Annotated in this window: 111 protein-coding genes and 1 riboswitch (1 of these 112 only partly in view); of the genes, 42 read left to right on the top strand and 69 right to left on the bottom strand. The window is 60.6% G+C overall.

The annotated features are described in order from the left end of the window. From ileS to murJ, 3 genes are all read right to left on the bottom strand, one after another. A protein-coding gene (ileS, locus tag AAHA39_RS11065; protein WP_320655978.1) for an isoleucine--tRNA ligase crosses the window boundary here: on the bottom strand, positions 1–124 show its start. It extends 2738 nt beyond the left edge of the window; only the first 124 of its 2862 coding nucleotides appear in the window; it begins with the start codon at positions 122–124; its stop codon lies beyond the left edge, outside the window. Then, positions 124–1098 carry a bifunctional riboflavin kinase/FAD synthetase gene (gene ribF / locus AAHA39_RS11060; RefSeq protein ID WP_033114075.1) on the bottom strand — a complete coding sequence of 325 codons (975 nt, stop codon included), beginning with the start codon at positions 1096–1098 and terminating at the stop codon, positions 124–126. Before ribF ends, ileS begins: the two co-directional genes overlap by 1 nt. A gap of 141 nt (positions 1099–1239) precedes the next feature. Further along, complete coding sequence (gene murJ / locus AAHA39_RS11055; protein WP_182927159.1) at positions 1240–2805, bottom strand: murein biosynthesis integral membrane protein MurJ; 1566 nt, start codon at positions 2803–2805, stop codon at positions 1240–1242. Between the two features lie 191 nt (positions 2806–2996). On the opposite strand from murJ, the gene rpsT reads away from it, so the two are divergent. Further along, a complete protein-coding gene (gene rpsT, locus AAHA39_RS11050; protein WP_005308808.1) occupies positions 2997–3260 on the top strand; it encodes a 30S ribosomal protein S20 in 264 nt (87 codons plus the stop codon). Positions 3261–3308: 48 nt separating this feature from the next. On the opposite strand, the gene AAHA39_RS11045 is transcribed toward rpsT, so the two are convergent. The 8 genes from AAHA39_RS11045 to rppH all read right to left on the bottom strand — a co-directional run bounded on the left by AAHA39_RS11045 (position 3309) and on the right by rppH (position 10913). Continuing rightward, positions 3309–3611, bottom strand: a complete 303-nt coding sequence (locus AAHA39_RS11045) for an ArsR/SmtB family transcription factor (RefSeq protein ID WP_042030738.1) — start codon at positions 3609–3611, stop codon at positions 3309–3311. 51 nt (positions 3612–3662) lie between these two features. Beyond that, positions 3663–4595 (bottom strand): transcriptional activator NhaR, encoded by a 933-nt coding sequence (gene nhaR / locus AAHA39_RS11040; RefSeq protein WP_042030739.1) that lies wholly within the window; start codon positions 4593–4595, stop codon positions 3663–3665. Beyond that, on the bottom strand, positions 4582–4989 hold the full coding sequence (locus tag AAHA39_RS11035) for a hypothetical protein (RefSeq protein ID WP_156853906.1): 408 nt from the start codon (positions 4987–4989) through the stop codon (positions 4582–4584). The genes nhaR and AAHA39_RS11035 overlap by 14 nt, the downstream gene beginning before the upstream one ends. After that, on the bottom strand, positions 4986–6176 hold the full coding sequence (gene nhaA, locus AAHA39_RS11030; RefSeq protein ID WP_108572341.1) for a Na+/H+ antiporter NhaA: 1191 nt from the start codon (positions 6174–6176) through the stop codon (positions 4986–4988). Before nhaA ends, AAHA39_RS11035 begins: the two co-directional genes overlap by 4 nt. A gap of 225 nt (positions 6177–6401) precedes the next feature. Next, complete coding sequence (gene thyA, locus AAHA39_RS11025; protein ID WP_033114069.1) at positions 6402–7196, bottom strand: thymidylate synthase; 795 nt, start codon at positions 7194–7196, stop codon at positions 6402–6404. Then, a complete protein-coding gene (gene lgt, locus AAHA39_RS11020; RefSeq protein WP_320655977.1) occupies positions 7193–8020 on the bottom strand; it encodes a prolipoprotein diacylglyceryl transferase in 828 nt (275 codons plus the stop codon). Before lgt ends, thyA begins: the two co-directional genes overlap by 4 nt. 71 nt (positions 8021–8091) lie before the next feature. Next, on the bottom strand, positions 8092–10368 hold the full coding sequence (gene ptsP / locus AAHA39_RS11015) for a phosphoenolpyruvate--protein phosphotransferase (protein WP_071913567.1): 2277 nt from the start codon (positions 10366–10368) through the stop codon (positions 8092–8094). A 14-nt stretch (positions 10369–10382) separates the two neighbouring features. After that, positions 10383–10913, bottom strand: coding sequence for an RNA pyrophosphohydrolase (gene rppH / locus AAHA39_RS11010; RefSeq protein WP_033114066.1), 531 nt, complete (start codon positions 10911–10913; stop codon positions 10383–10385). A 732-nt stretch (positions 10914–11645) separates the two neighbouring features. Between rppH and mutH the strand changes: the two genes are divergently transcribed. Together mutH and AAHA39_RS11000 are read left to right on the top strand one after the other, a co-directional pair. Beyond that, positions 11646–12320 carry a DNA mismatch repair endonuclease MutH gene (mutH, locus tag AAHA39_RS11005; protein WP_071913566.1) on the top strand — a complete coding sequence of 225 codons (675 nt, stop codon included), beginning with the start codon at positions 11646–11648 and terminating at the stop codon, positions 12318–12320. Between the two features lie 80 nt (positions 12321–12400). Further along, positions 12401–12724, top strand: coding sequence for an isoamylase early set domain-containing protein (locus tag AAHA39_RS11000; protein WP_320655976.1), 324 nt, complete (start codon positions 12401–12403; stop codon positions 12722–12724). Between the two features lie 101 nt (positions 12725–12825). Here AAHA39_RS11000 and rplS read toward each other — a convergent pair whose 3' ends face one another. The 5 genes from rplS to ffh form a co-directional block, all read right to left on the bottom strand. After that, the gene (gene rplS, locus AAHA39_RS10995) at positions 12826–13173 is read right to left on the bottom strand and encodes a 50S ribosomal protein L19 (protein ID WP_005308701.1); all 348 of its coding nucleotides are present in this window, start codon (positions 13171–13173) and stop codon (positions 12826–12828) included. Between the two features lie 32 nt (positions 13174–13205). Beyond that, on the bottom strand, positions 13206–13955 hold the full coding sequence (gene trmD, locus AAHA39_RS10990; protein ID WP_005308699.1) for a tRNA (guanosine(37)-N1)-methyltransferase TrmD: 750 nt from the start codon (positions 13953–13955) through the stop codon (positions 13206–13208). A gap of 34 nt (positions 13956–13989) precedes the next feature. Further along, on the bottom strand, positions 13990–14511 hold the full coding sequence (gene rimM, locus AAHA39_RS10985; protein ID WP_033114063.1) for a ribosome maturation factor RimM: 522 nt from the start codon (positions 14509–14511) through the stop codon (positions 13990–13992). Between the two features lie 24 nt (positions 14512–14535). Then, positions 14536–14784: a 30S ribosomal protein S16 gene (rpsP, locus tag AAHA39_RS10980; protein WP_033114062.1), complete on the bottom strand. Its 249-nt coding sequence runs from the start codon at positions 14782–14784 to the stop codon at positions 14536–14538. A 182-nt stretch (positions 14785–14966) separates the two neighbouring features. Further along, positions 14967–16343, bottom strand: a complete 1377-nt coding sequence (gene ffh / locus AAHA39_RS10975; RefSeq protein ID WP_042030747.1) for a signal recognition particle protein — start codon at positions 16341–16343, stop codon at positions 14967–14969. Between the two features lie 203 nt (positions 16344–16546). On the opposite strand from ffh, the gene AAHA39_RS10970 reads away from it, so the two are divergent. Next, positions 16547–17335: a cytochrome C assembly family protein gene (locus AAHA39_RS10970; RefSeq protein WP_033114091.1), complete on the top strand. Its 789-nt coding sequence runs from the start codon at positions 16547–16549 to the stop codon at positions 17333–17335. A 34-nt stretch (positions 17336–17369) separates the two neighbouring features. After that, a complete protein-coding gene (locus tag AAHA39_RS10965; RefSeq protein ID WP_320655975.1) occupies positions 17370–18650 on the top strand; it encodes an HlyC/CorC family transporter in 1281 nt (426 codons plus the stop codon). Between the two features lie 40 nt (positions 18651–18690). Here AAHA39_RS10965 and AAHA39_RS10960 read toward each other — a convergent pair whose 3' ends face one another. Then, positions 18691–19161 (bottom strand): Rrf2 family transcriptional regulator, encoded by a 471-nt coding sequence (locus tag AAHA39_RS10960; protein WP_033114060.1) that lies wholly within the window; start codon positions 19159–19161, stop codon positions 18691–18693. Positions 19162–19274: 113 nt separating this feature from the next. Between AAHA39_RS10960 and hmpA the strand changes: the two genes are divergently transcribed. Then, the gene (hmpA, locus tag AAHA39_RS10955; protein ID WP_320655974.1) at positions 19275–20468 is read left to right on the top strand and encodes an NO-inducible flavohemoprotein; all 1194 of its coding nucleotides are present in this window, start codon (positions 19275–19277) and stop codon (positions 20466–20468) included. Between the two features lie 100 nt (positions 20469–20568). Here the strand turns inward: hmpA and AAHA39_RS10950 are convergent, their stop codons facing one another. From AAHA39_RS10950 to AAHA39_RS10925, 6 genes are all read right to left on the bottom strand, one after another. Continuing rightward, on the bottom strand, positions 20569–21177 hold the full coding sequence (locus tag AAHA39_RS10950; protein ID WP_043851198.1) for a tetratricopeptide repeat protein: 609 nt from the start codon (positions 21175–21177) through the stop codon (positions 20569–20571). A gap of 410 nt (positions 21178–21587) precedes the next feature. Further along, complete coding sequence (mdh, locus tag AAHA39_RS10945; RefSeq protein WP_042030754.1) at positions 21588–22523, bottom strand: malate dehydrogenase; 936 nt, start codon at positions 22521–22523, stop codon at positions 21588–21590. A gap of 220 nt (positions 22524–22743) precedes the next feature. Further along, on the bottom strand, positions 22744–23406 hold the full coding sequence (gene artM / locus AAHA39_RS10940; RefSeq protein ID WP_042030756.1) for an arginine ABC transporter permease ArtM: 663 nt from the start codon (positions 23404–23406) through the stop codon (positions 22744–22746). Between the two features lie 3 nt (positions 23407–23409). Then, positions 23410–24060 carry an arginine ABC transporter permease ArtQ gene (artQ, locus tag AAHA39_RS10935; RefSeq protein WP_042059654.1) on the bottom strand — a complete coding sequence of 217 codons (651 nt, stop codon included), beginning with the start codon at positions 24058–24060 and terminating at the stop codon, positions 23410–23412. A 3-nt stretch (positions 24061–24063) separates the two neighbouring features. Next, a complete protein-coding gene (locus tag AAHA39_RS10930) occupies positions 24064–24801 on the bottom strand; it encodes a transporter substrate-binding domain-containing protein (protein WP_005341400.1) in 738 nt (245 codons plus the stop codon). Positions 24802–24825: 24 nt separating this feature from the next. Continuing rightward, complete coding sequence (locus AAHA39_RS10925) at positions 24826–25566, bottom strand: ATP-binding cassette domain-containing protein (RefSeq protein WP_320655973.1); 741 nt, start codon at positions 25564–25566, stop codon at positions 24826–24828. A 203-nt stretch (positions 25567–25769) separates the two neighbouring features. Here AAHA39_RS10925 and argR point away from each other — a divergent pair, with 203 nt between their 5' ends. Further along, complete coding sequence (gene argR / locus AAHA39_RS10920) at positions 25770–26240, top strand: transcriptional regulator ArgR (RefSeq protein ID WP_005340378.1); 471 nt, start codon at positions 25770–25772, stop codon at positions 26238–26240. 315 nt (positions 26241–26555) lie between these two features. On the opposite strand, the gene AAHA39_RS10915 is transcribed toward argR, so the two are convergent. The 5 genes from AAHA39_RS10915 to glnK form a co-directional block, all read right to left on the bottom strand. Further along, on the bottom strand, positions 26556–27461 hold the full coding sequence (locus tag AAHA39_RS10915) for a Dyp-type peroxidase (RefSeq protein WP_156853914.1): 906 nt from the start codon (positions 27459–27461) through the stop codon (positions 26556–26558). A gap of 103 nt (positions 27462–27564) precedes the next feature. Further along, complete coding sequence (locus AAHA39_RS10910; protein ID WP_320655972.1) at positions 27565–28599, bottom strand: ABC transporter ATP-binding protein; 1035 nt, start codon at positions 28597–28599, stop codon at positions 27565–27567. An 82-nt stretch (positions 28600–28681) separates the two neighbouring features. Then, positions 28682–30307, bottom strand: coding sequence for an ABC transporter permease (locus AAHA39_RS10905; protein ID WP_201908827.1), 1626 nt, complete (start codon positions 30305–30307; stop codon positions 28682–28684). A 40-nt stretch (positions 30308–30347) separates the two neighbouring features. After that, positions 30348–31355, bottom strand: a complete 1008-nt coding sequence (locus AAHA39_RS10900) for a Fe(3+) ABC transporter substrate-binding protein (RefSeq protein WP_143241803.1) — start codon at positions 31353–31355, stop codon at positions 30348–30350. Positions 31356–31548: 193 nt separating this feature from the next. Then, positions 31549–31887, bottom strand: coding sequence for a P-II family nitrogen regulator (glnK, locus tag AAHA39_RS10895; protein WP_033114048.1), 339 nt, complete (start codon positions 31885–31887; stop codon positions 31549–31551). A gap of 201 nt (positions 31888–32088) precedes the next feature. Here glnK and arfB point away from each other — a divergent pair, with 201 nt between their 5' ends. Continuing rightward, entirely contained in the window at positions 32089–32505 is a 417-nt protein-coding gene (arfB, locus tag AAHA39_RS10890; RefSeq protein WP_033114047.1) for an alternative ribosome rescue aminoacyl-tRNA hydrolase ArfB, read from the top strand. 21 nt (positions 32506–32526) lie between these two features. Next, positions 32527–33018 (top strand): methylated-DNA--[protein]-cysteine S-methyltransferase, encoded by a 492-nt coding sequence (locus AAHA39_RS10885; RefSeq protein ID WP_320655971.1) that lies wholly within the window; start codon positions 32527–32529, stop codon positions 33016–33018. Positions 33019–33333: 315 nt separating this feature from the next. On the opposite strand, the gene AAHA39_RS10880 is transcribed toward AAHA39_RS10885, so the two are convergent. The 4 genes from AAHA39_RS10880 to tapT all read right to left on the bottom strand — a co-directional run bounded on the left by AAHA39_RS10880 (position 33334) and on the right by tapT (position 36950). Then, a complete protein-coding gene (locus AAHA39_RS10880; protein ID WP_033114045.1) occupies positions 33334–33762 on the bottom strand; it encodes a hypothetical protein in 429 nt (142 codons plus the stop codon). Between the two features lie 194 nt (positions 33763–33956). Then, positions 33957–34730, bottom strand: coding sequence for a peroxide stress protein YaaA (gene yaaA, locus AAHA39_RS10875; protein ID WP_320655970.1), 774 nt, complete (start codon positions 34728–34730; stop codon positions 33957–33959). A gap of 47 nt (positions 34731–34777) precedes the next feature. Beyond that, positions 34778–35887 (bottom strand): type IVa pilus ATPase TapU, encoded by a 1110-nt coding sequence (tapU, locus tag AAHA39_RS10870; protein WP_320656017.1) that lies wholly within the window; start codon positions 35885–35887, stop codon positions 34778–34780. A gap of 28 nt (positions 35888–35915) precedes the next feature. Then, the gene (gene tapT / locus AAHA39_RS10865; RefSeq protein WP_033114043.1) at positions 35916–36950 is read right to left on the bottom strand and encodes a type IVa pilus ATPase TapT; all 1035 of its coding nucleotides are present in this window, start codon (positions 36948–36950) and stop codon (positions 35916–35918) included. A gap of 39 nt (positions 36951–36989) precedes the next feature. Between tapT and AAHA39_RS10860 the strand changes: the two genes are divergently transcribed. The 5 genes from AAHA39_RS10860 to AAHA39_RS10840 all read left to right on the top strand — a co-directional run bounded on the left by AAHA39_RS10860 (position 36990) and on the right by AAHA39_RS10840 (position 39896). Further along, positions 36990–37691 (top strand): YggS family pyridoxal phosphate-dependent enzyme, encoded by a 702-nt coding sequence (locus tag AAHA39_RS10860; RefSeq protein ID WP_320655969.1) that lies wholly within the window; start codon positions 36990–36992, stop codon positions 37689–37691. Between the two features lie 66 nt (positions 37692–37757). Next, positions 37758–38585, top strand: coding sequence for a pyrroline-5-carboxylate reductase (gene proC / locus AAHA39_RS10855; protein ID WP_320655968.1), 828 nt, complete (start codon positions 37758–37760; stop codon positions 38583–38585). Between the two features lie 11 nt (positions 38586–38596). Then, complete coding sequence (locus tag AAHA39_RS10850; RefSeq protein ID WP_320655967.1) at positions 38597–39148, top strand: YggT family protein; 552 nt, start codon at positions 38597–38599, stop codon at positions 39146–39148. Continuing rightward, positions 39148–39447, top strand: a complete 300-nt coding sequence (gene yggU, locus AAHA39_RS10845) for a DUF167 family protein YggU (RefSeq protein WP_033114039.1) — start codon at positions 39148–39150, stop codon at positions 39445–39447. The genes AAHA39_RS10850 and yggU overlap by 1 nt, the downstream gene beginning before the upstream one ends. 29 nt (positions 39448–39476) lie before the next feature. After that, entirely contained in the window at positions 39477–39896 is a 420-nt protein-coding gene (locus AAHA39_RS10840) for a DUF4426 domain-containing protein (RefSeq protein WP_041209070.1), read from the top strand. Positions 39897–39998: 102 nt separating this feature from the next. Here the strand turns inward: AAHA39_RS10840 and AAHA39_RS10835 are convergent, their stop codons facing one another. The 7 genes from AAHA39_RS10835 to AAHA39_RS10805 all read right to left on the bottom strand — a co-directional run bounded on the left by AAHA39_RS10835 (position 39999) and on the right by AAHA39_RS10805 (position 47425). After that, positions 39999–41195, bottom strand: a complete 1197-nt coding sequence (locus tag AAHA39_RS10835; protein ID WP_201912749.1) for a NupC/NupG family nucleoside CNT transporter — start codon at positions 41193–41195, stop codon at positions 39999–40001. Positions 41196–41377: 182 nt separating this feature from the next. Continuing rightward, complete coding sequence (locus tag AAHA39_RS10830) at positions 41378–42313, bottom strand: LysR family transcriptional regulator (RefSeq protein WP_033114036.1); 936 nt, start codon at positions 42311–42313, stop codon at positions 41378–41380. A gap of 83 nt (positions 42314–42396) precedes the next feature. Next, positions 42397–42933, bottom strand: coding sequence for a glutathione peroxidase (locus tag AAHA39_RS10825; RefSeq protein WP_320655966.1), 537 nt, complete (start codon positions 42931–42933; stop codon positions 42397–42399). Between the two features lie 59 nt (positions 42934–42992). Continuing rightward, positions 42993–43556, bottom strand: coding sequence for an NnrU family protein (locus AAHA39_RS10820; protein WP_041209067.1), 564 nt, complete (start codon positions 43554–43556; stop codon positions 42993–42995). Positions 43557–43785: 229 nt separating this feature from the next. Beyond that, a complete protein-coding gene (locus AAHA39_RS10815) occupies positions 43786–44919 on the bottom strand; it encodes a glycerate kinase (protein WP_043850000.1) in 1134 nt (377 codons plus the stop codon). Positions 44920–44928: 9 nt separating this feature from the next. Continuing rightward, positions 44929–46191: a GntP family permease gene (locus AAHA39_RS10810; protein WP_041209065.1), complete on the bottom strand. Its 1263-nt coding sequence runs from the start codon at positions 46189–46191 to the stop codon at positions 44929–44931. Between the two features lie 118 nt (positions 46192–46309). Further along, positions 46310–47425 carry a sugar diacid recognition domain-containing protein gene (locus tag AAHA39_RS10805; RefSeq protein WP_139395668.1) on the bottom strand — a complete coding sequence of 372 codons (1116 nt, stop codon included), beginning with the start codon at positions 47423–47425 and terminating at the stop codon, positions 46310–46312. A gap of 195 nt (positions 47426–47620) precedes the next feature. Between AAHA39_RS10805 and AAHA39_RS10800 the strand changes: the two genes are divergently transcribed. Together AAHA39_RS10800 and AAHA39_RS10795 are read left to right on the top strand one after the other, a co-directional pair. Beyond that, on the top strand, positions 47621–47995 hold the full coding sequence (locus AAHA39_RS10800; protein ID WP_041209063.1) for a YacL family protein: 375 nt from the start codon (positions 47621–47623) through the stop codon (positions 47993–47995). A 65-nt stretch (positions 47996–48060) separates the two neighbouring features. Continuing rightward, a complete protein-coding gene (locus AAHA39_RS10795) occupies positions 48061–48351 on the top strand; it encodes a hypothetical protein (protein WP_041209062.1) in 291 nt (96 codons plus the stop codon). A 60-nt stretch (positions 48352–48411) separates the two neighbouring features. On the opposite strand, the gene AAHA39_RS10790 is transcribed toward AAHA39_RS10795, so the two are convergent. Then, positions 48412–49152 carry a substrate-binding periplasmic protein gene (locus tag AAHA39_RS10790; RefSeq protein WP_320655965.1) on the bottom strand — a complete coding sequence of 247 codons (741 nt, stop codon included), beginning with the start codon at positions 49150–49152 and terminating at the stop codon, positions 48412–48414. 119 nt (positions 49153–49271) lie between these two features. Between AAHA39_RS10790 and AAHA39_RS10785 the strand changes: the two genes are divergently transcribed. The 3 genes from AAHA39_RS10785 to AAHA39_RS10775 all read left to right on the top strand — a co-directional run bounded on the left by AAHA39_RS10785 (position 49272) and on the right by AAHA39_RS10775 (position 52403). Beyond that, on the top strand, positions 49272–50102 hold the full coding sequence (locus AAHA39_RS10785) for a CPBP family intramembrane glutamic endopeptidase (protein WP_342690017.1): 831 nt from the start codon (positions 49272–49274) through the stop codon (positions 50100–50102). Between the two features lie 196 nt (positions 50103–50298). Then, complete coding sequence (locus tag AAHA39_RS10780) at positions 50299–51615, top strand: sphingomyelin phosphodiesterase (protein ID WP_320656971.1); 1317 nt, start codon at positions 50299–50301, stop codon at positions 51613–51615. Next, positions 51612–52403 (top strand): hypothetical protein, encoded by a 792-nt coding sequence (locus AAHA39_RS10775; protein WP_320656972.1) that lies wholly within the window; start codon positions 51612–51614, stop codon positions 52401–52403. Before AAHA39_RS10780 ends, AAHA39_RS10775 begins: the two co-directional genes overlap by 4 nt. On the opposite strand, the gene AAHA39_RS10770 is transcribed toward AAHA39_RS10775, so the two are convergent. Further along, a complete protein-coding gene (locus tag AAHA39_RS10770; RefSeq protein WP_320656973.1) occupies positions 52387–53607 on the bottom strand; it encodes a DEAD/DEAH box helicase in 1221 nt (406 codons plus the stop codon). The genes AAHA39_RS10775 and AAHA39_RS10770 overlap by 17 nt on opposite strands. A gap of 146 nt (positions 53608–53753) precedes the next feature. Between AAHA39_RS10770 and AAHA39_RS10765 the strand changes: the two genes are divergently transcribed. Continuing rightward, positions 53754–54572: an ABC transporter substrate-binding protein gene (locus tag AAHA39_RS10765; RefSeq protein WP_320656974.1), complete on the top strand. Its 819-nt coding sequence runs from the start codon at positions 53754–53756 to the stop codon at positions 54570–54572. 58 nt (positions 54573–54630) lie between these two features. Here the strand turns inward: AAHA39_RS10765 and tpx are convergent, their stop codons facing one another. Further along, positions 54631–55131 (bottom strand): thiol peroxidase, encoded by a 501-nt coding sequence (gene tpx, locus AAHA39_RS10760; protein ID WP_041209055.1) that lies wholly within the window; start codon positions 55129–55131, stop codon positions 54631–54633. A 230-nt stretch (positions 55132–55361) separates the two neighbouring features. Between tpx and AAHA39_RS10755 the strand changes: the two genes are divergently transcribed. Then, on the top strand, positions 55362–57794 hold the full coding sequence (locus tag AAHA39_RS10755; protein WP_320656975.1) for a zinc/cadmium/mercury/lead-transporting ATPase: 2433 nt from the start codon (positions 55362–55364) through the stop codon (positions 57792–57794). Between the two features lie 200 nt (positions 57795–57994). Here the strand turns inward: AAHA39_RS10755 and pulA are convergent, their stop codons facing one another. Continuing rightward, the gene (gene pulA / locus AAHA39_RS10750; protein ID WP_320656976.1) at positions 57995–61672 is read right to left on the bottom strand and encodes a pullulanase-type alpha-1,6-glucosidase; all 3678 of its coding nucleotides are present in this window, start codon (positions 61670–61672) and stop codon (positions 57995–57997) included. A 266-nt stretch (positions 61673–61938) separates the two neighbouring features. Here pulA and AAHA39_RS10745 point away from each other — a divergent pair, with 266 nt between their 5' ends. Next, entirely contained in the window at positions 61939–62352 is a 414-nt protein-coding gene (locus AAHA39_RS10745) for a hypothetical protein (protein ID WP_041209053.1), read from the top strand. A 53-nt stretch (positions 62353–62405) separates the two neighbouring features. Here the strand turns inward: AAHA39_RS10745 and dmeF are convergent, their stop codons facing one another. Then, on the bottom strand, positions 62406–63365 hold the full coding sequence (gene dmeF / locus AAHA39_RS10740; RefSeq protein ID WP_320656977.1) for a CDF family Co(II)/Ni(II) efflux transporter DmeF: 960 nt from the start codon (positions 63363–63365) through the stop codon (positions 62406–62408). A 71-nt stretch (positions 63366–63436) separates the two neighbouring features. Between dmeF and AAHA39_RS10735 the strand changes: the two genes are divergently transcribed. The 3 genes from AAHA39_RS10735 to AAHA39_RS10725 all read left to right on the top strand — a co-directional run bounded on the left by AAHA39_RS10735 (position 63437) and on the right by AAHA39_RS10725 (position 66071). Beyond that, positions 63437–63712, top strand: coding sequence for a metal/formaldehyde-sensitive transcriptional repressor (locus AAHA39_RS10735; RefSeq protein ID WP_033114018.1), 276 nt, complete (start codon positions 63437–63439; stop codon positions 63710–63712). Positions 63713–63880: 168 nt separating this feature from the next. Then, positions 63881–65077 carry an amino acid aminotransferase gene (locus AAHA39_RS10730; RefSeq protein WP_201908871.1) on the top strand — a complete coding sequence of 399 codons (1197 nt, stop codon included), beginning with the start codon at positions 63881–63883 and terminating at the stop codon, positions 65075–65077. 61 nt (positions 65078–65138) lie between these two features. After that, positions 65139–66071 (top strand): LysR family transcriptional regulator, encoded by a 933-nt coding sequence (locus tag AAHA39_RS10725; RefSeq protein ID WP_320656978.1) that lies wholly within the window; start codon positions 65139–65141, stop codon positions 66069–66071. Positions 66072–66088: 17 nt separating this feature from the next. On the opposite strand, the gene AAHA39_RS10720 is transcribed toward AAHA39_RS10725, so the two are convergent. From AAHA39_RS10720 to AAHA39_RS10705, 4 genes are all read right to left on the bottom strand, one after another. Continuing rightward, entirely contained in the window at positions 66089–66412 is a 324-nt protein-coding gene (locus tag AAHA39_RS10720; RefSeq protein WP_033114015.1) for a DUF1820 family protein, read from the bottom strand. A 129-nt stretch (positions 66413–66541) separates the two neighbouring features. Next, a complete protein-coding gene (locus AAHA39_RS10715; protein WP_320656979.1) occupies positions 66542–67426 on the bottom strand; it encodes a YjjW family glycine radical enzyme activase in 885 nt (294 codons plus the stop codon). Positions 67427–67436: 10 nt separating this feature from the next. Then, positions 67437–68963, bottom strand: coding sequence for a YjjI family glycine radical enzyme (locus AAHA39_RS10710; protein WP_320656980.1), 1527 nt, complete (start codon positions 68961–68963; stop codon positions 67437–67439). Between the two features lie 164 nt (positions 68964–69127). Further along, a complete protein-coding gene (locus tag AAHA39_RS10705; protein ID WP_033114013.1) occupies positions 69128–69604 on the bottom strand; it encodes a L,D-transpeptidase family protein in 477 nt (158 codons plus the stop codon). A 280-nt stretch (positions 69605–69884) separates the two neighbouring features. Here AAHA39_RS10705 and AAHA39_RS10700 point away from each other — a divergent pair, with 280 nt between their 5' ends. Further along, positions 69885–73052 (top strand): S41 family peptidase, encoded by a 3168-nt coding sequence (locus AAHA39_RS10700; RefSeq protein WP_320656981.1) that lies wholly within the window; start codon positions 69885–69887, stop codon positions 73050–73052. A gap of 15 nt (positions 73053–73067) precedes the next feature. On the opposite strand, the gene AAHA39_RS10695 is transcribed toward AAHA39_RS10700, so the two are convergent. Then, positions 73068–74366 carry a ferredoxin reductase family protein gene (locus AAHA39_RS10695; protein ID WP_320656982.1) on the bottom strand — a complete coding sequence of 433 codons (1299 nt, stop codon included), beginning with the start codon at positions 74364–74366 and terminating at the stop codon, positions 73068–73070. 305 nt (positions 74367–74671) lie between these two features. Between AAHA39_RS10695 and AAHA39_RS10690 the strand changes: the two genes are divergently transcribed. Beyond that, positions 74672–74905 carry a hypothetical protein gene (locus AAHA39_RS10690; RefSeq protein ID WP_320656983.1) on the top strand — a complete coding sequence of 78 codons (234 nt, stop codon included), beginning with the start codon at positions 74672–74674 and terminating at the stop codon, positions 74903–74905. Between the two features lie 84 nt (positions 74906–74989). Here the strand turns inward: AAHA39_RS10690 and AAHA39_RS10685 are convergent, their stop codons facing one another. Then, positions 74990–76855, bottom strand: coding sequence for a M3 family metallopeptidase (locus tag AAHA39_RS10685; RefSeq protein WP_320656984.1), 1866 nt, complete (start codon positions 76853–76855; stop codon positions 74990–74992). Between the two features lie 288 nt (positions 76856–77143). On the opposite strand from AAHA39_RS10685, the gene AAHA39_RS10680 reads away from it, so the two are divergent. Both AAHA39_RS10680 and gbpA read left to right on the top strand, forming a co-directional pair. After that, entirely contained in the window at positions 77144–78826 is a 1683-nt protein-coding gene (locus AAHA39_RS10680) for a methyl-accepting chemotaxis protein (protein WP_320656985.1), read from the top strand. Positions 78827–79090: 264 nt separating this feature from the next. Then, positions 79091–79176, top strand: a riboswitch (cyclic di-GMP riboswitch). 65 nt (positions 79177–79241) lie between these two features. After that, positions 79242–80663 carry an N-acetylglucosamine-binding protein GbpA gene (gbpA, locus tag AAHA39_RS10675; protein WP_320656986.1) on the top strand — a complete coding sequence of 474 codons (1422 nt, stop codon included), beginning with the start codon at positions 79242–79244 and terminating at the stop codon, positions 80661–80663. Positions 80664–80813: 150 nt separating this feature from the next. On the opposite strand, the gene AAHA39_RS10670 is transcribed toward gbpA, so the two are convergent. The 12 genes from AAHA39_RS10670 to AAHA39_RS10615 all read right to left on the bottom strand — a co-directional run bounded on the left by AAHA39_RS10670 (position 80814) and on the right by AAHA39_RS10615 (position 91014). Beyond that, the gene (locus AAHA39_RS10670) at positions 80814–81650 is read right to left on the bottom strand and encodes a transporter substrate-binding domain-containing protein (protein ID WP_040067363.1); all 837 of its coding nucleotides are present in this window, start codon (positions 81648–81650) and stop codon (positions 80814–80816) included. After that, the gene (locus AAHA39_RS10665) at positions 81647–82408 is read right to left on the bottom strand and encodes an amino acid ABC transporter ATP-binding protein (protein ID WP_040067361.1); all 762 of its coding nucleotides are present in this window, start codon (positions 82406–82408) and stop codon (positions 81647–81649) included. The genes AAHA39_RS10670 and AAHA39_RS10665 overlap by 4 nt, the downstream gene beginning before the upstream one ends. Then, the gene (locus tag AAHA39_RS10660; protein WP_320656987.1) at positions 82405–83067 is read right to left on the bottom strand and encodes an amino acid ABC transporter permease; all 663 of its coding nucleotides are present in this window, start codon (positions 83065–83067) and stop codon (positions 82405–82407) included. Before AAHA39_RS10660 ends, AAHA39_RS10665 begins: the two co-directional genes overlap by 4 nt. After that, complete coding sequence (locus AAHA39_RS10655) at positions 83057–83179, bottom strand: hypothetical protein (protein WP_320656988.1); 123 nt, start codon at positions 83177–83179, stop codon at positions 83057–83059. The genes AAHA39_RS10660 and AAHA39_RS10655 overlap by 11 nt, the downstream gene beginning before the upstream one ends. Then, on the bottom strand, positions 83160–83825 hold the full coding sequence (locus AAHA39_RS10650; RefSeq protein ID WP_040067357.1) for an amino acid ABC transporter permease: 666 nt from the start codon (positions 83823–83825) through the stop codon (positions 83160–83162). The genes AAHA39_RS10655 and AAHA39_RS10650 overlap by 20 nt, the downstream gene beginning before the upstream one ends. Beyond that, on the bottom strand, positions 83822–85033 hold the full coding sequence (locus tag AAHA39_RS10645) for a threonine synthase (protein ID WP_320656989.1): 1212 nt from the start codon (positions 85031–85033) through the stop codon (positions 83822–83824). Before AAHA39_RS10645 ends, AAHA39_RS10650 begins: the two co-directional genes overlap by 4 nt. 195 nt (positions 85034–85228) lie before the next feature. After that, the gene (gene cbl, locus AAHA39_RS10640; RefSeq protein ID WP_042030338.1) at positions 85229–86176 is read right to left on the bottom strand and encodes an HTH-type transcriptional regulator Cbl; all 948 of its coding nucleotides are present in this window, start codon (positions 86174–86176) and stop codon (positions 85229–85231) included. Between the two features lie 123 nt (positions 86177–86299). Then, complete coding sequence (locus tag AAHA39_RS10635; RefSeq protein ID WP_255938770.1) at positions 86300–87367, bottom strand: sulfate/molybdate ABC transporter ATP-binding protein; 1068 nt, start codon at positions 87365–87367, stop codon at positions 86300–86302. A gap of 22 nt (positions 87368–87389) precedes the next feature. Next, on the bottom strand, positions 87390–88280 hold the full coding sequence (gene cysW, locus AAHA39_RS10630; RefSeq protein WP_104015986.1) for a sulfate ABC transporter permease subunit CysW: 891 nt from the start codon (positions 88278–88280) through the stop codon (positions 87390–87392). Continuing rightward, positions 88277–89116, bottom strand: coding sequence for a sulfate ABC transporter permease subunit CysT (gene cysT, locus AAHA39_RS10625; protein WP_201912701.1), 840 nt, complete (start codon positions 89114–89116; stop codon positions 88277–88279). Before cysT ends, cysW begins: the two co-directional genes overlap by 4 nt. Before the next feature lie 252 nt (positions 89117–89368). Continuing rightward, a complete protein-coding gene (locus AAHA39_RS10620) occupies positions 89369–89950 on the bottom strand; it encodes an RBBP9/YdeN family alpha/beta hydrolase (RefSeq protein WP_041209034.1) in 582 nt (193 codons plus the stop codon). A gap of 62 nt (positions 89951–90012) precedes the next feature. Then, positions 90013–91014, bottom strand: coding sequence for a sulfate ABC transporter substrate-binding protein (locus AAHA39_RS10615; RefSeq protein WP_320656990.1), 1002 nt, complete (start codon positions 91012–91014; stop codon positions 90013–90015). Positions 91015–91223: 209 nt separating this feature from the next. Between AAHA39_RS10615 and AAHA39_RS10610 the strand changes: the two genes are divergently transcribed. From AAHA39_RS10610 to AAHA39_RS10595, 4 genes are all read left to right on the top strand, one after another. Further along, on the top strand, positions 91224–92486 hold the full coding sequence (locus tag AAHA39_RS10610; RefSeq protein WP_320656991.1) for an MgtC/SapB family protein: 1263 nt from the start codon (positions 91224–91226) through the stop codon (positions 92484–92486). 86 nt (positions 92487–92572) lie between these two features. Then, positions 92573–93163, top strand: a complete 591-nt coding sequence (locus AAHA39_RS10605) for a sugar O-acetyltransferase (RefSeq protein ID WP_320656992.1) — start codon at positions 92573–92575, stop codon at positions 93161–93163. Then, positions 93160–93498, top strand: coding sequence for a DUF1294 domain-containing protein (locus AAHA39_RS10600; protein ID WP_320656993.1), 339 nt, complete (start codon positions 93160–93162; stop codon positions 93496–93498). Before AAHA39_RS10605 ends, AAHA39_RS10600 begins: the two co-directional genes overlap by 4 nt. 114 nt (positions 93499–93612) lie before the next feature. Further along, positions 93613–93825, top strand: coding sequence for a hypothetical protein (locus AAHA39_RS10595; protein WP_041209029.1), 213 nt, complete (start codon positions 93613–93615; stop codon positions 93823–93825). Between the two features lie 67 nt (positions 93826–93892). Here the strand turns inward: AAHA39_RS10595 and yrfG are convergent, their stop codons facing one another. Next, entirely contained in the window at positions 93893–94573 is a 681-nt protein-coding gene (gene yrfG, locus AAHA39_RS10590; protein ID WP_320656994.1) for a GMP/IMP nucleotidase, read from the bottom strand. Between the two features lie 143 nt (positions 94574–94716). On the opposite strand from yrfG, the gene nudE reads away from it, so the two are divergent. From nudE to AAHA39_RS10575, 3 genes are all read left to right on the top strand, one after another. Next, positions 94717–95325 carry an ADP compounds hydrolase NudE gene (gene nudE / locus AAHA39_RS10585; protein WP_320656995.1) on the top strand — a complete coding sequence of 203 codons (609 nt, stop codon included), beginning with the start codon at positions 94717–94719 and terminating at the stop codon, positions 95323–95325. Between the two features lie 37 nt (positions 95326–95362). Beyond that, the gene (cysQ, locus tag AAHA39_RS10580; protein WP_005343054.1) at positions 95363–96175 is read left to right on the top strand and encodes a 3'(2'),5'-bisphosphate nucleotidase CysQ; all 813 of its coding nucleotides are present in this window, start codon (positions 95363–95365) and stop codon (positions 96173–96175) included. Positions 96176–96612: 437 nt separating this feature from the next. Next, a complete protein-coding gene (locus AAHA39_RS10575) occupies positions 96613–97884 on the top strand; it encodes an aromatic amino acid transport family protein (RefSeq protein ID WP_193860724.1) in 1272 nt (423 codons plus the stop codon). 69 nt (positions 97885–97953) lie between these two features. Here the strand turns inward: AAHA39_RS10575 and AAHA39_RS10570 are convergent, their stop codons facing one another. The 3 genes from AAHA39_RS10570 to metJ all read right to left on the bottom strand — a co-directional run bounded on the left by AAHA39_RS10570 (position 97954) and on the right by metJ (position 99464). After that, on the bottom strand, positions 97954–98292 hold the full coding sequence (locus AAHA39_RS10570; RefSeq protein WP_005343050.1) for a tRNA-binding protein: 339 nt from the start codon (positions 98290–98292) through the stop codon (positions 97954–97956). Between the two features lie 84 nt (positions 98293–98376). Beyond that, positions 98377–99099 carry an AraC family transcriptional regulator gene (locus AAHA39_RS10565; protein ID WP_320656996.1) on the bottom strand — a complete coding sequence of 241 codons (723 nt, stop codon included), beginning with the start codon at positions 99097–99099 and terminating at the stop codon, positions 98377–98379. A 41-nt stretch (positions 99100–99140) separates the two neighbouring features. Then, the gene (metJ, locus tag AAHA39_RS10560) at positions 99141–99464 is read right to left on the bottom strand and encodes a met regulon transcriptional regulator MetJ (RefSeq protein WP_005343046.1); all 324 of its coding nucleotides are present in this window, start codon (positions 99462–99464) and stop codon (positions 99141–99143) included. A gap of 220 nt (positions 99465–99684) precedes the next feature. On the opposite strand from metJ, the gene metB reads away from it, so the two are divergent. Both metB and AAHA39_RS10550 read left to right on the top strand, forming a co-directional pair. Continuing rightward, a complete protein-coding gene (gene metB, locus AAHA39_RS10555; protein ID WP_320656997.1) occupies positions 99685–100857 on the top strand; it encodes a cystathionine gamma-synthase in 1173 nt (390 codons plus the stop codon). Beyond that, complete coding sequence (locus AAHA39_RS10550) at positions 100857–103313, top strand: bifunctional aspartate kinase/homoserine dehydrogenase II (RefSeq protein WP_071913469.1); 2457 nt, start codon at positions 100857–100859, stop codon at positions 103311–103313. The genes metB and AAHA39_RS10550 overlap by 1 nt, the downstream gene beginning before the upstream one ends. A 70-nt stretch (positions 103314–103383) precedes the next feature. On the opposite strand, the gene AAHA39_RS10545 is transcribed toward AAHA39_RS10550, so the two are convergent. Further along, positions 103384–104649 carry an inorganic phosphate transporter gene (locus AAHA39_RS10545; RefSeq protein WP_041209023.1) on the bottom strand — a complete coding sequence of 422 codons (1266 nt, stop codon included), beginning with the start codon at positions 104647–104649 and terminating at the stop codon, positions 103384–103386. Between the two features lie 25 nt (positions 104650–104674). Then, positions 104675–105355 carry a TIGR00153 family protein gene (locus tag AAHA39_RS10540; protein ID WP_033113984.1) on the bottom strand — a complete coding sequence of 227 codons (681 nt, stop codon included), beginning with the start codon at positions 105353–105355 and terminating at the stop codon, positions 104675–104677. A gap of 169 nt (positions 105356–105524) precedes the next feature. On the opposite strand from AAHA39_RS10540, the gene AAHA39_RS10535 reads away from it, so the two are divergent. Further along, positions 105525–106493: a CYTH domain-containing protein gene (locus AAHA39_RS10535; protein WP_320656998.1), complete on the top strand. Its 969-nt coding sequence runs from the start codon at positions 105525–105527 to the stop codon at positions 106491–106493. 59 nt (positions 106494–106552) lie between these two features. On the opposite strand, the gene dapA is transcribed toward AAHA39_RS10535, so the two are convergent. After that, the gene (dapA, locus tag AAHA39_RS10530) at positions 106553–107425 is read right to left on the bottom strand and encodes a 4-hydroxy-tetrahydrodipicolinate synthase (protein WP_320656999.1); all 873 of its coding nucleotides are present in this window, start codon (positions 107423–107425) and stop codon (positions 106553–106555) included. A gap of 280 nt (positions 107426–107705) precedes the next feature. Here dapA and rsmC point away from each other — a divergent pair, with 280 nt between their 5' ends. The 3 genes from rsmC to glgA all read left to right on the top strand — a co-directional run bounded on the left by rsmC (position 107706) and on the right by glgA (position 111553). Further along, a complete protein-coding gene (gene rsmC / locus AAHA39_RS10525) occupies positions 107706–108734 on the top strand; it encodes a 16S rRNA (guanine(1207)-N(2))-methyltransferase RsmC (RefSeq protein ID WP_320657000.1) in 1029 nt (342 codons plus the stop codon). Between the two features lie 151 nt (positions 108735–108885). Next, positions 108886–110103, top strand: a complete 1218-nt coding sequence (glgC, locus tag AAHA39_RS10520) for a glucose-1-phosphate adenylyltransferase (RefSeq protein WP_033113980.1) — start codon at positions 108886–108888, stop codon at positions 110101–110103. After that, complete coding sequence (glgA, locus tag AAHA39_RS10515) at positions 110093–111553, top strand: glycogen synthase GlgA (RefSeq protein WP_042030311.1); 1461 nt, start codon at positions 110093–110095, stop codon at positions 111551–111553. Before glgC ends, glgA begins: the two co-directional genes overlap by 11 nt. Positions 111554–111735: the final 182 nt, after the last annotated feature.

Genomic DNA, 111735 nt, shown 5'->3' with positions numbered 1-111735 from the left:
GAATAGCGCCGTAGAGATCCTGATCGTACCAACGTTTCAGCATGTTGGGTTCGCGCTTGGCCAGATCGCCACGCATCGGAAACTCGGTTTCCGGAAGATTCAGGGTGTGTTTATAGTCGCTCATCAGTCCTGGGTTCCCTTCTTTTCTAAAAGAGTGCTGGGTAAATGAAATTGCGGCAGCCCGAACCAGGCTCGGGCCGCCAGGGCATCTCGTTCGATCTGCTCTTTCAAGGCAGAGAAAGAGTCAAATTTCTGCTCTTCGCGCAGCTTGTGGCGAAGCAGCACCTTGACCTGTTGACCGTAAAGGTCACCAGAAAAATCAAACAGATGTACTTCCAATCTGGCTTGTGTACCGCTCAAGGTCGGCCGTACACCCACATTGGCTACACCGGGGAAGGTCTTGCCGGAACATATCACTTCCACCGCAAACACGCCACCGACCGGGATTACCTGACGCTTGAGGGCCAGATTGGCGGTGGGAAAACCTATGGTGCGCCCCAGCTTGTCGCCGTGGGCCACCCGGCCGCTGATGGCATAAGGACGGCCGAGCATCAGCTCAACCTCCGCCATGCGGCCCGCCTTGAGCGCCTCGCGCACCAACGTGCTGCTGACCCGCTGACGGGATAGCTGGAAGCTCTGGGTGCTGATCACCTCGAAACCGAAGCGCTGGCCCGCCGCCTCCAGCAGGTGGAAGTCCCCTTCCCGCCCCTTGCCGAAGCGAAAATCGTCGCCGACCACCAGATAGCGCACGCCAAGCTTCTCGACCAGCAGCTGCTCGATGAAGGTAGCAGCCGCCTGACTGGCAAAGCGGTGGCTGAAGCGTACGCAGAGCATGCGGTCGATCTGCAACCCCTTGAGCGCTTCATACTTCTCGCGCAAGCGGCTCAGGCGTGCCGGCGCCTCGCTACCGGCAAACAGCTCCAGCGGCTGCGGCTCGAACAGCATGACGCAGGCGGGCAATCCCAGCTGGGCCGCTTTCTCCCTGAGACGTGCCAGTACCGCATGGTGACCCTGATGAACCCCATCAAAGTTGCCAATGGTCAATACACATCCCCGGTGACGGGGCTTGAGATTGTGAATACCGCGAATAAGCTCCATCGCTGCCTTGTGCGTTGCTGCTGTCGAAATCGCCGGATTATATATCAGGCGGCCATCAGGGTCAGCCCTGTTGCGGCCCCGATTTCAGCTCTCGGGGCCGAAATACCAACTCACTTGGCGCCTTCAAGCCTCGGACACGGGTCAATCATCGCGACCCGCTCTCAGATCTTTTGGCCGGATCCCCAGTGCCAGCAGGACTCCGGCATAGATGGCACCGCCCAGCACCAGCAACATGGTCAGCTGCAGGCTCGCCTTGCCCATGCTCCATGCTCCCCATTGGGTCAGATCTGGCGACAGGTAGAGGAGTACGCCCCCCATCAGCAGGCTCGCCGTCAGCAACTTGAGGCAAAAGATCCCGGTATGGCGGGAAGGCCGGTAGACGCTCTGCTGATGGAGTCCCTTGAACAGCAGGGCTGCGTTCAGCGTGCCCGAACAGGCGGTCGAGAGCGCCAGCCCTACGTAACCGAGCGGATAGATGAAGAGGAGGTTGCAGACCATGTTGGCGGCCATAGAGATCATCCCGATCCTCACCGGCGTTTTGGTGTCCTGACGGGCGTAATAACCGGGCGCCAGTACCTTGATCAGCATCAGCGACAGCAAACCGGAGGTGGATGCCAGCAGGCTGGCGCTCGACATGGTCACCTCATGCAAGCCGAACTCGCCGCGCATGAACAATACCCGCAAGATCGGCTCACGCAGCACGGCAATCCCCACCATGGCGGGCAAACCGAGCAGCATCACCATCCGAACACCCCAGTCCATGGTGCGGGAGAAGTCGGCCGGGTCGGCATCCACGTGCTTCTTGGCCAATGCCGGCAGAATGACGGTACTGATGGCGACGCCGAACATGCCGAGCGGGAACTCCAGCAAGCGATCCGAGTAGTAGAGGTAGCTGATGGCACCGGTCGCCAGAAACGAGGCAAGCATGGTGTTGACCAACAGGTTGATCTGGCTGACCGATACCCCGAACAGCGCCGGGATCATCAGGGTTCGGATCTTCACGACCCCCGGATGGTGCCAACCCCACTTGGGCCACACCAGCATGTTGATCTGGCGCAGGAACGGGAACTGGAACAGGAACTGCACCAGACCACCGAGGAATACACCGATGGCCAGCGCCAGCTCGGGATCGTCCAGCCAGGGCGAGATCCACCAGGCGGCGGCGATCATGGTGATGTTGAGGAAGATCGGGGTGAAAGAGGAGACCCCGAAGCGACCGAAAGTATTGAGAATGGCCCCCGCCATGGCGGTAAAAGTGATGAACCAGAGGTAGGGGAAGGTGATTTTGAGCATCAGGCTCGCCATCTCGAACTTCTCGGCGGCCGGCCCGCCATGGAGCCAGTCCCAGAACCAGCCCCAGCCAAACAGGGCGGTCAGCACGCCGGAGCCCAGCACCCCGAGCAGGGTGACCACGGTCACTATCCCCCCGAGAGTCCCCGCCACCGCAGCCAGCAGTTCACGCACTTCACTCTCATCGCCCTTTTTCCGGTACTCGGTCATCACGGGGACAAAGGCCTGGTTGAAGGCACCTTCTGCAAACAGACGACGCAGGAAGTTGGGAATGCGATTGGCAAAGAAGAAGACGTCTGCGGCAACCCCGGCACCGAGCAGATTGGCGATGACCACATCGCGCACCAAGCCCATCACACGGGATGCCAACGTCATTCCGGACACAATAATTCCGGATTTGATCAATTTCTTACTCAAGACGAGGCCTCTGGAACTGTCAGAATGAAAAGAATGCTGCTAGAATCGGCCGACAGTTTAACCGTCTCCCATCTGACACACCACCGGGGGGCGGTGTTTATTTGCACAAATCATTTGACAATATGTGGTTGGGAAGGCATATTTCCGGGCCTTTTCAATACACTCGCTAAGACAGTTTTAGGAGTTTTACCTTGGCTAACATCAAATCTGCTAAGAAGCGCGCTCTTCAGTCAGAGAAACGCCGTCAGCACAACGCCAGCCGTCGTTCCATGACCCGTACCTACCTGAAGAAAGTCATCGCTGCTATCGCCTCTGGCGACAAAGCTGCCGCGACTGCCGCTTTCGCTGTTGCTCAGCCGATCATGGATCGTATGGCGACCAAAGGCCTGATCCACAAGAACAAAGCTGCTCGTCACAAGAGCCGCCTGTCTGCCCAGATCAAAGCTATGGCTTAATCAGCTTCTGCTGATAAAAGCTGAAAAAACCGGCCTAGTGCCGGTTTTTTATTTATCTGCGCTGCAGTAAAGCCGATGCAGCAAGGAGATCATCTCGCGCACCTCGTGGCTGCGCAGCGAATAGTAGACCGTCTGGGCCTCTTTTCGCGTGTTGACCAGCTCATCGCGCCGCAGCAATGCCAGATGCTGTGACAACGCAGACTGGCTCAATCCCAACCGCTCGTTGAGCTCCCCCACCGACAGCTCCCGCTCCAGCAGATGGCACAGGATAAAGAGCCGCCGCTCGTTGGCCAGCGCCTTGAGCAGGGCAACCGCCTGACCCGCACTGGCTTCCATCTCTTCAAGTTGCATCACATCTCTCCTCTGCCACTCATCGCCGATGATACGTGGTGGCGCGCCGTTTTAAAACGACAGGGACGCTGGCTGGATGGCGGAGAAGTTCTCCTCCCCGGCAAAGAGGAAGGTGAAATCACTCTCGCACACCCGTTTTACCGCCGGATGCTGGATCATCCGCTCGGCGAAGATGACGTAGTACTCCTCCATCAGATCCTGGGTCTCGCCCAGCAACATCACCCCCTCCCCCTCGAGGATCTCCTCCCGATAGATGGTGGGGGCCATAAAGATACCCTGATTGAAGAAGCCAAACGCCTTCATCAGTGCCGCATCGTCAAACTCGCCGAGAATGCTGGGAGAGACCCCCTGCTGTTCAAACCACTGGGTAAGCTGGCGTCCCATGGCGGTACGGCGTCCCGGGATTAGCAGCTTGCGCTCTTCAAGACAGGCCGGAAAAGGGAGCGATGGCAGCGGCGCCTTACAGAAGAAGCTGACACCACAGCCACCAAGCCGCTTGGAGAGCAAGCCCGCATGCTGGCTCGAATCCACCGGACAGTCGGAGAGGATCATGTCTAGCTTGTGCTCGCTCAGCTGCTCCAGCAGCAGTTCGTGGGTTGATTCGAAGCAACGCAGGTGGATGGAGCCATCGTTGGGGATGACTGAGAGCAGCACGCGACTGGCAAGGCGCTTGGAGAGGGCATCGGCGATGCCGACATCGAACAGGATCTGGCTCTCCTTGCGGTAGTTGACGATATCGAGCATCTCGTAGGAGAGGCTGAACATCTTGTCGGCGTAGCGAAACACCAGCTGGCCCAGCTCGGTGGCCTCAAGGGTGCGCCCCTTGCGCTTGAGCAACTTGCCGCCCAAACGCTGCTCCAGCAGCTTGATCTGGCCGGTCACCGTCTGCGGGGTCAAAAAAAGGGCTTCTGCCGCCTGAGTGACAGAGCCCTTCTTCTGCGTCATCCAGAAATAGTAGAGATGGTTGTAGTTAAGGTGTGACATCCGATGGGATTCCCGCCTGACGCGGGCTCCGGTAGCAGCTGAGTTCAACCGCCAGAATGTCATACATGTCGCTGACCGAGTCAACCTTGTTCGCGCCGAACTGCGCCATCAGGTCGGCCTTGAGCCGCGCCTTGTCGGGCTGGCGCTCACCGCAGTAGCGCTTGTTGGAACGCTTGACCATCTCCCCTGCCCGGCTGCTCAGCGCCCGCTCGGAGAAGGTCTCGCCAAAGCGGGCCTTGGCCTGCTTGTCCCCCAGCAGCACGGCGCTATCCACCACACCGTTGAGATAGGCAGAGCAGCTTGCCGAAGCGGCATCCTGCCTGCAATCTTCAAACCCGCCCGCCCATGCCAGCGGGCTTAGCAACATTACTGCCAGCCATGCCTGTTTTTTCATAGTCCCTCCGCACTCTGATCCCCGTCACACTTGGGAAGAGCCAATCGCAAGGCCAGATAACCGACTACCGCCGCCAAGGTGGAGCCCACCAGAATACCGAGGCGAGAGTAGCTGCCGTAATCCAGCCCACCATGCTCGAATGCCAGCGATGCGATAAACATCGACATGGTGAAACCAATGCCACAGAGGATGCTGACCGCAAAGATCTGCTTGAAGTTGACTCCCGGTGGCAACTGCGCCACACCCAGCTTGACCGACAGCCAGCTGATGGTGAATACCCCGAGCGGCTTGCCGATAAACAGCCCCAACATAATGCCCATGGGCACCGGGCTCAGCAGGGATGAGAGACCGATCCCCTCCAGCGATACCCCCGCATTGGCAAAGGCAAACAGCGGCAGGATCAGGTAGGCACTCCAGGGGTGCAGGGCATGCTCCAGATGCTTGAGCGGCGAGGCATAGCGCTTGCCGTTAAGCGGGATCATGAAACCAACCACCACGCCAGCCAGGGTCGCATGGACACCGGATTTCAGCACAGCCACCCAGAGCACCAGACCGACCAGCATGTAGAGGCTGATCCGATCCTCGCCGCGGCGGTTCATCCAGAAAAGCGTCAGGGTCGCCAGAATACCGACCGTCAATGCCGCCAGCGACAGTTGCTGGGTGTAGAACAGCGCGATGATGATGATGACACCCAGATCATCCATGATGGCCAGCGCCAGCAGGAATACCTTGAGGCTCACCGGCACCCGCTTGCCGAGCAGCGCCATCACCCCGAGAGCAAAGGCAATATCGGTCGCGGCAGGAATCGCCCAACCAGCGCGCGCCACTTCATCCGAGTAGTTGAAGAAGGCGTAGATCAGGGCTGGAGCCAGCATACCGCCCACCGCAGCGATGGCCGGAAAGGTCGCCTGCACCCGGGAAGAGAGCGCCCCTTCCAGCATCTCGCGCTTCACTTCGAGCCCGACCAGCAGGAAGAAGATCGCCATGAAGCCATCGTTGATCCAGAGCAGCAATGGCTTGTTGATATCCAGTGCTGCAATGCGTACCTGCACCGGCGTATCGAGGAAGGCCTGGTAGCTGCCAGAGAGGCCGGAATTGGCCAATATCATTGCCAGCATGGCCGCCATGATCAGAATAATTCCGGAGGCGGCCTCCAGCTTCAGGAACTTTTTGATTACGTCGCTCATGGTTAAAATATCCACAAAATTACTTTACGTTGAGTCTATAACCGATAACAACTCTTGGAAAATCGTTTCTTACTGCTCAATACAACGAAAAAACCGAAGTAAAACCAAAACAGCTCCGCCAAAGGCATCTTTTATAGCGGTGTAACCAGTTCTCGATTTTCAATCATAAAAATGAATATCTAACTGTTTTTAAGCATAAAAAAGGCGCCTTGGGGCGCCTTACAATCAGATGGCGACGGGCGCCTTGATGCCGGGATGGGGGTCGTAACCCTCTATCTCGAAATCCTCGAACTTGTAATCGAAGATCGAGTCCGGCTTGCGCTTGATCACCAGGGTCGGCAGCGGACGCGGCTCACGAGTGAGCTGCAGTGCAGTCTGCTCCATGTGGTTGGAGTAGAGGTGCACATCGCCGCCGGTCCAGACAAAGTCGCCCACTTCCAGACCACACTGCTGGGCCATCATATGGGTCAGCAAAGCATAGCTGGCAATGTTGAACGGCAAGCCGAGGAACACGTCACAGCTACGCTGGTAGAGCTGGCAGGAGAGCTTGCCGTCCGCCACGTAGAACTGGAAGAAGGCATGGCAGGGAGCCAGCGCCATCTTGTCCAGCTCGCCCACGTTCCAGGCGGAGACGATGATGCGGCGCGAATCCGGGTTGTGCTTGATGTCATCCACCGCTTTCTGGATCTGATCCACCACGCCACCGTCGGCGGTCGGCCAGGAGCGCCACTGGGCGCCATAAACCGGCCCCAGATCGCCATTCTCGTCGGCCCACTCATCCCATATGCTGACGCCGTTCTCTTTCAGATAGGCGGTGTTGGTGTCGCCGTTGAGGAACCAGAGCAGCTCGTGAATGATGGAGCGCAGGTGGCACTTCTTGGTTGTCACCAGCGGAAAACCCTCCGCCAGATTGAAGCGCATCTGATGACCAAACAGAGAGACGGTACCGGTGCCGGTGCGATCGGACTTGACGGTCCCCTCGTCCAGGATCTTCTGCATCAGGTCGAGATAGGCTCTCATTGCTTTGCCTCCTTCACGGCGTTACCGAACAGCTGCGGGCGCTTGTAGGCAACCCAAATCATCAGGGCACCGATGAAGATCATCGGGGTGGAGAGGATCTGGCCCATGCTGATCTCGTTGAAATAGAGGCCCAGCTGGCTGTCTGGCTGGCGGAGAAACTCCACCAGGAAGCGGAACAGGCCGTAGAACAGCAGGAACATGCCGGAGATGGCACCGCGCGGCGGGTTCTTGCGCCAGAACAGGTTGAGGATGATGAACAGCACCACCCCTTCCAGCGCGAACTGGTAGAGCTGGGAGGGATGACGCGGCTCGGGGCCGGCCTCCGGGAAGATGATGGCCCAGGGCACATCGGTGATCCGGCCCCACAACTCGCCGTTGAGGAAGTTGCCGATACGGCCGACGCCGAGGCCAAACGGAATGAGCGGTGCCACAAAGTCGGCCACGGTGAAGAAGTGGCGCTTGGTCTTGTGGGCAAACCAGATCATGGCAGTGATGACCCCGATCAGACCGCCGTGGAACGACATGCCGCCGGTCCAGATCTTGAACAGGTAGGTCGGATCCGCGAGGAAGAGATCGAAGTTGTAGAAAAGTACGTAACCGACACGGCCACCGAGGATCACCCCGAGGAAGCCGTAGAAGAGCAGGTCAGAGACCTCGTTGCGTGTCCAGCCGCTGTTCGGCGCATCGGCGCGACGGCCAGCCAGCCACATGGCAAACGCAAAACCGAACAGGTACATGAGACCATACCAGCGTACCGATAGTGGTCCCAAACTGAATGCTACGGGATCAATCTGCGAGAAAACCCAATATCCATCGTGCTGCATAAGCGGCCCCAGTCATAAGAAAAGCCGCATTTTCCGATCATTCGCCAGCAGGGACAAGGCATGTTTATCAATCAACCGATTTTCGGTTTGTGACCCGCGCGCAGCAAGCCCCCCAAACCATGCTCTTCCAGATAGCGGGCAAACAGACCGCGCAGCACGTGGGGATTGTCGTGCTTGAGGCCATCGGCCAGCAGCTCGGTCAGCTCGCTCAGGGTCGATTGACGCAGCACGTACTTGATCCGGGCGATGTTGTGGGTGTTCATACTGAAGCGGCGATAGCCCATGGCCAGCAACAGCAGCACACCGACCGGATCGCCAGCCAGCTCGCCACAGACCGAGACCGGCTTCTGATAGCGGTTAGAGGCATCGACCAGCAGTTGCAACGCGCGGATCACCGCAGGATGGAACGCATCGTAGATGTTGGCGACGCGGGAATTGTTGCGATCCACCGCCAGCAGGTACTGGGTCAGATCGTTGCTGCCCACCGACCAGAAGTCGATGAGCGGCGCCATCTCCGGCAGGATGTAGAGAGCGGAAGGCACCTCGATCATCACCCCGAGGCTGGGATAACGGATCTCGGCATTGCGGCTGGCAGCCTCTTCCGATACTTCGCGCCACGCCTGATCCAGCAGACGGCGGGACGCCTTGATTTCACTGACACTGCTGATCATCGGCAGCATGATGGCCAGATTGTCGAGCCCTTCGCTGGCCCGCAACATCGCCTTGAGCTGCACCAGAAACAGTTCGGGGTGATCCAGGGTGAGCCGGATCCCCCGCCAGCCAAGGAAGGGATTTTCCTCGACGATGGGGAAATAGGGCAGCTGCTTGTCACCGCCCACATCCAGCGTCCGCATGCAGACCGGGCGGTTGCGATAGGTCTCGAGAATGCCGCGATAGCGGGCAGTCTGCTCCCACTCGGAGGGGAAGCTGTCCTGCAGCATGAAGGGGATCTCGGTGCGATAGAGGCCCACCCCGTCCGCCAGATGATTGAGAGAGATCTCGGTATCGGCGCTGAGCCCTGCGTTAAGCAGCAGGGAGACCTTGGTACCGTCCGCCGTCTCCGAAGGCTGGTTGTCGACGCTGCGCACCAGACTGTCGAGTGCCCGCTCTTCGCTCAGCAACTGGCGATACTCGGTCAGGATCACCTGATTGGGTTCGATGAAGAGATCACCGCTATAGCCATCGACAACCAGCATGCGGCCACCGATATCACCGAGCGGCAGATCCACCCCCATGATGGCAGCCACCCCCATGGCGCGGGCCAAGATGGCGGCGTGGGAGTTGGTGCCCCCCTTGAGCGAGACCACCCCGGTCAGGTATTCGCGGGGGACTTCCGCCAGAATGGTGGCAGTCACCTCATCGGCGACCAGCACCACGGGCTCACCGATGGAAATATGTTCCGGCTCGTTCTGCACCAGGCGACTGATGAGGCGCTGGGCGATATCCTTCACATCGGTGGATCGCTCCTGCAGGTAGGGATCCTTCATCCCCTTGAACTGCTCGATGAGGCGATCGCTGACCAGCTTGACGGCGGAGACCGCGGTCCAGTGCTCCTTGCTCACCTTGTTGCGGATCGGCTTGATATAGCCGGGATCGGCGAGCAAATGGAGATAGATGTCGAAGATGGCGACAGAATCTTCGCTGTAACTCTCGCGAAAGCGCAGCGCCAGGCTCTCCAGATCGTGACGAACCTCTTCTACCGCCAACTCCAGCCGTTCCAGCTGGCCGGCATGATCCTCATCCTTGCGCGGAGTGATGGAAGAGAGCGCCTTGCGCGGCCGCCACACCCAGGCCTTGGCCATAGCAATACCGCTGGCACCGGCAATACCGCGCAGCGGCTTGCTCCAGTCGGTCTTCTGCAACCATCCCTTGGCCTGTGCCTGAGCGATATGCGCTGCCAGCTGGGCCGCCAACGTGACCATGAAGGACTCTTCCCCCTCATCGAAACGGCGGCTCTCTTTTTGCTGCACCACCAGAATGCCGACCACCTGACGCTGGTGCATGATGGGGGCGCCCAGAAATGAGCGGAACGCCTCTTCGGCGACATCGGGCAGGAATTTAAAGCTGGGGTGCGCAGGTGCATCGGCCAGGTTGATCAGCTCTTCCCGCTGGCCGACCAGACCGACGATACCCTGCTCGAAGGGCAGAGTGACCTTGCCGACTGCCGAAGGGGCAAGACCATCGGTCGCCGCCAGCCGGTAGCGGCGCATCTCGGGTTCCGAAACGTAGACAGAGCAGCAGTCCACCACCATGGCGTGCCGGGTCTGGCTCACCAGTGCCTGCAAGGCCTGTTCCAGGGTGTTGGCCCCGGCCATGCTCTCGACGATACGTCTCAGTTCCGTTAACAACTAATCTGTGCTCCTTAGCGAGCGCGGTTGCGCCGCCCATCCTTCTTGTTGACCTGCTGCACTGCCGGCGCCGGCATCGCCAGCGGAGCAAACTCCTTCATAACCCGGCGGTAAACCTCCCGCTTGAACGAGACGACCTGGCGTACCGGGTACCAGAAGCTGACCCAGCGCCAGTCGTCAAATTCGGGATGACCATGACAACCGAACTGGATCCGCGACTCTCGGCCCGAATTGAGCTGCAACAGGAACCATTTTTGTTTTTGGCCAATACAGACCGGTGAACTGTCCCAGCGGACAAGACGTTTGGGTAAACGGTATTTAAGCCAGTTACGACTGGTGGCCATGATGGTCACATCTTCGGGCTTGAGGCCTATCTCCTCATACAGCTCGCGATACATGGCCTGTTCCGGCGTTTCACCATCATCAACTCCCCCCTGCGGAAACTGCCAGGAGTGCTGCCCATAGCGTTTAGCCCACAACACCTGTCCTTCACGGTTACAGATCACGATACCGACATTGGGACGAAATCCGTCGCCATCAATCACGTGATCACCTTATAAAGGCTGAATCTATAAAGAGATTGTTCCACATTCACTTCGTGGCAGCAAACAAGGAGTGACTCCCGGCGTTCATGAATAACTTTCAATTTCACACATACTTATAAACAAACGGGAAGATCTGCTCTACCAAGTTGCCCACCCAGACTGTGCATAAGCCTGTGAGCAAGCTGGTATATACAGTACTTTTTAACTGTAAGTGAAGAACAGACTATCACCTCGCAGATCAGAGTTAAAACTAATTTTTATTTATTATACATACAGTTAAATGCAAGCAACTGGATCTGGATCCATGGTTTTGCTCACGCAGGATCCGCGACGACGATTGTGAACAAGTTCTACTGTTCAAAGATCCACCAAGGCCAAATTATCCACAGGAGTGGCACAATATCTGCCCTGTTTCCTCGATGAAAATGGGGTCGGATTCACAATTTTTTGTAACATATCAGATACTCCTCCCACTTTATGCCACTTATCCAAGATTTCTGTGGATAACTGTGTGTAACATCCTCCTCAAACCCTTGGACAACTATTTCGGACCCGGATCGGCTGAATATCCTTGCTCGATAAAAAAGACAAATTTCTTTAAAATCATAATCATAAGACCTACATAGCCGAATTATCCCCATTTACCCTTATCTACTCAGGATCGGTTATAAAAACAGCGATCCTCCCGGGATCCTGCCCTGTTAGAATAGGTCGAGCAATATGGAGCCAAACATGCCAAACAATCCCCAATCCGAACAGGAGTTGCTGAGCCGTGCCTACGCCATGGCAGGCTTCACGCTGGCGCAGCTGGCCGCCGAAGCAGGTGTGGCGGTACCCAGAGATCTGCGCCGGGACAAAGGGTGGGTGGGCCAGTTGATCGAGCTGCAGCTGGGGGCCAGTGCTGGCAGCAAGCCGGAGCAGGACTTTCCGGATCTCGGGATCGAGCTCAAGACGATCCCGGTCGATCCTCAGGGCCGACCGCTGGAAACCACCTTTGTCTGCGTCGCGCCGCTGATCGGTGTCAGCGGTCAGCGCTGGGAGGAGTCCAACGTGCGCAACAAGCTGTCACGAGTGCTCTGGATCCCGGTGGAAGGCAGCCGCGAGATCCCGGTTGGCGAGCGGCGGGTGGGGATGCCGCTGATGTGGAGCCCCAGCGAGGAGGAAGATCAGCTGCTGCGCCAGGACTGGGAAGAGCTGATGGACATGATAGTGCTGGGAGAGGTGGAGCAGATCAGCGCACGCCACGGCCAGGTGATGCAGCTGCGCCCCAAGGCCGCCAACAACAAGGCGCTGACTCGCGCCATCGGTCGAGATGGTCAACCCATTATGACCCTGCCCCGCGGCTTTTATCTCAAGATCGATTTCACCCACAGCCTGCTGCAACGCTATTTTGCCCTGCCAGTTTGATCTGCTTTATCAACATCTTTGTCATAAGGTGGTATAAAAATAGGCAGGAGCCATTTTTAACTCACAGACAAGGAGGCGTCATGCCACTTACCAAGCAGTTTCTCAAGTCCAAACCAGAGGTGAAGGTGACCTTCGCCGTCGAGAAAGAGGCCGCAGCAGGCGCGCAGCAGGTGATGCTGATCGGCGAGTTCACCCAGTGGCAACCGGTCGAACTGAAGCGCATGAAGAACGGTGAGTTCAAGGCCACCCTAAACCTGCCGACCGACGGGCCGGAGAGTTTCGAGTATTGCTACCAGTTCATCACTCCGGAGGGAGAGACCCTTTACGAGAATGACTGGCAAGCCGATGCCTACGTACCCAGCCCCTATGGTCGTGACAACTCGGTGATACGCGTCAGCCAGTAACCTGTGACCGTATCCCGGATACAAAAAAGGCTCGCCATTGGCGAGCCTTTTCACTACCTGTCGAGCTTTTCGCCGACATATCGACACCAATTCGAATCGAATTAGTTGAGCTTCTCTTTGATACGAGCAGCTTTACCGGACAGGTTGCGCAGGTAGTACAGTTTGGCGCGGCGAACATCACCACGACGCTTCAGTTCTACACTGTGGATCAGCGGAGAGTGAGTCTGGAATACACGCTCAACACCTTCGCCGTTGGAGATCTTGCGAACGGTGAAAGCAGAGTGCAGACCGCGGTTACGCTTGGCAATTACGATGCCTTCGAAAGCCTGCAGACGCTCTTTACCACCTTCTTTAACACGAACTTGAACACGTACAGTGTCGCCCTGGGCAAAAGCCGGGATGTCGGTACGCATTTGCTCTTGTTCAAGCTGCTGAATAATCTTGCTCATTGTCTTTCCTTACCTAGGATAAACTGAAAACTCTACTTAACGCTGTCACGCACTTCGCGGACATACTCGGCAAGAAGTGATTCTTGCTCGTCAGTCAGAGCTAGGTTGTTAATAAGTTCCGGCCTTCTTTGCCAGGTTCGTCCGAGCGATTGCTTGAGACGCCAGCGTCGAATCACTTCGTGATTGCCGCTTGTCAGCGCCTCGGGCACCGCCAGCCCATCCAACACCTCCGGCCGAGTATAGTGGGGATGATCCAGCAAGCCATCCGTAAAGGAGTCCTGCTCGGCACTGGCCTGATCACCCAAGACCCCTGGAACCAGACGCGAAACCGCATCGATCAGGGTCATGGCAGGCAACTCGCCACCACTTAACACGTAATCCCCGATAGACCACTCTTCGTCGACTTCGGTTTGTATCACGCGTTCATCGATACCTTCGTATCGACCGGCTACCAGAATCAGTTTCTGATTCGTCGCCAACTCGGTTACGCCCGCTTGAGTCAGCTTGCGTCCCTGAGGGGAGAGATAGATGACTTTCGCCCCGTCTCCCGCCGCTTGCTTGGCTGCATGAATCGCGTCACGCAGCGGCTGAACCATCATTAACATGCCGGGCCCACCACCATAAGGACGATCATCGACCGTACGGTGTTTGTCGTGGGTAAAGTCCCGGGGGTTCCAGCACTCAATCTGCAGCAGGCCACTCTTGACGGCCCGACCCGTTACCCCGTGCTCGGTAATGGCTCGGAACATTTCAGGGAAGAGGCTAATCACCCCAATCCACATAAGAAACCTCCGGCACTCGTGTTACCGCGGGAAACTAGAAACCAGGATCCCAATCAACTTCGATTGTTCGAGCAGTCAGATCAATATTCTTGATCACCTGCTCTTCCAGGAACGGAATCAACCGCTCCTTTGCACCAAAGGCATCTTTTACATTGGCCTCAACCACCAACACATCGTTGGAGCCGGTTTCCATCAATTCGGTCACCTTGCCCAGGTCGTATCCCTTGGTGGTTACTACCGAGCAACCAATCAGGTCACGCCAGTAGAACTCGCCCTCGGGCAACGCAGGCAACAGATCGGCGGCTACACCAATCTCGACATTGGTCAATGCCAGGGCATCCTCGCGCACATCGATACCATCGAGTTTGCAGATCAGACCCTTGTTATGACGTTTCCAGGATGAGACCCGAATTTCACGCCACGCCCCGTTCTGATTAATCAGCCAGGGGTTGTAATCGAAAATCGCTTCGGCAACATCGGTGAAGGAGTTCACTTTAAGCCACCCCTTGATGCCGTATACGGTACCCAGGGTGCCCAGAACTACAGGTTTTTCCACCTTAACTCCTTACCGTTTGACTGATTAAGCAGCTTTGGCAGCGTCTTTGATCAGCTTGGCAACGCGCTCAGAAACAGCGGCACCAGTAGCAACCCAATGCTCGATACGAGCCAGGTCCAGGTTCAGCTTTTCAGCTTGACCAGCAGCAACCGGGTTGAAGAAACCAACGCGCTCGATGAAACGACCGTCGCGGGCGTTACGGCTGTCAGCAACTACTACCTGGTAGAACGGACGCTTTTTCGCGCCACCACGTTGTAAACGAATGGTTACCATATCGTCCTCATTAACATCTAATGAACAAGGCCCGCAAACACGCGGACCCTAGCTTAAAATAAGCCGCATAATTCTACTTGGATTCGTAATAAATGCAACCAAGCCAGCCATTTTTTGCGCAGAGCAGCAATGAAAAGGGTCTGCCGGTGGCAGACCCTCATGCAATACGTCAGTGCGGATAATCAGAACGGGCCGCGACCGCCACCAAATCCCGGTGGCAGCATGTTCTTCATCTGGCTCATCATTTTGCGCATGCCACCCTTGCCGGACATCTTCTTCATCATGCGCTGCATCTCGGTGAACTGCTTGAGCAGCTTGTTCACGTCCTGCACCTGCATGCCGGAGCCTGCGGCGATTCGGCGCTTGCGGGAGCCTTTAATCAGGTCGGGATGGGCGCGCTCCTTCGGCGTCATGGAGCTGATGATGGCCTCCATCCGCACGGTGAGCTTGTCATCCATCTGATCCTTAATATTGTCAGGCAGACCGGACATGCCGGGCAGCTTGTCGAGCATCCCCATCATGCCGCCCATGTTGCGCATCTGGGCCAGCTGCTCGCGGAAATCCTCAAGGTCAAAGCCCTTGCCGCTCTTGACCTTGCTAGCCAGCTTGGCAGCCTTCTCTTTATCGACGTTGCGCTCCACCTCTTCGATCAGAGAGAGCACATCGCCCATGCCGAGGATTCGGGAGGCGAGACGATCCGGGTGGAACGGCTCCAGCGCGTCGGTCTTTTCACCCATACCGATGAACTTGACCGGCTTGCCGGTGATGTGACGTACCGACAGGGCGGCACCGCCGCGAGCGTCGCCGTCCGCCTTGGTGAGGATCACACCGGTGAGCGGCAGCGCCTCGTTGAACGCCTTGGCGGTGTTGGCGGCATCCTGACCGGTCATGGCATCGACCACGAACAGGGTCTCGACCGGCTTGATGGTGGCGTGCAGATCCTGGATCTCGGCCATCATCTCGCTATCGACGTGCAGACGACCGGCGGTATCGACGATCACCACGTCATAAAATTTCTTGCGCGCCTGATCGATGGCGGCAGTCGCGATGGCGACCGGCTTCTGGCTGGCATCGCTCGGGAAGAAGTCGACGCCGATATCGCCCGCCAGGGTTTCCAGCTGCTTGATCGCCGCAGGACGGTAAACGTCGGCACTGACGACCAGCACCTTCTTCTTGCTGCGCTCTTTGAGCAGCTTGGCCAGTTTGCCGACCGTGGTGGTTTTACCGGCACCCTGCAGACCGGCCATCAGGATGATGGCGGGCGGCTGGGCCGCCAGATTGAGCTGCTCGTTGGCCTCACCCATTACGGTGACCAGTTCGCCGTGCACAATCTTGATGAACGCCTGACCCGGGCTCAGGGATTTGGCCACTTCCTGGCCGACGGCACGCTCTTTGACGCGCGCCACGAAATCACGCACGACCGGCAGGGCGACATCCGCCTCGAGCAGCGCCATGCGGACTTCGCGCAGGGTTTCCTTGATGTTCTCTTCGGTCAGGCGGCCACGGCCGCTGACATTGCGCAAGGTGCGCGAGAGTCGTTCAGTCAAATTCTCAAACATGACGCATTCCGGTTCTTGGCGTTGTAAATGGGGGGCATTATAACCCAGAGCAGCCGCGAGGACGATTATTCGCCGCACTGCCGCTCATCGATGCTTCATTCCTATATATGGGCGGATCGGCCATTGCACAACTGGCGAGCATTTCGCGTGCAAGGTATACTGCCCCTCTTACCCTCAAAAGCTTGTGCATCAACGACCTGGTTATGATCGTAATCTCTGTTCTGGCCCTGGCGTTTTATCTGCTGGCCATCATCGCCTCCCTGCATCTGTTACTGAGCGCCAAGCCGGTAGGACAGCGCTCCCTCTTTGCCTGCATCGGACTGGCCCTGATCGCCCACGCTACCGCCCTCGGAACCGAGGTGTTACAGGGCTCCGGCCAGAACCTGAGCATGCTCAACGTGGCCTCGCTGGTGAGTCTGATCATCAGTACCTTCATGACCTGTATCACCCGCCGCTTCAACGGCTGGATCCTGCTGCCGGTGGTCTACAGCTTCTCGGCGCTGCTGCTGGCGGCCAGTGCCCTCATACCCGGGCGCTATATCACCCATCTTGAGGCCCATCCCCAGCTGTTGCTGCATATCGGTCTGGCACTGATGGCCTACTCGGTATTGATGATCGCCTGCCTTTTTGCTCTTCAGCTCGCCTGTCTGGACAAGCAGCTCAAGTCGAGAAAAATCAGCCAGTTGCCAGCCATGCCCCCCTTGATGACCGTCGAGAAGCGGCTGTTCCAGCTCATCTCCGCCGGCGTGCTGCTGCTGACCCTCTCCATCGCATCGGGCCTGTTCTTCCTCGAAGACATGTTCGCCCAGGGCAAATCCCACAAGGCCGTGCTCTCCATCATCGCATGGTGCATCTACGTACTGCTCTTGTGGGGCCATCACACCTATGGCTGGCGTGGCCGCAAGGTGGTCACCCTGAGCTTGATCGGCAGCGTCATCCTGACCCTGGCCTATTTCGGCAGCCGCTTCGTCAAAGAAGTGCTGCTGAGCTGATAACCGTTAGTCACACCATCTACAGGAGCCCTTTTTGGACAGCATCTCAACGAGCACACTACTGATTGTTCTCGTTATCTTGATCCTTCTATCCGCCTTCTTCTCCAGTTCCGAAACCGGTCTGATGTCCATCAACCGCTACAAGCTGCGGCATCTGGCACAGACCAAACACAAGGCGGCCCGTCGGGTAGAGAAGCTGCTGTCACGCCCGGATCGGCTGCTCGGCCTGATCCTTATCGGCAACAACCTGGTCAATATCCTCGCCTCCGCCATTGCCACCATCGTCTGTATCAGGCTGTTCGGCGATCTCGGTGTCGCAGTGGCCACTTTTGGCCTGACGCTGGTAGTGCTGGTATTTGGTGAAGTGACCCCCAAGACGCTGGCGGCCATGTTCCCCGAGAAGATTGCCTACCCCGCCTCCTGGATCCTCAAGGGGCTGATGGTGCCGCTCTCCCCGCTGGTCTGGCTGATCAACGGTATCACCAGCGGTCTGCTCAAGATGCTGAAGATCACGCCAAACAAGGATGACTCCCTCAACACCGAGGAGCTGCGTACCATAGTCAACGAGGCGGGCAGCCTGATCCCCCAGCGTCATCAGGAGATGCTGCTCAGCATCCTGGATCTCGACAAGATGCTGGTCGAGGACATCATGGTGCCCCGCAGCGACATCTACGCCATTGATATCAATGACGACTGGAAGAGCATCCAGCGCCAGCTGGCCCACTGCGCCCATACCAAGATCCTGCTCTATCGCGACAGCATCGACGACGTGGTGGGCTTTCTCCACGCCCGCGACGCTCTGCGGTTGATGGCCCGGGATCAGTTCAACAAGTCGAGCCTGCTGCGGGAAGTGGACGAGATCTACTTCATTCCGGAAGGTACGCCGCTCAACGTGCAGCTGGCCAAATTCCAGCGCAACAAGGAGCGAATTGGCCTGATCGTCGACGAATATGGCGACATTCAGGGGCTGATCACCCTGGACGACATTCTGGAAGAGATAGTGGGCGACTTCACCACCTCCATGACGCCGACCCCGAGCGACGAGATCCATCCCCAGCCGGACGGCTCGTTTCTGGTGGAGGGATCAGCCAGCATTCGCGAGCTGAACAAGGAGATGAACTGGCATCTGCCCGTCGACGGGCCGCGTACCCTCAACGGCCTGATCCTCGAATATCTGGAGGAGATCCCCCAGCCCAATATCGGGATCCGGCTGGCGGGCTACCCCATCGAGATCCTCGAAGTCGAGAACAACATGGTCAAAATGGCGCGGATCATGCCGGCTTCCTACCGGGCTGCTACGGCAGCGCAGAATTGAAAAAGGGCTGCCACTGGCAGCCCTTTTTCATTGCAGCTCTTCACTGTTCATCTTCGTCATCCGGCTCCAGCACCAGCGTCGGGATCAACTCGCCAAACACCCTCTGCAACTCGTCACGATTGGCCAGCAAATCCTGCAGGGTATAGCTGTCCATTACCGCCAGAAACGCATCCATCGCCTCTTTCAGCGCATTCTTGAGCAGACAGACCGAGACGATGTGACAGGCGGGCGAGCCGCAATCAATCCCGTCCAGATTCCCTTCCAGCGCCCGGATCACCTGCCCGATATTGATGGTGGCGGGATCACACGCCATGCGGATCCCTCCATTCTTGCCACGCTGGGATTGCAGATAGCCCAGCTTCACCAGCTGATTGACCACCTTCACCATGTGGTTGCGAGAAACGTCGTACAAGGCAGAGACCTTGGCTACGCTCGAGAGCTCCCCTTCCGGCAGGGTGGCAAGGTAGAGCAGGGCTCTCAATCCGAAATCTGTATAACTGGTTAGTCTCATAAAGCCTGATTAGCGCGATGCGAAAAGTGGAGTATTGATTCAAATCAAATAAACATCTAGGATGCCACTTATTAAATGGCATTTTAGATGTTCAATTAACGACGAGGCTCCCTATGCTAGACCAAACCACCATTGCCGTCATCAAAAGCACCATTCCTCTGCTTGAATCAGCTGGCCCGGCGCTGACGCAGCACTTCTACCAGCGGATGTTCAGCCATAACCCGGAGCTGAAAGATATCTTCAATCTGGCCCATCAGCGCAGCGGTGGTCAGCCACTGGCGCTGTTCAACGCCGTCGCCGCCTATGCCAAAAATATCGACAATCTGGGGGCGCTGGCTGGCGCGGTCGAGCGGATTGCCCACAAGCATACCGGATTCCTGATCCAGCCAGAACAATATCACATTGTAGGTAGTCATCTCTTGGCCACGCTCAAAGAATTGGGCGGAAGTGCTGTCACCGACGAGGTGCTGGAGGCATGGGGCAAGGCATATGGCGTGCTGGCCGACATCTTCATCGGCCGCGAGCGGGAGATCTATCAGGAGAAGGCTAGCCAGAGCGGTGGCTGGCAAGGGACCCGCACCTTCATCATCAAGGAGAAGCGAGCCGAGAGCGAGCTTATCACCTCCTTCCTGCTGACACCGGAAGATGGCAAGCCGGTGCTGAACTTCCAGCCGGGCCAATACCTCAGCATCAAGCTGGTTCACCCCGAGCTCAAACATCACGAAATCCGCCAGTATTCGCTCTCGGATGCACCGAACGGCCGCGACTATCGCATCAGCGTCAAGCGCGAGCCGCAGGGTCAAGTCTCCAACCTGCTGCACGACCGCCTGCAAGCGGGCGACAAGATTGAAGTGATGCCCCCCACCGGCGATTTCTACCTGAAAGTGGATAGCCAGACGCCGGTTGTGCTGCTCTCGGCCGGGGTCGGCCTTACCCCCATGATGAGCATGCTCAACCAGCTGCTGGCGAGTGACCATCAGACCGACATCACCTGGCTGCACGCCTGCGAGCATGGTCGTGTCCACGCCTTCCGGGAAGATATCCGCAGCAAGATCAGCCAGCACACCAATCTGGTCAGTCGGGTCTGGTATCGGGAGCCCGCAGAAAGCGACAAGCTGGGAGAGGATTACGACTTCAGCGGCACCATGGAGCTGAACGCGGTGAAGGAGCGCATCACACCAGAGGCCCACTACTACTTCTGCGGCCCGCTCGGTTTCATGCAGGAGGTGAAGCGACAACTGACTGAGGCCGGGATCCCCGCAAGCCAGCTCCATTACGAAGTTTTTGGCCCCCACCAAGATCTATAACTGCCGGGTAGCCATATAACGAAAGGAGGTTCCAGCCTGTCATGGCACGGCGGCAGGAACCGGACCCACAGGTGCAGACCTGTGGGTCATTTTTTTTGGATCAGTGCATCGCCTTGGCGCGGGCCACCACGTTGGCCGGCATCCGGTTGCCAAGCCGACTCAGCAGACTGGCCGCCTTCTGGTGCAGGGCTTTGTCACCGATAACGGAGCCGTGCAGCCAACGGTAGGCATCCTCGTAATCGAGCGGGCTCCCCATCCCCTGCAGCAGCATCTCTACCCACTCCATGCGAGCCCGCAGAAAACCGAGGCTGGCCGCTTCACGCATCAGCGTCTCGGCACGAACCAGATCCTTCTGCACCAGCGTCCCTTTCCAGTAGTAGCGGCCCAGCTGCTCCAGCGCGGGAGCCAGCCCCTGATTGGCCGCCTCCCACATATACTGTACCCCCAGCTCGGCGTTGGACTTGGTACAGACGCCCCAGGCCAGCATATCTCCCCAGAGGAACTGGTAGGCAGGGATCTTCATCACCGACGCTCGCGCCTCTATATCCTGAGTCAACTGGCAGCGATCCTGTTTCACCTGAGTGAGGTGGCGTCCCTGCTCGATCCAGTTGAGCAGCTCGTCCTGACGATAGATGGCCACCGCCTGCAGGTCGCCGGCATTCAGTGGTGCCACCGAAGGCGCAGGTTCGGCAGGTGGCGCGGCTGGCACAGGGGCTGAAGCGGGCTCTGCGGCCGGAGCAGGAGCTACCGGATCAGCCGGCAACAACACAGGCGCAGGGGCCGCAGTCACCGCCGCCGACGGAGCCGCCTCACCGGTAGCCGCGGGAGCAGGTGCCGCCGCTTCGGCTGGCAACAACACGGGAGCCGGAGTAGCAGTCGCCGCTGATGCGGGCGCCGTTTCGCCAGCGGTGGCGGGAGCAGCCGAGGCAGCCGGCACCGGCTCGGCGGCATAAAGGGGCGCACCAGCCAGACAGATAACGGAGAGAAGGGTAAGGGGTTTCATCATAAGGGATCTCCTGCTGCTCTCTGTTATCGGCCACAACCCCCATCTTCTTAAGCTGGCGGGAGCCCAACAACGCAAAAGGGAGCCGAAGCTCCCTTTTCATGCGGTCATGCCGCTTATTTGACGAAGTCGACACCCAGCTGGATATCGGCTTTCAGGGTGGCCAGCATCCCTTCCATCGCTTCCTGCTCGAAGGCGCTCAGCTTGCCGTAGTCCAGCACGGTCTCAACACCGTTCTTACCCAGCAGGATCGGCTGTGCAAAGAAGGTAGCGTGTTCGCCGTTGCCTTCAACGTAGGCACACTCGATGACGTTGGCTTCGCCCTGCAGGCCCTTGATGAGCGACAGACCGAAACGGCAGGCAGCCTGACCCATGGAGAGAGTGGCGGAACCGCCACCGGCCTTGGCTTCCACCACTTCGGTACCGGCGTTCTGAATACGCTTGGTCATGGCAGCCACTTCTTCGGCAGTGAAGGAGGCACCTTCAATCTGGGAGAGCAGCGGCAGAATAGTCACGCCACTGTGGCCACCGATCACGTTGACGCGAACCTTGTCCACGTTCAGCCCTTTGGCGGCGGCAACGAAGGTCTCGGCGCGGATCACGTCCAGAGTGGTGACACCGAACAGGCGACGCTTGTCATAGACACCGGCTTTCTTCAGCACTTCGGCGGCGATGGCGACGGTGGTGTTGACCGGGTTGGTGATAATGCCGATCAGCGCTTTCGGGCAGGCTGCCGCGCACTTCTCAACCAGATTCTTGACGATACCGGCGTTGATGTTGAACAGGTCGGAACGATCCATACCCGGCTTGCGCGCAACACCGGCAGAGATCAGCACCACATCGGCACCAACCAGTGCAGGAGTCGGATCTTCACCGCAGAAACCCTTGATGGCGACGTCGGTAGGAATATGGCTGAGGTCTACGGCTACGCCCGGAGTGACCGGGGCAATGTCATACAGGCTCAGCTCGGAGCCGGCCGGCAGACGGTTTTTCAACAGCAGAGCAAGGGCTTGACCGATGCCACCAGCGGCACCCAGAACGGCAACTTTCATGATCAACTCCATGTTTAAGCGTAGGTTTAAGGTTATTTGTTCTTGTGCGCCCAACCTTAATGGATCCCCCCATAAAAAACAATCTGATAACAGTTGCAGTCACGGGTTCTGTGAGCCAAGAAACAGGCAGCGAATAAAAATGGGGAAAAATCCAAAAAATTGGAGGGGAAGCACAGTTTTTCTGCACTTCACCCTCCCATAAAGAGGTAGTTATGCCGACTCAAGCCTGGAATGCCAACGCCCGCTTTTCACACCAGCGAAAACCAATTGTTAACAATCCGTTCATGGTGAGGTAAAGGGCCCCCGCGACGCCGAAGACGGCAAGGGTGTCATAGGTCTGGGCATTGAGCCCCTGCGCCAGCCCCATGATGTCCATGATGGTGATGGTACTGGCGAGGGAACTCCCCTTGAGCACCAGGATCACCTCGTTGGAGTAGGCAGGCACCAGATGACGGGCGGCGTGGCGCACCTTCATCCAGAGGGTCTGACGACCGTTAAAACCGAGCGCACGGCACGCCTCCACCTCACCGGCAGGAATAGCGTCGAGCGCCCCCTTGAACAGCCGGGTGGAGTAAGCCGCGGTGTTGAGGCCCAGCGCCAGCACGGCACAGAACCAGGGTTGCTTGAGCAGCGGCCAGAGCGGGCTGGCTTTCAGCCACTCGAACTGACCCGGCCCGTAGTAGATGAGGAAGATCTGGATCAGCAGCGGCGTGCCGGTAAAGAGCAATACCCACAGCTGTACCAGCTGGGTCGCCACCGGCAATCTCAACTCCAGCACCCAGGTCATCAGGGCCGCCAGCACGAAGCCGAGCAGCAGGCTGAACAGGGTCAGCTCCAGCGTGGTGAGCAAGCCCCCCAGCAGGGTCACAAGATACTCTTGCATCGATTAGCCTCCGTAGCGACGGGTGTAGCGGGCCGCAAGGCCGAGGCCATACTCGCTCACCAGGCTGATGGCCAGATAGATGAGGGCGGCGGCGGCATACCAGGTGAAGGGCTGATAGGTACTGGCCGAGGCCATCTGTGCCTGACGCATCATCTCGTTCACCCCGATAAGCGACACCAGCGCGGTGTCTTTCAGCAGCACCAGCCACTGGTTGCCGAGGCCCGGCAGGGCGTGCCGCCACGCCTGCGGCAACACGATGCGAAAGAAGATGTGGCTCTTGCTCAACCCCAACGCCAGCGCCGCCAGCCGCTGCCCTGCGGGCACCGCATTGAGCGCTGCGCGCAGGGTCTGGGTCGCATAGCTGGCGAATAGCAGAGAGAGCGCCAGCACGCCGCAAGCGAACGGGCTGAACTCTACATACTCGCCGGTGATGAGAAACAGCACCTGGGTCGAGCCAAAGTAGATGAACAGCACCACCAGCAGCTCGGGCAACCCGCGGATCAGGGTGGTGAGGGTGGCTACCGGCCACACCAGAGCGCGCTGCTTGCTCAGCTCGGCCGCACTGAACGCCAGTGCCAGCACCATGCCCCCGACCAGGGATGCCAAGGCCAGCCCGAGGGTCATCCAGGCTGCATCCAACAACAGGCTCAACATGGCTTAGTGCGCGAAGTATTTGTCGAAGATCTTCTGATAGGTGCCGTTGGCCTTGATATCGGCCAGCCCCTTGTTCAGCTGGGTCAGCAACTCCTGATTGCCCTTGGCCACCGCGATGCCAAAACCGGTACCGAAGTACTTGGCATCGGTCACCGGCGCACCCACCACGGCATACTCCTTGTGCTGCTTCAGCCAGTCGGCAGCGACGGCGGTATCGGCAAAGACGCCGTCGGTGCGGCCGTTCATCATGTCGAGGAAGGCGCTCTGGTAGCTGGCGTAAGGCACGGTCAGCAGCCCCTTGCTCACCCAGTTATCCACCAGATAGGACTGGTGGGAGGTGCCGTTCTGCACGCCAACCGTCTTGTCTACCAGCCCTTCCGGTCCCTTGAAGGCGCCTTTTTTGGCCACGAACACGGCTGAGTTCTGGTAGTAAATGTCGGAGAAATCGACCTGCGCAGCCCGCTCAGGAGTCACGTCCATGGCGGCGATGGCAGCGTCATAGCGACGGAATTTGAGGCTGGGGATCAGGCTGTCAAAGGCCTGGTTGTGGAAGCTGCACTCCAGCTTGGCCTGCTCGCAGATGGCGCGCGCCAGATCGATGTCAAAACCCTGAAATTCGTTCTTGTCGTCCAGATATTCGAACGGTGCGTAAGTGGCCTCGGTGGCGAACTTGATCTCTTTGGCCAGTACGGAGGTGCTCAGCAGCCCCATGGCTGCGACCAGCAACAGACTCTTTTTCATGACAGCTTCCTTATCGATTCAGTATCAATGCATCAAGAATTCGGCAAACCGGCTGGTTTGCGGGGATTGGAAAATGGCGGCGGAGCCGGACTCGATGATCCGCCCTTTCTCCAGATAGATCACCTGACTGGCGACCTTGCGGGCGAAGTCGACCTCGTGGGTCACCACCACCTGGGTGATACCGGTCTGGCTCAGGGTGCGGATGATCTCGGCCACCTCCTTGGTGATCTCGGGATCGAGGGCGGCGGTCGGCTCGTCAAACAGCAGCACTTCCGGATCCATCATCAGGGTGCGGGCAATGGCCACCCGCTGCTGCTGACCGCCGGAGAGGCGTGCCGGCCAGGCATCGCGCTTGTCGGCCAGTTGCAGCTGGGCCAGCAGATAGGCGCCCTTCTCGATGGCCGCCTCCTTGCTCATGCCCAGCACCTTGACCGGCGCTTCGATGAGATTCTCCATCACGGTGAGGTGTGGCCAGAGATTGTACTGCTGGAACACCATGCCCACCTTGCGGCGCAGCAGTTGGGACTGGCGATTGAATTCGGCAGTGGAGAGGTGGCTCGGGAAAGAAAATTCATTTTCCCCTATACGCAAAACACCGGCATCCGGGGTGTCCAGCAGGTTCATCATGCGTAGCAGCGAGCTCTTGCCTGCACCGCTAGGGCCCAGCAGTACCAAGGTCTCACCGGGGGATGTCCGAAAGCTCACCTGTTGCAGTACCGGCACCTTGTGCCAGGACTTCTCGATACCTATTAATTCAATACCCATACAGCCCAATTGAATAAGTTTTCAAAATTTCGTCCCGATTCTATCCCTTATAAAGGTTGATGCAAGCCATTTTTGAATCAATATGCAGAACAAGCGCCGCTTCCTTGCAAAAAACGGCATATGAATGCAAAATAGCCACGCTGTTCGTATCTGCCGCCTGGCTCTGAAACAGGCCGCCACACCTCCTCATTCGTGAGACCAAGATGAAACATAACGACAAGCAAGAAAAACTGGCCAAGGCCTTTAAAGCCTTGCTGAAAGAAGAGCGCTTTGGCTCCCAGGCAGAGATCGTCACTGCCCTGCAAGAACTGGGCTTCGAGAACATCAACCAGTCCAAGGTATCGCGCATGCTGAGCCGCTTCGGCGCCGTTCGCACCCGCAACGCCAAGATGGAGATGGTCTACTGCCTGCCGGTGGAACTGGGCGTGCCCACCACCTCCAGCCCGCTCAAGAATCTGGTGCTGGATGTCGACCACAACGGCGCACTGGTGGTGATCCACACCAGCCCGGGCGCAGCCCAGCTGATCGCCCGCCTGCTCGACTCCCTCGGCAAGGCAGAGGGGATCCTCGGTACCATCGCCGGTGACGACACCATCTTCATCACCCCGACCAGCGACACCGATATCGAAGAGCTCTACCTCTCCGCCCTCGAGCTGTTCGAACAGACTCCGTAATGGTCTACCGCGTCATCGCGGTCACGCCAGAACGAAAAATCCCGGCCAAGGCCGGGATTTTTGTTTGGTGAGCCAGCAGATCGGGAGCCTATTCTGCCCCCTCTCGCTGCGCCCATCCTCGCGATGCTGATCGAGATTGTTGCACTTCTCACTGGCGAAAATTTATTTTCGTTGCACCAGCGAAACAATCTAGCCAGCAGCGTCAGCTGCTCTCGGAGCATGACAAGCCACCCCCACCGCCCGATCTCTTGGCAACCTGGCGCTCTCTGCGCACTTGGCGGCACGAGGGGGAAGGTGGCGCTGTCACATCCGCTATTACTTGCCCTGCGCCATCAGAAAACCTTCCGATGGGGCGAAGAAAGCGGCACCGGTCACTGCTTTGGTGAAGCGCAGCAGGTGATCGAAGTGGCTGCCCTCCCCCTTGTACATGCTGGCCAGCATGGCGTTGAAGTGCTGCTGAGTGCGGCAGCAGGAGATGAAGTAGAGCCCCTGCTCGGTCATGGTGCCCCAGGGCATGCTCTGGCGCAGGATCTCCATGGACTCCCCTTTCGGGGTCTTGAGGTTGACCCGCTTGATGTGGGCAGTCAGCGGCTTGGCGGCCGACTCATACTCGATGTTGTCGGGCTTGGTGCGGCCGATAATGTCTTCCTGCTCTTTTTGCGCCAGCTTCTCCCAGTCGCTCATGGCATGGACCCAGCGCTGAACGTGGATGTAGGAGCCGCCGGCAAACTCGCCCTCGGCCAGCAGCGCCACTTCGGCGCGATGCTCATCCTGCGGGTTCTCGGTGCCGTCGACGAAACCGGTCAGGTCACGGCAATCCAGATTGCGGAAACCGCGTACCTCTTCGGCCAGCTCTACCAGTCCGGCCAGCAGCGCCATCACGCGGTGACCGGCGTGGTGCAGCACATCCACCCGATCGGCACGCAGCTGAATAAAGAGATCAAACGGGGTGTTGGGGGCTTCCTGACCGTTGGCGGATTGCGCCATAAAGCTGCGGAACTGGGGCGGACGGGCGGCAGGGTAGAGACCATCCCAGGCATCGGCGCCAACGGCAACCAGACCGCTGAAACCGGCCTCGGGGAAATCGGCGGCGACCGCCTGCCACAAGGCGGGCAACTTGGCCAGACGGCCGACCAGTTCGGCGGCATCGCCGGTGCGATTGAACATCAGATAGAGGGCGTGCAGATTCGGCTCTGCGCAGATCCCGGCTTGGGCTTTCATATATCTCTCCCCTGAGTAGGCGTTAGCGTTATGGGCTATTAGCGTTGCGCGATTATAAACCAGAGCAGCTCCAGTTCTTTGATTTCACGACGATATCACGCGTTCAGGGTAAAGGGTCAAACAACACCAGCGTGTGAGGCGCCACCCGGATGCGGGCCCGCATCCCCTCAAGAGGCTCGCCAATGCTCGCCTCCAGCTGCAGATCGCCACACTCGAACAGCACCCGGCAATGGTGGCCGAGGAACTGCTGCTCCACCACCTTGAGCTCGCCCTCCGCGGCGCTCTCCAGCAGCAGTTGCTGGGGTCTGAGCATCAGCTGCAACTGCTCGCCCACCGCGCGGCCATGAGGCTCGCTGCCACAGATGACCCCGAGCGCCGTCTGCACGCAGTGGCTGTCCACCACCTCGGCGGCCAGATAGTTGACCCCGCCGAGAAACTCCGCCACGAAGCGGTTTTGCGGGCGGCGATAGAGCTGCTCCGGCTGGCCCACCTGTTCGATATGACCTGCGCGAAACAGCGCCAGCCGGTCGGCGAAGGCGAAGGCCTCCTCCTTGCTGTGGCTGACGAAGATGGCGCCGATCCCCTGCTGCTTGAGCAGGGCGCGGATCTCGAGGATCAACTTCATCCGCACCTGGGTGTCGATGTTGGAGAAGGGTTCATCCAGCAGCATCAGCCGCGGCTTGCACACCAGCGCCCGGGCGATGGCCACCCGCTGCTGCTGGCCGCCGGAGAGCTGGTGCGGATAACGCTCCCCCAGCCCCTGCAGATTGACCAGCGCCAGCGCCTCGTCCACCTGCTGCTGGCGGGCACGGCGGTCGAGTTTGGTCAGACCGAAGCCGACGTTGTCAGCCACCGTCAGGTGGGGGAAGAGGGCGTAATCCTGAAAGATCATGCCGATATTGCGTGCCTCGGCCGGCACGCTGGCACCCGGCCCGTCGAGCAGGGTATCGCCGAGGCGGATCGAGCCCTCTGCCAACGGCAGCAATCCGGCGATGGCCTTGAGCAGCGTGGTTTTGCCGCAGCCACTCGCCCCCAGCAGACAGACGATCTCGTTGTCTGCCACCGTCAGGGAGAGCTGCTCCAGCACATTGCGGCCGTTGTAACGGCAGCTGACATTTTCAACCTGCAAACAGGACAAGGCTGACTTCCTCTCGTTTCTGGCGGCGCACTGCCTTTCGGTTCAGCACACCGCATGCAATTTCATTGGCCGACGTGGCGACTCAGTGGCCGGGACTATCCAGACTGCGGTTGACCCAGATCAGCGGCAACAGCCCCACCAGCACGATGACGATGGCCCCCAGCGCGCCGCGCTCCAGCATCTCGTCCGAGACGAACTGGTAGACGTGGGTCGCCAAAGTATCGAAGTTGAACGGCCGCAGCAGCAGGGCGGCGGGCAGCTCCTTCATGGATTCGATGAACACCAACATGGCGCCGGCAAACAGACCGCGGCGCACCAGCGGCAGATGGACCCGCCGCAGCATGGCGCCATCCCCCTGCCCCAAAGATCGGGCCGCCATATCGAGGCTGGGGGAGATCTTGCCCATGCTGCTCTCCACCGAGCCGATGGCGATGGCCACGAAGCGCACCAGATAGCCAAACACGATGGCGGTGATGGTGCCGGTCAGCAGTAGCCCCGGCCCCTGACGCCCTAACCACTCGGCGAGATCATTGATGGCAAAATCGAGGGCAGTGAGCGGCACCAGGACCCCGATGGCGAGCACGGTACCCGGCATGGCGTAACCCATGGCGGCGATGCGCAGCGGCAGCAGACTCTTGATCCCGCCATCGAGGCGGCGACAGAAGCCGAGCAGCAGGGCAATCCCCATCGCCAGCAGGGCGGTCAGCGCCGAGATGAGCAAACTGTTACCGGCAAAACGAACGAACTCCGGTGTCCACGACAACTCGAAGTAGCGCACCCCGTAATCGAGCAGGATGACGAACGGCAGGCCGAAACCGGCCAGCACCAGCCCCCAGCACCAGAATGCGGCCAGCCAACGACTCATCCCCTTGAGCGGATAGCGCAGCGGCTGCTCATGGCCCATGGACTTCTGGAACACCTGTTGCCGACTGCGCGAGCGGCGCTCCAGCGCGATCAGCAGCACCACCGCCAGCAGCATCAGGCAGGAGAGTTTAGCAGCGGTGGCCAGACTGCCGTAACCGAGCCAGGTATCGTAGACCGCAGTGGTCAGGGTGTTGATGGCAAAGAAGTGGACGGTGGCAAAATCAGCCAACGTCTCCATGGCCACCAGCGACACCGCCACCATGATGGCGGGGCGCGCCAGCGGCAGGCTGAGGCGACGAAAGCTCTGCCACGGGGTACAGCCGAGCAGGCGGCTGGAGTGGATCAGGCTGACTGACTGCTCGAGGAAGGAGGCTCGAGTCAGCAAATAGACATAGGGGAACAGCACCAGCGCCAGCACCCAGGCGGCGCCGCCAAGGGAGCGAATGGCCGGAAACCAGTAATCGGCAGGACTGTTCCAGCCAAAGAGGGCGCGCAACCCGGCCTGCAGCGGGCCCGAGTAGTCGAGCAGGTCGGTATAGACGTAGGCGACGATATAGGAGGGCATCGCCATCGGCAGCATCAGAGCCCACTGCAGGGCACGCCGCCCCGGCACCTGACACATGGCCACCAGCCAGGCGGTTGGCACGCCAAACAGCAGGCTGAGCAGCACCACGCCAACCACCAGCCCAAGGGTATTGGCCAGATAATCGAGCAGCACGGTATCGGCGAGGTGGCGAAACAGCTCTCCCTCAGCCGAGAAGGCAGAGAAGACCAGAGCAAGCACCGGCAAAGCCAGCAGCAGGGCTGTTGCCCAGCTGCCGGTAATCCATCCAGAATTTTTCATGAGACCACAGAGGTTGATGGGGCCATTGGCCCCATCTGAATTACAAGTCGAACTTCACTTCATCCAGCAACTGCAAGGCGTCCTTGCGGTGCTTGGCGTAATCGCTGACCGGTAGCGCGTCAGACTTGAAACTGCCCCAGGACTTGACCATGGCGGAAGGCTCGACCCCGGCCTTGACCGGATACTCGGCATTCACGTCCGCATACATGTGCTGGGCGGTGTCGCCAGCCAGAAACTCCATCAGCTTCTGAGCGGCCTCTTTGTTCTTGGCATACTTGGTCATGGCCACGCCGCTCACGTTGACATGGGCACCGCGGTCGGCCTGATTCGGGAAGTTGATGTAGACGGCATCAGCCCAGGCTTTCTGCGCCGGATCCTTCAACATGGCGCCCAGATAGTAGCTGTTGCCGAGCGACAGGTCACAGATGCCATCCTTGATCGCCTTGACCTGATCCCGGTCGTTGCCCTGCGGTTTGCGCGCCAGGTTGGCCTTGACCCCTTCCAGCCAGGTTTTGGTCTCGGCCATGCCGTGATGGACGATCATCGAGGAGACCAGCGCCACATTGTACTCATGCTTGCCGCTGCGGGTGCAGATTTTCCCTTTGAATTCCGGCTTGGCCAGATCTTCGTAGCTGATGGTATCGAGCTTGCCGAGGCGATCCTTGCTGGAGTAGATGGCACGCACCCGGGTGGTCAGGGCGAACCAGCGGTTCTCCGGATCGCGATAGCTGGCGGGGATGTTCTCCTGCAGGATCTTGCTCTCCACCGGCTGCACCAGCCCCTTGTCTACCAGATCGGTCAGACGGCTGATATCGGTTGTCAGCATCAGGTCGGCCGGAGAGAGCTTGCCTTCCCGCTCCAGACGCTCGTTCAGCCCCTCTTTGGCGAACACCACGTTCACCTTGATGCCCGATTCCTTCTCGAACTGCTGGATGATGGGCTTGATCAGCTCATCCTGCCGGTTGGAGTAGACATTCACCTCTCCTGCCGCCAACGCAGACTGGGCTGCCAATGCAGAGAAAGCCAGTGCCAGCATCTTCATTTTCATCATCCATTCCTTGAGTTGCTAAATCGAGTGAGAACAATTGCCGTTTGCATTCTGCATATTCCGATTGCGAGATCAAGGATGAGTGGCGGGGGAAGTTCACATATTTAAACGCGACATAAATAAAAGGGCCGGATAGAATCCCATCCAGCCCCAATCGGGTTTTGCCATGGCAAGTGAGGTGACAAACCGGCGATCAGAGCGCCTCTTCGTCGTTCTCGCCGGTACGAATACGCACCGCCTGCAACAGGTCATAAACGAAGATCTTGCCGTCACCGATCTTGCCGGTATAGGCCGCCTTGCAGATCGCCTCGATCACCCCCTCCACGTTGTCATCCGTGGTGGCGATCTCCAGCTTCACCTTGGGTAAAAAGTCGACCTGATACTCGGCCCCCCGGTATAATTCGGTGTGTCCCTTCTGGCGGCCAAATCCCTTGACCTCGGACACGGTCAACCCCTCCACCCCCAGGTTGGCAATGGCCTCGCGGACATCGTCCAGCTTGAACGGTTTGATAATCGCACTAATCAGCTTCATCTGGTTGCTCCCAATCCATGGTGTGTCATAAACCGGGAATCAATTCTTGTGCCAAGTATTTTTATTATTAAATTTCATGAAGATAGCGTCTAATTGCGGAGCAACACCCAAAGCGAGCCAGGATCGACCGGCCACGCGCCCCATAATGAGGCACCACGCTGTGGCGGCCAGCGCCTCTGCACCAAACAAGAGCACAGCAGTATGTTAGTCATCTCCAACAGCGTTACCCTCCCCTGGCATGAGCTGCAATTCCAGACCATGCGGGCCCAGGGCAACGGAGGCCAGCACGTCAACAAGACCGACTCCGCAGTCTGGTTGCGCTTCGATTACCGCAACTCCCCAAGCCTCACCCCGCTCTACAAGGAGGGGCTCGACAAGCTGAGCGACAGCCGGGTACATGACGGCTTTATCCTGATCCGGGTCGAGAGCCACCGCAGTCAGGACATGAACCGCAAGGAGGCGATGAGCCGTCTGGTCGAACTACTGAAAAAGGCGGCGTGGCGCCCCAAGGCCCGCCATGCCACCAAGCCGACCCGCAGCTCCCAGCGCAAACGGGTCGATGCCAAGAAGCGCAAGGGGGAGATCAAATCGACCCGCGGCAAGCTGGTACTGGACTAACCCTGGCCCGAGGATGACAGCATGAAATATAGTTTTTGCGACAGCGCCCGTGGCCCTCTGCTCATCGCCATCGATCGGGATGGTCTGCGCTATGTGGAGTTCGTGCGGGGGGAGCAGCCGGTAACTCCGACCGCTGAGTGGCAACGGGATGATCTGGCTCTTGCTCCCTTCGTCGAGCAGTTCGCTGCCTACTTCGCCGGTCGTCTGCAGCAATTCGACCTGCCGCTGGCCGCCCGTGGCACACCATTCCAGCAAGCGGTATGGCGCGCCCTCTGTGATATCCCTTACGGCGAAACCGTCAGCTATCTCGAGATTGCCCAAGCCATCGGCAATCCCAAATCGGTCAGAGCCGTGGGAGCCGCCAACGGGCGCAATCCGCTCAGCATCATAGTGCCCTGCCACCGGGTGATCGGCCGCAGCGGCGAGCTGACCGGTTATGCCGGCGGCATTCCCATCAAACGCTGGCTACTGGAGCTGGAGCAGCGTCACGCGCCGTTTGTCCTGACCCCATAAACGTGGTGCACTGAAGAATCATCGCAGCAGAGGCGAGCCTCGGTCACCTTGCCGAAAACGTGTCGAGAAGATGAACAGAGGATGAAGAATTGTCTCAGAACTACTTCAGATAGCAGCTGGCATGATGGCTCCATACTTGAGTGGCACGGCTCATTCACCACTCCAAGTAGCACCCATGTGACGCTTCCAATCTGTCTTTTTTCCCCAGCGCCTCCCTTGAGGCGCTTTTTTTGTGTCCGGAAGAATTCGTCTGTAAAGAGAAGGGGGAAGACTGAAACGGCCTTCCCCCCATGTTGCTACCAGACGATGACCGGATCAGGATTCTCGCGGGGCGACAAACTGCAGCTCTGGTGCCGAAGAGGTGAGTACGTCGGCGCAGTAATCCCAGGTCGAGATGCGGTAGTGCTGCAAATCTTCGTCCAGATGCAGGCCATCAGACTCCTGATGAAACCAGCTGGCAAAACGGGAGGGGGTGATGAGCTGGATCTGCTCTTCGATGGCGTGGCTATCCTTCCCCTCCGCCAGATCGCAATCTTCGATCACCCGCAGGGCGTAGATATGGCGGAAATAGACCCGGCAGAGGATTTGCGGAGGCAGATCGATGCTGCGCGCCCGACCCAGCATGATGGTCAGGGAGTCGCTCCAGAGATCCTGATGCAGCTCGGCAACGACCAGCCCCGGCGGGAGCTGGCGGGACGGAGCCCAAGGTACGGCAACCTGCCGAATGGCATTTTTCTGTTCCATATAAACCTCGCGACGACTCACTCCCTGTCTTGAGTCTATCTGAACCATATAGTCCCCGCGAAGGCAATCGATGGACAATAAAAACGGCAATAAAAAAGCCGACGTATCAAACGTCGGCGAATAAAAAGTGCTTACAACAGAGGATTCACATATTCAGACCCGCAGGTCGAAAGATTGGTTCCCTCTTTTTGTAATTAATTTTCGGCGCGTTTAAACATCAGGGTATTGGCGTCCGACTCTTCCGGCACGAAGTAGTAGCCATCGGCGTTGAAACCGGTCAGCTGTTCCACCTCGGTCAGGCGGTGCTTGATGATGTGGCGAGCCATCATGCCGCGCGCCTTCTTGGCGTAGAAACTGATGATCTTGAACTGGCCGTTCTTCTCGTCCTTGAACACCGGGGTAACGATCCGCCCTTTCAGGCCCTTGGGTCGTACCGACTTGAAATACTCGTCGGAGGCCAGATTGATCAGCACCTCATCACCCTGCGCCGCCAGCGCCTCATTGAGGTGGTGAGTGATCACCTCGCCCCAGAACTGGTAGAGATCCTTGCCGCGACCGTTGTCGAGCTTGGTTCCCATCTCAAGCCGGTAGGGCATCATCAGATCGAGGGGGCGCAGCACACCGTAGAGACCGGAGAGCATGCGCAGATGTGCCTGAGCGAAGTCAAAATCGGCCTCGCTGAAATCTTCTACTGCCAGCCCGGTGTAGACATCCCCCTTGAAGGCCAGTAGCGCCTGACGGGCATTGGCCGGAGTGAAGTCGGGTTGCCACTCGGCAAACCGGGCGGCGTTGAGACCCGCCAGCTTGTCGCTGATCTTCATCAGGGTGGCAATTTGATCCGGGCTCAGTTGGCGAGCCCGCTTGATGAGTTCTGCAGAGTGATCCAGCAGCTCGGGTTGGGTGAATCGGGTTGTCACCAGCGGTGACTCGTAATCCAGCGTCTTGGCCGGGGAGACCACAATCAGCATAAGGTTCCTTTATTGCGTGGGGCCAAGCCGAGGCCCGGCCCCATTGTTCATTCATCCAGCGTCACATTGTCCAGCGTACCGGTTCCAAGCTGATCACGGCCGGAAAGCTTGATCAGCAGCCGCAGGTCGTTGGCCGAGTCGGCATGGGCAAGGGCCTCACTGTAGCCAATCTGGCCGGAGCAGAACAGGTTGAAGAGCGATTGATCGAAGGTTTGCATGCCAAGCTCGGTCGATTTGGTCATCACTTCCTTGAGCCGGTGCATCTCCCCCTTGCGGATAATGTCGGTGATAAGCGGGGTGTTGAGCAGGATCTCGAATGCGGCGCAGCGCCGCTTGCCATCCACGCTCGGCACCAGTTGCTGGGCGACAATGGCCTTGAGGTTGAAGGAGAGATCGAACAGGAACTGACGATGCTTCTCCTGCGGTACCAGATGCAGAATGCGATCCAGCGCCTGGTTGGCGTTGTTGGCGTGCAGAGTCGCGAGGCAGAGGTGGCCGGTCTCGGCAAACTGCAGGGCAAACTCCATGGTCTCAGAGCTTCTGATCTCGCCGATCAGAATGACGTCAGGAGCCTGACGCAGCGAGCTTTTCAACGCCACATCGAACGACTCGGTATCGATACCCACCTCCCGCTGGGTGATCAGACTGCGGCCATGCTGATGGACAAACTCCACCGGGTCCTCCACCGTCAGAATATGGCCGTCGGCATGCTGGTTGCGATAACCAATCATGGTCGCCTGGGTGGTCGATTTACCCGCACCGGTGGCGCCGACAAACAGCACCAGTCCGCGCTTGGCCAATGCGACCTCCTGCAGGATCACGGGCAGTTGCAGATCATCGAAGGTAGGAATACGTGTCTCGATACGCCTAACCACCATGCCCGGCAGCTCCTGCTGCCAGAAAGCGCTGACCCGAAACCGACCCAAGGTTTCGCGGTGAATAGCGTAGTTGGCCTCCCTGGTGCGGATATAGCGTTCGAAATGCTCGGGGCTCAGGGTCTCCCTCACCAGCGTGAGAGCAGCCTTTTTATCGAGCGCTTCGCCCCCCAAAGAGAGCAGATGGCCGTTCACCTTGAGGGTGGGGGGCGTCCCCACCGTCACAAAGAGATCCGACCCTTTTTTCTCCACCAGCTGGGCCAGCAGTTCATCCAGATTCATCATCGATCCCTCCCTGGATCCGGCATCATCAGATGCTGTTGGGGTCAACCGCCTTGGCCTTGGCATCGAGAGACGCCACCATGCCACGGCTGACCAGCTGCTTGAGGCTCTGATCCATGGTCTGCATGCCGTGGGTCATCCCGGTCTGGATCACCGAGTAAAGCTGGGCGATCTTGTCCTCCCGGATGAGATTCCGCACCGCCGGGATCCCCATCATGATCTCGTGAGCTGCCACCCGACCGCCGCCAATACGCTTGAGCAGGGTCTGGGAGATAACCGCCCGCAGGGATTCGGAGAGCATGGAGCGCACCATGTCTTTCTCTGCGCCGGGGAAGACGTCGATGATACGGTCGATAGTCTTGGCTGCCGACGAGGTGTGTAGGGTGCCAAATACCAAGTGGCCGGTTTCGGCTGCGGTCATGGCGAGGCGAATGGTTTCAAGATCGCGCATCTCACCCACCAGAATGATGTCGGGGTCTTCCCGCAGTGCCGAGCGCAGGGCATTACTGAAGCTCTTGGTATCGCGGTGCACTTCCCGCTGGTTCACCAGACAGCGCTTGTTCTCGTGCACAAATTCGATGGGGTCTTCGATGGTGAGAATATGGTGATGGAAGTTCTCGTTGATGTAGTTGACCATGGCCGCCAGCGTGGTCGACTTACCGGAACCGGTCGGCCCGGTCACCAGTACCAGACCGCGCGGGAACTCGGCGATCTTGCGGAAGATCTCCGGCGCATCGAGATCTTCGAGGCTCAGCACAGTACTGGGGATGGTACGAAATACCGCGCCAGAACCGCGCGCTTGCTGGAAGGCGTTGACCCGGAAGCGGGCCAGATTGGGCACCTCGAATGAGAAGTCGACCTCGAAATTCTCCTCCAGCTCCTTGCGCTGGTGATCGTTCATGATGTCGTAAATGAGGGCGTGCACCTCCCGATGTTCCAGGGCGGGCAAATTGATCTTGCGAACCTCGCCATCAACCCTGATCATCGGGGGAACCCCGGCGGACAGGTGTAGATCCGACGCTTTATGCTTTACACTAAAAGCCAATAACTCTGTGATATCCATAGATTTGTCATTCTCCCATCACAAGATCACTAACGAAACATGAACCAGATTGCCCAGCACCTGCTTCAGGTAAAAGAACGTATTGCCCAGGCAGCCGGAGGGGCGAGCCGCAATCCGGAGCAGGTCCGGTTGCTTGCGGTCAGCAAAACCAAACCCCTTGAGGCCCTGATGGCCGCTCACGCTGCCGGCCAGCGCTGCTTTGGCGAATCCTACGCTCAGGAAGCTGCCACCAAGATCGACACCCTGCGCCAGCAACCCGAATATAACGACATAGAGTGGCACTTTATCGGCCCTTTGCAATCGAACAAATCCAGGCTGGTTGCCGAACGGTTCGACTGGGTGCAAAGCGTGGACAGAGAGAAGCTGATCGAACGTCTGAACAATCAGCGCCCTGCCAGCATGGCACCGCTAAATGTTTGTCTGCAAATCAATATTAGCGGAGAGAGCAGCAAATCCGGAACGTCGGAACAAGAGATTTTCCGCCTCGCCGAACTGGTTTCTCACAGTGAGCGGCTGGTGCTGCGCGGGCTGATGGCCATTCCCGAACACACCAGTGACGAGACTATATTGGCCGCCCAAATGGCCCGTATGCAGACTCTGTTCACCGAGCTTGCGCGACAATACCCGAGCGTCGATACCCTCTCGATGGGGATGACCGAGGATCTTGAACTGGCGATCGCCCACGGCAGCACCATGGTGCGGGTCGGCACCGCCATCTTCGGCGCCCGCGACTACTCATAAGCAGGTGCGCCAGCGCAGGCAACGCACGCCGCGTGCCAGCGCCCCACCAAGCAACAGGAGCCTTTAATGCAACAGCACAGGACGCTCGCCTTTATCGGCGCAGGCAACATGAGCCGCAGCATCATCGCCGGTCTGGTCAAAGCGGGTTATCCGGCAACGCTTATCACTGCCGCCAACCCGAGCCAGCCCAAACTGGATGCGCTAGCCAACGACTACGGCATTCGCACCACCCGCTCCAATGCCGAGGCGGCCCGCCATGCCGAGGTGATCGTGCTGGCGGTCAAACCGCAGCTGATGGCCGGCATGCTGGCAGCACTGGTTGCCGAGCTGGGCTCCCTTGCGGGCAAGCTGCTCGTCTCCATCGCGGCCGGCATCAAGGTTGCTCGCCTTGCCGAGATGACCGGTGGTCACGACCGTATCATCCGCACCATGCCCAATACCCCGGCCCTGCTGGGTCTGGGCATGACAGGCCTCTATGCGCCCGAGCATATTGCCGCCGCGGATCGCGACTTTGCCGAGCAGATGATGCAGGCGGTCGGCAAGACCCTCTGGGTGGAGCAGGAGTCCGGCATCAACAGCGTCATCGCCGCTGCCGGCAGCGCCCCGGCCTACTTCTTCCTCTTTATGCAGGCGATCGCCGAAGAGGCAGAGGCCATGGGCTTCTCCCCCAAGCAGGCACGCCAGCTGGTGCAGCAGACCGCCCTCGGCGCAGCGGCCATGGTGGAGCAAAATCCCGAACTGTCGCTACAAACCCTGCGTGAGCAGGTCACCAGCAAGGGCGGCACAACCGCCGAAGCCATCAAGACATTCCAGCAGCAGGGGCTGATGCCGCTGACTGCCAACGCCATGCAGGCAGCCGTAGCTCGCGCCGCCGAAATGGAAACTCTTTTCTGACAGGAGCCCAGATGAACACCGCTTACTTTCTGATCAACACCATTTTCGATCTCTACCTGATGGTGGTGCTGCTGCGCGTCTGGCTGCAGTGGGCGCGTGCCGACTTCTACAACCCCATGAGCCAGATGGTGGTCAAGCTGACCAACCCGCTGGTAGTGCCACTGCGCCGGGTTATCCCGGGTCTGGGGGGGCTGGATCTCGCCTCCGTAGTGCTGGCACTGGCTGTCGCCTTCCTCAAGCTGGCCCTGCTCAAGAGCATGAACGTGCTGCTGGCCGACTGGCTCAGTCTCAGCCTGTTTGCCGCGCTGACCGTGCTGAAGAAAGCCGGTTCGATGATCTTCTGGGTACTGCTGATCCGCGCCATCCTGAGCTGGGTCAGCCAGGGTCGCAACCCCATCGAATATGTGATGTACCAGCTGACCGAGCCCTTCCTCTCTCCGATCCGCCGCGTGCTGCCGGCACTGGGCGGACTGGATCTCTCGGTGCTGGTTGCCTTTATCGGGCTGCAGGCCATCAACTATCTGCTGGGCGACCTGTTCGGCCAGCTGTGGTGGATGATTTGATGCCTGCCGTCCTGCTACAGGGGGATGAGCTGGTACTGCATCTGATGATCCAGCCCAAGGCGAGCCGGGATCAGATCGTTGGATTGCACGGAGAAGAGTTGAAAGTGGCCATCACGGCACCGCCCGTCGATGGCCAGGCCAACAGCCATTTGATCAAGTTTCTGGCCAAGCAGTTCAAGGTGGCCAAGGGGCAGGTCACCATAGTGCGGGGCGAGCTGGGGCGACACAAGACGGTCGCCATCGACAGCCCCAAACAGTTGCCACCGGAAGTGAGCGCTCTGCTGGACAATCCGGCCTGAGCCAACATTGATACGAGAGGGATGACACCATGAAAACAGCCTGGATGAGCTGCCTGTTGGCACTGCTGATGACCCTGCCCCTGCGGGCTGAACAGATGAAGGAGCTGGGCCCCTGGCAGGTGCACTACAACGCCTTCAACTCCAGCTTCCTCACCCCCGAGGTGGCCAAAACCTACGGTCTGGAGCGCAGCCGCTACAACGGCATCATCAACATTGCAGTGCAGGACAAGCAGGGCAAGGCCCAAGCGGTCTCCGTCACCGGCGAGGCCAAAAACCTCACCGGTACCATCCGCAACCTCAGCTTCCAGGAGGTCAAGGAGGGGGATGCCATCTACTATCTGGCAACCCTCCCCTACCGCAATGAAGATACCTACCAGTTCACTTTGAAGATCATGGGGGGCGGTCAGCAGCAGATCCTCACCTTCCAGCAAACCTTCTACGTTGACTGAATAGCGCAACAAAAAGCCCCGACTCAGGTCGGGGCTTTTTGATCGGGAAAAACAGCAAGGGCGCCATGATGGCGCCCTTGTTTTATAAATTATCCAGGCCTGTTACAGGGCGAGGAAGATGCTCGCGAGGGAAGCGCTCATCAGGTTGGCCAGCACGCCGGAGAGGATGGCACGCATACCGTAACGGGCGATAAAGCCTTTGCGCTCCGGCACCATGGCACCCAGACCGCCGATCAGGATGGCCATGGAAGAGATGTTGGCAAACCCGCACAGGGCGAAGGTGACGATGGCCTTACTCGACTCGCTCAGGGTCTGATCCTGCACCAATGCGATGAAGGCGACGAACTCGTTGACCACGATCTTGGTACCAATCAGAGCACCGGCAGCCTGTGCCTGCTCCCAGGGCACACCGATCAACCAGGATACCGGGGCAAACAACCAACCCAGAATGATCTGGAAGCTCAGATCCAGACCCACCAGACCGCCAGCCCAGCCGAGCAGACCATTAAGCATGGCGATCACACCGACGAAGGCCAGCAGGGTCGCACCGACCGCCACGGCGATATTGAGACCGGCCATGGCACCATCGGCAGCCGCTTCAATCACGTTGGTGGCGCGGGGGATCTCGACATCCTGATGGTGATCCACCTCTTCAACACTCGGCGGCACCAGGATCTTGGCCATCGCCAGACCGGCTGGCGCGGACATGAAGGCGGCCGCAATCAGGTATTTCAGCTCGACCCCGATGCTGGCGTAACCGACCAGAGTGCCGCCCGCGACAGAGGCGAGACCACAGCTCATCACCGCGAAGAACTGGGAGTCGGACATCTTGGAGAGATAGGGTTTGACCACCAGCGGCGCTTCCACCATGCCGACGAAGATGTTGGCAGTGGCGGAGAGGCTCTCGGCACGGCCGGTGCCCAGCAGCTTCTGCAGACCGCCGCCCAGCAGGGAGATCACCCGCGGCATCAGGCCGATGTGGTAAAGAATGGCGATCACCGCAGAGAAGAAGATGATGACCGGCAGCACGTTGAAGGCAAAGATGAAGCCCAGCTTGAACTTGGCCAGATCGCCAAACAGGAAGGCGATCCCCTCCTGACCGTAGCCAATCACGCTGCTGACACTCTCGCTCACCCCGTTCAGCACATGCTGACCGGCAGGCAGCCAGAGCACCAGCGCGGCAAACATGACCTGCAGGCAGAGGGCAAGGCCAACTGTTCGCAACGGGATACGACGACGATTATCAGAGCAGATCACGGCAAGCGCCAGGATACTCAGGATGCCGAGCAGGGCAATCATAGGGACTCCATCAGGTGGGGAAAAAGATGGGCGCGGATTCTGCGCCTCTCCCCCCGTCACTGCAAGTCCACTTGGTTACGGGCCTGTTAGAAAAAACGTTTGCACGATACCGGTTGCGCCAACTGGCTGATTTGGCTCGATTTTAGTATCAGAAGAAATCGAGTGTTTCCATTTAAAAACAATTATTCCTCGCTGCCGGACAATCGACCACCGAGCCAGGGGGCCAGCCGCTGTTCCCAGTAGGGTTCCGGGCCAAAGCGAGCCTTGAGGAAATCGATGAAGAGACGGATCTTGGGATCCAGATGTTCGCGCCGGGCATAGACGGCGTGGACCGCCATCTGCTGGTTCGGCCGCCACTCCGGCAGCAGCGGGATCAGCTTGCCGCTCTGCAACTCCTTGTCCAGCAAGTAGTTGGCGATGTAGGCGATGCCAAGCCCGGCCAGTGCCGCATCGCGCACCGCTTCCGCCATGTCGACCCGATAGTTGCCAGCAACCTGCACCGTCTGGCGCTCCTTGCCCTGACGGAACGACCACTGGTGATAGCGCCGCTCCCGGCTCTGATAGGTGATGCAGTTGTGCTGGGCCAGCTCTTTCGGGTGGAGCGGCGTACCGTGGCTCAACAGGTAATCCGGCGAAGCCGCCAGCACGAAGCCGATATCGGCCAGCCGCTGCCCGACCAGCCCTTCCGGTTTGTCCTCATATGTGGTCAGCCAGAGATCCAACCCTTCGTCCACCAGATTGGTTTTGTGATCGAACAGGGAGACCTCCAGCTCAAGCTCGGGATAACGATCCTGAAACGCCTTGAGATGGGGAATGACATGCAGACGGCCGAAAGATTGGCCCACCCCGAGATGGAGCACGCCACTCACCTTGCCGCGCCGCTCGGCGATCATCGAGTTCGCCTCCTGCGCCACCGCCACCAGCGCATGGCAGTGACGGGCATACTCCTGACCCAGCTCGGTCAGAGCGAAGCGACGGGTGGTGCGCTGTACCAGCTGGGCGCCAAGGGCGGTCTCCAGCAGCGCCAGCTGCTTGCTGATGTGAGACTTGGAGACGCCGAGACGACGGGCGGCAGCAGAGATACCCTGCTCGCGCACCAGCGCATCGAAGATCACCATTTGCGGAAGACGTTGCAGCACAGGATAACCGGGTTGAAAGAGCGGGAGCCCATTATTCCAGAGCTCCTCGCCAAGGGGTAGGGTCAGAGCCCCAACGCCCGGGTGACCTGCAGCTTGAGGGGATCATCGGACGGATTCTGGTTGGCGCCGTAGCTGGCAATCAGCTTGCCATCGCGCCCCACCAGATACTTGTGGAAGTTCCAGTTCGGTTCATCGCCATCTGCGGCCGCCGCCAGCCCCTTGAACAGCGGCACGGCATTAGAACCACGCACCGCCACCCGGTTGAACATGGGGAAGGTCACGCCATAGTCGCGACGGCACACCTCGGCGGTCTTGTTCTCGTTGCCCGCTTCCTGCCAGAAGTCGTTGGAGGGGAAACCGAGAATAATCAGCCCCTTGTCCTTGTAGCTCTGATAAAGCTTCTCCAGATCGCGAAACTGGCCGCTATAGCCGCAGTAGGAGGCGGTATTGACCACCAGCACCACCTTGCCCTCGGTCAGCTGACAGAGATTGTGGCGCTGGGTGCTGTTGAGCTCGCGCATCTCCACATTGAAATAGTCGGGACAGGCGGCAGATGCCATGCCGCTGCCAAGCAGCAACAACAGCGCGAACCATTTCATCGGCAATACTCCTTGTGGTTTTCTCTCTGATACGACCCTTGCGCCGGGGCGGTTCACTCTCAATGGAGAGGAATGCCGGTCAGCCAGCCGTGGCCCCAGAAGATGAGCAGCGCCGTAGCCGCCAGTCCGGCCCCGACACTGATGCCGGTACCGGTCCAGTTGGCCTCTGGGCGTGGATATTTCTGCCAGTCCCGCACCGAAATCCAGACGATGCTCACCAGCGCCCACAGCCCGATACCGCCAAACAGCACCAGTGAACGCGCCTCGCTGTTGACCAGGAGGTGGGCAATGGCCCAGAGCAGGGTGCCGAGCAGCTGCGGATGAACCAGCCAGCGGCGCAAATGGTTGGGGCCCTGCCCCGAAAAAAAGAGAATGAGGGAGATGGGCATCATCCCCATCATGGCCAGCGGCCCCCAATCCGGCAGGAAATAGAGCGGAAATGGCCGGACAGTGCGCCAGCCGGCAATGATGCAGGCGATGGCAACGAAAACCAGCAGGGAGAAGAGCCCCTTGTAGCGATTTTCCCCGAGCCGCTCGCGCAGCCGTGCCCGATGCGCCGCTGCAAAACAGGGGTAGAGGTGGATCAGGGTAAACAGCGCGACGCCCAGAGTCAGCAGGATCATGGGTCTCTCCTTGTTCGTGTGGCTACCACTATGCCGGAAAGGGCGGAATGCGCCTATAGAAACCGCGCGACCCCATGGCATCGAACATGGAACTGGAGGATGTAACAAGAAAAAAGCCGATCACGGAGGATCGGCAAAGAAGTGCTAGGGCAGCCAGACATCTCCTGGGATGAGAGATGCCCCATACGGGAATATTGGGTGGCCGATGGCGCCCATCGGCCGAACCGGATCAACCCTTGAGCTGATAGAGTGCCGCGACGTTGCGCGCAGTCAGCTGAATGTTGGTGCTGGCGGTCTCCAGCGCTTCCGGCAGAGACATGGCACGGTTGACCACGGCGAACACCGCATCCAGCCCGTGCTCGTGCACCACACCGCAATCATCGGTCAGACAGCCGGAGATACCGATCACCGGCTTGCCGAACTGCTTGGCACAGCGTGCGACACCGATTGGCGTCTTGCCGTGGATGGTCTGGCTGTCGATACGACCTTCACCGGTAATGACCAGATCCGCATCGGCCACTTCATCGGCCAGTTTCAGGGCTTCGATGACGATCTGGATACCGGGCTTGAGCTCGGCACCGAGCAGACCAACCAGCGCGGCCCCCATACCACCGGCAGCGCCCGCCCCCGGAATATCCTTCACCTGCTTGCCAAGGGCCTGCTCGATGCAGTCGGCATAACGGGAAAGGTTGGCATCGAGCTGCTGCACCATCTCCGGGGTCGCCCCCTTCTGCGGGCCAAACACCGCGGAGGCGCCTTTCGGGCCGCACAGCGGGTTGTTCACATCGCACGCCACCTCGATAACCAGCTCGCCCAGACGCGGGTCCAGACCGCTCAGGTCGATGGTCGCGAGTTCGGCAAGACCGGCGCCACCCAGCTCGATGGCTGAGCCATCGGCTTTGAGCAACTTGCCGCCGAGCGCCTGGATCATGCCGGCACCACCGTCATTGGTGGCGCTGCCGCCGATACCGAGGATGAGGTGCTTCACCCCCATCTCCAGTGCGGCCAGGATCAGCTCGCCGGTACCGAAGCTGGAGGTGAGCAACGGATTGCGCTGCTCGGGAGCGACCAGATGGATACCGGAGGCGGCGGCCATCTCGATAACGGCGCGCTGGCCATCGCCCAGCAGGCCGACAAAACCCTGTACCTTGTTGCCAAGGGGGGCGGTCACTTCGACCGGCAGAATGCGACCACCGGTGGCATCGACCAGCGACTGCACCGTGCCCTCGCCGCCATCGGCCATCGGCAATTTGACGTAGGTGGCGTTTGGCAACACCTGTTTGAAACCGGCCTCGATGGCATCAGCCACCGCCATGGCGCTCAGGCTCTCCTTGAATGAATCGGGGGCAATAACAATTTTCATATCAATTCCTTAGGCGAGGCCAAACACGCCAAACATCAGGGTAGAGACAGCTGCAATGGTCAGACCGACTGCGGTTTCGTAGGGGATAAGCTTGAGTCGCTCGCCCACGCCCATGTGGACGCTGCCGCCAGTAGCATGGAAGAAGGAGCCGTGGGGCATATGGTCAAACACGGTGGCACCGGCATGGATCATGGCGGCACCCGCCAGCGCGCTGACGCCCAGTTCAAGCAGGGTGGAGCTGAATACGTTGGAAGCAACCACAGTACCGGCTGTGGTCGAGGCGGTTGCCAGCGACATCAGGGCACCGGAGATGGGGGCCAGCAGGTAAGAGGGCAGGCCGGAGGCGGTCAGGCCGCTGATCAGCACATCTTTCAGGCCTGAGTTGGCGATGATGCCCGCCAGAGTACCGGTACCCAGCAGCATGATGGCCACCGGCGCCATGCGGGAGAGACCGGAGACAGCAAACTGGTTCACCTTGCTGAACTTGCCCATCATCAGGGCACCGACCAGACCACCGAGCGGCAGTGCAATCAGCGGATCCACCACGATACCGGCGACCGGACGCAGGGCCAGCAGCAGGATGGCAACCAGCGGCGCACTGATGGCGGCGGCAAAGCCCGGCAGTTTGGTGCCCTCGAAGCTCACCACCTCGTCAGCGGCAACCTTGCTGCCCTTGTTGTTCAGACGCTTGGCCAGCCAGTAGGCCATCACCAGACCAAACAGGCCCGGGATGATGCCGGCCGCCATGACCGAGGTAAGGGGCAGGTGGAAGGCATCCGCAGCCGCGATGGCGTTGGGGTTGGGTGACATGACGTTGCCCGCCTTGCCGCCACCGATCATCGCCAGCAGGATGGCCGCCTTGGAGAGGTCGGCACGGCGGGCGATGGCCAGCGCAATGGGCGCCACCGTGATGACTGCCACGTCCACGAATACACCGACCGCAGTCAGGATCATGGTCGCCAACGCCAGCGCCAGCAGGGCGCGGGTCTCACCCAGTTTCTTGACGATGGTCTCGGCGATGGTGGTAGCCGCACCCGATTCGATCAGCACGCCGGCCAGTACGCCGGCCGCCAGGATCCGCATCACCGCAGTGGTGATCCCCTGGGCGCCGCCGATCATCAGGGCAACGGTCTGGCTGAGATCGGCGCCGCCGATCAGGCCGCCGGCGAGCGCGCCGACGATCATGCCGTAAGCGGGCGGTACCTTCTTCAGAATGAGGAAGATGGCGATGGAGAGCGCCGCGATGGCGCCAAGGGCAGTAACCGGGATCATGACGGACACCTTCAATGGGAGTGAATGGCCGCCATTATGGAGATCTGCAATCAGAATGCTTTGGCCAAATGGCCAAATATTGCGTCATTGAACAGGTTTCATTTGTCCATTTGAACAATCACAAGTCGAGATTAAGGCCGAGATAGAGCAAAAATTTGTCGTCTAACTTGTTGAAATTCAATCCGGTTATCTGCTCGATCCGGCTTAGCCGGTAACGCAGGGTATTGGGGTGAATGAACAAGGCCTCGGCACAGCGATGCAGATCACAATCCTGCAAGAAATATTGGCGCAGGGTCTTCTGCAGCGCCCCCTTGCCATCTTCCCGGGCCAGTTTCTGCAGCGGTGTGCGCAGCTGATCCGCCTGCCAGGAGTCCGCCAGACTGCCGAGCAGCACCGGCAAGCGGTAATCCTCGAAGAAGTAGACCTGCTTGCGCGGCGCTTGGCGCATGCCACGGCGCAATGTATCGCGCGCCGTCTGGTAGGAGCGCGCCAGGCCGTCGATCCCGGCGAAGTAATCCCCCACCCCGATCCGCACCTTGAAATGGGGGATGCGTGCCAGCAGCTGCCTGATGCGGCTGCGCTCCTGCGCCGATTGCCAGAGGCCGTCGCTGAGCTGGGCCGGTTTTAGCACCACTATCTCGTCAAGGCCGTTGATGGCCACCAGATTGTCCCGCTCCGGGTTCTCCAGCAGATGTACCAGCTCTCGCAGCCGGGCCGGGTCACTCTCCTCCAGTGCCAGCACCGCCACCACCCGCGGCTGGCCGAGATCGAGCCCGAGGAAGCGAGCCGCTTGCTGCAGCTGATCGACACGCCCCTCGCCGCGGATCAGCTGCAGCACCAACTCCTCCTTGTGGCGCTTGTCCCACTGCAGCTGTTCGGTGAGCGCCGCCTGCTCCAGGATCAGCTCGGCAGTCATTCGTACCAGCTCGGCGTAAGCTCGAACGATGTCCGGATCGCCGGAGATACCGATGACCCCCAGCAACTCCCCCTGATAGGCGATGGGCAGGTTGATACCGGGACGCACCCCCTTGAGCTCGCGGGCGGTCGCTTCGCTGATCTCCACCACCCGGTTCTCGGTCAGCGCCAGCACGGCCCCCTCGTGACGCTGATGGAGCCGCTCCGGATTGCCGGACGCAATGATGAGACCGTGTTCATCCATCACGTTGACCGAGAACGAGAGGATCTTCATCGCCCGGCTCACAATCTGGCGCGCCAGGGTATCGTTTAGCTGCATAACATCTCCAAAGAAGGGACTCGGCAACCCGCAGGAAAGCGCCTGCTACGGGGCAAAGATGCCACATCATCAAGACAAGCGAGAGGGGGATCGCTAGAATAGGCCACTTTACCCGATGTGAGCCCGCCATGGAGCAGGATTTGGTGCTGCCACCACGGCTTCGTGCAGGCCCATCCCCCCGATTTGGAGTGCGCTATGGATTATGAATTTCGCCGCGACCCGTTCGGTGGTTATCGCGCCCGCTTCTCCATGGGCCATGAAGCCATCGGCCAGTGGCTGATCGACGAAGTGGGCAAAGATGAGGAGAAGATTGACGATCTCTTCGCCATCATCGACCAGCTATCCAGTCGGAGTCGCACCGAATACCGGCTCACCGGCGGGGATTACTCCCTGCTGCTGACCCACGAAGAGGCGGAGGTGAAGGCCAACGTCCTCAATATCGAACTGGGCGAGGATCTCGACGATCTCGCCTACTACGATGATGAACAGCTGGCCATGTGCGGGCTGGAAGACTTTGCCCAGGTGCTCACCTCCTGGCGCGCCTTTATCCGCAACGAGGATATGGGCTGATTGACCCCGTTTCGCTTATTCTGGTCGGCCACTGCGGTCGACCATCCAAACCAACAGGATTGACTATGTCTATTTACGATTTTGATGACGAGCTGCCGGAAGACGAGCAGGATCAACCGAAGAAACCCGCCCAACCCAAGAAGAAGGGCAAGCAGGTGCTGAACACTCAGGTCAACCTGAGCCCGCGCGATGCCAGCCGTCTGAACGGCATGCACGTTGAAGCAATCACTACCCTGGATGATGTCAGCCTGCCGAAGAACGTCATCTTCAAGGCTGGCCTGATCGCGTTGGGTGAGCTCGATGCCAACCAGCGCGCCGACATCATCGCCCGCGTCATCGCCGAATCAGGCCGCTAATCGCGTCCCTGAATAAACAAAGCCGGAGCCACTGCTCCGGCTTTGTTGTTTCTGACCCCCTTACTTGCAGCGAGGCGAGCGGGGCATGCTTCTTGGCACCAGCTTGTCGTAATGACCGCTGGCCCGACTCGCCGCCAGAGCCTCGTTGAACCGCTCGATCAGCTCCCGGCCATCGGGCGCCTTGCGCGAGACCATCAGATAAAAACTGTCGGTCTGGCGAAAATAGGGGAGCGGCTGCAGATAATTGGGATCGCCGAAGATCTGCATGCTGGCATCGGCGGTGACTGCATCGTTCATCGGCATCAGCTCCACCCGCTTGAGTGCCACCATCTTCAGGCACTGCGCCAGAGAGGCAGGACGGATCAGCTGCAGCGAAAAGCGGGCGATCACCTCGTCGGCATGACTGGTGCTCCAGCCCGCCGGAATGCAGACCCGCAGCCCCTGCCACTTGCCGTCCAGCACCGCATCGCTGCCCTGATAGGTGAACCAGGAGAGGTGATCGATATGGAGCGGGGCGCTGTAGTAGAAGAGCTTGGCCCGTTCGCTCGTCCAGGCGTAGGGGTAGGTGGCCGTCATCAGGCCATTGCGGGTCAGTTCATAACCCCGGTTCCAGGGCAGATAATCTACCTTCACCTCGTCATAACCGGCCTGGCGCAGCAGCGTTGTCACCAGCCGGGTGCTCTCCCCGCCATCCGCCAGCTCCTTGCCGCTATAGGGAGCAAACTCCCCGGTCGCCAGCAGCACGGGGGCTGCCTGCAACCAGGTGCACCAACAACAGAACAACCACAGATAGTGCTTCATCACCAACTCCCCCTTCACCCTGTGATGAGTATAGAGAAGGGGCCCGACCACCTGCTGCGCGGTTGTTCTCGCGGCGGCCCCTTGTTAAGGTGGCCGTTTGCCTCGACCAAGGAGATCCAATGTTACCCCTACCCGATTCGCTTATCTGGGGCGCGCTGGCGCTGGCCGTGCTGTTTGCCCTGCTGCGCCAGCGCCTTCCTGCGTTTGGCCTGCTGGGCCTCTCTCTGCTGCTGGCCCTCTGGCTGGGCCGCATCACGCCGCCTGCGCTGGTCATCACGCTGGCGGGATTGCTGCTGGCGTGGCGCACGCCCACCCTGCCCCCCCGCTGGGCGACCACGGCCAGAGTTGCACTGATTGTCTGGTCGCTTGCGCTGACCCTGCACTTCATACCGGGCTTCAGCAATCTCAAGGTGCTGGACAAGGTGCTCGCTGGCCCCGGCAGCGTGCCGTTCAACATGTACCTCAATCTGGACAAGCCGCTGCTGATCTTCGCCCTGCTGCTCGCCTTCCCGACCCTGCTCGGCAAAGGAGGGAGCATTCGCTGGCGTCCTCTGGCTCTGCTGATCCTGCCGCTGGCGGCGCTGTTCGGCATTGCCTGGCAACTGGGAGCACTGCGCCCCGAGGTGGGACTGCCCCACTGGTGGTGGCTGTTTGCCCTCAACAATCTGCTGTTCACCTGTGTGGCGGAAGAGGCGCTGTTTCGCGGCGCGATCCAGCAGGAGCTGGCAAGCCGCAGCAAACCCTGGTTTGCCATTGTGGCCAGCGCCCTGCTGTTTGGCGCCATCCACCTGCCGGGCGGCCCCCTGCTGGCGCTCTTCGCTACCCTTGCGGGCTGCTGTTATGGTCTGGCCTTCCGGCTAAGCGGCCGCCTCAGCGTAGCCATCGCAGTGCACTTCGCCTTCAACTTCGCCCATCTGGCGCTCTTCACCTATCCGCTGGCCCACCACTAACGCCTGCAGGCGCCCGACACGGGCGCCTTCTCTCGAAACGCCCTCTCTTCAAGCGTGCTGCCTTGCTCGCTTTACACCTCCACAAAGCTCCAAACAAAACCAATTCATTTACTTGTAACCAAAATGTAAACAAGCTGACCTCTGCATTCGCCATAACAGTCACTTTCCATTGCCCTGCCACCAAAAGGATCCTGTGATGCAGAAAACCCTCAGTTATGCCGCCCTGCTGCTGGTCAGCCAGTTCCCGCAACTGGCACTGGCCGATACCGATGTCTATCTCACCAACAACAGCCCTGAACCGCTCCAGATCGACATCCGCCAAAGCGGTACCGGCCAGCTGCAACCCGGCAGTCAGTGGCTTCAGCACCGCACCGAGCTGGGCCCATGGGAGAGTGCCATGGTGCTCAGCTTCAATCGCTATGAGGGGGTCAAGGCGGGCAAGAGCTATCTGTTCGAAACCCGCGTGACTACAGCGAGTGGCGACGTCTATCGCCTCAACCAGCTGATGGAGGGAACCTGGTGGAACACCACCTTGCAGCACGGTGGCGAGACGCCGACCAGTGCATCCGGCTGGCAAAACGATCGGGCGATCCATCGCGTTGCGGGGCCACAAGAGCTGGCCTTTGCCGCCAAGTTCACCGGCCGCTACGACGATCTGCACTATATGATCACGCCCCCCCAAAAACGGGAGCAGCCGGAACCGGCAGAAAACAGGCTCAAGGTGGCCAGCTACAACGTCTGGGCGCTGCCAGTGATCGCCTCCAGCATCGGTGAGCGGCTGGCTCTGCTGCCAGAGCATCTCAAGGGCTATGACGCCCTGCTGCTGCAAGAGGTGTTCGATGGCCGCCGCGAGGGCTTTTTGCAGGCGCTGGCGAAAGAGTATCCCTACCAGACCAAGGTGCTCGACAAGCCCGGGGTCAACGTCCACGACGGCGGCGTGGTGATCGTCAGCCGCTATCCCATAGTGCGGGAGGCACAACTGGTCTATCCCCAATGCACCGGCACCGACTGCTTCGCCGACAAGGGGGTGATGTACGCCGAGGTGATCAAGGGGGGCAAGGCGTGGCACCTGTTCGCTACCCACACAGCCAGCTTCGACACTGACGAGGCGCGCAAGCTGCGCCAGATCCAGTTCGGCCAGATCCGCGCGCTGGCTGCCAGCCTCAAGATCCCCGCCAGCGACACCGTCATCTATGGCGGTGACTTCAACGTCAACAAGCGCAAGTTTGCCGACGATTACGCCGGCATGCTGGCCAACCTCAATGCCGATGAGCCGACCTACGGCGGCTATACCGAAGCGACCTTCGATCCCAGGATCAACCCCTATGCCGGTGGGCCGCTCTCGGGCGGAGCCAACGTCGAGTATCTGGACTATCTGGTGGTGAGCCGGGAGTACGGCGCCGTACGCCACAACCTCAACACGGTCTGGATCCCGCGCAGCAACGCCGCCAGCCTCTGGCCCGCCAGCAACCTCTCCGATCACTTCCCGGTCAAGGGAGAGATAAGCCGATGAAACGTTACCACGGCTTGCTGGCGTTGACTGTACCGGCACTGTTGCTGTTCAACCTGTTCGGCGGACAAACAACACCAGAGCAGCGGGCTCCGGCCAGCCAGCCGACCCGACCAGCCAACGTGGCAGCTCAGGTGCCGCATTCTACGGTCGCCAGATCGCAGGCCACCACAGCGTCGTCTGCTCGCAGCGAACCACTGCCCGCCAGCTGGCGGGCTATGCCGGATGAGCTGAGCCAGCAGCTCGCCAGCGAGGTAAGCGACAGCGATCTGCCGCTGGCCGAGCGGCTTGCCAATCTGGAAGGGGCAGAGGCCCGCTGGCTTGGCGAGGGAGAGAGCCTGTATCGGCTGCAGGGGCGCTATGCGCTGGCGCTGGAGGAGCTGGCTCAGGAGAGCGAGCAGTTACCGCTGGCCGAGCGACTGGACGCCCTCAGCCGCTTGCAGGATCAGTGGGCAGCAGATCACCCGGATCTGGCGGGCGAGCTGTTCAACCCGGATGCCCGCTTGCAGCAGGCTCGCCAGCTGTGGGGGGATGAGGAGCTGGCGACGCTGGCTCGCCACTTCCTGCCAGCAGATCGAGCAGAGGCGAGCGTGCAGTTTGCCGCCAACCGCCAGCAACAGCTGGATCAGCGCAGCCGCTATCAGCAGCAGCTCGCAGCGTTGGAACAGCAGCTGGCCGCCGTGCAGGGGGCAATGGCGCCTGCCGCGTGGCAGCAGTACCGCGAAGAGCAGCTAAGCCGGTTCAGGCGCGATTTTTTCACCAACGAACAGAGAGTTAGCGCCGTCCCTTGAACTGCTTGACGCTCCGTTTGGCCTGAGTGCGACGATTGGCCTGCTTGTCGCGGGGTGGACGCTTGCCCTCCCCGCTGGCTGGCTGGTCGGTGACCGGGAAGCCGGCCAGCTCACTCTCCGGCAACTCACGTCCGGTAAGGGTGCGGATCGCAGTCAGCATATCGGCTTCACCATGACAGGTGAGCGAGATGGCGAGCCCGCTGCGCCCGGCCCGGGCGGTACGACCGATGCGGTGCACATAGATGGGGGCGCTGGCGGGCAGATCCAGATTGATCACCACCGGCAGTGCCTCCACATGGATGCCGCGCGCCATCAGGTCGGTGGCCACCAGTACCCGAACCTTGCCCGCCTTGAAATCGGCGAGAGCCTGCTCGCGCACCGCCTGCTCCTTTTCGCCATGGAGTGCCGCCACCGCGATACCCGCCTTGGCCAGCTTTCTGGCGACGCCGTCGGCATCATCCCGTGCACTGATAAAGACCAGTACCTGCGGCCACGCCTGCTCCTTGAGCAGGCTGATGAGCGCCGGCACCTTGCTGCTCTTGTTGACCAGATAGAGGCGCTCTTCGATATCGTCGGCCACGCTGTTGCGGGGATCCGCCTCCACCCGCTCCGGCTCCTTCAGCAGGCCAGTCGCCAACTCGTCGAGCTCGCCCGGCAGAGTGGCAGAGAAGAGCAGGGTCTGGCGCCCGACCGGCATGCCGTTCAGCAGCCACTGGATGTCAGGCCAGAAGCCCATCTCCAGCAGGCGATCAGCCTCATCCAGTACCAGAATGCGCAACCCGGCCAGATTCAGCAGTTGCTGACCCAGCAGATCCCTCAATCGCCCCGGCGTCGCCACCAGCAGTTGCGGCCCCTGCGCCAGCTCGGCCTGTTGCTGCTCCTGCGCCACCCCGCCACACAGGGTCACCAGCCGCACGCCCAGCTCATCGGCAAAACTTTGCAGCGCACCGCTCACCTGTGCGGCCAGCTCGCGAGTCGGCACCAGCACCACACCCTGCACCTCTGGCATGGCGGGATCCAGCCGCTGCAGCAGTGGCAGACCGAATGCCAACGTCTTGCCACTGCCAGTACGGGCCAGCGCCAGCAGATCCCGCCCCGCCAGCACGGCAGGGATGGCCAGTTGCTGCACCCGGGTCGGGTGCTTGAGGTCGGTTGGCAGGGCTGCCAGCAGAGCGGGCGCGAGGACGAGTTCGTTAAAGGTCATGGCGTTACGCAGATATCGGCTGAATGAAGAGGTGGAGGCGAAGTCTAGTGAGCAGGGAGAGATAAGTAAAACCCAATCCGTTATGGCACGGCAGGGAGAGGGGGATGGCTACACTTGTCCTGACCCTATGCAAAGAGTGAGAAGCCATGATCAGACACATCCCCCTCCTGCTGTTGGTTACCGCCCTGACCGGCAGCGTCACCCTCGGCCTCTCCCGCAGCACGGCGAGTGACACTGCCACCACTCAGGCCAAACCGGTTCGCATCATCAATGCCCACCTTGGCGAGCTACCGGGGCTGATCAATGCCGACAAGACGGGCCCTTTCGTCGATCTGGTGCACGCCATCGACGATCTCTACCCCGATGTAACTATCAAGATCACTATCTATCCCATTGCGCGAGCCATGGTCGGGGTGATCGCCGGCAAAGCCGATCTCGGCCTGCCCGCCATCCGCAATCTCAAGGATGTCGACATGCTGCCCTACCGCTTCAGCACCCGCAGCTTTGGCAAGGTGACCCATGTGATTTACAGCAATACTGCCAATCCGGTCACCACTGACATGGCTTATGGCATAGTTCCCACCAAACGGGATCTGCTGATCGAAGCCGTGCCCGACTATATGCCCTTCCCGGTACAGCGTTCGATGAGTATCGAGCAGTCACTGCGCAAGCTCTCTCGGGGTCGCATCGACGCCTTTGTCTGGGCTCAGGAAGAGGCGGATCTCATGCTGAAAAATCTGAAACTAACCAATATTCACCGTGAATTCTTTGGTGATTTCGAGGATGTATTCATCATCCAGAAAGGGGGGAACGGGGATGAAATGGACGAATTTTTAAGTCGCGCCATCGAGCAACTCGCCGCCTCCGGCAAACTGGCCGAGATTTACGAGAAAATCCACCGACCCTATGTGGATTGGCAACCATCCCCGCTCGCCAGGGCCGAATCGGTAACCACCAAGCCCTGAACAGGTTCTCTCCCCATAAAAAAATCCCGCCAAGGCGGGATTTTTTACGCTCTGCCTCTTACAGCACGGCCAGCGCGGCGGCGTAATTCGGCTCGTCGGCCACTTCGGCCACCAGCTCGCTGTGCAGCACCTTGTTCTCTTCATCCAGCACCACGATGGCACGGGCAGCCAGACCTACCAGCGGGCCGGAGGAGAAGGCCACGCCGTAATCCTGCAGGAAGGCGGCACCACGCAGGGTGGAGAGGGTTACCACCTTGTCCAGACCTTCGGCGCCGCAGAAGCGGGACTGGGCGAACGGCAGGTCGGCGGAGATGCAGAGCACGACGGTGTTGTTCAGGGCGCTGGCCTGCTCGTTGAACTTGCGCACAGAGGTGGCGCAGGTCGGGGTATCGACGCTCGGGAAGATGTTCAGGATCTTGCGCTGACCGGCGAAGCTCGCCAGGGTCAGGTCGGAAAGATCCTTGGCCACCAGAGCGAAAGGCTTGGCCTGCTCACCGGCAAGCGGGAAGTGGCCAGCGACGGAAACCGGGTTGCCTTGCAAAGTGACTGAGTTGCTCATGTGTCATGTCCTTTATTGGTGTTGTAAAAATCAGGCCTCCCAGTATAGGCGTGCCCGGGGTACACAAACACCCGCCAACCACAGGGATATAACGGGAAAAATGGCGGCTCCCCGGCATAACCATCAACGCGATAAAAAGGGGGTTGACCTTGGATATAACACCAAGGTTTACACTCGCCTCAGTTATTCAGGATCCCGCAGGGGCGGGTTCCAGCCAAGAGGAACACACCATGAGCAAATCCTGCTGCTCCACCCAGCATGCTGCGGCCCCCATCAAGGCTGTCAGCAAGGCCAGCTCCACCGAGCACCAGCATAACAGTCACTGCTGTGACAATGCCGCGCCGGTCAGCTGCTGTGGCGGCGCCACCTCTCATGATCATCAGGATCTCGAGAAGTGCGACTCACCGGGAGATGAAGAGCCCCCCCTAGGCGGCGCGCACTCCCGGAGCTGCTGCACAGCGAACTCATCCCATGACCATGACCATGACCATGACCATCATGATCATGACCACGATGCGCAGGCTCCTGTCGAGCCGCTGACCGCACCGGCGCAAGGCAACAGTCGCCACAGCTGGCAGGTGTTGGGGATGGATTGCCCCAGCTGCGCTCGCAAGATCGAGACAGCCGTCAGCCGCGTCAACGGTGTCCAGCAGGCTCGCGTGTTGTTTGCCACCGAGAAGCTGGTGGTGGATCTGGCCCCCGGCCTCTCCCCCGATCCCGTCACTGCCGCCGTGCTGGCCGCCGGTTTTCAGCTCAAGGGCGAGAGCAGCGGCAAGCAGGAGCCCGGCCGTGAGCGCGGCCCGCTGCAGACCCTGCTCACCAAATATTGGCAGCCACTGTCGCTGGCAGGCCTGATGCTGGTGGCGGCCCTGCTGCCGAGTGAAATTGGCCAACCGCTCTTTACCCTGGCCACCCTCTGGGGGCTGTGGCCCATCTCCCGCAAGGCGTGGGCGCTGACCAAGAGCGGCTCCCCCTTCGCCATCGAGACCCTGATGACGGTCGCCGCCGTGGGGGCCCTGTTCCTCGGCGAAACCGCCGAAGCGGCCATGGTGCTGCTGCTGTTTATGCTGGGCGAGCATCTGGAGGCCTACGCCGCCGGTCGCGCCCGGGCCGGGGTCACCGCCCTGATGGCGCTGGTGCCTGACAAGGCGTTGCGGATCCGTACCACTGCCGAAGGCGAGGTGCGCGAAGAGGTCGGCGCCGATGAGCTGCGTCCCGGCGACATCATCGAAATAGCTCCGGGTGCCCGTTTGCCGGCCGATGCCCGCCTGCTCGACCACCTCGGCGCCTTTGACGAGAGCGCCCTGACCGGTGAATCCATCCCGGTGGAACGCCGCCAGGGTGACAAGGTGCCGGCCGGCAGTCTGGCTGCCGATCGGGTACTGCGTCTTGAGGTGGTATCGGAACCGGGCAACAACGCCATCGACCGCATCCTGCACCTCATCGAGGAAGCCGAGAGTCAGCGCGCCCCTATCGAGCGCTTTATCGACCGCTTCAGCCGCTGGTATACCCCGGCCATGATGCTGGTTGCCCTGCTGGTAGTGCTGGTGCCGCCCCTTGTCTTCGGCCAGAGCTGGGATGAGTGGGTTTATCGTGGGCTGGCATTGCTGCTGATCGGTTGCCCCTGTGCGTTGGTCATCTCCACCCCGGCAGCGGTTACCTCCGCACTGGCGGCGGCAACCCGGCAGGGGGCCCTGATCAAAGGTGGTGCCGCACTGGAGCGATTGGCCCATATCGATACCGTGGCGTTTGACAAGACCGGCACCCTGACCCTGGGCAAGCCGCAGCTGACCGAGCTGGTGAGCCTCAATGGTCAGAGCAATGGCGAACTGCTGGCGCTGGCTGCCGCCATCGAGCAGGGCTCCCACCACCCGCTGGCCCGTGCCGTGGTGGCCGCCGCCAACGAGCAGGGGCTGGCACAGGCAGAAGCCCGCGATCTGCGAGCCCTGCCGGGCATGGGTGTTGAAGGGCGCATCAACGGCGAGCTGTGGCAACTGCTGGCACCGAGCCGGATAGCTACGCTGAGCAAAGATCAACAGGCCCAAATTGCCATGCTGGAGCAACAGGGCAAGACGGTGGTCGTGCTCTGCCAGAGCAGCAGCGAACAGGCTCTGCCGGTGGCCCTGCTGGCCCTGCGGGATCAGATCCGGCCGGAAGCGGCAGAGGCGCTGCAAGAGCTCAACCGACTCGGCCTGCAGAGCATCATGCTGACCGGGGACAACCCCCGCGCCGCCGAGGCCATCGCCGGTGAACTTGGGATGGGCTGGCGCGCCGGCCTGTTGCCGGAGGGTAAGGTCGATGAAATTGCCAAGCTCGCCAGCTCGCAGAAAGTCGCGATGATCGGCGATGGCATCAACGATGCCCCGGCCATGAAGCGGGCCAGTATCGGCATCGCCATGGGGGGGGGCACCGACGTGGCACTGGAGACCGCCGATGCGGCGCTGACTCACAACCAGCTCGGCGGTATCGCCGCGATGATCCGCCTCTCCCGCTCGGCGCTGGCCAATATTCACCAGAATATCGCGCTGGCACTGGGACTGAAGGCCATCTTCCTGGTCACCAGTCTGCTCGGCATCACCGGCCTGTGGATTGCGGTGCTGGCCGATACCGGCGCCACCGCGCTGGTCACCGCCAACGCCCTGCGCCTGCTGCGCAAGCGTTAAGCCAGCCGACAGCATCCCAACCAAAAGTCGTCCCCCAACCGGGGCGGCTTTTCTTTTTCCTCTCATTGCGCCCGTAAAAGAAAAAGCGCGCCTGCCGGTCGGCAGTCGCGCTTTGCTTACTCTCTCGGATTATCCCACCCTTGGCGAGGTGGAATTCAACCCGGGGACGCCGAGCCATCCCCCGGGCTCAATGGGTTTACCTAGGGGGTTGCATCCGCCACGCTGACGCTCAGGGTCGGCTTCTCCTTGTCCATGGCGGTAAAGACAAACTTGTAGTTACCCGCCTTGCTCAGGGTCATACCGACGTCACTCCCCCCTTTGCACAGGGTAAGAGGGGCTGAAACGGTCAGCACATCGCTCGGCGCACACTTGCCGTAGTTGGCGATGTTCCAGCTGGCATCAGCGATCTTCAGGGTGGTCTGACCCAATTGGCCATCGGTGACCGGCATGGTCAGCCCGTACATGTAGTTGCCATCAAAACTCATCTGGTTGACCGCATCCCACTGACCCAGGAAGCCACGCACAAAGATGCCCGTGTTGCCAAACGGTGGCAGGGTGCTCAGGTCGGTTTTCTTGCCAAGCGGCAGACCCGCCCCCTGCGCACCGGACTGCGGCTTGACGAACACAGCGGCCGACCAAGCCCCCAGCGTCAGGGTGCCGCCACTGACAGCGGCATCGCGGGCGATGCTGTTGCCAGCGTGGTGAGCGGAGCTCAGTTGCAAGCCGCTCAGGTCGATGGGCTGATCGTTGCCATCACGGAAGTCGCCGATGCTCTGGCTCTGGTTGGTGGCGTTGATCATCACCACCAGACCGTCGATGGCCGGATCCAGATCCGCCCCTGCATTGACGCCGTCATCCACCGTCATCACGATGAGGCCGGGCACCTGAGCCGGGCCGGTATTGCGGAAATCGACCCGCTTGATCACCTCGGCCCCGCTGCCCAGACGCAGCAAACGCGATGATTTGCGCAGCTCCGCCAGCTCCTGATAGAAGCCAACCATGGTCTCCATGTCGGTGCCATTTGGCTTGCCATTGAGCGTCAGCACCCTCTCGATCAGCGGATAGTTGTCGCCATCCTTATCCTTGCGCGGCAACCCCTTGTCGAAGTTGTTGTCGGCAAGGGTGTAGTCGACCTTGTTGTACCAGTCGCCCGAGTCGTAGCTGTCCCGCTCCATGGATTTGGATCGCAGCAGCTCGACACCGGCGTGGGTGAAGGGGATACCCTGCCCCAGCATGGCGGTGGCGAGCGATACCCCCTGCATCCGCACCAGATCGGCGCTGGCAGGCGCCTTGTAGCTCAGGTTGTCGAACAGGGTCTGATTGTCGTGCTTGTCGACATAGTTCTGCACCTCCCCCGGATCCTTGGCATAACCGGCGCTCTGGCCGTTGTAGTCGATCTCGGAGCCCTTCTTCGGCACCCCGTCCTTGTCGGTCAGGACGAAATCCCTGAGGTTGCCCGCCATGCCAAGACGCACCAGATCCGCCAGATGGAGTGCCTGATCCCTGGTCACCTTGCTCGCTTCATTGGGGTAGACAAAGGCTCCGTTGCCAAAGCCCTGAGTCTCGCGAATGGTATCGCCACCGTCGAACGGACTGCCGCCGCGCACCGCATCCCGCAAGCGGTCGGAGAAGGAGCCGATGCCGGTGCCGCCCAGATGCTTCTGGGTAGCCTGCACGAAGCGCTTGTCATCCTGCACCTCGCCAAAGTTCCACCCCTCGCCGTAGAAGTACATATCCGGGTTGACCTTCTTCACCGCGGCCAGCGCCTGCACCATCTGATCTTTCGGGTGGTGGCCCATCAGGTCGAAGCGGAAGGCATCGATCTTGTAGTCCCGCGCCCAGGTGACCAGCGAGTCATCCATCAGCTTGGCGAACATGGCGTGCTCCGGCGCCGTGTTGGAGCAGCAGGTGGAGTTCTCCACCGAGCCGGTCTCCGGATTGAGGCGCTGATAGTACCAGGGCACTATCTTGTCGAGCACCGACTTGGGACCCAGCCCGGATTCGTTGGTGTGGTTGTAAACCACATCCATCACCACGTTCATGCCGATATTCTGCTTGATGGCCTTGACCATCTCGCGGAACTCAAGGATACGCTGGGTGCCCTCGGCATTGGTAGCGTAGGAGCCTTCCGGCGTAGTGTAGTGGTAAGGATCATAACCCCAGTTGAAGGAGTCGACACCGCGCAGATAGCCGGAGAGCTCCTGCACCTGCGGGTTATCCTTGCTGTCGCCCGACTTGAGCGTATCCAGCACCTGGCCGACTGTCTGGCCGCCACCGCAGTAAGTGCCAAACTTGGATGTTTTCACATCCGGATTGACCTGACAGAGCTTGCTGAAGTCATCGCCGATATTGGCCACCTTGGCCGGATCCTCGTTGACGGTAGCGATATCGAACACCGGCAGCAGGTGCAGGTGGCTGACGCCGCTCTTGGCCAGCGCCTGCAGGTGGGCGACCGGCTTGGTGCCATTATCGGTCAGGCCAAGGAACTTGCCGCGGTGCTCCACCGGGGTGGAATCATCGTTGCCGGTCAGATCGCGGACATGGGCTTCATAGATGGTAATATCGGCTGGATTCTGCTGGCTGTGGGGCGCCTTCAGGCTATCCCACCCTTCCGGCTTGAGGGCCGGATCGTTGAGATCCACCACCTGACTGAACTCGGAGTTCATCGCGAGGCTCAGGGAGTAGGGGTCGGTCACCTCGTAGTGCTCGACTTTGCGGCTCAGTGGGTGGTACACCTCCATGTCGTAGCGGTAGAACTTACCGATCAGCTCGCTCCCCCCTTCGTAACTCCAGCTGCCGCTGGCGCTGTCAAAGGTCATCGCCACCTCGCCACTCTTCTGGTGACTGGCATTATAGAGAGCCAGCTTGACCGATTTGGCTGTCGGCGCCCAGAGACGGAAGGTGACCCGGTTGCCATCTACCACGGCACCATAGCTAAGCTTGGTCGCTTCGGTCGCATAAAGGGCATCGAGGGCGCCGGCGCTCTGTACCAGGGTTGCCCCCTGCAGAATGCCGTCGGCATCGGTGCCGATAGCCACCAGCTCCCCCTTGAGCAGGGGCTTGAGATCTTTACCGGCGGGCAGGGCGAAAGCAGCCGCATCTTTGAGGTGCGGATATTTGGCCTGCTGCTCGGCGGTAAGGCTGGTCGGGGTCAGCGTGATATAGGGGAAGTCAAATACCCCGGCAGCATTGGCCTTGATGGATCCCGTGTCGGTGTAATAGAGGCGAACATGGGGCTTGTCCTTGCCCCCTTGCCAAATCAGGGTGTTGCCATCGATCAGATGAGCGCTGGCACCTGCCACGCCAAACGCGGCGGTGAAGGCGTCGGCGCGGCTGCCAAACACCTCCTTCTTGCCCGCTACAATGGCCACGGTGCGATCCGGATGCTCCTTGAAGATCACCTTCATATCGCTGCCGGTCAGGTTGGCCAGATCGCCGTTGCGAGCGATAAAGTTGATGCAACCTTCCAGCTTGCTGAGCGGCACCACCCAGGCCGGGCCAAAGCTGTCAGCCGCTGCAGGGCTCTTGCTCTTGTCGTCCCAACCGCTGTTCAGGCCGCTCGCCTCGGTGGCAGAGCAGGCCTCGTTGTTCCAGAGATGAAGGCTGTAGCTGGCAAAGGGCCCTTGGGCACTTCTGGCCGCTGCTGTCTGGGTATCGACCAAGGCGATCACCGCCTGATTGTTACCGGCCATCAGCAGCTCTTTGGGGGGATCCATCTTTGGTAAACGGGCAACAGGCCCATCAGTCACTTCAGGTGTAGGCGGTGTAGGGGGGACGGGTTTCACACCGGAGGTGTCTGAGCTGTTGTCATTACAGCCAGACAAAAGCATGAGCAGTGAGGCTGTTACCAGCGCCACTTTGGTCTTTTTCATATCCATGATTTTTATAATTCCCGCTGTGTAGTTAGTCTCGATAATCGAGCACCCGGTCATTGCCAGGCGGTGCCATCTTAATCAGCCAAAATCGTTGCAAATGTGAGCAGGCAGGCAGAAAAGCCAAACTTTTTCAACAAGATAACGTTTTCAGATGGAAACTTGGATCCGGCTCACAGACCCCGCGGCAATTTGGCCTCATATCTGGCTAACGGTGGTCACCGGGTCGGGAAAAGCAATTTTCGATCAAGTGGATAGAGAAGGAGCAGGTGATGAAAAGGATTGAGGAACAGGCGCAACGGCTGGATCTGGAGTACCAGGCGATCGGTCAGCTGTTCGACCAGTTTTGCCAGCAAGCTGGCACCCTGGCCGAGCAGTATCACTTCTTCAACTGGCCCGACTATGAGGACTCACCTCCCCTGAGCCGTGCCTTCACTCTGCTGGGAGAGCCCCGCGAGCTGCGGCTGCGCTGCCAGCCCGGCGAGCGCGGCGCCCTCAACGGTCTGCTCCAGGTGGTAGCCGAAGATGGTACCGTCGATGCAAGCCTTGGCTTTGGTGCCGACGGACAGCTGCTGCTGGAGTCAGGCAAACTGCTCGACAACCCACCGCAACTGCTGCTCAAGCTGCTGCTGGGCGCGGTCTGGCAACACAAGCCCCAGGAGGAGAGCACCGGGCAGCCGCACTGACATCAGAGAGCCAACGGTATTGAAACCGGGGGGCCAAGGCCCCCTGTTTACTTTTATTCGGTTGCAATCTCGATGGTGACATGTACCAGCTCTTCATGGATGGCGAGCCGCTCGCGGATCTGGTTGGCCGACAGGGGCGCCATCATCAGCAGGGAGAGCACGCAGGCATACTGCTGCTGCCCCACTCGCCAGACATGGAGATCGCGGATCTCGGTCTCCGGCAGCTCGGCAATCACCTCGCGGATCTCTGTCACCAGCGGGGCGTCCATCTCGGCATCCAGCAGCACCCGGCCGGAGTCGCGCAGCAGCCCCCATGCCCATACAGCGACCAGTCCGGCACCCACTATGCCCATCAGCGGATCGAGCCAGTCAGCGCCCCACAACATGCCCCCCACCAGCGCCAGAATCGCCAGCACCGAGGTGGCCGCATCCGCCAGCACGTGGATGTAGGCGGCACGCAGGTTGAGATCCTGATGGCCGTGGTGATGATCGTGCGAGTGATCGTGGTCGTGATGATCATCATGGTGACCATGCCCATGGCCGTGATGATGGTGGTGACCGTGATCATCCTTGAGCAGCCAGGCACAGGCAAGGTTCACCAGCAGGCCGACGATGGCGATGGCGATAGCCTGCTGGTAGTGGATCGGGCTGGGATCCAGCAGCCGGAACACTGATTCGAACAGCATCATGCCGGCCACCCCCACCAGCAAGAGAGCGCTGGTGAAGCCACCCAGCACCTCGATCTTCCAGGTGCCGAAGCTGAATCTGTGGTCGCGGGCAAAGTGGCGGGCGGCGCGATAGGCCAATACCGAGAGACCGAGCGCCAGTGCGTGGGAGCTCATGTGCCAGCCGTCGGCCAACAGTGCCATGGAGTTGTAGAACCAGCCGCCGCCGATCTCCGCCACCATCATGATGACAGTGAGCAGCACGGCCCAGCGGGTCTTCTGCTCGGCCAGCGGATTGCCTTCGTGCACAACGGGTTGGTGGCAGTGGGATGAGGCGAGGGATGACATGAATTTCTCCTGAGAACGACAATGCAATATACTATACCCCAGTATAGTTTTATTGATCGAGAGGATCCTGCATGTCACACACCATCCACGACAAGAAGAAGCTGCTGGCACGAGTGCGCCGCATCAAGGGACAGGCCGGGGCGCTGGAGAGTGCGCTGGAGCAGGAGAGCGAGTGCGCCGCCATTTTGCAGCAAATCGCCGCCATCCGTGGCGCCGTCAACGGCCTGATGCTGGAGGTGCTGGAGGGACACATGCGCGAACACCTGGGAGCCGAAGAGGCGACCCACGCCGAGCGGCTGGAGGATCTGGATCAGGTAGTGCGGGTCTTGCGATCCTATCTGAAGTAAGGCCTGAGAATGGGGCTGCGGGCAGCCCCGCATCATCCCGTTTACAGCAGACCAGTGTCGGCCCGCCAGCCCTGCCCCTTTCTGACTTGAGCCCTCGCCGGCTTTACGCCATGATGAGCGCCGATCATTGATCGCCATACTCTGGATTCCATTTCGCAAGGACCCCCCATGTTTGAACACGTCGATGCCTATGCTGGCGACCCCATCCTGACCCTGGTCGAGACCTTCCACAAAGACACCCGCGAGCAGAAGGTGAACCTGGGGATCGGCCTCTATTACGATGAGCAGGGCCGCATTCCGCTGTTGCCGTCGGTGCAGCAGGCCGAAGCCCAGCGCGCCGCCGCCCCGGCCCCGCGCCCCTACCAGCCGATGGAGGGTGCCGCCAACTACCGCACTGCGGTGCAGCACCTGCTGTTCGGTGCCGACCATGAAGCGGTCAAGGCGGGACGTATCGCCACCATCCAGACCATCGGCGGCTCAGGCGCGCTCAAGATCGGCGCCGATCTGCTCAAGCGCTACTTCCCGACCTCCGAGGTATGGGTCAGCAATCCGACCTGGGACAACCACAAGGCGATGTTCGAGGGAGCCGGCATCAAGGTGCACGACTACCCCTACTACGATGCGGCCACTGGCGGCGTGCAGTTCGATGCGATGATCGACTGCCTGAGCACCCTGCCGGCCAAGAGCATCGTGCTGCTGCACCCCTGCTGCCACAACCCGACCGGGGTGGATCTCTCCCGCGCCCAGTGGGATCGGGTGATTGCGCTGGTGGTCGAGAAGAACCTGATCCCCTTTATGGACATCGCCTATCAGGGCTTCGGTGATGGACTGGAAGAGGACGCCTACGCCATCCGCGCCATGGTGGCCGCCGGTGTCAGCTTCTTCGTCAGCAACTCCTTCTCCAAGAACCTCTCCTTCTACGGCGAGCGCTGCGGTGGCCTGTCGGTCATCTGCAAAGATGCCGAAGAGGCGGGCCGGGTGCTGGGCCAGATGAAGGCCACCGTGCGTCGCAACTACTCCAGCCCTCCCACCCACGGTGGCCAGATCACCGCGGCGGTGATGAGCCAGCCCGAGCTGCACGCCATGTGGGTCGATGAGGTGACCGAGATGCGCACCCGCATCAAGGCGATGCGCCAGAAGCTGTTCGAGGTGCTGAGCGCCAAGGTGCCGGGCCGCGATTTCAGCTACTTCATCAACCAGCGCGGCATGTTCAGCTACACCGGCTTCACCCCTGAGCAGGTAGATCGCCTGCGCGAAGAGTTCGCCGTCTATCTGGTGCGCTCCGGCCGCATGTGCGTGGCGGGCCTCAACAGTCGCAACGTCGACTATGTGGCTGACGCCATGGCGGCGGTGCTCAAGGGCTAATCCGCATCAGCCCCGCTTTGGCGGGGCTTTTTTGTCTGTTTCATTCGCTTGTGGAGTCTTTATGGATCTGATCGCACTCTCGAGATTGGGCGGTCGCCATCTGGTCACCCTGCACCTGCTGCTCGACAACCAGAGCGTCACCCGCACCGCCGAGCGGCTCTGCACCACCCCCTCTACCGTCAGCAAGACCCTCAACCAGCTGCGTGAGCAGCTCGGCGATCAGCTGCTCTACCGCCAGGGCAACCAGCTGCTGCTGACCCCCTTTGCCGAACGACTGGCCCCGACCCTGCACCGACTGGTGAGCGAGCTGAGCGGACTGACCCGCCAGAACGCCTTCGACCCCCAGCAGTGGCAAGGCACCTTGCGGCTGGGATTGCGCGAGAGTGTGATGAGCTGGCCGGTAGGGCCGATTTTGGGTCAGTTGATGAGAGAGGTGCCCGGCATGGAGCCGGAGATTTGGAACAAGGATGAGCAGGGGCTGGAGGCGCTGGCGGCGGGCAAGCTCGACTTCGTCATTCTGCCTCACGATCAGAGCCAGCCACTGCCGCGCCAGCAAGGGCTGGTGTGGGAGACACTCCGGGAGGAGCAGCTGGTCTGCCTGCTGCGTAAGGATCATCCGGCGCTGGCACAGCCATGGGATCTCGATGCTTACCTGAGCTGGCGCCACATCGCCATCCGCGACAGCGAGCTGGCCAACCCCTTCTTCGAGCAGAGTCTGGCCCAGCAGCAGGTACGTCGCCAGATTGGCGCCACCCTGCCCGATTTTGCCAGCGCCGCGGCCCTGCTACCTCACTGCGATCTCATTCTCACCGCCATCGGTGGCTGGGCGACACGCCTGGCCAGCCAGCAGGATCTGGCGATCCGGCCGGTCCCGTTCGATTACGGCAAGGTAAGCCACAGTCTGGTCTGGTATGGCCCGGCCGGCGATGGTTCGGCCCGCCACTGGTTCCGCCAGCGGATCCTGCAGCTGGGCCGGGAGTTGACGCCGCCCTGAACCGGGCGGCCCTGCCATCAGGGGCGTTTGGTGTAGATAGGGCTGGGGAAGTGGGAAACATTGTTGCCCAGCTCGGTAATGCGGGCCGCCCCCTGTTTTTGCACCTGATCGATGCGCAGCACCTGATGCATGGGGATCATGGTGTGGCGGACATCGGCAAATTCGTTTTTGAGCTTCTCATGGCTGGGGTCGACGATAAGCGCCGTGTGGTTGTCCCACACAAAATCGGCGATCTCGATAAAGCCGAACAGCTGACCCTGATTCACCTCGCGCACATACACTTCGTAGCGCTCGCTGTGGCAAATAAACTGAACCCGATATAACGCCTTGCTTTCACTCATGATTCTTTGTCATTGCGGGGAAGAGGATGGCCGATATTCTAGCCGCCCCAATCGCCCCCTCCAATAGACAGAAATCACAGTTGTCCGCTTTGGCGGCGCAGCCTGTCGTATTGTGGCATGACTCCGAAATCAGATTAGCGGCGGCAGCGTCACTGGCCCCAGCCCAGCCTCACGCAAACGACTTGCCAGCTGTTCCAGCTCGTCACGGGTTGCCTCGGGCCAGCGGATCGCTTCTCCCCTCACCCCGTGGTGGCGAAAACCGTTGAGCCGGATCGGCACGGCGCCGAGCTGGCGCAGAAAATCGGCAAGACCGCGATCGAGCTGCCCCTCTGCATCCAGAAAATCGCTCCTGCCCGGCACATGGAGCAGCCGCAACTCGGCCAGCTTGCCGTGACTTGCCAGCAACCTGAGCGAAGCCAGCACCCGCTCGCGGCCATAGCCGGTCAGGGAGAGGTGTACCGAGTCACGCCACCCCTTGAGGTCGATCATGGCGCCGTCGAGCTGCGGCAGCAGCCGCTGCCAGCCAGTCTCCGCGAGCGAGCCATTGCTGTCGAGCAGACAGCTGAGATGGGCCAGATCCGGCGCCTCCTTGATGGCGCGAAACAGGGCCGCCACGAAAGGAAGCCGGGTGGTCGCCTCACCGCCCGAGACGGTAATGCCGCTCAGCAGCGGGCCGTAGCGGCGCAGCAGGGCCAGCACTTCGGCCACCGTCATGGTAGTGGTTTTAGGATTGGCGCTGCGCGGGCAGGCCTCCAGACAGGCATCGCAATCGGTACAGAACGCCTCCTGCCAATGAACCTTGCCCTCGCTCATGGTCAGGGAGCCACTCGGGCAGACCGCAAGGCAGTCGCCGCAATCGTCGCACAGCCCGATAGTGTGGGGATTGTGACAACCGGGGCAGCTGAAGTTGCACCCTTGCAGGAAGAGCACCAGCCGATTGCCCGGCCCATCAACACAGGAAAAAGGCAGCACCCTGCTCACCAGGGCGCTGCGCGTCAGCAGAGCTGCATCCATCGGACGTGGCTCAGTACTGGCTGATGGTCGACTCATTAGCGACCACTCGCGGTGCCCGCTGGCGAATGGCGGTCACTTCACTCGCCTCGGCACCAAGACAGGTGGTCTGCAGCCGCGACCCCTCCTCTGCGAAGCGAGCCACGTCGCTCTTACGGATCATGTAGCCGGTCACCCGCACCAGATCGCTGTCGGCCACGTTGGCGGTGAACTCGCGCATGCCGATGGCGAGCGCCCCCTTGCAGAGCTGCAACAGCGCCTGCGGATTCTGACGGATGGTGGGATCCAGCGTCAGGATCTCGCTGATCCCCGAGTGGTAGTAGCCGTGGTGCGGCGCCAGCGCCAGCACATGGCTGGCCGGATCCGGCTCCTGCCCGTAGGGAATCCGCACCCCCGGGGTCACCGCCACATCGATGCTGAGGCCGCCCTGTGAGTGCAGCAGAGCGTGACCACCCCAGGCATGAGACTGCGGCGTCGTAGTGACATATTCCGAAAGCTGGGCCGAGATGCGATAGCCAAGCTGGTTCGCCTCTTCGTCGTGACCGTAGCGGCCCGGCAGATTCTCTTTATCCATCAGGATGTTGACCGCTTCCGCCATGCCGTAGATGCCGAACATGGGGACGAAGCGATCCTCATCCAACAGCCCCTCCTTGACCAGGAAGCTGTCGAAGAAACCGGACTCCTCGTGCAGGAAGGCGGCGCGTACCGCGATCAGCTGGGACGTGAGACGGCAGTAGTGGGGCAGCAGGCAACCGAGGAAGTCATCGATCCCCTGTGCCTGCTCGGCGACTCGCTTGAGGGAGATGCGCACCAGGGTGTTGGCACCACCGGCCTGTGGCAGGGCGTTGTAGCAGCTGACGATGCCAAAACCACGCTGGTCGAAGGTATCGCGATGGATCGGGTAGTTGGCGATGTGCGGCTTGCTGCACTCGGCGATATTCTTCACTGCCAGCAGCAGCAGATCGTCGGGAGTCTGCTCCGGATCGTGGAAGAAGGTGAGGTTGGGGGCCACCTGCTTGAGCTCGTTGTCGATGCGCAGGATCAGGCGGCAGATCCGGTTGTCATCGGGGCCGATGTTGACGTGCATGAAGGCGTCCGGCAGCACCCGATCCAGATAGATCCAGAACCCTTTCAGCTTGCGGTAGAGAGTCTCGTCATCCAGCTCGCCGACAAAGGGGAGCAGCAGCTGATCGAGCCGTCCCAGCCAGACTGGCATACCGGTGACGGAAGGAACGTGGTGATAGAGGATGCGCAGGGCATCGAGCGCTTCGTCGAAATTTCGCGGCGCCGCCAGCTCCAGCCAGGCGGAGCCCTGGGTCAGGAACTTCTCGTAGTCCGGCAGCACATAGCGCGGCTTGTAGGGAGCGTGCCCCTCGAACATGTCACAGACAAATCCCTGCGCCATCGCCTCTGCAACTGCGGCAGGCAGGTCGGGGTATGGCAGCGCATTCTCGGCGGCCAGCGCCAGCGCGTGGCTCTTCTGGGCAGGAGAGAGATGGGGATCGCGCACGATGCGCTGGCAGGTTTCGGTCAAAGACATGGGAAGCTCCTTCACTGGCTGAGCCCATATCCTCACCTTTTGCAGGCTTTTTTGGAATTGACATTCATAACATGGTGGATGTCCATAAAAGACATCCGAAAGGCGAGATCACATCCGCTATAAACCAACGGGGCCCGCTCGATGGAGCGGGCCCCGTTCATCAATCAGGGTTCGATGATGATGGGCGTGCCGGGCTTGACGGCCTCCCACACCTCATCCAGATCGTGGTTGAGCATGGCGATGCAGCCATTGGTCCAGTTGGAGGGCTGTACCCTGCGGTTGCCAATGCTGTTGATCTGACCGTGGATCATGATCATGCCACCCGGGTTTACCCCCTTCTCGTTGGCCGCCTTGATGTCGTCCAGATTGGGGTAGTTGATGTGGATCGCCTTGTAATAGCCGGAGTTGGTCTTCTTGTAGTCGAGGATGTAGCGACCTTCCGGGGTGCGCTGATCCCCTTCCCGCTGCTTGTGACCCTTGGGCGCCGGGCCCAGCGCGATCCAGTAGCGTTTGACCTCTTTGCCATCCTTCATCAGGGTCAGGCTATAGGTGGACTTCTTGACCACCACCATGTCGGCAGACAGGGTGGCAAAACTCAATGCGGGCCACAGCCCCAGTAAACACAGTAATACGGCTCTCATTCCATCCCTCGACAAGCCTCTGATACGGGCTTTGGTGTTGCCAAATCATCTGAATAATCTTCGCCTGCTGGCGAGCGAGCGCCATGATATTGGATCGCCATCAATACTCAATATGCGCGATAAAACATATCTTGGCACCGGTTTCGCCTGATCCCCGCGCACGTCATTCAAACTTCAATAATTAATATTCAAAACAATAAGATAGCGTCAAACATCAGTTCTGGCGTATGACCTGATGATCGGCGATGATTACTTTTCAACCCATCGACAGGATCATGCCATGCGCTCTTCATGCCGCTTCGTCCACCTGCTGTTGTCACCCCTGCTGCTCTGGCTGCCCGCATCTTACGCAGCGGATGCGCTCTGGCTGCGCGACCCCGCCCTCTCCCCCGATGGTAAGCAGCTTGCCTTCACCTGGCAGGGACGGATCTTCATCACCAGCGCACAAGGGGGGCCGGCCAGCGCCCTTACCGGCAGTGACTACCTGAGCCAGCGCCCCATCTGGTCGCCGGATGGCAAGCAGATCGCCTTTGCCGCCAACCTCTACGGCAACGAGGATGTGTTCGTGGTGCCCGCCAGCGGCGGCAAGATGGTGCGGCTCACCCGCGACTCGCGCAACGACCTGCCGCAGGCATTCAGCCCCGATGGCAAACAGCTGCTGCTGAGCAGCCAGCGGCTGGCCGATCCCAATGCCGATCACTTCGTGGCCGAAGGGGTGCAGGTCAGCGCCCTCTACTGGGCGCCGGTAACAGGAGGCAAGCTGCAGGCCGATCTGCCACTGCCGGCGATCCTCGCCCGCCCGCACGGGCAGCAGCTCGCCTACCAGATGCCGTCGATGGATCAACCCTTTCGCAAGCACCAACACTCGTTTGCCGTCTCCCGCCTCTGGCTGTTCGATGGTAAACAGCACCGCCAGCTGACCGAGGATCGCATCGCCGCCACCGATCCGGTCTGGAGCGACAAGGGGGATACCCTCTTTTACCTGAGCGAGCGCAGCGGTGACTTCAACGTCTGGCGCCGTGATCTGGCCAGCGGCAAAGAGCAGCAACTCACCCACTACAAGGGCAATCCGGTGCGGGGGCTGAGCGCCTCGCGCAGCGGCGATCTGGTCTGGTCGTGGCTCGGGGAGCTCTACCGCCTCGATGCCGGCAGCACCGAGCAGCGCAAGCTCGCCATCACGCCGCAGGTGGTGAGCGAGCCGGACGAGCAGAGCCAGTCCAACAATCAGGCTGACGAGATCCTGGTCAGCGAAGAGGGCAAGGAGCTGATCCTGGTGAGCGAGGGGAGCCTGTTCGCCGTCGATCCCGAGCGGGAGCGGGTACGCCAGCTCACCGACTCCCCCAGCGAGCAGTCCAGCCCCCTCTTTGCCGAGAAGGAGCGCTCGCTTATCTACCTCTCCGAACAGGATGGGCCGGCCGCCCTCTATCGCCTGCGCAAAGCGGATCCGGAGCGTCTCTTCAGCGATCCGGGCACCTTGCAGGAGAGCCTGCTGCTGGCCATTCCCGGCAAGGGGATCAGCCGTCCGGTGCTCTCTCCCGATGGCAAGCAGCTCGCCTTCGTGGTCGATGGTCAGGCCATTCATTTGCTCGATCTGGCGAGCAACAAACAGCGCGAGCTGGTTCCCGCCAGCTTCAACCCCTCGCGCCACGAGGTGATGCTCGCCTTTGCTCCCGACTCCCACCATCTGGCGCTCACCTTCCGTCCCGACTCGGCCCAGCAGGAGATCGCCGTGCTCGATACGGCCGATGCCAAAGCCAAACCGGTTAACGTCAGCCTCAACGGCTATCAGGACGGGGCGCCGGCCTGGAGTCAGGATGGCGGCATCCTCTACTGGCAATCGACCCGCTATGGTGTGCTGGATGCCGATGGTGAACCCCTTGGCAGCAACCTGCTCGGCATCTACAGCAGCCGGGCGGCCAAGGCGGACTTTCTGGCCGAAGTGGCACCGCCCAAGGAGGGGTATGGCTTCGAGACCGCTCGCCTCTCCCATCGGGAGGCGCTGCAACTCTTCCCCAGCGGCACGCTGCTCGCCAGCCGGGTCATTCACGACCAGCTCGTCTATCTGGTGGAAGAGGGGGGCCCCAACAACGAGAGCGAGATCAAGGGTTACTCGCTCGACCTGCGCAAGGGGGAGACCCGCCAGCTGTTTGGCGATCAGCCGGGGCCGGCCATGGCCACCCTCAATCGGGAGGCGACCCTGGCCACTCTGGTGCGGGACGGAGAGATCACCCGCATTAACCTCGACTCCGGCGAGGCGCTCAGCTCCGCTTTCGAGCTGGTGCAGAGCAGGGGGCAGCACGCCCGAATGGTGGCCGCCTTTGACCAGATCGCCCGCCTCACCCGGGACGAGTTCTATCGCGACGACATGAACGGAGTGGACTGGAACGGTTATGTCGCCACCTATCGCCGGCTGCTTGCCGGCATCAACAACGGCCGCGACTTCGGTGACCTGCTGGCGGAGCTGGCGGGCGAGCTGAACGTCTCCCACACCTGGGGCTATGGCCCCACTCGCTATCCCGACATGGCGGATGAGACCGCCAGTCTCGGGGGCTACTGGCAGGATGGCAAAGAGGGGGTAGTGCTGACCCATCTGCTGCCCGGCGGGCCGCTGGATCAGGAGAGCGACATCGCTGCCGGTGCCCGCCTGCTCGCCATCAACGGCAATCCGGTCGCCACCCGGACAGAGCTCGATCGCGCCCTCAACCACAAGGCCGGGGCGCGGCTCGCCCTCACCTTCCAGCAGGTGGGGAACAAGGAGCCGGACGAGGTGGAGGTAACCGCCATCGATCAGCAGCAGGAGTACCGGCTGCAGCTCGACAGCTGGATCGCCAAACGACGGGATCTGGTGGCCAAGCTGAGCAAGGGCCGGGTCGGCTACGTCTATCTGCCGGAGATGAACAGCGCCGTCTATGAGGAGCTGGTGTCGGAGGCGCTCGGCCGCTTGCGCAGCAGCGAGGCGCTCATCGTCGACGTGCGCTTCAACAAGGGGGGCTATCTGGCCAATACCCTGGTTGGCTTCCTCACCGGCAGCAGCAGCGCCCACGGCATGGCCATCTCGGATCCCAAGGCGGGACAAGGGGCCAGCGATGCCGCGACCCGTCAATGGACCAAACCCTCAGTGGTGCTGGTCAATGCCGGCAGCTACTCGGAGGGCTCCGCCTTCCCCGAGTACTACCGCGCGCTCAAGATTGGCCCCATCGTCGGCGAGCCGGTGCCCGGTACCGGCACTATGGTCTATGGCCATACCTCCCGCCTCGTGCCCGGCCTCTCCTACGGCATTCCGACTCTGGGTCTGCGCAAACCGGACGGCACCTTCTACGAGAATCAGGAGCTGATCCCGGACGTGCAGGTGCCGCTCACCCCCGCCGATATGGTGGCCGGGCGTGACCCCCAGCTGGAGGCCGCAGTAAAAGCCGCCCTCAAGCAGTTGCCCGCCAGCGCCAAATAACGGCGCCCATCGAGCTCAACGAAAGCGAAACAGCTCGCGATGCAGATGCCCGCCCGGCAACAGCCGGGTCAGGGCATCTGCCATCCCCTCCGGCCCGCAAAACCACACCTGCGCAGGTGCATCCTGCGCGATGCGAGCCAGATCCAGCCGCCCGGCCGCCTTGTCCAGATGCAGCTGATAACGCACACCGGTGCGATGACAGAGCTCGGCCAACCGCTGGTGGTAAACGGCCCCCGCCAGATCCGGCGCACACTGGATCAGGGTGATCCCCTCGCCGCGCTCGCCACGGGCAGCCAGCCCCTCCAGCCAGGCCACAAACGGCGTGATACCGATCCCGGCCCCCAGCCAGAGGGCTCGCCCTCCCCCTTGCGGGGCGACAAAAGCGCCATAGGGGCCGGTCACCACCACCTCATCCCCGACGCGCGCCTCTGCCACCAGCTGACGGGTATGATCTCCGAGCGCCCGTACCGCGATCACCAGCTGGCGCCGATCCGCCGACACCCGCACCAGAGTAAAGGGGTGCGGCCCCTCCTTGGCGTCAAATTCGAAAAAGGCAAACTGACCCGGGCGGTAATGGGCGAGCGGCCGCTCCAGCTGCATGGTCAGCTCGCAGGTCTGATCCGCCAGCGTCCGCACCGCAACGACCCGGCCGGGATGGCGCTTGCGCGCCCCCACTTGCCCCAGCAGGGAATAGAGGGCCCCGCTAGCGCCGATCCCGCCGATCAACCAGATCGCTACCCCAACCGGCGTCATGGCCCCCACCTGAGGCAGCAGGCAGAGCCCGTGGCCCCAACCCGCCAGATAGATGAGCGGCGCCAACCGGTGGATCAGCCGAAAGCGGCCATAACTCACCAGCGCCAGCAAGCTCACCACCACCAGCGCGATCAGCAGATAGAAACTCCACTCCCCCAGTGTATTGCCAAGGCCATGGAGCGAGATGCCATTGCCTGCTCCTGCACCAGCTGCGGCAGCACTGGCCCCACGCCGGGCGGGACGGCTCAGCCAACCCGCCGAGACCGCCCACTTGGGCGCCTCCACCAGCAGCCAGTGAGCGGTCAGTGCCAATGCGCCGCCGATGGCCGTCTGGCGGTGCAATCGCAACATCCGGTCCAGACCGCCACACCACACCTCCAGCTGCGGCAGACGCAACGCCAGCAACAGCGAAATGGCCATATAGGCCATCCCCAGCAGGCCCGTCAGCAGCAACATCTCATGGCGCCAGGGCCACACCCCGTTGGCGTCCCCCGCATAACCCAGCCACCAGACTCCAACCGCCAGCAGCGGCAACAGCCACCACACCCGTTTACTCGTCATAACATGCTCCCTGGTTCCATCGCGGCAGGGCCTCGCCCCTGCACATGGTTCCATTACAACCCCGTCCGGTCACAAGACTTTGCCAGAGGGGGAAGCTTGTGTGGCAATGTGTGACAAACGGAAACAAAAGAGGGCCCGCCGGCCCCTCTGGTCACCCTTGCTGACTGGCCCTCTCTTCATGGGGAATAGCGCAAAATCCACCTCTGCCGCGATTGACGACCCGCCAGTAAAAGGAATCAAATGGGGACGACACATATCTGCGGCGGAAAACCAGCTGCCCGCCCCCCCGGACCAAGAGCTCCCCCTTGCTTTCATCCACCGAACAACGCTTCTGCTCAAGCTGTCAGCACGAGACCAACCATGTCGTGGTGCTGGTCGACAAATCCTTTGGCCAGCAGCTGACACCGGAGCAAAAGCGCAAAGCGTTTATCAAGGACTTCATTACCGGCTGGGCCGCCGACCCCTTTCTGGCCAACATGGATCGCTTTGAGCGCCACGCCATCTGTGAAAATTGTGGAAAAAAGGTCATTGATGAGTAGTGAACAATGAGCAAAAAGAATGGCAGGAAGGTTTCCCCGCCTGCCAATTGCCGTATCAAAGCAAGTTAACGCCCATCAGATTGCTCACTGCACGCAGTTCCACCCCTCCCCGACATTCTCGGAAAAATAGTGCCGGGCAATCCACGCCTCGAAATCGGCCAGCATGCGGGTTTCCGACTCGCTGTTGTCGGCGATAAGCTCGGCGCCGTGTACCACCCGGATATGGGCGTCGAGCGGGCTTCCCTCACCCGCCGCGGGGCGCTGCTGCGTGGCGGCCATGCAGGCTTGCGCCTGTTGCCACGCTTCGGCGGCGCTCAGGTTGCACGCCTCGGCCAGCGGCACGGCACTGAAGCCTTCACCGGTCAGGCTGCGCAATGTCTCATCGTGAGTCATGCCGTTGCCCGGCCCCCAGTAGTGGGCAGCCAGATCCGGCCCGATGCGCGGGTTGTCGGTAAGGTAGCCATCACGCTTGAGGAAATAAGCGCGAGTCTGCTCCACCGCCATCAGCGCCAGCAGGTAGCCGTGATAGGCGCAGGCCGACTCCTGATTAAGGAGGTGCGGAATGGCCAGCAACGGGCGTGGGCTCTCGACCCCGAGGATCTTGCGCTCCCACTTGCGGGCCAGTGCCAGCACAGCCTCGGGAGTACGTTCAGCCTCATCCATGGCGTAGAGATCCCGCTCGAAGTAGGCCACCAGCGCGATCTGGCGTTCGTTAAAAGCGCGAAACGGCTGACGCGCTTCGATCATCTCCTTGATAAGCGCATCGGGGATCGGCTCTCCCGCCGCATTTCTGGCATAGCGTTTGAGCCAGTCCGCATCGTCCAGCAGGCTGTCGCAGAACATTGACTGGGTCTCGGCATAAGCCATGGAGGTGGGCGGAAACTCCTGTGAGAAGCAGGGGGCATTGCCGGTGACATTGGCAAAGTGCGCGGCGTGGCCCCCCTCGTGGAACAGGGTGTTGAGGCCACTCCAGCCGCTGCCCACCTGCGCCGGATCGGCCAGGCTGGTGAAATTGACCACAGCCGGCACCCACTCCCCCTGCAGGAAGAAGCTCGGCACCGGGCCGTGGCAGAAGCCGTTCTCGTATTTCCCCTCCCGGGTCAGCAAATCCAGGGTGAGGGTCGCACCACGATACTGGATGCCGAGCCGGCGGAAACTCTCGACCCAGTCCCGCAGCGCCCGCGAGAAGGGCACATAGGGGTCGAGCTGGCGGGTCACGTCGCCACTGACGAAGTAACGCAGGTTGTGGGACAACAGGGCCACCTCCCCTTTGGCCGCTTTCAGTTCGACCAGACTCTGCTGCAGCCGGACGTCGGTACGGGCGATGAAGTCATCAAGGATGGCGAACAGCTGATCCGGGCTCATCTGTTCGTTCTTGCGCACCTTGTAGGCGAAATAGTCGCGATAGCCCATGGCGCGGGCAAAGCGGTTGCGCAGCGCCACCACCTCGAGAAAGCCGTTGCCGACCACCCACTGCTCCAGGGTGTGGAACATGGCGATGGCGCTTTGGCGCACCGCCTCGTTCGGGCTGGCTGCAAGCGAGGTGCTGGCGGCGGGCAGGCTGCCTGCGACCTGCTGGCCCTGCTCATCCAGCAGGGTCAGTTTCAGACCTTTGCGGCGGGCAAACAGATCCGCCTCGGCAGCCACCAGCTCATCCATCAGGGCGGCGGCAACGGGATCCTCGATGACGTTGCACTCGAAGAAGGCAATCCAGCCCGCCAGACCCCGTTTTAACTCCTCATCTTCGGCAAGGGCGTGCATCTTGCGCAGTTCCGGCAACCGCTCCGGATTGGCGCAAAAGGCCTTGTAGGCCTGCTCGGCTGCGGTAAATCCGGCCTGATCGTCGCTGGTGCCCATGTAGGTGGCCCAGAACAGATCCTCCTTGCGTCTGTGAACCTGCAGATAGGCGCGATTGAGCTGGTCAAAATACTCTCTGGCAATCGAACTCATAAATTCCCTCTTGTCGCAGGAGCGCTCCGGATGGCCCCTGTTCTGGTTGGTGAAATGCCAAGCTATTCACATTTTTCGGCAAATCGTGCGAAGAAACCCTTTTCAACATGCTACCCGAAAGCGGGCTGTAACCTCTGCTGACTATACTGATGTTAAAACGCTCATTTAAACAGGCTCGCCAAGCCACTGAAAGTAAATGAATTGTTAAATGAGACGTTCAGCAAGAGAGATAGAGGCTACCGCTGTATCGAGCCACCATAACATCAACGGGATAACGAGGGGTTAGTCATGTTCAAGCTCGGTGATATCACCGTGAGCCGCAAATTGATCTTGCTGCTCACGGTTGCGTTTGTCGGTTTCGTGTCACTGCTGCTCATCTCCGCCAACGCACTCCAGCGCAATCTGATGAGTGAACGGGAAGCGCGACTCAATGCCGTGCTGGGACAGGCCATGAGCCAGATCCAGTTTCTGGCCAGCACCCTGCCGGCAGAGCAGGCGCAGCAGGAGGCACGCAAGCTGCTGACCAATATGCGCTTTGATGGCAACAACTATTTGTTCGTCATCGATGAGAGCCGCAAGATGCTGGTGCATCCCATCCGGCCCGAACTGGTCGGCCAGACCATGGGAGAGGGTTCGGGTGCCACCGCAGGGCAGTTCTGGTTCCAGATGGTCGACATCGCCCGTGGCGGCAAGCAGGGAACCCTGCAATACATCTGGACCGGCCCGTCTGGGGAAACCGCTGACAAGCTCTCCATGGTCTCTGGCTATCAACCCTGGGGCTGGATCCTCGGCACCGGTATGCTGCTGCAGGACATCCACCAGACCATCTGGGCCCAATACATGAAGATGGGCAGTGCCACCGCCATCGTCATTGTACTGATGGGGCTGCTGGGCTGGCGCATCACCCACTCCATCGTCTCCCCGCTCAACCAGATCAACCACGCCATGCAGCGGGTCGCCAGGGGCGATCTGGTGGTTACTATTCCGGTGCAGGGCAAGGATGAGCTGGGCATGGTGGCAAGCTGCACCAACCAGAGTCTCGATGCCATCCGCCACGCGCTGCTGGAGGCAAGTCAGGGGGCCCGCAACGTGGCCGATGCCGCCCTGCGCATCGCCGCCTCCGCCGAGCAGACCAATCAGGCGGTCACCAACCAGCGGGATCAGCTGGCCCAACTCGCTACCGCCATGAACGAGATGAGTACCACCATCTCTGACGTAGCGGGCCATGCCGAGAACACTGCGCGTGACACCCAGGAGGCGACCGGTGAAGCCGGGCTCGGCAACCGGGATGTGCACGCCAGCGTGAACGGCATCAAGGCGCTCGCCAGCGAAGTGGAGCAGGCGACCCAACAGGTCAATCAGCTGAAAGAGGGGGTCATGCAGATCGGCGAGGTGACGGCGGTTATCAGTGCCATCTCGGATCAGACCAACCTGCTGGCCCTCAACGCCGCCATCGAGGCAGCCCGCGCCGGCGAGCAGGGCCGTGGCTTTGCCGTGGTGGCCGACGAGGTGCGCCAACTGGCCAGCCGCACTCGCCAGTCCACCGAGGAGATCCAGAGCACCATTGCCCAGCTGCAACAACGGGCCGTCAGTGCAGCCAGTGCTATGGATGCCAGCCGCAAGCTGGCGGAGAGCAGCGTCGATCAATCCCAGCAAGCGGGCCAGGATCTCACCCTGATCGTCAACCACATCCAGCATGTGAGCGACATGGCGACCCAGATCGCTACCGCTGCCGAGCAGCAGAGCATGGTGGCCGAGGATATGAACCGCAACGTCAGCGGCATCAACGACTCGGCGCTGGAGATGTCCCAGTCCGCCTCGCAACTGGCGCAGGAGAGCGAGCTGCTGGCCGGTCTCTCCCGCAGCCTTGATGAGCGGCTTGCGGTGTTCAAACTTGGCAAGGAATCAGCTACAGCGCCAATGATGGCTCCCGTATCTCCCCTCTCCGGAGAGCAGCGCGCCCGTCATTGATGGCGTCAACCCGTGTCGCCTTGTCACCCGACCTGCCAGCCAAGCTGGCAGGTTTTTTTACGCCGACAACACGCAATCGGCATGCACCTTATCGGCATATTCAACGGTATTCGACGCCATTCACAGATAAGAGAACATTTTAAAAACAGTCAGTTAGAATGATCCATGTGCCGTTGAACGGTGCATTTAAACATTTAACTTCAAATAATTAATCAATGCGGTGCACAATGGTGATGGCCGAACATTTGGCCCATCACTAACCATCTAGTCATTTGGCAAACTGACCGAAAGGTCGGGACGCAAAGCCTCCGGTCTACAGACGTTTTGTCCAGGATAGCGGGGTTGCCACACGCAAGTGTGCATCGGGGAACTCCCCGGCCAACTGACTGCCCACATCTATCGAACAGAGGAATGTATGGCAGCAAAAATCCAACTCAATCACATCGCAACGGTGCTGGCCCTGCTGGCCAGCGGCAGCGCCCTGGCCCACGGCTACATCAACCAGCCAGAGAGTCGCAACTACCTGTGCAAAACCGGTGGCAACAGCCAGTGTGGCGGCGTGCAGTGGGAACCCCAGAGCGTGGAGGGCCCATCAGGCTTCCCGCAGAGCGGCCCGCAGGATAGCCAAATCGCCTCGGCGGGCAGCCCGCGCTGGAGCGAGCTGAACATCCAGACCAGCGACCGCTGGACCAAGCGTGAAGTACAGCCCGGCCCCTTCGCCATCAGCTGGACCTTCACTGCCAACCACGTCACCCGCAACTGGCGCTACTACCTCACCAAGCAGGACTGGAACCCCAACCAGCCGCTCACCCGCGCCTCGTTCGACCTGACCCCCTTCTGCGTCATCGACGGCAACATGGTGCAGCCGCCCAAGCAGGTGACCCACAACTGTGTCTTGCCGGATCGCACCGGTTATCAGGTGATCCTCGGCGTGTGGGAAGTGGGCGACACCAGCAACAGCTTCTACAACATCATCGATGCCAAGTTCAAAGATGGTAGCCAGCCGCCGCTGGAGTGGAGCCAGGCAGGCACCATCTACCCCTCCATCGACCTCGCAGTGGGTGACAAGGCGATGACCCGGGTATTCGATGCCAACGGCGAGCGCCCCGATCTGCAGACCGTGCTGACCATCACCACCGCCGAGCAGGGCCAGAAGAACAGCTGGGCTCATGCCCTCGCCAGCAAGATCAACGCCGAACAGAGCCTGATCCGCGCCGGTCAGCAAGGAGCCGATGGCCAGTTCAATCCGGTCTACGGTATGAACCCCGTCTATCTGCATCGAGACAGCAAACTGGATCGAGTCGAGATTGATCTGCAACAGCTGCAGCCGCCGGTAGTGGACAGCATCAGCGTCAGCGGTCTGGCCAGCGACTATGTGCTGGACAACGGCAAGGCCACCCTCGATTTCACCGTCACCGCACAGGGAGATCTGGCCGTCACCAACACCCTCTATGACCACGGCGGCGTCGCCAAGGGTGAAAGCAGTACCGACATCAAGGACAGCAGCCACACCTTTACCATGGCGCTGGAAGGGCTCAAGGCAGGTCACCACCAGCTGGTGATCAAGGCCACCCCGAAAGCGGGCGGCGAGACCATTCAGCAGACCATGGACCTGATGTTCAAGGAGCAGAGCAGCGGCGAATACGACTTCGTCTTCCCGAACTCGCTCAAATCCTATGCCGCCGGCACCAAGGTGCAGCAGCCGAAAAATGGCAAGGTCTATCAGTGCAAGCCCTTCCCCTACAGCGGCTACTGCCAGCAGTGGACTACCACCGCCACCCAGTACGAGCCGGGCATCGGCTCCCACTGGCAGATGGCGTGGGATGAAGTGCACTAACCCACGCTTGGGCACATAAAAAAGGGCGTCCTCTCTAGCAGGGGACGCCCGGAAAAATCAAACCTTGCGGTTTGCATACCAACGGAACCAAGACCTCACTCTTCACTTACTTCACACACTCAACACACTCTTTAGAACAGGGGTTGTCCATTAACCCTGCCATTTTCCTCCTTCGACAATCACATCATTCGGATCGGTATCAGGGCTCAGCTTGTCACGCACATACTGGTCATAGAGTTTCAGCAGGTACTTCTCCTCACCCAGCTTGGCGAGACGGTCGTTGACCCAGTCACGCAGCTCGATATTGCCCTTCTTCACCGCCGGGGCGATGGGATCTTCCGAGCCCAGTTTTTCGGGCAGTACCCGATAGCCCGGGTTCTCCTTGGCCCAGCTGAACAGCACCAGGTTGTCCTGGGCATAGGCGTCACCACGGCCCTGCGCCAGCGCCTGCAAGGATTCGGTGTTCTTCTCGAACTTGAGCACCTTCCACTCCGGATGGTTGCGGGTCAGCCAGATGTCGGCCGTGGTGCCGGTGGTCACGATCAGGGTCTTGCTGGCCAGATCATCGAGCTTCTTGGCCGGGCTCCCTTCCGGCACCAGCACCTGTACCGCCACTCGCAGGTTCGGGTTGGTGAAATCCACCACCTCGCGCCGCTCCGGGGTCACCGTCATATTGGCGAGGATCAGATCCACCTTGTCGCTCTGCAGGAAGGGGATGCGGCTGGCTGGCTCCACCGCCACGAATTCGATCTTGTTCTCGTCCCCCAGCAGATCCTTGGCGAAGCGGCGGCCGAGATCGGTGTCAAAACCGACGTAGTTCCCCTTCTCGTCCACGTAGCCAAACGGCGGCTTATCGGTGAAGACGCCGACGATGAGCTTGTCCCGCGCCTTGATCTTGTCGAGAGAACCGTCCGCCGCATGGGCAGCGCCGCTGGCGATACCCAGTCCTAATAAGGCACTAAGCAGAACCGAGGTGATTTTTTTCATGCTGACTCCTTTCGTTTGATGACATTTGTATAAGAAAACTTGGCGAGGAACTGGCGCGCACGCTGGCTCCTGGGATTGTCGAAAAATTGGTGGGGCGCGGCCTGCTCCAGAATGTGGCCACCATCCATGAAGACGATGCGATCCGCCACCGCCCGGGCGAAGGCCAGCTCGTGGGTGACGATAAGCAGGGTCATGCCGCTGCCGGCGAGATCGCGGATCACCTCCAGCACCTCCTGCACCATCTCGGGGTCGAGGGCGGCTGTTACCTCGTCAAACAGCATCACCTGCGGGTTCATGCACAGCGCCCGCACGATGGCGATGCGCTGCTGCTGGCCGCCGGAGAGCTGGCGCGGATAGTCGTGGCGCCGCTCCCACAGGCCGATGCGGGTCAGCAGCTGCTCGGCTTGCAGCAGCGCCTCTGCCCGCTCCCGCTTTTGCACCTGCAGGGGGCCAAGCAGCACATTTTCCAGCACCGTCAGGTTGGGGAAGAGGTGATAGCTCTGGAACACCATGCCGATCCGCTGGCGCACCCGCTGCCAGTCGGTGGCACCATCCAGCAGCACACCATCGAAGCGGATCTCGCCCCCCTGAATGGGCTCGAGCCCGTTGAGAGTGCGCAACAAGGTGCTCTTGCCGCAGCCGCTTGGCCCCAGGATGACGATCACCTCCCCGGCGCGCACGCTGAGGCTGATCCGATCCAGCACCAGATTCGGGCCGAACTGTTTACTGACAGAACCGAGTTCAAGCAGAGGTGTCATACCGCATTACCCCATTGTTGCTCCAGCCGGCGCGAGGCGAGCGAGAGCGGATAGCAGACCAGAAAAAAGAACAGAAACAGCAGACCGTAAATAAGCAGCGAGCCATAGGTGCGCTCGATGATCTGCTGGCCCACCTTGATCACTTCCACCACCCCGATCAGCACCGCCAGCGAACTGGTCTTGATGATGCGGGTGTAGATGTTGATGGTCGGCGGCGTCAGCCGCTGCAACGCCTGTGGCAGCAACACATGGCGATAGAGCTGCCAGGTCGAGAGCCCGAGCGCCAAGCCGGCCTCCTGCTGACCACGGGCGAGGGAGTTGAGGCCACCGCGCACCACCTCTCCCACCTCGCTGGCGCCCCAGAGGGCGAGTACCAGCACGGCGCACCAGAAGGCCGGAATATCGAGGCCGAAAAAGATCGGCAACCCGAAGAAAAAGAGATAGAGCCACACCAGCACCGGCACCACCCGAAACAGCTCGAGATAAAGCCGCAGCAGCCCCCGCACCAACCGACCGCCCTGTTGTGCCAACACGCCGTAAGCGACACCGCCGAGGGTGGCAAACAGGATGGCCAGCAGCGAGATGGCGAGGGTCTGACCCGCGCCCACCACCAGCAGTGGCAGCGCCTGCGTCAGCTGTCCAGAAATTTCACTGGCCATATTGAGCCCTCCTTTCCTGCGCCTCGGTGGCGAATGATTGCGGCAGCTGGAAGATACGTGCCCACATCGGGATCCTCGCCTGCATCAGCGATTCAGTGACCGAACTGACCATGTTGCAGCCTCCTTTCAACGACGCGCAGAGCGAGGGAGAGCGGCAGAAAGATCAGCACGCACATCAATGTCAGTACCGCCAGCATCTCGTAGGTCTTGTAGTAGAGGGCGATGTAATTCTTGGTGGTGTAGAGCAGTTCTGGCACCGCCACCGCCGAGGCCACCGTCGTCTCCTTGAGCAGGAAGATGAAGTTGGCAAACAGCGCGGGCAGGCTGGCGAGCCAGGCCTGGGGCAACTGCACGTGGCGCAGCAGTTGCCAGCGGGAGAGGCCGATTGCCCTGCCAGCCTCCAGCTGACTGGCGGGCACCGCCTGAATGCCTGCACGCAGCGCCTCGGTCAGATAACCACCACCGAGGAAGGTCATGGCAATCACCGCAGTGGTAAAGCCCGACAGCGACAAGCCGAGCGCAGGCAGCCCGAAATAGAGGAAGAAGAGCTGGATAAGCAGCGGCGTGTTGCGGGCCAGCTCGACATACCCGCGGATCAGGGCGCTGAGCGGCCGCTTGTGCAGGCTCAACAGGGCGACGTTGAGCAGGGCGACCGCCAGCGAAGTGAGGATCACTATGGTCCCCAGCTGCAAGGTGACCCAGACCGCCTTGCCGAAGGCGGGCAGCGTCGTGAGGATGAAGGGCAGATCCAGATTCATGCCGGGATCCTCCCGTCACGCTGCAGACGCTGGGGCAGCACAGTGATCGCATCCGGGTACTTGATGCCGGCACCGGTATTGAGCACGACAACCTGCTCCTGCTCCCGGATCCAGCCCGCCTCGCGCAGTTGACGAGCGGCAGCAAACGCGGCGGCCCCTTCCGGGCAGACAAAGCTCCCTTCGCGAGAAGCAAGCAAGCGGATCTCGCTCTGGATCGCCTTGTCATCCACCGCGATGGCGCAACCTTCGGTGCGATAGAGGGCATCCAGCACCAGAAAATCCCCCAGCGCCTTGGGCACATTGATGCCGAATGCCAGCGTCCGGGAGTCGGGCCAGAAGCTCGACTCGGCGGCTCTCTGTTGCCACGCCTGTACGATGGGTGCGCAACCGCTCGCCTGCACGGCCACCAGCCGGGGCAGCTCACCCTTGACCCACCCCAGCTCCTGCAGCTCGCGCAGCCCCTTGTAGATACCGATAAGGCCGACCCCGCCACCGGTGGGATAGATGATCACATCCGGCAGGGTCCAACCCAGCTGTTCGACAATCTCCAGCCCCATGGTCTTCTTGCCCTCAATCCGGTAGGGCTCCTTCAGGGTTGAGGCATCAAACAGGGCGTGCTCCGCCACCGCCTGCGCCACCTGACGACCGGCATCGCTGATCAGGCCATCCACCAGATAGAGACGGGAACCGGCGAGGGAGGTCTCCAGTCGGGTGATGGCGGGAGCTGCCTGCGGCATGACGATGGTGCTGCGCAGTCCGGCGCGGGCACCGTAGAGCGCCCATGCAGCCCCTGCGTTGCCGTTGGTCGGCATGGCGAAGTGGGTGACGCCGAGTTCACGCGCGCGGGAGATGCCCACCGCTGCACCACGAGCCTTGAAGGAGCCGGTGGGGATGACGCTCTCGTCCTTCATCCAGAGATCCGGAATACCGATCTGCTTGCCCAGAGTGGGCAGCCGTAGCAGCGGGGTAAGCCCCTCCCCCAACGTCACAACATGGGCGGGATCTCGCACCGGCAGCAACTCGTGATAACGCCACAGGCTGGCCGGGCGACCCGACAATGCCGCCGGGTGCCAGGCTCGCTTCAACGCATCGAGATCGTAGCTGGCCAGCAGTGGTGCACCTGCCCGGCTCAGTTGCCAGGGCTGGTCGGCATCATGGATCTCGCCACTCTTGCTGCAACGCAGATGTGATAGGTAGCTATACGGCATGCTTTATCCTGAATGGATCGACTTTGGTCAGTCACTTATTCCATCCTGCAATCCAAGTACCGGATAACAAACAAAATTAACTGGCAAACCTAAGTGAAAAAATTCATATAAAGCCGTCTGTTTTCGCTGACAATCTCATCTGCCAGCAATAAAGAAGGGGAGCCAATGGCTCCCCTTCTGGTCTTCTCTTCCGATTCAAATCTGGAAGTCGATGGCAGGCTCGCTGCCCATGGCGCGGGCCTGAATATCCGCCAGCGCCAGCTCGGGGTTGCAGAGCTGGATAAACTGCCAGGCAAAGTTGTGCTGGAACTGCCCCTGCTTGAGGCCAATCCAGGCGGTGTGGGGGGCAAACAGATGGCTGCCGTCGAGCTGTACCAGCCCCTGATCGCGCTGCGCGTCGAACGCCATGTCGGCCAGTATGCCGACCCCCATCTCCAGCTCGACATAGGTCTTGATGACATCGGAGTCCTGCGCCGTCAGCAGGATCTGCGGCTCGATGCCAGCCGCAGCAAAGGCTTCATCCACCCGCACCCGCCCGGTCAACCCGGCTTGATAGGTGACGATGGGCCAGTTGGCCAGCGCCGCCAGCGTCAGATCCCGCTCGCCTGCCAGCGGATGTTGCTCGGGCACCACGATATTGTGGTGCCAGCGGTAGTAGGGAAATGCCACCACCCCTTCGCTCTTGTCGAGCTGCTCGCTGCTGATGCCGATATCCACCTCGCCGGTCTGTACCAGCCGCACTATCTCCTCCGGGCTGCCCTGACGCAGCTCCAGCTGTACCAGCGGAAACTGCTCGCGAAACGCCTTCACCACCCGCGGCAGGGCATAGCGGGCCTGGGTATGGGTGGTCGCCACCAGCAAGCGGCCCGAGTCGCGGTTGGCAAAGGTGCTGGCCAGTTTGCGGATGTTGTTGGCGTCATTGAGAATGCGCTCGGCAATCACCAGCAACTCCTTGCCCGGCTCGGTCATGCCGAGCAGCCGCTTGCCGTAGCGGATAAAAAGCTCGATACCGAGCTCCTCTTCCAGCTCGCGAATATGGCGGCTGACCCCTGACTGGGAGGTAAACAGGGCATTGGCCACCTCGGTCAGGTTGTAATCCCGCCGCGCTGCCTCCCGGATAATTCGTAACTGCTGAAAATTCACCTTGTCGCCTCCTGCGAAGAGTGGGCGACACAATCTGGTCACCCCCTCATTTTTGTTATTTGGCCGGATCATGCCCCGGCAGAGCGCCTGAACCCGGGTAGCCATGCCACCCGCAACACAACATCAAATCTGGTAATCGGGATAGAACTGCGCCTGTCTGGCCACCAGCCGTACCCCCTGTCCCGGGGCAAACTGCTTGGCCGCCTCCTTGCTCAGCTCCGCCTCATAGTGGGCCCCTTTGGTTTCGCCATCGCCACGCAGCTCCACCCGAATGCGTGGCCCCATGGGCAGCAGACGGGTGATGGTGGCGCGGATCCCGCCCGGCGCATCGGCTGGCAGAATCTCCAGTTCATGGGGACGGACATAGGCGATGGCGGCACTGCCGTGGGCCAGATGAGAAGCCGACGGCCCGCCGAGCAGCTGCTCGCCGACACCGAATCCCTGCTCCGCCACCCGACCGCGGAACTGGTTCACACTGCCGAGGAAGCTGTGGACGAAGGAGCTGGCAGGCTGGTCGTAGACCTCGGCCGGGGTGCCGATCTGCTCGACCCGTCCGGCGTTCATCAGCACCACCCGATCCGCTACCTCCAGCGCCTCCTCCTGATCGTGGGTGACGAACAGGCTGGTGACGTGCAGCTCGTCGTGCAGCTCGCGCAGCCAGCGGCGCAGCTCCTTGCGCACCTGCGCATCGAGGGCGCCGAAGGGCTCGTCCAAGAGCAACACCTTAGGCTGCACCGCCAGCGCGCGGGCCAACGCAACCCGCTGACGCTGACCGCCGGAAAGCTGGGTCGGATAGCGCTCGGACACATGGCTGAGCTGCACCAGATCCAGCAGCTCCTTGACCCGGGCACGAATGGCCGCCTCGGCCGGGCGTTCACTGCGCGGTTTGACCCTAAGGCCAAACGCTACGTTTTCGAACACCGTCATGTGGCGAAACAGGGCGTAGTGCTGGAACACGAAGCCGACGTTGCGCTCACGCACATGGAGATCCGATGCGTCCTCGCCACGGATGATGACGTGGCCAGAGTCGGCCTGCTCCAGCCCGGCGATGATCCGCAGCAGGGTGGTCTTGCCACAGCCGGAGGGGCCGAGCAGCGCCACCAGCTCACCGTCGTGAAAGTCGAGGTTGATGTCTGCCAGCGCCGCGTACTGATTGAAATGCTTGTTGAGTTGTTGAACCTGAATGCTCATGGCTGCCTCTTTAAAACGGTGATCAGTGAGATTTGGTGGGCTGGGCACGCAGCCGGGCCAACAGGGTTTCACCCAGCAGGGTGAAGATCCCGAACAGAGCCAAGAGGCTTGCCACTGCAAAGGCGGCGCCGGTCTGGTACTCGTTGTAGAGGATCTCGATATGCAGCGGCAGGGTATTGGTCTGGCCGCGAATATGACCGGAAACCACTGACACGGCGCCAAACTCCCCCACCGCGCGGGCGGTACAGAGCAGCAGGCCGTACATCAGGCTCCAGCGAATGCCGGGCAGGGTGACGCGCCAGAACATCTGCAGACCGCTCGCCCCCAGCATGATGGCCGCCTCCTCCTCTTCCGGGCCACGCGCCTCCATCTGAGGCAGCAGCTCGCGCACCACGAAGGGCACGGTAATGAAGGTGGTTGCCAGGATGATCCCCGGGGTGGCGAAGATGATCTTGATGTCGTGTTCGCTCAGCCAGTCACCGAACCAGCCGCGGCTGCCGAACATCAACACCAGCATCAGACCGGCGATCACCGGCGACACCGAGAAGGGCAGATCGATGATGGTGATGAGCAGCTGCCGACCGGGGAAGCGGAAACGGGCGATGGCCCAGGCCGCAGCGATCCCGAACAGCAGATTGAGTGGAACGGCGCAGAGGGTCACCAGTGCGGTCAGACCGAGGGCGCTCAGGGCATCCGGCTCGCTGATGGCGTGCCAGAAGAAGGCCAGCCCAGGGCTCAGCGCCTGAATAAAGACGGTGGCCAACGGCAGCAGCAACAGGGCGGCAAACCAGCCGAGACCCACCGTGATGAGCAGCCATTTGACCCACTGGGGTTCGCGGATCACTGGAGGTGCCTTGCGCACGGGAGCAACCTCCACAGGGGCGACTTCAAGGGCGAGTGTCGATGCGTTCATATCCGGCTCCCTCCGATACGAGACCAGCTCCAGGCCTGCAACTTGTTGATTAGCAGTAACAAAATGAATGAGATCAGCAGCATCACCACGGCAATGGCAGAGGCGCCGGCATAGTCGTACTCCTCCAGATGGCTCATGATCATCAGCGGTGCGATTTCCGAGACCATCGGCAGGTTGCCGGCGATAAAAATGACGGAGCCGTACTCCCCCACTGCACGGGCAAACGCCAACGCAAAGCCGGTGAGCAGGGCAGGGATCAGGGTCGGCCAGAGCACGTGGATAAAGGTCTGCCAGCGATCGGCACCGAGGCTGGCGGCGGCTTCCTCCTGCTCGCTCTCAGCCTCTCGCAGCACCGGCTGCAGGGTGCGCACCACAAAAGGCAGCCCGATAAAGGTGAGTGCGATCACGACGCCGATGGGATTGTAGGCGAGCTGGATGCCGAGCGGCGCCAGCAGCTGGCCGATCCAGCCGTTGGGGGCGAAGATGGCGCAGAGGGCGATGCCGGATACAGCGGTCGGCATGGCAAATGGCAGGTCGATCAACGCATCCACCAGTCGACGACCGGGGAAGGTGTAGCGCACCAGGATCCAGGCCAGGATCAGGCCAAACAGGCTGTTGAGCAGCGCCGCGACAAAGGCAGCACCGAAACTCAGGCGAAAAGAGGCGAGCACCCGGGGTGAACCAATCACCTGCCAGAACTCGGCAGCGGTTAGGTTGTTCGCGGCAAACAGCACCAGCGCCGAGAGCGGCAACAACACCAGCAGGCCCAGATAGAGCAGAGTAAAGCCGAGGGTCGGGCCAAATCCCGGCAGGACTGAGTAAGAACCAAATCGCATAACGATTCCATTTGTTATGAAAAACATCAGATGTAGCGATTCTGCTTACTCTCCTTTTAAGCAACAAACACCATTTGCGACTTTGCTAATTACTTTTTTGTCTAACAACGGTGGAACAAGGCTTTTAGAGCGATCCAAATAAAAAAAGGTCTTTTATATAAATAAAAGACCTAAGAAATGGAGCAATACGGAGCGCAACATTCAAAGAGCAGGGCTCGCAACAGCTCACCCGATAACATATCCCGCCATTGGTTAAGGGCCGATGGCAGAGACAACAACAGTTCTGATAGCCGAAGCCGCTTGCGGAGCAACCACCAGCTCGGCCCGGCGATAGAGAGAGCCAAGCAGCTCCAACCCCTGATGCCAGTCGCCATGACCGGACTGGGCATTGATATGGCCCGCGTTGCCAGCGTCGAACAAAGGCACCTGCCACTGACGACTCCAGTATTCGGCCCGCTCGAAGCTCATCCAGGGATCGTTGCGACTGGCCACCAGCTGGGCGGAGACTTGCAACGGCCCTTCCAGCCGCTCATCGACAATCCCGAAACGGGCCGGGTCAGCCGGTGCCACCAGAAAGAGCGAGGCGACCTTCTCCGGCTGCAATCTGGCTGCCGCGATGGCGGTCAGGGCACCGAAAGAGTGGGCCACCAGATGGACCCGACTGCGGCGACTTCTCAACTTGCTCGCCAGCTTGGCACTCCAGACCGTGAGATCCGGTTTCTCCCATGGCAGACCCGTCATCCGTTGCCAGTAGGGAAAGTGCTCGTGCCAGCGACTTTGCCAGTGATCCGGCCCACTGTTGTGCAGACCGGGAACCAGGAGGATCTTGTTCATCTTGGTGCTCCTATCGGCTGGCACAGGGGCCAGTTCAAAGGGGTTATACGGAGTTACCTGCCTCAGCCACCGGGTTGGTAGATCTGGTCAAACAGACCGCCCTGTGCGAAGTGTTTCTTCTGGGCTTTATCCCAGTTCCCCTCGATATCCTTGACCGTAAAGAGTGCGAGCTTGGGGAACTGATCTGCGGTCTCTTTCAGGATCGCCGGATTGCTGGGGCGGTAGTGATACTTGGCGACTATGTGCTGCCCCTCGTCGGAGTAGAGGTAGTCGAGGTAGGCCTTGGCCACCGTTTCGGTGCCATGCTTCTTGGCGACCTTGTCCACCACCGCGACCGGCGGCTCAGCCAGTATGGAGACCGATGGCACCACCAGCTCGAACTTGTCGCTGGCACCGGGTTGACCAAGTACCAGCAGGGCTTCGTTCTCCCATGCCAGCAGCACATCGCCAAGGCCACGCTCGATAAAGCTGGTGGTGGCGCCGCGGGCGCCGGAGTCCAGCACCTTCACGTTCTTGTAGAGATCGCCGACAAACTGCTTGGCCCCCTCTTCATTGCCACTCTTCTTCAGGGCATAACCCCAGGCGGCGAGATAGTTCCAGCGGGCACCGCCGGAGGTCTTGGGGTTGGGAGTGACGATGGCCACGTCCTTGCGTACCAGATCATCCCAATCCTTGATCTGCTTGGGATTGTCCTTGCGCACCAGGAACACGATGGTGGAGGTGTAGGGCGCCGCATTGTTGGCCAGCCGGCTCTGCCAGTCGGCGGCGGTCAGCCCCTGCTTGGCCACGGCATCGACGTCGTAGGCCAGCGCCAGCGACACCACGTCCGCCTCCAGCCCGTCCACCACGGCGCGCGCCTGCTTGCCGGAGCCGCCATGGGACTGGCTGACCACCACGTCGTCGCCGGTCTTCGCCTTCCACTCCTTGGCGAAGGCGCCGTTGTACTCCTGGAACAGTTCGCGGGTCGGATCGTAGGAGACGTTGAGCAGGCGGATCTCGGCGGCATTGGCCTGACCGAGGGCCAGCAGGGAGAGCAGGGTCAGGGCGGTCATTCGCAGTTTCATGGGGATACTCCATATCTCGTTGGGTTGAATGCAGCATGCCGCGGGCTTGTTATGCCGAGAACCAAGAAATAACGCTTTGCTTATCTCATTTGCTCATATCAGGAGGCCATAGGCGCCATTCGCGCACTCTGTGAGCCAGGCCGCGCTGGCCCGGTGCCGGCTGTGCCATCATGGAAACAAGGCAGGCAGATGACGAAAAGGAAGTCGTTATGTGGATCAATGCAGAACCCGTCAATGGCGCCCTGGTGTCGCTGGCCATCGGCCTCATCATCGGACTGGAGCGGGGCTGGCAGGTGCGCCAGCTGGGGGACAACCAACGCATCGCCGGGATGCGCACCTACGGCCTCATCGGCCTGCTCGGCGGGGTCTGCGGCTTGCTGCTGCCGACTCTGGGCCCCTGGCTGCCGCTGCTCGGCCTGCTGGCGGTGGTGACGGGTTGCGGCCTCTCGGTCTGGCTGGCCCAGCGCTGGCAGGGGGAGTTCGGTCTCACCAGCTCGGTGGCCATGCTGCTCACCTATCTGCTGGGGCTGATGTCGGTGCTGCTGAGCCCGAGCGAGGCGGTAGCCTGCGCCGTGCTGGCTGCCCTGCTGATGGGGCTCAAGGGCAAGATCCAGCAGGGGATGCTGTTTCTGAGCGAAACCGAATTCCACGCCACCCTGCGCTTTTTGCTCATCTCGCTGGTACTGCTGCCGGTACTGCCCAACGAGGAGATGGGCCCTCTCGATGCCTTCAACCCCTTCAAGATCTGGCTGATGGTGGTGGTGATCGCCGGCATCTCGTTCTGCGGCCACTTCGCGGTACGCCTGCTCGGTACTCGCGCCGGACTGGTGCTCACCAGCATACTGGCGGGATTGGCCTCCTCCACAGCCCTTACCCTGCAGTTCGCCCGTCTCAACAAGGAGCAGGGGGGGCTGGAGCGGCTGCTGGCCACCGGCATCCTGCTGGCGGGGGCCACCATGTGGCTGCGGCTGCTGGTACTGGTGCTGCTGATTCACAGCGAGCTGGCGATGCGCCTCGCTGCCCCGCTCGTGCTGCTGGCGACCACGGTGTACGGCTTTGCCTTCTGGTTCTGGCGCCAGCGCGAGGAGCTGACTGACGGCCCGGTGCAGCCGGAAACCAGCAACCCGCTCGATCTGGCCACTGCCATCAAGTTCGGCCTGCTGCTGGCGCTGATCGGCTTTATGGCAACTCTGCTGCAAGACAAGGTAGGCAACTCTGGGGTCTATCTGCTGTCGCTGGTCTCGGGGATCACCGACGTGGACGCCATCACCTTGTCGCTCTCCCAGCTCTCCCATAAAGAGCTGGCGCTGGAGGTGGCAGCCCGCGGCATCCTGCTCGCCGGTTTGATCAACTCGCTGGTGAAGGGGTTGCTGGCCCTCGGCATCGGTGGTCGCAGTCTGGGGCTGCGGGTGCTGCTCCCCTACTTCGTCTCGGCCCTGCTGATCCTCCCCCTCGTCTGGCCAGCAGGATGACGGGGATCACCTGCCAGAAGTGACAGACTGACGCCTCTCGCGCTTGTCACGTATACTGCCCCCTCTTGCAGCATGAGGAGGTAGCAATGGCGAGCGATTGGGACAAGGTACTGGCTGGCGGGGCACTGGACAGCCAGAGCGAGGAGATAGCCAACGACCGGATCCGCGGTCAGGCGCTGCTGGCCCGGCTCAATGGTTCATCGGCGGGCGATGGCCCTCTGCGCCAGCAAATTTGCCGCGAGCTGTTCGGCCACTGCCCCGACTCCAGCTGGATCAGCACGCCCTTCACCTGCGAATTCGGCCGCAACATTCATATCGGCGAGAAGACCTTCTTCAACTTCAACGTCACCATTCTCGACGTGGGCGAGGTACACATCGGCAGCCATGTGCTGCTGGCCCCCAACGTGCAGATCTACACCGCCACCCACACCATGAACTATCTGGAACGACGCAACTGGACCGCCTACAACAAGCCGGTGCGGATCGGCGATGACTGCTGGATCGGCGGCGGCGCCATCATCTGCCCCGGCGTCACCATAGGGCCGCGCTCCATCATAGGTGCCGGCGCAGTGGTCACCCGCGACATCCCCGCCGACTCGGTGGCAGTGGGCAATCCGGCCAGGGTGATCCGCACCCTCAAGCAGGATGAGGAGCGCTGCTGGGAGCTGGCCCAATGATAGCGCTGGCACTGCTGCCACTAGGCTGGACCCTCTGGCTCGGCCTCGACGGCCAGCAGTGGTGGCCACTGGCCGCACTGCTGACCATGAGTCTGCTGACGCTGGCGGCCTACGCCTGGGACAAGCGGCAGGCGGTGCGGGGCGAGTGGCGCATTCCCGAATCGAGGCTCCATCTGCTGGAGCTGTGCGGCGGCTGGCCGGGCGCTCTGGTGGCCCGCCAGTGGCTGCGTCACAAGACCCAGAAGCGCAGCTACCGGCTGGTCTTCTGGTTTATCGTGCTGCTGCACCTCACCCTGTGGGCGCACTGGGTCGGGCGGCCACTCTGGCAGCAATAGCTGTCTGCGTCACAAAGGGACAATGGGCCCCATTGCGGCCGCCCGGCGGCTGTGAGAAAACAGAGCAGATCTCATCAGCGTTTTCGCCGTCTATAGACGACAAGGAGTCGTGACATGACCATGTGGACAGGCATAGTCCTGATCGTATTTATCAGCGTATTGTTCGGATATCTCGGCAAGCGGGCCCGCTATCAGATGGGGGATGCCCGCATCACCGACCGCCTCGGCAGGCAAGATATGATCATCAGAGAGTTGCAGGAGCGGATCGCCAATCTGGAGGCGATCGTCATCGAAGAGGAGAAACGGCGCCCGTTCCGGGAGCTGTGATGTTTCACCGCCAGGTTTCAGATACAGAGAGGGCTGCATGATGCAGCCCTCTCTTGTTTGAACTGATTCAGATTGCCAGCGGCAGCAACTCGGCATAGTCGCGAATCGTCGGAAAAGCGGTAATGCTCTGCTCCGGCTTGCAGCTATCCGGATTCTGGATCGCCAGCTGATAGCCGATGCCATAGTCGGCGGCAGCCCGCAGGATCCGCTCGCTATCATCCACAAACAGGGTGCGGGCCGGATCGAACGCCAGCCGCTCGGCCAATGCCTGCCAGCAGTACTGGCTCTCTTTCGACCAGCCCAGCTCGTGGGAACTCACCATCAGATCCAGATGGTTGCTTAGTCCCAGCTGCGCATCCTTCACCGACAGGCTGGCGGGGTGGGCGTTGGTGAAAAGCACCAACTGCTTGCCCGCAGCACGCAACTCGGCCAGAAAGGGGATGGCGTGGGGACGCCACTGGATCTTCGCCAGCAGCTCCTGCTTGAGGGCACGGATGTCGAGCCCCAGGGTCTCGCTCCAGTAATCAACACAGTACCAGTTGAGGGTGCCGTTGACGGCGTGATAGTGGACATCGATCTGCGCTTTGGCTTCATCCAGCGGCAGCCCGAGCCGCTCGGCGTAACGCTCCGGCACCAGCTGCTGCCAGAGGTGGTTGTCAAAATGCAGATCGATCAGGGTGCCATCCATATCGAGCAAGACGGTATCTATCTGGTGCCATGGCAAGGTGGTGGAGCGGGAGTGTGGCATCGGGCCTCTTGATCGCGGATCTCGGAAAACGGGGCGGCAGTATAACGGATTTTTCCTCCCCCTTTCCCCTTCCTGCCCCGTGGTGTTCGGTGTGGGAGTCGTTTACTCTTGAAGCACGATTTTTTAACGAGCCGTCACCCCTGATGAGTGAGCACCACAAAAGCCCCCCCGAACAGATTTCGATCGACCAGCTGGAGCAGGAGAAGAGCAAACCGGAGATCCTCAAGGCCGAGATCGTGGCCGAGAGTCGGCTGTTCAGAGTGGAATCCCTCCACCTCAAATTCTCCAACGGCGAGGAGCGGGTCTACGAGCGGATGCGCGGCGGCAATCGTGGCGCCGTCATGGTGGTGCCGATGTTCGATGAGCAGACCCTGCTGCTGGTGCGCGAATATGCCGCTGGCACCCACTCCTACGAGCTGGGCTTTCCCAAGGGGCTGATCGACCCGGGCGAAGATGCCTTCGAGGCAGGCAACCGGGAGCTGATGGAAGAGGCGGGCTTTGGCGCCAACAGCCTGACCCTGCTCAAACAGGTGTCGCTGGCGCCGGGCTACTTCTCCAGCCGGATGGACATTTTACTGGCGCGGGATCTCTTCCCCGAACAGCGGATCGGCGACGAGCCCGAACCGCTGGAGGTGATCCCCTGGCCACTCAACCGGATCGATGAATTGCTGGCGCGGCCCGACTTCACCGAGTCGCGCAGCATCAGTGCCCTGCTCCTGGCCCAAAAGTGGCTGGCGGAGCAGGCAGAGTAGCCCGCAGACGGGCAGTTAACAGACAGAGGATAACGAGATGCAGGAGTTGTTGGCCTGGGTGCCGGGGGTCAAGGAGATTGCCCGCGAAGCCGGAAGGATCCTTCACGACATCTATCACGGCGGTCAGTTCGAGCGTCAGCTGAAGGAGGATGCGACCCCGGTCACCAGTGCCGATCTTGCTGCCGATGCCTACCTCAAACAGGCGCTCTCGGCGCTCACCCCCCATGTGCCGGTGCTGACCGAAGAGGCGGCCGACATCCCCTTCAGCCAGCGATCCAACTGGCGGCAATACTGGCTGGTGGATCCCCTCGATGGCACAGGTGAGTTCATCGCCGGTAGCGGCGACTTCGCCACCCTGATCGCTCTGGTGCGGGACAATGTGCCGGTGCTCGGGGTCATCTATGCTCCCGAGTCCAACGTGCTCTACTGGGCGGTGCGCGGCTACGGCGCCTTCAAGGAGGTGAACGGCGAAGTGTTGCCCATCAGCGCCATGCACCACGAGCATGACCAGCCTGACTCGCTGGTGGTGGCCATCAGCCGCCGCCAGAAGCTGGAGAAGCTCACCCGCCGCCTCAACCCGGCCATCAACTACGAGCTGATCCCGCTCGGCTCCAGCTCCCTCAAATCCTGTCTGGTGGCGGAAGGGGCGGCCGATTGCTACGTGCGGCTCGGCCCCACCGGCGAGTGGGACACCGCCGCCGCCCAGTGCATCGTCGAGGCAGCTGGTGGCCGCATCCTCAGCCTGGCGTTGCAGCCACTCAGTTACAACGAAACCGAGTCGCTGGAGAACCCTGACTTTATCGTGATGGGGGATCCGGATCTCGCCTGGGGCAACATTCTGGCCCACTAGGCGAATCGCGATATCATCACACCAGACAAGCAGGCGGCCCGATGGCCGCCTGCTTTGTCAGGGAAGTTGTCCCGGGTAATGACCGGAGTGATCCTCTGGTCAAGGCACGATTGAACAGCGTGATACGCTGGCAAAGCGGCAAAATGATAGTGAAACATCACAATCGGTCGGCGAGAAATGGTGCGATTTTTCACGTAATTCTGAAAACACCTGATTAGCCAAAATAAAAAAACGAGCGCAGATCAAATTTTGGTTTTATATTTCACAAAAATCACCATTGTCAGTTTTGTTGCATTCTGTGATCCAGATTCCATTCCCAATCTCGCTGGCTAAACCCCGCAATGGCAGTGATATGTTTCAGTCTCGCCTTTTGAGAATTAAATCCCGATAAACCACAATGAACTCAGATTAAAACACTAACAAAAAGTGAATTAGTAATGAGTTTATCTGTAGAGGCTACCAAGGAGCTATCCGGTTCCTGCTCCACCACTGCCAGCATCACCCGCTGGCGCCGTCACGACACCCACTGGGTTATCAGCCTGTTTGGCACCGCCGTTGGCGCCGGTATCCTGTTCCTGCCCATCAATCTGGGTCTGGGCGGCATCTGGCCTCTCGTCATCGTCGCGGTACTGGCAGGCCCCATGACCTTCCTCGCCCACCGCGGGCTGGCGCGCTTCGTGCTCTCCTCGTCACGCCCCCACGCCGACTTCACCGAAGTGGCGGAGGAGCACTTCGGCAAGATGGCCGGTCGCCTCATCTCTGCGCTCTATTTCCTCTCCATCTTCCCGATCCTGCTCATCTACGGAGTCGGACTGACCAACACGGTGGAGAGCTTTATGGTCAACCAGCTCGGCATGGCGACCCCGGATCGGGTGATGCTCTCCGGCGTGCTGGTGTTTGCCATGATCGCCGTGATGCTGGCGGGTGAGAAAGCGATGCTGCGCGCCTTCGCCTTTATGGTCTATCCGCTGGCGGCCATTCTGGCGGCGCTCTCCTGCTACCTGATCCCTCAGTGGCAATGGCCGGAAGTGACGGCGTTTGAAGGGGTCAGCTTCCTCAACACCGTCTGGCTGGCGCTGCCGGTCACCGTGTTCGCCTTCAGCCACGCCGCTGCCATCTCCGGTTTTGCCAACGTGCAGCGCCGTGAATATGGCGAGCAGGCAGAAGCCAAGAGCGGCCTGATCCTGCGCAACACAACTGTGATGCTGGTGGGCTTCGTGCTGTTCTTCGTCTTCTCCTGCGTGCTGAGCCTCTCGCCAGCCCAGCTGGCTGAAGCCAAGGCCCAGAACGTCTCTGTACTCTCCTATCTCGCCAACATTACCGACAACCCGGTGATCGTGACTCTGGGGCCGCTCATTGCCTTTATCGCCATCAGCTCCTCCTTCCTCGGCCACTTCCTCGGTGCCCGCGAAAGCCTCAAAAGCCTGATCGCCAAGCCCACCGGCCTGCCGCTGGCCAAGGCGGACAAGCTGGGCATCGCCCTGATGTTCTTCTCTATCTGGGGTGCAGCTGTCATCAACCCGGGCATTCTGGGGCTGATGGAGACCCTCTCCGGCCCGGTCATCGCCATGATCCTGTTCATCATGCCGGTGATTGCCATCTACAAGGTGGAGGCGCTGGCCCGCTTCCGTCACGGCTGGACCAACGGCTTTATCCTGCTGACCGGTTCGCTGGCGGTATCGGCGCTGATCTTCAGCCTGTTGAAGTAACGACTCGCAGCAGATAACAAAAAAGAGGCGACCTTGGGTCGCCTCTCTTGTCTCTGTTCGGGAGTGAACTCAGCCCAGCCTGGCGCCGTTCTCAACCGCCTGCTCGGGAATAGCCATCACCACGGCGCCATCCGGCCGGTAGAAACCGGTCAGCAGAAACTCCGACTGAAACGGCCCTATCTGTTTGGTCGGGAAGTTGACTACGGCGATGATCTGGCGGCCCACCAGCTGCTCTGGCTGGTAGAGGGCGGTGATCTGGGCGCTGCTCTTGCGGATCCCCAGTTCGGGACCAAAATCCGCCCACACCTTGTAGGCCGGTTTGCGCGCCTCGGGGAACGGCTCGACCCGCACCAGAGTACCCACCCTCAGCTCCACCATCTCGAAATCCTGCCAGCTAATCGTCTCCATTTCGGCTCCTGTTTATCGTGCACCTTACATGACCCGCAGCATGGCCCAAAGAGAGCATCCCGTCTTCGGCAATCAGCCGTTTCGTTACGGCAGGTGGCCGTTTTGCTGGCGCCAGAGGGACGGAGTGAGCCCGGTCTCGGCCAGGAAGCGTTCGCTGAAGGCCCCCTGATTCTGGTAACCACAACGGCTGGCAATCTCGCCAACGGGCAGTTGCGTACCGGCAAGCAGGGTGCGCGCCAGCGCCATGCGCCGACTGCGAATGTAGTGGGAGACGCTCACCCCCAACTGCTGGCGAAAGGCTAGCTTGAACTGGCTCTGGCCAAGGCAGGCGATGGCGGCGAGTTGCTGATTGGTCAGCGGGGCGGCGAGGTTGGCATCGATATGGCGTTGCACCTTGAGGATGCGGGCGGCAAGGCGTGGCGTGGCAGTGCTCTGCATCCCCTGCCCTTCAGCCAGCAGAGAGAGCCACACCTGCTCCATACCCGCCACCTGCCGCCCTTCGGCCACCATGCGGTGCAGAAAAGCGAGGTAGTGACGCTGGGGTTCATCCAGCTCGATAAAGGGGCGGACTGCCAAATCGCCGGGCAGCCAGTCGCTCTCCTGCACCAGAAACGAAAGCGCCGGATCGGCGGCGTAGTCGTGCCGCTCGCCGGGAGCGATGATGCAGGCAGAACCGGGGGCAAGCCGGCGCCCCCGGCCCTGCACCTCAATCTCGAGGGGGCCGTCGAGGGGGATCACCAGCTGGGCAAAGTCGTGGCTATGGCTGCAGACGTGATGGTGATAGTGGCGCAAACTGAAGCGGGACATGGCAGATAGCAATGACGCGGCCAGGGCCGCGTCATTGGGGGTTATTCCTTGTCGAAATCTTCGATCTCTTTGCCCAGCGCTTCCATGATGGCGCGCGCTTCGGCAGGGACGCTGTCCGGATGATCCTTGCGCAAGTCTTCGTCGCAAGGGAGCGGCTGGCCGGTGAAAGCGTGTAGGAAGGCTTCACAGAGCAGCTCGCTGTTGGTCGCATGACGCAGGTTGTTCACCTGACGGCGGGTGCGCTCATCGGTCAACACTTTCAACACCTTGAGCGGGATCGAGACGGTAATCTTCTTGACCTGTTCGCTCTTCTTACCGTGTTCCGCGTAGGGGCTGACGTAGTCGCCGTTCCACTCTGTTCCCATGACTCACCTGTTCTCATTTAGCCGTGAGCGCGGATTTTAACCCTTAAGGAAATTAATGGCAATCCAACAGCAAAGCCATTTAGACGTCTGGAAGTGTTGACGGCCTTTTTAAGCTGGCGTAGTGTGGTTCATCATGATGCCAGCATTGGCACGATTGCGTGTGGCAAAAGCAGCGTGGCAGGAAGAGCGGCCACCGTCCAGAGAGATCAAGGAGAGAAACATGACCCACAAGGCCACCCTGGCGGTTCGCACCGGGATTGAGACAGACCAGCAACACGGTGCCGTGGTGCCGCCTATCTACCTCTCCAGCAACTACACCTTTGCCGACTTTGGCGAACCCCGTCAATACGATTATGCCCGCTCCGGCAACCCGACCCGTACCAATCTGGCGGACGCGCTGGCGGCACTGGAAGGGGGAGCAGGCGCCGTGGTCACCGGCACCGGCATGGGGGCCGTCCATCTGGTCACCACCGCCCTGCTCAAGGCGGGAGATCTGCTGATCGCCCCCCACGACTGCTACGGCGGCACCTGGCGCCTGTTCGAGTATCTGGCGGCCAAGGGCCACTACCGGGTGCAGTTTGTCGATCAGGGGGATGAGGCCGCTCTGGCCGCCGCGCTGGCCCAGACGCCTGCACTGGTATGGGTCGAGACCCCTTCCAACCCGTTGCTGCGGGTGGTGGATATCAGCACTATTGCCAGCGCCGCTCATGAGGTGGGTGCACAGGTAGTGGTGGACAACACCTTCCTCTCTCCCCTGCTGCAACAACCCCTGTCCCTCGGTGCCGATGTGGTGGTGCACTCCACCACCAAGTACATCAACGGTCACTCAGACGTGGTGGGCGGAGTGGCGATTGCCAAGGAGGCCGCACTGGCCGAGTCGCTGGTGTGGTGGGCCAACTGTCTGGGGCTCACCTCCGGGGCATTCGACTCCTACCTCACCCTGCGCGGCCTGCGCACTCTGGCCCCCAGATTGCGCACCCATCAGGAGAACACCGATCGCATCCTCGCCTTCCTGCAACAGCAGCCGCTGGTGAAACGCATCTATCACCCCAGCCTGCCGAGCCATCCGGGCCACGATATTGCGCGCCGTCAACAGTCCGGCTTCGGCGCCATGCTAAGTTTTGAACTCGATTGCAGCGAGGCGGGCATTCGCGCCTTCCTCGCGGCCCTCACCCTCTTCTCGGTGGCCGAGTCTCTCGGCGGGGTGGAGAGTCTGGTGGCCCATCCGGCCAGCATGACTCACAGGGCCATGACCCCGGCGGCGCAGCAGGCAGCTGGCATCAGCGCCCAGCTGCTGCGGTTGTCGGTCGGTATTGAACACGGTGAAGATCTGGTGGCCGATCTGGCACAGGCTTTTGCACAGGCGCAGCAGGCAGAACAGGTAGCGAAGTAATGGAACAGCAGCAACAAGGAGAGATCGCGGTGGCAACAGAAGCAGGCTTGAAGCGACGTCACGTCCACAAATTCGGTGGCAGCAGTCTGGCGGATCCGGTCTGTTATCGCCGAGTCGCCAGCATCGTTGAACAACAGGTGGGTGGCGACGAGCTGATCGTAGTCTCCGCCGCCGGCAAGACCACCAACCGGCTGATCCAGCTGGTGGAGCTGGCCGAAGCGGGTGATGAAGCCGCTGGCGAAGCCATCTCCGCCCTCCACGCCTATCAGCAGGGGCTGATCGACGGCCTGCTGGAAGGTGAACTGCAGCTAGATCTGAGCAAACAGCTGGCCGACGACATGCAGCTCATCGCCAAGACGCTTGAGGGACAGTTTGACCGCTTCGCCCGCAACGGCCTGCTCGCCTTTGGCGAGGTGTGGTCGGCGCGCCTGCTGGCAGCCCTGCTCACCAGCCGCGGCGACAAGGCCATCTGGCTCGATGCCCGCAGCTTCCTGCGTGCCGAGGATGGCGCTCTGGTCAAGGTGGATACTGCGCTCTCCAGCGAACTGCTCAAGGCGCGACTGGCGGAGCATGCCGGTCGCATCGTGGTGACCGGCTTTATCGCCGCCGACATGGAAGGCCGCTCCCTGCTGCTCGGCCGCAACGGTTCCGACTACAGCGCCAGCCTGTTGGCGCTGCTGGCAGACGGCGAATCCACCACCATCTGGAGCGACGTGGCCGGTGTCTACAGCGCCGACCCGCGTCGGGTGAAGGAGGCTCGCCTGCTGGAGCGCCTGAGCCTAGCCGAAGCCAACGAGCTGGCCCGCCTCGGCTCCTCGGTCTTGCACTCCCGTACCCTGCAACCGGTGGCCGACAGCCGCCAGCGCCTCACCCTGCGCTGCAGCTACAACCCGGACGAGGGCTGCACCCACATACTGCGCCGCGCCCCCCGCTCCGGCGGTGCACGCATCGTCTCCTCGGTGGATCAGATCGCCCTCATCGAGCTGAAGGTGCTGCCACAGACCAACTATGAGCAGACGGTAGCCACCATCGAGGCCCATCTGGCCCGTCACCGCCTCAATCCGCTTACCCTGCAGCGGCAACCGGATCGCAGGGTGCTGCGCCTCGCCTATACCCTCGAAGTGGCACAAGGGGCCTTCGAGCTGCTGCGCGACTTTCAGCTGCAAGGGAGCTTCACCGGCCTCATCCAGAAGGAGGGGTACAGTCTGGTTGCACTGGTGGGGGCTGGCGTCACCGACAATGCCGAGCAGTGCCACCGCTTCTACCAGCTGCTGGCGGATCAGCCGCTGGAGTTCGTCCAGGTGGCCAAAGATGGCCTGAGCCTGGTGGCCGTGCTGCGTCAGGTGGTGCTGGAACCCTTGCTCATCGCCATGCACAGCGCCCTGTTCAGCCGCCCGAATCGGGTCGGACTGGTGGTGTTCGGCAAGGGCAATATCGGCGGCCACTGGCTGAGCCTCTATGCCCGCGAAAAGGCGCGCCTCGAACATGAACTCAATCTGGCGCTCACCCTCTACGGGGTGTTCAGCTCGGAAGGGGGGCTGCTCGATGAAGAGGGACTGGATCCGCTCAAGGTGCAGGACAACTTCGCCCCCAAAGCGCTGATCTGGCCCGAACTGCTGGCCCAGCTGGAGCAACACAGCTTCGATACCCTGATCGCCATCGATTTGACCGCCAGCGAAACGGTGAGCCGCTACTACCCCGACTTCGCCCAGCTCGGCATTCACATCATCGCCGCCAACAAGTTTGCCGGCGCCGCCGACAGCGAGTTCTACCAGCGCATCAAACAGACCTGCCGCGACCATCAGGTTCAGTGGCGCTACAACGCCACCGTGGGTGCCGGGTTGCCAATCCAGTCCAGCATCCAGATGCTGCGCCAGAGCGGCGACCGTATTCAGGGGGTCTCCGGTATCTTCTCCGGCACCCTCTCCTGGCTGTTCCAGCAGTATGACGGCACCCGCCCCTTCTCCGAGCTGGTGGATGAGGCGTGGCAGCACGGCCTGACCGAACCGGATCCCCGCGAGGATCTCTCCGGTCAGGATGTGCGTCGCAAGCTGCTTATTCTGGCGCGGGAGGCGGGCTTCGAGCTCGACTCCGCCGATATCGAGCTGGAGAATCTGGTGCCCGTCCCGCTGCGCAAGGTAACCCCGGATCAGTTCATGGACCGGCTGAAAGAGCTGGATGGCCCGATCCAGACCGCCTTCGAAGGGGCCAAACGGCTTGGCAAGGTGCTGCGTTACGTTGCCCGCTTCGAGCACGACGGCAAGGCGCGGGTCGGGCTGGAGGCGCTGGAGCCGCACCACCCGTTTGCCAACCTCTTGCCGTGCGACAACATTTTCGCCATCGAGAGCGACAGCTACCGCACCAACCCGCTGGTGATTCAGGGGCCGGGGGCTGGTCGCGAAGTGACGGCCGCCGCCATCCAGTACGACCTCTGGCAAATCTGCGCGTCGCTCTAAGCGCAGGAAATAGCGGCAATAAAAAAGCCCGAGTCGATGACTCGGGCTTTTTGTTGCTGAACGCAGCTTTTTAGGAGAAGCAGGCCTGCAGCACGTAGAAGATACCGATGGCCAGAATGGCACCTGCCGGCAGGGTGATGACCCAGGAGACCACGATGTTGCGCAGCACACCCAGGTTCAGCGCCGCGATACCGCGCGCCAGACCCACGCCCATGACCGCACCAACCAGAGTCTGGGTGGTGGAGATGGGCAGACCGGTGCCGGAGGCGATTACCACGGTAGCGGCAGTGGCCAGCTGGGCGGCGAAACCACGGCTCGGGGTCAGGTGAGTGATGCCGGTGCCGACTGTCGCCATCACCTTCTCGCCCATGGTGGCCAGACCGATCACGATACCGATGCCGCCGAGCGGCAGGATCCACCAGGCAATGGCGGCCTGACCGGAAATCTCGCCACCGGAAGCCACGATAGAGGCCACCGCAGAGAGCGGGCCGATGGCATTGGCCACATCGTTGGAACCGTGGGCAAACGCCATGGCACAGGCGGTGATCACCATCAGGATGCCGAACACCTTCTCCACGTTGGCGAAGTGCATCTTGCTGTCATCCTGCGGGTTGTACTTCTGTCCGCGAATATAGATCCAGCCGGCAAACGCTACGGCGATGGAGATGGCCACGGAGAGCATGACGCCTTCGCCATCGGTCAGGTGCAGACCAACGTGAGTCAGACCCTTCTTGATGGTTACCAGGCAGATGACCAGCGAGGTCAGGAACATGTAGAAGGGGACGTAGCGCTTGGCGTTGTTCAGGGGGTCATCGGTGTTGAAGATGAGCTTCTGCACGCTGATGAACATGAAGTAGGCGATGACACCGGAGATGGCGGGGGTGATGACCCAAGAGCCGACGATGCCGCCAAACTTGTTCCACTGCACCGCTTCCGGGCCAATACTCACCACGGCGAAACCGACGATGGCGCCGATGATGGAGTGCGTGGTGGAGACAGGCCAGCCAAAGTAGGAGGCGAGGATCAACCAGGCACCGGCAGCCAGCAGGGAGGCGATCATGCCGAGCACCAGCAGATCCGGGCTATCGACAAAGGCATTGCTGTCGATGATACCGCTACGGATGGTGGCGGTTACTTCACCACCGGCCAGATAGGCACCGGCAAATTCGAAGATCATGGCGATGATAATCGCCTGACGAATGGTCAGGGATTTGGTACCGACCGATGTGCCCATGGCGTTGGCTACGTCATTCGCGCCAATGCCCCAGGCCATCAAAAAGCCGAACAAGGCCGCCACGAGCACCAGAGTGGTGCCGTAATTCGCAATAATGTCCATTGATAGTGTTTACCCAGTCAGTCGATTACGAACGAGCCAGCATCAGCTCAAGACGGGCGCCTACGCGCTCGGCCTGATCAGCCAGGTCACCTACCCATTCGAGGATCTTGTAGAGGAACATCACGTCGATCGGGTTGTAGTTCTGCTCAACCGCTTGCAGCTGTTGGCGCAGACCGATCTGCATGGTGTCTGTATCGTCCTCGATCAGATCCAGCTGGTGGATCATCTCGGCAACCATTTCCACTTCCCGTCCTTTGAAGCCGGTCTCGAGCAGCTCGTCGAGCTCCCCGATCGCTTTCTCGGCCTGAGCGGTCGCATCAATACAACGTTTGAGGTAAGCCATGAAGCCTTCCCGCATTTCGGAAGGGAACTCCATGCGACGACCAAGCATGCGGCCGGAGATATCCTTGGCACGGTTGGCAATCTTGTCTTGCTGGGTCAACAACTCCAGCAGGTCGGTGCGTGCAACCGGCAGGAACAGACCGCGGGGCAGTTTCAGACGAATTTCACGCTTGAGGATATCCGCCTCTTTTTCCAGCTGGGAGATCTGCTGCCGGATCTTCTCGGCATCTTCCCAACGGTCTTCAGCAACGGCATCAAAGAAGGGAACCAGCTGCTGGGAGCACTGGTGAACCTTGACGATATGCTTCTGCAGCGGCTTGATGGGGGACTTGGCAAAAAGCCCCAAAATAGTATTTACTGGCATGGCCAAACCTGTGTCGGTGAAAAAACACTCGATACGATTTTATGAGGCGCGCATGTTAACCGAACTGCGCCCTCAATTAAACCGCGAATTAATCTAGTCGTTTCGCGGGCATTATATCCCCGCGACCCGATTCCTGCCCCCCAAAGTTGCCTGCCAGCCCGGAATGAGTATGCAAACTGAGATCGAGATAAAGTTTTTTGTCGCCCGCGACATTGCGGCAGATTTATCCAACCTGTTGAATTCTTTTGAGATTAAAGAATCATCACAACAGCAGCTCGGCAACGTCTATTTCGACACGCCGACCCTCGACCTGCGTCGTCTGGACATGGGGTTGCGCATTCGCCGCTGCGATGCCTACGCCGAACAGACCATCAAATGCCGCGGCCAGGCGGTGGGTGGCCTGCATGCCAGACCCGAATACAATGCGCCTATTGGTGGCGATCTGCCGACATTGAGCGCCTTTCCCGCAGGAATCTGGCCCAATGTGACAGAACGTGACCGCATCCAGCAGCAGCTGGTCGCGCAATTCAGTACCGACTTCCTGCGCCGCCACTGGCTGATCGCGTTCGAGGGTGCCGAGATCGAGCTGGCCTGGGATCAGGGGGAGATAGTCGGCAGTCAGGGGCACGCAGCGATCAACGAGCTGGAACTGGAGCTCAAGTCGGGTGATACCAAGGCGCTGTTTGCACTGGCGCAGCGCCTCGCCCGGCTGGGTGGCGTGCGTCTGGGGGCGCAATCCAAGGCGCAGCGCGGTTATCGGCTGGCCGGGCTCGGCAAGCCGCTGGTCCTGCAATCTCTGGCCACCAGCGAAGCGATGGATGTGGCAACCGCCATCGCCGCCGGCCTGAGCCACTGGCAGCACCACGAGCAGCTCTGGCTGGAAAATCCGCAGAATGAGAATATTCGGCAGCAAGCATTCGCCGCCCTGTGTGAAGGGATTGCGCTGATTGAACGTCGAGTGGCCGAGCTGACGCAGCCGACCCTTTGGGGTTCTGAGCTGGCAAGCCTGCTGGCACATCTGCAAGCTGCGCCGACCTCTGATCGCCAGTGGCCCGCCGAACTGGACGACCTCTTCCTCTCAGCGGAGTATGTCGCACTGCAGCTGGCTATCGCCGACTGGCTGCACAGCACACGCTGAGCGGCCAATCCGCTGCCACCGCAAACAGAACGGGTGAGCCTTGGCTCACCCGTTTTGCATTACAGCAGGTTGAGCTGCTGCATGGCGCTGCGAATGCGCTCGCGAGTCGCCTCTGACAGTGGCATCACCGGCAGGCGGCACTCTTCGCTACAGAAACCGAGCAGGGAAGCGGCATATTTGGCACCAGCCGGGTTCGGCTCGGCAAACATCGCCTGATGGAGCGGAATCAGCTTGTCTTGCAGTTCACGCGCTTCTTGCCACTTGCCGGCCAGCGCCAGATTTTGCACCTCGGCCACCAGCTTGGGGGCCACGTTGGCGGTCACCGAGATACAGCCCTGACCACCGCCGATGTTGTAGGCAACAGCGGTGGCATCCTCACCGGAGAGCCAGGCAAAGGGCTTTTTGATCAGCTGGCGTTCGGTCCAGGGGCGCGCCAGATCGCCAGTCGCGTCTTTCACCCCGGCAATCCGTGGCAGCTCGGCCAGACGGGCCAGAGTGGCGGGCTGCACGTCAACGATGGCGCGCGGCGGAATGTTGTAGACGATGATGGGTTTGCTAGTGGCGTCGTGCACTGCCTTGAAGTGGTGGTAGAGCCCCTCCTGATTGGGGCGGTTGTAGTAACCGGCCACATGCAGGGTGGCATCTGCACCGACCCGCTCGGCATACTGGGTATATTCGATCGCCTCGACCGGATTGTTGGAACCCGCTCCGGCAATCACCGGAATACGGCCAGCGACCTGTTTGACCACCAGCTCCACCACCCGGCAGTGCTCGTCGTGGGTCAGGGTCGGGCTCTCACCCGTGGTACCGACCGGCACAATGCCGTGAGTACCCTGCTCGATATGCCACTCCACCAGACGCAGCAGCGCCTCTTCATCCAGCTTTCCCTGTCGAAACGGGGTAATCAACGCAACGATTGAACCTTGAAACATAGGATCTCCTTCTCCGGTTTGACGCTCATATGGCAATAAAAAACCCCGGTTCGATATGCGCAACCGGGGTTTGAATCTTCTCAGGGATGAGAGGTTACGCGCGAACGTCAGTAGGCCCGAATTCCAGGCTTTTTTTATGCTTTCGTTTCAACCCGTTGAACCGCATTGACTCATCTCTGCTCAAAAAATGGTGTCTGGGCATATTTCGGGAACACGGCATAAATGTCAAGGCGAAAGGGGCTATGTATAATAGCCGCCCAAAATTGCGTGGAGAGACCCGATGAGCAGCCCAATCAGTGCCGTCAGCCAGATGCTGGAACGAAACCAAGCCCTCTTTGTCGGCAAACGGCTACTTGTCTGCGGCGCGCTGGAGGATGATTACCCCCGCCAGCTGGCGAGTCTGGCCCAGAGTCTGACCGTCTTTACGACCGATTACTGCTACTACCGCAGCCAGCAAGCGGCCCTCGACGAGGCTATCCTGTTCGACCACCAACTCGGTGGCGCCCCCCGCTTCGATGCTCTGTTACTGCTGATGCCCAAGGCCAAGGCCGAGGCGCAATATCTGCTGGCCATGATGACCCCCCTGCTGGAGGCTGGCGCCGACCTGTTCTTGGCCGGCGAAAACCGTGGTGGCATCAATGGCGCAGACAAGCTGCTGGCCCCCTATGGCGACAAGCCGATCAAGCGCGATTCGGCGCGCCGCAGCTCTCTCTATCATGGCGAGCTCTGCAAACCGGTCGCCCCGTTCGATCTGGATAGCTGGTTTGGCCGCTATCAGTGCAAGGCGGGTGATACCGAGCTCACCGTGCTGGCGTTGCCCGGCGTTTTCAGCGCCGCCGAGCTGGACCTCGGCACCCAGATGTTGCTGGCCACCGTGCCTGCCATGAAGGGTTCACTGCTCGATTTCGGTTGCGGTGCTGGGGTAATTGGCTCCGTGCTGGCCAAGCGCAATCCCGGACTCAAGGTCACCATGGTGGACATCAATGCGCTGGCGCTGGAGTCAAGCCGCCGCACTCTGGCTATCAACGATCTGCAAGGGGAGGTTCATGCCTCTGACGTCTACTCCGACATCACGGGATCGTTTGACCAGATTGTCTCCAATCCCCCTTTCCATGCCGGGCTCAAGACCTTCTATGCGGCGACCGAAACCTTCCTCGCCAGGGCGCCTGAATTTTTGCGTCCCCATGGCAGCCTGACCATAGTTGCCAACGCATTCCTGCGCTATCAGCCTATACTGGAAGCACACTTCAAACGGACGGAAGTGAGCAACAGCGACGCCAAATTCAAGGTCTATCTGAGCAAAGTGTAAATAAGTGTAAGCAGTACAATAAAACCGCTAGAGAGCGCCATCCGGAATCTGATAAGGTACTAGAAGCACAGCAAAAACACCCCTTTAGGGGTGTTTTTATGCCGAAGGTTGAAAACCTTTTCATACATGTTTATTCAGGGAGAGAAATACGATGGCTGGCATTTTGACCATGATCCTGGCCGGAGGTGAAGGTACTCGCCTGCAGCCTTTGACAACCACCCGCAGCAAGCCGTCGGTACCCTTTGGTGGCAGCTACCGGCTAATCGACTTTGTCCTCAACAATTTCGTCAACGCAGACTTTCTGCGCATCTACGTCCTCACCCAGTTCAAATCCCAGTCCCTCTATCTGCACATGAAAAAGGGCTGGAATATCGTCGGCATCACGGACCGCTTTATCGACCCCATTCCGGCCCAGATGCGGATGGGCAAGCGCTGGTATGACGGCACCGCCGACGCCATCTACCAGAACCTCGGCTTTATCGAGCGGGCCGAACCGGATCATGTCTGCATCTTCGGCTCCGACCACATCTACAAGATGGATGTGAGCCAGATGGTGAGCTTCCATAAGCAGAAAAATGCCGCCATGACAGTGGCAGCCCTGCGCATGCCGATTGCAGAAGCCAGCTCGTTCGGGGTGATCGAGGTGGATGCCGAAGGGCGGATGATCGGCTTTCAGGAGAAACCGAAACAGCCGAAACACATTCCCGGCGATCCCACCCAGGCCCTGGTCTCCATGGGCAACTACATCTTCGAGACCGAGGCGCTCTGCCGCGAGTTGAAACGGGATGCCGCAGAGGAGAACTCCAGCCATGACTTTGGCAAGGATGTAATCCCGAGCCTCTACCCAAGGGCGCCGGTCTATGTCTACGACTACAGCACCAACGTGATCCCGGGCGAAAAACCCAACGTCTACTGGCGCGATGTGGGCACCCTGGACTCCTATTGGCAGGCACACATGGATTTGGTAGCCGACAACCCTCTCTTCTCTCTCTACAACCGCAAGTGGCCGCTGCACACCCACTATCCGGCCCTGCCGCCCGCCACCTTCATCGACAGCGACGAGTGCAAGGTGAAGATCGCCAACTCGCTCATCTCCGCCGGTTGCTTCATTCAGGGCAGCCAGATCCAGCGCTCCATCCTCGGTTTTCGCTGCAACATCGGCGCCTGCAGCCACATCAGCGAGTCCGTCCTGCTGGGGGATGTGAAGATTGGCGAAGGGTGCTCCATCCGGCGCGCCATCATTGATAAAAACGTTGAAATTGCGCCAGGCACCGTTATCGGTGAAAATCTCGACCACGATAGAGAACGATTTACCGTATCCGAAGGCGGTATCGTGGTGGTACCTAAGGGAGCAAGAGTTGGCTATTAACCCACTGAAAATCCTGTTTGTTGCCTCGGAGGTCGAGGGGCTGGTCAAGACTGGTGGCTTGGCGGATGTCGCTAGAGCGTTGCCAATGTATCTGGCCCAGAAGGGGCATGATGTCAGGATCATGCTCCCCTTCTACAAGACGATAAAACACCGGGATGAGGCAAAACTGGTGGCATCGCGCTGGCTGCCCACCCACCCGGGTCTGCCGGATATCGGTTATCGCATTTACCAGATGGAGCTGGATGGTGTTTGCATCTATCTCATCGACTGCCCGCAATATTTCGACCGCCCCCAGCTTTATGCTGAAAACAATCAGGCTTATCCGGACAACGGCGAGCGCTTTGCCTTCTTCTCGGCAGCAGCCCTCCATGCCTGCGAGCAGCTAGGTTTTGCCCCGGACATCGCCCACTGCAACGACTGGCACACCGGCCTGTTGCCGCTGCTGTTGAAAACCCGTCATGCCCACAACCCCTTCTTCCAGCAGACTCGCAGCGTGATCAGTATTCACAACGCGGCGTTTCAGGGGGTATTCGGGCGGGAGCAGTTCTGGGCCATGCCCGAGATCGCCGACTACGAGCGCCGCATCAACTATGACTACGGCCACGTCAACCTGCTCAAGTGCGGGGTTCTGTATGCTGATAAGATCAATGCGGTCAGCCCTAACTATGCCCAGGAACTGCTGACTCACCTTGGTGCCCACGGCATGGCACACATCTTCCAGCAACGGGCTGCCGACCTTTGCGGCATCCTCAATGGCTGCGACTACAAGGACTGGGATCCCGAATTCGACGAACTCCTGCCCGCAACCTATAGCGTCGACAATCTGACCGGCAAACAAGTCTGCAAAGAAAGTCTGCAACAAGAGGTTGGTCTGCCAGTCGCAAACCTGCCTATCTATGGCATGGTATGCCGCCTGACCGAGCAGAAGGGTGTCCCCCTGCTGATCCCGGCGCTGGAGAAATTTCTCCACCATCAGGTACAAGTGGTGATCGTCGGCTCTGGCGATCCTGCGCTCGCCACGCAACTGCAAACCATGGCCCGGGATTACCCGGACAAGCTCGCCTTCATCAATGCCTATGATGACCGACTCGCCCATCTGGTTGAAGCAGGAGCAGACTTCTTCCTGATGCCCTCTCTGTTCGAACCTTGCGGTCTCAACCAGATGTACAGCCTGGCCTATGGCACCCTGCCACTGGTGCGGGCCGTTGGTGGGCTGAAAGATACCGTGGTCGACTGGGATGCCGATCCCGAACATGCCACCGGCTTCTGCTTCAATGACCCGACCGCCGCAATTTTGCTCGATACCATGCGCCGCAGCCTGCTCTACTTCCTGCAAGACAGGGAAAAATTTGCCAAAGTGCAGCGCAACGCCATGAACACCCGCTTCAACTGGCCCGACTCGGTCACCCAGTACGAGCAGATGTATCTGAGCGCGTTGGGTCGTTACTGAGCTAGCTACTCGGGCAGATTGCTGAAGTTTTGTCCCTTTGGCATGTCTTTAAGCGTCAACAGCGAAAAAAGTCCCCTTTGGCTGTTGACGCCCCCCCAAAACTCTATAGAATCCCCCTCCGCAGTGATGCGAAGGTGGCGGAATTGGTAGACGCGCTAGCTTCAGGTGTTAGTGTCCCACGG

Source organism: Aeromonas sp. SE22, from assembly GCF_038739755.1.
In the GTDB taxonomy this organism is placed as follows: Bacteria; Pseudomonadota; Gammaproteobacteria; order Enterobacterales; family Aeromonadaceae; genus Aeromonas; species Aeromonas jandaei.
This window is presented reverse-complemented; position numbering and strand designations above follow the sequence as displayed.

Excerpts from the sequence above, each read along its gene's own strand:
- ribF (WP_033114075.1), bottom strand. The coding sequence starts at position 1,098 with ATGGAGCTTATTCGCGGTATTCACAATCTCAAGCCCCGTCACCGGGGA.
- AAHA39_RS11045 (WP_042030738.1), bottom strand. The coding sequence starts at position 3,611 with ATGCAACTTGAAGAGATGGAAGCCAGTGCGGGTCAGGCGGTTGCCCTG.
- nhaR (WP_042030739.1), bottom strand. The coding sequence starts at position 4,595 with ATGTCACACCTTAACTACAACCATCTCTACTATTTCTGGATGACGCAG.
- AAHA39_RS11035 (WP_156853906.1), bottom strand. The coding sequence starts at position 4,989 with ATGAAAAAACAGGCATGGCTGGCAGTAATGTTGCTAAGCCCGCTGGCA.
- nhaA (WP_108572341.1), bottom strand. The coding sequence starts at position 6,176 with ATGAGCGACGTAATCAAAAAGTTCCTGAAGCTGGAGGCCGCCTCCGGA.
- thyA (WP_033114069.1), bottom strand. The coding sequence starts at position 7,196 with ATGAGAGCCTATCTCGACCTGATGCAGAAGATCCTGGACGAGGGGACC.
- lgt (WP_320655977.1), bottom strand. The coding sequence starts at position 8,020 with ATGCAGCACGATGGATATTGGGTTTTCTCGCAGATTGATCCCGTAGCA.
- mutH (WP_071913566.1), top strand. The coding sequence starts at position 11,646 with ATGCCAAACAATCCCCAATCCGAACAGGAGTTGCTGAGCCGTGCCTAC.
- AAHA39_RS11000 (WP_320655976.1), top strand. The coding sequence starts at position 12,401 with ATGCCACTTACCAAGCAGTTTCTCAAGTCCAAACCAGAGGTGAAGGTG.
- rplS (WP_005308701.1), bottom strand. The coding sequence starts at position 13,173 with ATGAGCAAGATTATTCAGCAGCTTGAACAAGAGCAAATGCGTACCGAC.
- trmD (WP_005308699.1), bottom strand. The coding sequence starts at position 13,955 with ATGTGGATTGGGGTGATTAGCCTCTTCCCTGAAATGTTCCGAGCCATT.
- rpsP (WP_033114062.1), bottom strand. The coding sequence starts at position 14,784 with ATGGTAACCATTCGTTTACAACGTGGTGGCGCGAAAAAGCGTCCGTTC.
- ffh (WP_042030747.1), bottom strand. The coding sequence starts at position 16,343 with ATGTTTGAGAATTTGACTGAACGACTCTCGCGCACCTTGCGCAATGTC.
- AAHA39_RS10970 (WP_033114091.1), top strand. The coding sequence starts at position 16,547 with ATGATCGTAATCTCTGTTCTGGCCCTGGCGTTTTATCTGCTGGCCATC.
- AAHA39_RS10960 (WP_033114060.1), bottom strand. The coding sequence starts at position 19,161 with ATGAGACTAACCAGTTATACAGATTTCGGATTGAGAGCCCTGCTCTAC.
- hmpA (WP_320655974.1), top strand. The coding sequence starts at position 19,275 with ATGCTAGACCAAACCACCATTGCCGTCATCAAAAGCACCATTCCTCTG.
- mdh (WP_042030754.1), bottom strand. The coding sequence starts at position 22,523 with ATGAAAGTTGCCGTTCTGGGTGCCGCTGGTGGCATCGGTCAAGCCCTT.
- artM (WP_042030756.1), bottom strand. The coding sequence starts at position 23,406 with ATGCAAGAGTATCTTGTGACCCTGCTGGGGGGCTTGCTCACCACGCTG.
- artQ (WP_042059654.1), bottom strand. The coding sequence starts at position 24,060 with ATGTTGAGCCTGTTGTTGGATGCAGCCTGGATGACCCTCGGGCTGGCC.
- AAHA39_RS10930 (WP_005341400.1), bottom strand. The coding sequence starts at position 24,801 with ATGAAAAAGAGTCTGTTGCTGGTCGCAGCCATGGGGCTGCTGAGCACC.
- AAHA39_RS10925 (WP_320655973.1), bottom strand. The coding sequence starts at position 25,566 with ATGGGTATTGAATTAATAGGTATCGAGAAGTCCTGGCACAAGGTGCCG.
- argR (WP_005340378.1), top strand. The coding sequence starts at position 25,770 with ATGAAACATAACGACAAGCAAGAAAAACTGGCCAAGGCCTTTAAAGCC.
- AAHA39_RS10915 (WP_156853914.1), bottom strand. The coding sequence starts at position 27,461 with ATGAAAGCCCAAGCCGGGATCTGCGCAGAGCCGAATCTGCACGCCCTC.
- AAHA39_RS10905 (WP_201908827.1), bottom strand. The coding sequence starts at position 30,307 with ATGAAAAATTCTGGATGGATTACCGGCAGCTGGGCAACAGCCCTGCTG.
- AAHA39_RS10900 (WP_143241803.1), bottom strand. The coding sequence starts at position 31,355 with ATGAAAATGAAGATGCTGGCACTGGCTTTCTCTGCATTGGCAGCCCAG.
- glnK (WP_033114048.1), bottom strand. The coding sequence starts at position 31,887 with ATGAAGCTGATTAGTGCGATTATCAAACCGTTCAAGCTGGACGATGTC.
- arfB (WP_033114047.1), top strand. The coding sequence starts at position 32,089 with ATGTTAGTCATCTCCAACAGCGTTACCCTCCCCTGGCATGAGCTGCAA.
- AAHA39_RS10885 (WP_320655971.1), top strand. The coding sequence starts at position 32,527 with ATGAAATATAGTTTTTGCGACAGCGCCCGTGGCCCTCTGCTCATCGCC.
- AAHA39_RS10880 (WP_033114045.1), bottom strand. The coding sequence starts at position 33,762 with ATGGAACAGAAAAATGCCATTCGGCAGGTTGCCGTACCTTGGGCTCCG.
- yaaA (WP_320655970.1), bottom strand. The coding sequence starts at position 34,730 with ATGCTGATTGTGGTCTCCCCGGCCAAGACGCTGGATTACGAGTCACCG.
- tapU (WP_320656017.1), bottom strand. The coding sequence starts at position 35,887 with ATGAATCTGGATGAACTGCTGGCCCAGCTGGTGGAGAAAAAAGGGTCG.
- tapT (WP_033114043.1), bottom strand. The coding sequence starts at position 36,950 with ATGGATATCACAGAGTTATTGGCTTTTAGTGTAAAGCATAAAGCGTCG.
- AAHA39_RS10860 (WP_320655969.1), top strand. The coding sequence starts at position 36,990 with ATGAACCAGATTGCCCAGCACCTGCTTCAGGTAAAAGAACGTATTGCC.
- proC (WP_320655968.1), top strand. The coding sequence starts at position 37,758 with ATGCAACAGCACAGGACGCTCGCCTTTATCGGCGCAGGCAACATGAGC.
- AAHA39_RS10850 (WP_320655967.1), top strand. The coding sequence starts at position 38,597 with ATGAACACCGCTTACTTTCTGATCAACACCATTTTCGATCTCTACCTG.
- yggU (WP_033114039.1), top strand. The coding sequence starts at position 39,148 with ATGCCTGCCGTCCTGCTACAGGGGGATGAGCTGGTACTGCATCTGATG.
- AAHA39_RS10840 (WP_041209070.1), top strand. The coding sequence starts at position 39,477 with ATGAAAACAGCCTGGATGAGCTGCCTGTTGGCACTGCTGATGACCCTG.
- AAHA39_RS10835 (WP_201912749.1), bottom strand. The coding sequence starts at position 41,195 with ATGATTGCCCTGCTCGGCATCCTGAGTATCCTGGCGCTTGCCGTGATC.
- AAHA39_RS10830 (WP_033114036.1), bottom strand. The coding sequence starts at position 42,313 with ATGGTGATCTTCGATGCGCTGGTGCGCGAGCAGGGTATCTCTGCTGCC.
- AAHA39_RS10825 (WP_320655966.1), bottom strand. The coding sequence starts at position 42,933 with ATGAAATGGTTCGCGCTGTTGTTGCTGCTTGGCAGCGGCATGGCATCT.
- AAHA39_RS10820 (WP_041209067.1), bottom strand. The coding sequence starts at position 43,556 with ATGATCCTGCTGACTCTGGGCGTCGCGCTGTTTACCCTGATCCACCTC.
- AAHA39_RS10815 (WP_043850000.1), bottom strand. The coding sequence starts at position 44,919 with ATGAAAATTGTTATTGCCCCCGATTCATTCAAGGAGAGCCTGAGCGCC.
- AAHA39_RS10810 (WP_041209065.1), bottom strand. The coding sequence starts at position 46,191 with ATGATCCCGGTTACTGCCCTTGGCGCCATCGCGGCGCTCTCCATCGCC.
- AAHA39_RS10805 (WP_139395668.1), bottom strand. The coding sequence starts at position 47,425 with ATGCAGCTAAACGATACCCTGGCGCGCCAGATTGTGAGCCGGGCGATG.
- AAHA39_RS10800 (WP_041209063.1), top strand. The coding sequence starts at position 47,621 with ATGGATTATGAATTTCGCCGCGACCCGTTCGGTGGTTATCGCGCCCGC.
- AAHA39_RS10795 (WP_041209062.1), top strand. The coding sequence starts at position 48,061 with ATGTCTATTTACGATTTTGATGACGAGCTGCCGGAAGACGAGCAGGAT.
- AAHA39_RS10790 (WP_320655965.1), bottom strand. The coding sequence starts at position 49,152 with ATGAAGCACTATCTGTGGTTGTTCTGTTGTTGGTGCACCTGGTTGCAG.
- AAHA39_RS10785 (WP_342690017.1), top strand. The coding sequence starts at position 49,272 with ATGTTACCCCTACCCGATTCGCTTATCTGGGGCGCGCTGGCGCTGGCC.
- AAHA39_RS10780 (WP_320656971.1), top strand. The coding sequence starts at position 50,299 with ATGCAGAAAACCCTCAGTTATGCCGCCCTGCTGCTGGTCAGCCAGTTC.
- AAHA39_RS10775 (WP_320656972.1), top strand. The coding sequence starts at position 51,612 with ATGAAACGTTACCACGGCTTGCTGGCGTTGACTGTACCGGCACTGTTG.
- AAHA39_RS10770 (WP_320656973.1), bottom strand. The coding sequence starts at position 53,607 with ATGACCTTTAACGAACTCGTCCTCGCGCCCGCTCTGCTGGCAGCCCTG.
- AAHA39_RS10765 (WP_320656974.1), top strand. The coding sequence starts at position 53,754 with ATGATCAGACACATCCCCCTCCTGCTGTTGGTTACCGCCCTGACCGGC.
- tpx (WP_041209055.1), bottom strand. The coding sequence starts at position 55,131 with ATGAGCAACTCAGTCACTTTGCAAGGCAACCCGGTTTCCGTCGCTGGC.
- AAHA39_RS10755 (WP_320656975.1), top strand. The coding sequence starts at position 55,362 with ATGAGCAAATCCTGCTGCTCCACCCAGCATGCTGCGGCCCCCATCAAG.
- pulA (WP_320656976.1), bottom strand. The coding sequence starts at position 61,672 with ATGGATATGAAAAAGACCAAAGTGGCGCTGGTAACAGCCTCACTGCTC.
- AAHA39_RS10745 (WP_041209053.1), top strand. The coding sequence starts at position 61,939 with ATGAAAAGGATTGAGGAACAGGCGCAACGGCTGGATCTGGAGTACCAG.
- dmeF (WP_320656977.1), bottom strand. The coding sequence starts at position 63,365 with ATGTCATCCCTCGCCTCATCCCACTGCCACCAACCCGTTGTGCACGAA.
- AAHA39_RS10735 (WP_033114018.1), top strand. The coding sequence starts at position 63,437 with ATGTCACACACCATCCACGACAAGAAGAAGCTGCTGGCACGAGTGCGC.
- AAHA39_RS10730 (WP_201908871.1), top strand. The coding sequence starts at position 63,881 with ATGTTTGAACACGTCGATGCCTATGCTGGCGACCCCATCCTGACCCTG.
- AAHA39_RS10725 (WP_320656978.1), top strand. The coding sequence starts at position 65,139 with ATGGATCTGATCGCACTCTCGAGATTGGGCGGTCGCCATCTGGTCACC.
- AAHA39_RS10720 (WP_033114015.1), bottom strand. The coding sequence starts at position 66,412 with ATGAGTGAAAGCAAGGCGTTATATCGGGTTCAGTTTATTTGCCACAGC.
- AAHA39_RS10715 (WP_320656979.1), bottom strand. The coding sequence starts at position 67,426 with ATGGATGCAGCTCTGCTGACGCGCAGCGCCCTGGTGAGCAGGGTGCTG.
- AAHA39_RS10710 (WP_320656980.1), bottom strand. The coding sequence starts at position 68,963 with ATGTCTTTGACCGAAACCTGCCAGCGCATCGTGCGCGATCCCCATCTC.
- AAHA39_RS10705 (WP_033114013.1), bottom strand. The coding sequence starts at position 69,604 with ATGAGAGCCGTATTACTGTGTTTACTGGGGCTGTGGCCCGCATTGAGT.
- AAHA39_RS10700 (WP_320656981.1), top strand. The coding sequence starts at position 69,885 with ATGCGCTCTTCATGCCGCTTCGTCCACCTGCTGTTGTCACCCCTGCTG.
- AAHA39_RS10695 (WP_320656982.1), bottom strand. The coding sequence starts at position 74,366 with ATGACGAGTAAACGGGTGTGGTGGCTGTTGCCGCTGCTGGCGGTTGGA.
- AAHA39_RS10685 (WP_320656984.1), bottom strand. The coding sequence starts at position 76,855 with ATGAGTTCGATTGCCAGAGAGTATTTTGACCAGCTCAATCGCGCCTAT.
- AAHA39_RS10680 (WP_320656985.1), top strand. The coding sequence starts at position 77,144 with ATGTTCAAGCTCGGTGATATCACCGTGAGCCGCAAATTGATCTTGCTG.
- gbpA (WP_320656986.1), top strand. The coding sequence starts at position 79,242 with ATGGCAGCAAAAATCCAACTCAATCACATCGCAACGGTGCTGGCCCTG.
- AAHA39_RS10670 (WP_040067363.1), bottom strand. The coding sequence starts at position 81,650 with ATGAAAAAAATCACCTCGGTTCTGCTTAGTGCCTTATTAGGACTGGGT.
- AAHA39_RS10665 (WP_040067361.1), bottom strand. The coding sequence starts at position 82,408 with ATGACACCTCTGCTTGAACTCGGTTCTGTCAGTAAACAGTTCGGCCCG.
- AAHA39_RS10660 (WP_320656987.1), bottom strand. The coding sequence starts at position 83,067 with ATGGCCAGTGAAATTTCTGGACAGCTGACGCAGGCGCTGCCACTGCTG.
- AAHA39_RS10655 (WP_320656988.1), bottom strand. The coding sequence starts at position 83,179 with ATGGTCAGTTCGGTCACTGAATCGCTGATGCAGGCGAGGATCCCGATG.
- AAHA39_RS10650 (WP_040067357.1), bottom strand. The coding sequence starts at position 83,825 with ATGAATCTGGATCTGCCCTTCATCCTCACGACGCTGCCCGCCTTCGGC.
- AAHA39_RS10645 (WP_320656989.1), bottom strand. The coding sequence starts at position 85,033 with ATGCCGTATAGCTACCTATCACATCTGCGTTGCAGCAAGAGTGGCGAG.
- AAHA39_RS10635 (WP_255938770.1), bottom strand. The coding sequence starts at position 87,367 with ATGAGCATTCAGGTTCAACAACTCAACAAGCATTTCAATCAGTACGCG.
- cysW (WP_104015986.1), bottom strand. The coding sequence starts at position 88,280 with ATGAACGCATCGACACTCGCCCTTGAAGTCGCCCCTGTGGAGGTTGCT.
- cysT (WP_201912701.1), bottom strand. The coding sequence starts at position 89,116 with ATGCGATTTGGTTCTTACTCAGTCCTGCCGGGATTTGGCCCGACCCTC.
- AAHA39_RS10620 (WP_041209034.1), bottom strand. The coding sequence starts at position 89,950 with ATGAACAAGATCCTCCTGGTTCCCGGTCTGCACAACAGTGGGCCGGAT.
- AAHA39_RS10615 (WP_320656990.1), bottom strand. The coding sequence starts at position 91,014 with ATGAAACTGCGAATGACCGCCCTGACCCTGCTCTCCCTGCTGGCCCTC.
- AAHA39_RS10610 (WP_320656991.1), top strand. The coding sequence starts at position 91,224 with ATGTGGATCAATGCAGAACCCGTCAATGGCGCCCTGGTGTCGCTGGCC.
- AAHA39_RS10605 (WP_320656992.1), top strand. The coding sequence starts at position 92,573 with ATGGCGAGCGATTGGGACAAGGTACTGGCTGGCGGGGCACTGGACAGC.
- AAHA39_RS10600 (WP_320656993.1), top strand. The coding sequence starts at position 93,160 with ATGATAGCGCTGGCACTGCTGCCACTAGGCTGGACCCTCTGGCTCGGC.
- AAHA39_RS10595 (WP_041209029.1), top strand. The coding sequence starts at position 93,613 with ATGACCATGTGGACAGGCATAGTCCTGATCGTATTTATCAGCGTATTG.
- yrfG (WP_320656994.1), bottom strand. The coding sequence starts at position 94,573 with ATGCCACACTCCCGCTCCACCACCTTGCCATGGCACCAGATAGATACC.
- nudE (WP_320656995.1), top strand. The coding sequence starts at position 94,717 with ATGAGTGAGCACCACAAAAGCCCCCCCGAACAGATTTCGATCGACCAG.
- cysQ (WP_005343054.1), top strand. The coding sequence starts at position 95,363 with ATGCAGGAGTTGTTGGCCTGGGTGCCGGGGGTCAAGGAGATTGCCCGC.
- AAHA39_RS10575 (WP_193860724.1), top strand. The coding sequence starts at position 96,613 with ATGAGTTTATCTGTAGAGGCTACCAAGGAGCTATCCGGTTCCTGCTCC.
- AAHA39_RS10570 (WP_005343050.1), bottom strand. The coding sequence starts at position 98,292 with ATGGAGACGATTAGCTGGCAGGATTTCGAGATGGTGGAGCTGAGGGTG.
- AAHA39_RS10565 (WP_320656996.1), bottom strand. The coding sequence starts at position 99,099 with ATGTCCCGCTTCAGTTTGCGCCACTATCACCATCACGTCTGCAGCCAT.
- metJ (WP_005343046.1), bottom strand. The coding sequence starts at position 99,464 with ATGGGAACAGAGTGGAACGGCGACTACGTCAGCCCCTACGCGGAACAC.
- metB (WP_320656997.1), top strand. The coding sequence starts at position 99,685 with ATGACCCACAAGGCCACCCTGGCGGTTCGCACCGGGATTGAGACAGAC.
- AAHA39_RS10550 (WP_071913469.1), top strand. The coding sequence starts at position 100,857 with ATGGAACAGCAGCAACAAGGAGAGATCGCGGTGGCAACAGAAGCAGGC.
- AAHA39_RS10545 (WP_041209023.1), bottom strand. The coding sequence starts at position 104,649 with ATGGACATTATTGCGAATTACGGCACCACTCTGGTGCTCGTGGCGGCC.
- AAHA39_RS10540 (WP_033113984.1), bottom strand. The coding sequence starts at position 105,355 with ATGCCAGTAAATACTATTTTGGGGCTTTTTGCCAAGTCCCCCATCAAG.
- AAHA39_RS10535 (WP_320656998.1), top strand. The coding sequence starts at position 105,525 with ATGCAAACTGAGATCGAGATAAAGTTTTTTGTCGCCCGCGACATTGCG.
- dapA (WP_320656999.1), bottom strand. The coding sequence starts at position 107,425 with ATGTTTCAAGGTTCAATCGTTGCGTTGATTACCCCGTTTCGACAGGGA.
- rsmC (WP_320657000.1), top strand. The coding sequence starts at position 107,706 with ATGAGCAGCCCAATCAGTGCCGTCAGCCAGATGCTGGAACGAAACCAA.
- glgC (WP_033113980.1), top strand. The coding sequence starts at position 108,886 with ATGGCTGGCATTTTGACCATGATCCTGGCCGGAGGTGAAGGTACTCGC.